The organism is Tannerella forsythia 92A2 (assembly GCF_000238215.1).
Taxonomy (GTDB): domain Bacteria; phylum Bacteroidota; class Bacteroidia; order Bacteroidales; family Tannerellaceae; genus Tannerella; species Tannerella forsythia.
The window spans coordinates 2,824,877-2,940,219 of sequence record NC_016610.1; the positions used below are offsets into that span (position 1 = coordinate 2,824,877).

Consider the following 115,343-nt stretch of genomic DNA (forward strand, 5'->3'; position numbering starts at 1 on the left):
TGGCATATTTCGGATCATCATACATTTGTCCGACAATCGCCTGTAAATTCCCTTTGAATAAACCATTACCAAAAGCAATAACTAACAATCCCAGGCATGTGATAATTAAATAAAGAGTGAGGTTGGGTACTGGAGTAGGAGTAGGAATTGCTATAATAAGGTAACCTATAGCCATTAAGATTAAGCCTATAAGAATAATGCCTTTATAATTTTTCGTTCTGTCTGCAATAAGTCCTCCTACCAATGCCAAAAGATAGATGGAGGCATAAAATGCAGAATAAACATAACCTGTTTGTGTTTCTGACAATCCAAATTTAGCAGAAATAAATAGTGTCAAAATGGCCATCATAATGTAGAAACCAAATCGTTCTCCCATATTTGACAGCGCAGCTCCGATAAGCCCTTTAGGGTGATCTTTGAAACTCATAATTAATTGCTTTAAATATAGTTATACATTGTATATTGTTTAATTCAGTTGACTTTATTGAATAATCTGTTTAATTGCTCCGGTTTCGGGATAGAAAAAGACTTTGACAGGGGCTTTCTTGTCATCAAACATCACCGGAGCCAGCCCTTCGCGGGTACCGAACTGTACAATTTGTACCTCTCCCCGATAGAGTTTCTTCGTACCCGTTTCAATCTCGACATGTGCCTTGCCCGGCACGTTATATACAATACCTTTCAGCATTTTTTCTTTCTTCTCGGCTTCTTTTGGGTCAAGTTCCGGAGCACGTTCTGTGGCATGCAGACTCAAATAGACGGGTTGTCCGCCCAAATCGTCGGCATCTAAGAGGCCAAGTTTTTCCGAGAAACGGAATAACACCTCTTTATTGAGGTCGTCTTGTGGGACGATGCGTACTTCATGAAAAGTCGTTTTACGCTGCCGGCGACCGATAAAGAGTGTTGTCAGTGCCTGCTCCTGATCGGTAAGTTGTTGCAGCACAAGTCTCATAGCTTCACCATCGGGGGGCATGTTATCGGCCTCTCCCGAAACAATATCCATCTTGCTTTCGCGCAGCCGGTAGATTTGTTTGGCAGCTACTTCGGCCTGTCGTGTTACGGAGCCGGCCATAAGCAGTTCCTCGGTCATTACGGCGGTTACGTCGGTCGTTTCTGCTGCTTGCGCTTCGTGCTTCGTATTTTTCAGATTCGATTCGGCTGGGGTATAGTCAGCGTTAATCGAGCACATCAGGCCGTCTTCGGTCAGATAGACGTATGGCGCAACAGTTCTCGATTTGAATTCGATCGTATAGGTATTTTCTTCGTCGGGTACGCCTTTATTCTCTAAATAGATTTTTCCCAATTCATAATATACATGGTCGTTCGTCACAACGTCTTTTACCCCCAGATATTTTTCTGCATATTTATAATAAGGTCCGGCCATACAAGTTACTTTCGTCACTTCGGCCGTCACAATAAGCGACGTTTTGGGAAGAGCGTAAGTCACTCCGTATCCGTTGCTTTTCATGGCTACCTTTTTCTCGACCCGCGTCTGCGATATTGCAACAAACGATCCGAGCAATAGGCTGACAACTAATATATTGGTTCTCATTTTTTGTTCTTTTTTTGAAAATAATCGCACAAATCTATGCAATATTTTCCGTTCCTGCAAAATTGTATGTACTTTTGTCCCGTTATCAAATGAACGTTTATAATGGAAAATTCTCCTGCACCGAATGAAATACAAGTAGAAATTACGGACGATATGGCACAGGGCACATATGCTAATCTGGCGATAGTGGCACATTCGTCATCCGAGTTTATTCTCGACTTTATCCAGATTATGCCGGGTGCTCCTAAAGCGAAGGTTAAGAGCCGTATTATTCTTACCCCCGACAATGCACAGCGTTTGCTTTATGCCTTGCAGGATAATATCCGCAAGTTTGAAGAGCAGCAGCAAAGCGGGGGAGGCACGAACACGGACGCATTCAGCAACCTCATTCCGCCAATCGGTACGCCGGGACATGCCTAAGCGGTTGATTGTAAGCCATCCAGCATCCGTTTGAGTACGGTTTGTGCCGAAATCTCGCGGTTGGCTGCTTGTGGAATAACAAGACTCTGCGGACTTTCAATCACTTCGTCGGTTACAATCAAATTACGGCGCACAGGCAGACAGTGCATGAAAAATGCCTGATTGGTCAGTGCCATTTTTTCGGTATCGACCGTCCATGAACGATCGGTACTGAGCACCTCTCCGTAATGCGGGTCTTTGTATGCCGCCCAGTTTTTAGCATAGATGAAATCGGCTCCTTCAAAAGCCTTGCGCTGGTTATGTTCTACCCGGGCAGTCCCGACAAATTGCGGGTCTAATTCGTATCCTTCGGGATGCGTAATGACGAGTTCGTATCCGGCGGCATTTATCCATTCGGCAAAGCTATTGGGCACGGCCTGCGGCAATGCGCGCGGATGCGGCGTCCAAGTCAGCACGATTTTCGGACGTTCTGTACGTTTATATTCTTCAATCGTGATCAGGTCGGCAAAACTTTGTAAAGGATGGCGCGTGGCCGCTTCCATGCTGAAGACCGGTCGGCCTGAGTAGCGAATAAACTGCTGAAGAATTTTTTCGCTGTAGTCGTCTTCCTTATTTTCAAAACGCGCAAACGAGCGTACCCCGATGATGTCGCAATAACACCCCATAACGGGAATGGCTTCCAGCAAATGCTCGCTTTTGTCACCATCCATTACTACTTCCCGTTCGGTTTCCAGCCGCCACGCTCCCTGGTTTACATCGAGCACGATAACGTTCATACCCAAATTAGTAGCAGCCTTCTGTGTACTTAGTCGGGTACGCAGGCTATTATTGAAAAAAATAAGCAATGCCGTCTTGTTTTTGCCCGCTTCGTGATATTGAAAACGGTTCTTCTTAAGCTCCAAGGCTTCTTTTACCGCTTGACGTACATCGCCGATATCTTTTACTTTCGTAAAATTCATATGATTCGTGTCTTTTGTCGTTTTATGGTTTGCTCTGCAAATTTACATAAAAATCCGCCTGCTTTCAAGCGTTATGGATAAAAAATCAAGCTTTCCATTCTGAATCAACGTTTCTTTCTTATCCGAAGCGCAGATGTATATTGTTGAGAAGAGATGAATCGACTTTTTTTGATTTTATTTAGGGTTTATGCCTAAACGTTTGCTTTATACACAAACGATAATGAATGAAACGCGAAACGTTACATAGTTTTTTCGACGGAACGGCTACATCTGAAGAGGTACGGTCAGTCAAGGAATGGCTGGCCGAATCGGAGGAACACATGAAGGAACTGATATCCGAACGTGCATTTTTCGACGCGCTGATCTTGTCAGAAAACGAAGAGGAAACATCTATCCTGCGTGTTGAAAAACAACGGAGAGTTTATCGCAGAATAGGAGTGGAGCTGTTGAAAATTGTCGCTGTGGCGGCCGTAGTTGCCGGAATAGCTTTCTCGGTTTACTCGGCGAAGATGAACGAAGTCAGATCGGAAAGGCATACGCTTACCGTTCCGGCCGGGCAACGTGCGAATCTTCGTCTGCCGGACGGTACGAATGTGTGGCTCAATGCTCGTTCGGTTATTACCTATCCTTCGTATTTTTCGGACGACGTTCGCGAGGTAGAGCTGAATGGCGAAGCTTATTTCGAGGTCGCCCACGATGCCCGTCATCCTTTTGTCGTGCATACCGAACGCTACGATATCAACGTGCTGGGTACGAAGTTTAATGTCGAATCGTATACTGACTCGAGATCATTCTCTACGGCTTTGATGGAGGGAGCTGTTGAAATTACGGTTGCGGACGATCCGCTTCATTCCATCAGGCTGGCACCGAATCAGAAAGCTGTCGAAACAAATGGGCGGCTGTCAGTGACGGCGATCGATGAGTACGAAAGTTACCGCTGGCGCGAAGGGCTGCTTTGCTTCCGGAACACTCCCTTTGAAGAACTGATGTCTCGCCTCGAAAAATGTTACGGCATTACTGTCCGGATCGAAAACGACCGGATCAGGCGGAAGGTTTTCAGCGGTAAGTTCCGCATATCGGACGGAATGGAAAATATATTGCGTCTGCTCCAACAAGAAGAGCGTTATGTGTTTGAACGTGACGAATCCGAGTCGGTCATTTACATTCGCTGAATATTCATGCTAAATATCTAATTCCATCATAAAAAACATTTAACAATATGGCAAAAAAACATTTATCGAAGAATCCGGATAAACGGAATCCTTTATTCAGAAACCTGTTCCGATGTACGAACATGTTTGTGCTATCGTTTTTACTGGCTTCCGGTAGTATACATGCCGGCATATTGTCGGAGCAGGAGAACAAAGTCTCGCTTGAGAAAAGCAACGTTTGTCTCGAACAGATTATTCATGAAATCGAATCTCAGTCCGGCTATTTGTTCATTTACTCGGGCGATGTAGACATCAAGCGCGAGTATTCCCTCAATGTACGTCAGCAGGGAATTCGGGAGACATTGCAGGAATTGTTCGGCGATTCCGGTATCAAGTATCGGATCGACGGTTCTTATATCGTCCTTTCGAAAGACAAACAAGAGGCCGCTAAACAATCGGTTACTCAGGCCTCGCGACGTATCAGCGGAAAAGTGGTTGATGCCGAAGGGCAGCCGGTGATCGGCGCCAATGTCGTGGAGAAAGGCACAAGCCACGGTGTGATCACCGACATTGACGGGCATTTTTCGCTCGAGATTCCGGAGAAGGCCGTTCTTCAGATCTCGTACATCGGCTACGTGACACAGGAGATTCCGGTCAGAAACCGGAAAGATTTTTCCATAGTGCTCGAAGACGACACCAAACTCTTGGACGAAGTGGTGGTGATAGGTTACGGTTCCGTTTCGAAGAAAGAACTGACCAGTGCCATTTCGCACGTATCGGCCAAGGATATGTTGCAGATTGGCAACAGCAATCCTGCTATGAAGATTCAGGGAAAAGTGGCAGGTGTGAATATCGATAATACGGCTTCGGCGGATCCTAACAGCAGCGCAAACGTACAAATACGCGGAGTTTCCTCGCGTAGTGCCGGTTTAGGCCCATTGATTGTCATCGACGGTGTCCCCGGTGGAAGTCTTGACAATGTGAATGAAAACGATATCGAGTCCATCGATGTACTGAAAGACGGCGCGGCTTCGGCCATCTATGGCACCCGCGGCTCCAATGGAGTAATTGTCATCACCACAAAGAAAGGCTCTATGGATGGTAATATCCATACCTTCTATTCCGGGTTTGTGAATGTTGCCACTCCGATTAGAGAATTGGAAGTACTGGGGGGAGATGAGTTTAGAAAATATAATCGCGGAAATGATTACGGGGCCAATACGGATTGGTTCGACGAAATCACAAAAGTGGGCATATCGCATAGTCATACTTTGCAAGTGACCGGAGGAAACTCAAAGAATAATTATAAAGGCACGGTGGATGTGAAAAACTCCGAGGGTATCGATTTACGTTCTTCCAAAAAAGAAATAGGCGCACGCCTCAGTTTGAATCATACCTCTAAGTCTGAATTATATAACATCGTATTAAATGTAGCTCCGCGAACAATTGATTATGAGCATTCGGACTATAACGCTTTTTGGACAGCCCTGACCGTGAATCCGACTATTCCCGTGATGGATCCCAAAGAGCCCAATAAGTATTATAAACTGACAGGGTGGGATACTTACAATCCTGTGGAAACGTTGAAGTTGGAAGAACATGGCGGTAAGGGGAAAATCTTAAACTGGGACGGGACTTTCAAATTGAATCTACTCCCTTTATTGTGTCAGAATAAAGCTCATTATCTCAGCACGCAGGTTACTTTGGCCCAACAGATTATAGATTATGATAATTTCTTTTTCCGCCCCTCGACTTCTACCCGTGCGGAGCAGAAAGGCTTCAAAGGAGAAGCCAGCAAAAGTTATGATAAACATAAACAGGAGTCTTTAGAGTGGTTGGTGAACTATATGTTCGACAAAAACAACCATCATTTGAAGTTGATGGGAGGATACTCTTATCAATACTTCGAAAACTCGGGTTTCAATGCGGAAAACAAGAACTTTGCTTCCGATCTGCTGTCGTATAACAACTTGGGGGCAGGCTCTTATAACAGCGCGGCAATCGGGCGTTTAGGCATGGGCTCGTATAAGAATGACTCAAAGTTGATAGCGTTCTTCGGGCGTATCAGTTATAACCTGTCTGACAAATATTTTGCGACTTTTTCATTGCGTCGCGAAGGATCTTCCAAATTCGGAAAAAACAATAAGTGGGGCTCTTTTCCGGCCGTATCGGCGGGATGGAGAATCAGCGAAGAGAAATTTATGAAAAATCTGACATGGATTGATGATTTGAAAATCAGGGGAGATTATGGCGTGACGGGCAATCAGGAATTTGACAGTTACCAGTCTCTGGCCACCATGGGGAGTTATGACCTGAATTTTTATAAAGGACAATACATTCGGGGATGGTCGTTCAATTCTAATCCCAATCCTGATATAAAGTGGGAGAAGGGCAAGAACTGGAACATAGGCGTCGATTTCGTCCTTTTCAATCAGCGCTTGACGGGAAGCATGAACTATTATTCGAGAAGACAATCCGACTTGTTGGGCAGTTATAATGTGTCTCTCCCTCCCAATGGCACTCCTACCACTTTTGTGAATGTGGGTACGATGAAGAATTCCGGTCTGGAGATTGATTTGACTTGGAATGCGGTCAAGACACAAAAAACGGGTTATACCATCGGATTTGTCGGCGCCACCTCCAATAATCGTTTTGTCTCCTTTTCCAATCAGATGCATAAAGGACAGTCTTTTTATTGGATGAGTTCATTCCCCACTTATCCGGGAGACCCGGGACCAGTTCAGCGCATTGAGGAAGGAGAACGTATAGGTAATTTTTACACGTTCGAATATGCAGGTGTCAATAATGAAGGCCAATGGTTGATCCGTTCCAAAAACGGTGACGTCATTCCTATCAATAAAGGTACCGATGAGGACAAGCGTGTAGTAGGTAACGGATTGCCTAAATTTACAATGTCGATGACTCATTCTTTCAGATATAAGAACTTTGATATGAGCTTGTTTTTCCGTGGTAATTTCGGTTTCCAGATTTATGATACCCATAATTTGTACTACGGGCTGCAATCGGCCGCACCTAACACGAATGTTTTAAAATCAGCATATAAAGAAAACAGTGCCGTAAGTACCGGAAAAAATGTACATAGCGATTATTTTGTGCATAATGGTGATTTCTTAAAGCTGGATGTCGCTACATTAGGATATAATTATGACGTCAATTCGAAGTGGCTGAAGAAAGTACGCGTTTATTGCACTGCACGTAATTTATTTACCATCAGTGGATATAAGGGGCTGGATATGGATACATTCGCAGTAAATGGAATGGAGCCGGGAGTGTCTGCCAACAAAATAAGTTATTATCCTTCTTCAAGACAATTTTTATTAGGTGTTCAAATTGACTTTTAATATATGGCATTATGAAAAGAATAAGTTTAAAACAAATATGGGTCGGTTTAGGCCTTTTGGCAACAACAGGTTGTACTGATTTGTCTGAAAACACATACAGCATTATTCCTCAAGATGAATTTTACCAAACGAAGGAGAACGTGCTTCAAAGCTTTGTCCGGCCTTTCGGACATGCATATTGGTTGAGCTCCAGAAGTTCATACTTGTTCGGCGAGCTTTCGGCAGACCAATATATGATAGTGCAGAGAGAAGAGCATTGGTATGACGGAGGAGCTTATTTCCGCCTTCATTATCATACTTGGACCATTGACGACTGGTTTGTCAACAACATGTGGAAAGACGCTTATCGGGGCATCATTCAGTGTAATTCGGTGATATCCGACTTTTCGAAACTAAACCCTACTCGCCTAGGCTATTCGGAACAAGAATTCAATGATTTCATTTCACAACAGCGGGTTTTACGGGCATGGATGTATATGACGCTTTTTGACGTAATGCATAACATTCCGCTTGTGACCCAATATCCGAGTTCCGAGCTGCCGCATCAATCTACGCCCAAAGAGACCTTTGCTTTCCTTGAGAAAGAACTTTTGGAGGCTCTTCCTACTTTGAGTGTCAAATCGAAAAGCGGAGGAAACGGGCCTGATCAAGGATTATGGAATCAGGCCGGAGCGGCAGCATTGTTGGCCCGGCTCTATATGAATGCTTCGTGGTGGATTGATGAAGATAAAAGTGCCGAGTGTGAAAAGATTTGTGAAGACATCATCAACGGAAAATATGGCTACTACCAAATAGCCGACAGATGGGACGCTCCTTTTGATTGGGATAATGATAAATGCGATGAGGTGATTTATGCCTTTGCCAGCTCTTACGGAGGGGCTCATTGGGCATATACGGGAAATATGCATTGGTATGTGGCGCCTTTCATGTCGGCACCGTATTTCGGCTTTACAGATTGGGGACGGTGCAATCCGAAGTATGCTTTGCAACCGGGACTGGATTTGGAAGGCAGGGAATATACATTTGATAATGGAAAACCTGTACGTAAATTCATGAATTATCCGGATGATGTACGTTTGAAGAAATATCGAAATCTGGGAAAAGGAAAACGCGAAGGATTATTCTTGTACGGGACTTTGGATTATTCTACTCCGGACGGAAAAACAAAATATGTGCGCTCGGATAATGATGCTTATCAACTGTATATCCGCGACCAAGTAGGTATCTTCCAAGATACGGATACATTGAGTGTTTCGCCCGCACCTTCCAGCGGCAAAGAGACTCCCAAATCGGCAATGCCTTACGGTGACCAGAATTCCGGCTGGTGTCTGGTTAAGTATCCTATCTACAGGTCGGACGATCCTGCAAAAATAGAATCTGATTACACGGTGATTCGCCTAGCGGAAATTTATTATTATCTGGCGGAAATAAAATTTAATAAAGGGGAACGAGCATCTGCCGCCAAATTGCTTAACACCGTCAGAAAGAGGTATTATCCGGAAGGGTCTCCGAGTTTATATAATGAAGACGGCAGCCAAATTACCAAACAAGAGTTGCTGGATGAATGGGGACGGGAATTTATAGGTGAAGGACAGCGAAGGCGTGTCTTGTGCCGATTTGGAGTTTATAATTCCGGAACTTGGTGGGATAAAGAACCGGACGCGGATAAACACACCATGTGGATTCCTCTTTCACGTACTGTTCTTCAAACGAACCCTAACCTGAAACAAAATCCCGGATATCCTACTATTAATTAAGTAATAAATTGTCCAATTTTATTTGATTTTGAAATGGAAAAAAGAAGTATGAAAAGATTCTCAAAAAGAATCTTGATGTTTAGTTGCCTGGCAATGAGTGTGTCTAACTTGTATGCTCAATCTTATACATGGTTTTGCAGTACAGAGAATGATGTATGGAAAGAGACGAAGATAAAGTTACAATCGAAGAGTGAAACGGCTCCGATATTGAAGGTCACAGGAGCAGAAAGTATACAAATATTTAAAAGATGGGGAACCTGTTTTAATGAATTGGGATGGGATGCACTTAACCTGTTATCTCTTGAGCAACAGGACGCCATTTTAAGCAAACTGTTCTCACCCGATGGTGAATTGCATTTCTCTATGGGGCGCATCCCGATGAATGCTAATGACTATGCCCGCGACTGGTATAGTTGCGATGAAGTTGACGGCGATTTTCAATTGAAATATTTTAATATTGATCGCGATAAAAAAACGATTATACCTTTCATAAGAAAAGCACTGCATTATAATCCGAATATGACTTTCTGGGCCTCGCCATGGTCGCCCCCCTCGTGGATGAAAGTAAATCATTATTATTCGATTCTCAGTAATGATAAAGTGAATAAGATGTCTCCTTTATCCAATGTTATTCTTCATGAGAACAGTACGGAGAGAAATGATGCTTACTACCCCAAGCAACTTGCCGTGAATGACTATTTTATTCAGGATACACGTTATTTGAGAACGTATGCTGATTATTTTTGCAGATTCATTTCCGCTTATCAGGATGAAAATATTCCTGTAACAAAGGTGATGTTCCAGAATGAGCCATGGGCGTTTACCATATATCCGGGTTGTGCATGGACTCCGGAAGGAATCATTCGTTTTAATGTTGAGTATTTAGCTCCGGAATTAGAGAAACGGCATCCCGACGTTTCTCTTTATCTGGGAACGCTTAACACAAATCGTTTTGAAATAGTCGACAAGATTCTCTCTGACCCTCGCATGCATAAAACGGTGGACGGTTTAGGATTTCAATGGTGGGGGGGGCAGATTTTGCCTGATATTCGTAAAAAATATCCTCATTATAAATATATGCAGACAGAAAACGAATGCGGTTCGGGGACTTTTGACTGGAAAGCGGCGGAGCATACGTTTAATTTGATAAATCATTATTTAGGAAATGGTTGTGAAGAGTATACATTTTGGAATGCGATATTGTGTGACGAGGGTACAAGCGGATGGGGATGGAAACAGAATGCTCTGATTCATGTGGATTCTAAAACCGAGGCGGTAACTTATACTCCGGAATATTATGCCGTGAGACATTTTAGTGATAAAGTAACTTCCGGTACAAAGGTGTTACAGTACAAAGAAAAAGGTGATGATAAATTACCCGCTATGGTTTTTCTAACTTCAGATAATAAATATTTGGTAGTGGCAGGTAACTTTAATGATGAGCCACGGAAGTTGACAATACAATTAGGAGCTAAATTTTTAGTTGCAACTTTAAAGCCGCATTCGTTTAATTCCTTTTATATGAAATAAAAAATTGCGTGAGTTCGGGATAATGTTTATTAGAATAAGATCATCTGTTTTGTCTGTTGTGTATGGTGTATCCATAAATCACTTCAGGTTTATTGTCGTAAAAACAGTATGCACCTGTAGCGGAGACCTGATTCATGATGAAGTTATTGATTGATCGATATCTTGAGTGTATGAGTTTGCCTGTGTTTTTCAGCATATCATTGATACATTCTATGATGTACCTTTTCCTTAACATGATTCTGTCTCACAAGGGCATAAGCATCCCCCTTATTATACCTAAAGAAACCGATATGCGAAAAACTTAAAATTAAGGTATTTCTACCTTATTGTCTTTTATACAATTATATCATATTGTATATATTACGATAACAATATGGATCGTTATTGTAATATAGGTGATATGTATTCATTTGTGATATAGTGTTTTATGGTGTTAGATAAAAGATTTATTTTTTGTTTTCGGAAAAACTTATCTATATTTGTAGTGCTCAAGACAGAAAGTTATGCAAAATACTACAGTACATGTCATGCCGTTGGCAAACAATCATATCTCCGTAGACTGTGTGGTAATCGGGTTCGACGGAGAACAGCTAAAAGTGCTGCTGATAAAGCGTGTAGGTGAAGAGAAAGGAGAAATCTTTCACGACATGAAACTTCCGGGAAGCCTGATTTACATGGACGAGGATTTGGATGAGGCGGCAAAAAGAGTGCTGAAAGAGCTTACAGGGCTGAAAAACGTCAACATGATGCAGTTTAAAACGTTCGGATCGAAAAACCGTACGAAAGACCCTAAAGACGTTCATTGGCTGGAGCGGGCAATGCAATTGAAGGTGGAACGCATCGTCACCATAGCCTACCTATCGCTGGTGAAGATAGACCGGGCGTTGAATAGGGATTTAGACAATTATCAGGCCGATTGGGTGGCTATACAGAATGTAAAGACATTAGCTTTCGACCATAATCTGATAATCAAGGAGGCCTTGACTTACATCCGCCAATACATCGAGTTCAATCCGTCTTCTTTGTTTGACCTGTTGCCCCGAAAGTTTACGGCATCTCAATTGCGCACTTTATATGGGGTGGTGTACGGAAAACAAATCGATGTGCGTAACTTCCATAAGAAAATAGCAATGATGGAATACGTCGTCCCGCTGGAAGAGAAACAACAGAGAGTGGCTCATCGGGCGGCACGATACTACCGGTTCGACAAGAAAATATATAATAAAATTAGACGATAACAGATGTTAGCGGATTTAAAGAATGAGCAATCAGAAAAAAACAAAAACAGTATATGTATTTATTGGGTTATGACATTGGCAGCTCGTCGGTAAAAGCGAGTTTGGTAAACGCGGAAAGCGGCAAATGCGTGTCGTCTGCATTCTTTCCCAAGACAGAGGCGGAAATCATTGCCGTGAAACCGGGATGGGCAGAACAAAATCCCGAATCTTGGTGGGAAAACCTGAAGCTGGCCACGCAAGCCGTATTGACAAAGTCCGGAGTGGATGCCAGAGATATCAAGGCCATCGGCATCTCTTACCAGATGCACGGCTTGGTATGTGTGGACAAGAACGGGCAAGTGTTGCGTCCCGCCATCATCTGGTGCGATTCAAGAGCTGTCCCATACGGTCAAAAAGCAATTGAAATGTTGGGAGAGGAAATGTGCCTTTCTCATCTGCTGAATTCTCCGGGAAACTTTACCGCATCGAAGCTGGCATGGATTAAGGAAAACGAACCGGCCATATATGAGCGAATCGATAAGATTATGTTGCCGGGAGATTATATCGCAATGAGACTGAGCGGTACCATTTGCACCACCATTTCGGGTTTATCCGAAGGCATGTTTTGGGACTTTAAGAATGGTCGGATTGCCGACTTCCTGATGAATCACTATGGATTTGACTCTTCATTGATAGCTGATATCAAATCCACTTTCTCCGAACAAGGACGTGTCAATGCTGCTGCAGCCTGCGAATTGGGTTTAAAAGAGGGTACCTCTATCACTTACCGTGCCGGAGACCAGCCCAACAACGCCCTATCACTGAATGTATTCAATCCCGGAGAGATAGCTTCCACGGCAGGTACGTCTGGTGTGGTATATGGTGTGAACGGAGAGGTAAACTATGACCCAAAATCGCGTGTCAACACTTTTGCACACGTCAACCATAGTGCCGAACAGACCCGTTTGGGCGTCTTGTTGTGCATCAACGGAACGGGCATTCTCAATTCATGGGTGAAGCGCACCGTCGCTCCCGAAGGCATTTCGTACAACGACATGAATGTATTGGCCGCGCAAGCTCCCATAGGTAGCGCCGGATTGAGTATTCTACCCTTTGGCAATGGGGCGGAGCGCATGCTCGAAAACAAAGAAACCGGTTGTTCTGTCCAAGGAATCAATTTCAATTTACATGAGAAGTCACACATCGTCCGTGCGGCACAAGAGGGTATCGTGTTCTCTTTTAAATACGGCATCGACATTATGGAACAGATGGGTATCTCCATACAGAAAATCCATGCGGGAAAAGCCAATATGTTCCTCAGCCCGCTGTTCCGCGAAATGCTGGCAGGAGTAACAGGCGCAGTAATTGAACTGTACGATACCGACGGTTCCGTAGGAGCAGCCAAAGGGGCAGGCATTGGTGCCGGCATCTACAAAGATAATAACGAGGCTTTTGCTACATTAGAGAAGGTGGAAGTCATTGAGCCGAAACTGGCCGACCGTGAAGCGTATGCAGAAGCATACGGACGCTGGAAACAATGTCTGCTTAACGTGCTTTCATATAACAAATAGAAAACAAAAAATAATAAATTCTAAAAACAAATTAAGATTATGGCAACAAAAGAGTATTTTCCCGGAATAGGAAAAATTAAGTTCGAAGGAAAAGAGAGCATGAACCCAATGGCATTCCGCTATTACGATGCTGAAAAAGTGGTGATGGGAAAAAAGATGAAAGATTGGCTGAAATTTGCCATGGCATGGTGGCATACCCTCTGTGCGGAAGGTGGCGACCAATTTGGCGGTGGTACGAAGCAATTCCCTTGGAACAGTCGTGCAGACAAAGTGCAGGCCGCCAAGAACAAAATGGATGCTGGCTTTGAGTTCATGCAGAAAATGGGCATCGAATACTATTGTTTCCACGACATAGACCTTTGCGAAGAAGCCGATAGCATCGAAGAATACGAAGCCAACCTGAAAGCTGTTGTGGCATACGCCAAACAGAAACAAACGGAAACAGGCATCAAACTGCTGTGGGGTACTGCCAACGTATTCAGCCATGCACGCTACATGAACGGTGCCGCAACCAATCCGGATTTCGACGTAGTGGCACGTGCTGCCGTTCAAATCAAGAACGCCATCGACGCAACCATCGAACTAGGTGGAATGAACTATGTATTTTGGGGTGGACGTGAAGGCTATATGTCATTGCTGAACACGGACCAAAAACGTGAAAAGGAACACCTTGCACGGATGTTGATCCTTGCCCGCGACTATGCCCGCAGCAAAGGCTTCACCGGTACATTCCTGATTGAGCCCAAACCGATGGAACCCTCCAAACATCAATATGACGTGGATACCGAAACCGTCATTGGCTTCTTGAAAGCTCATAATCTGGATAAGGACTTCAAAGTGAATATCGAGGTGAATCATGCTACGTTGGCCGGTCATACTTTTGAACACGAATTAGCCGTAGCCGTCGACAACGGTATGTTGGGCTCCATCGACGCCAACCGTGGAGACTATCAGAACGGATGGGATACCGATCAATTCCCTATTGATAACTTTGAACTGATACAGGCCATGATGCAAATCATTCGTAACGATGGTTTGGGCAACGGGGGTACGAACTTCGACGCTAAGACTCGCCGTAACTCGACCGATTTGGAAGACATCTTCATTGCGCACATTGCAGGCATGGACGCTATGGCACGCGCCCTTGAAAACGCAGCCAAACTGCTTGAAGAATCTCCTTACAAGAAGATGCTGGCCGACCGCTATGCTTCTTTCGATGCCGGCAAGGGCAAGGAGTTCGAGGAAGGCAGATTGACGCTGGAAGATGTGGTAGCATACGCTAAAGCCAACAGCGAACCTAAACAGATCAGTGGCAAACAAGAGTTGTATGAGGCTATAGTAAATATGTATTGCTAATCTTTACCGTATTGTAAATTACGAGTAAATCATTGTATTATGAGTAATACGGAAAACGGCAGCAAAGTCTATCTTTTTTCTATTGTGCTTGTTGCTGTCATCGGCGGCTTGCTGTTCGGATACGACACGGCAGTTATCTCCGGTGCGGAGAAAGGAATTCAGGCTTTCTTCATGGGAATCGATTTCGAATATACCGACACGATGCACGGCATCACCTCTTCCAGTGCATTGATAGGGTGTATTCTGGGTAGTGCGATTTCGGGTTTTCTTGCTTCCAAATTGGGACGCAAACAGTCTCTTCTCGTAGCCGGTGTGCTGTTCTTATTATCTGCACTCGGTTCTTATTATCCTGAGTTTCTGTTCTTCGAGCGGGGAGTACCCTCTTATTCGTTGTTGATTGCATTCAATCTTTATCGCATCTTAGGCGGTATCGGTGTTGGTTTAGCTTCTGCCATTTGCCCTATGTATATTGCAGAAATTGCTCCGAGCAATATTCGTGGAACATTAGTGTCGTGGAATCAGTTTGCCATAATCTTCGGTCAGCTGGTGGTTTATTTCGTGAATTTTTTGATTTTAGGCAGCCATGCCAATCCCGTCATTGATTTGGTGAACGGAGTAAACCAAATCATGAATCCGGATGTAGCTGTGTGGACTATTGAAACCGGATGGCGTCTGATGTTTGTCAGCGAGGCTGTTCCTGCAGGGCTTTTTGTCTTGCTGGTGCTGTTTGTACCTGAAACACCCCGCTATCTTACCATGTGCGGTAAAGACGAAAAGGCGTTGCATGTGCTGAGCCGCATCAATGGACTTGTGCAGGCAAAAGTCATTTTGTCCGAAATCAAGGCAACTACCGAAGAAAAGACGGAAAAACTATTTACATACGGATGGATGGTTATTTTCATCGGTATCATGTTGAGCGTATTCCAGCAAGCTGTCGGCATCAATGCAGTGCTTTATTTTGCACCTCGCATCTTCCATACGATGGGTATGGGCAATCCGATGGTACAGACAGTGATTATGGGTGTCATCAATATCCTCTTCACTTTGCTGGCTGTCTTCACGGTAGAAAAATGGGGACGAAAACCGTTGCTGATATCCGGTTCCATCGGTATGGCGATAGGGGCGTGTGGTGTAGCTCTTTGCAACTTTGCCACAGGCGTTCCATCCATCTTTCCGGTTGTCAGCATCATGGTGTACAGTGCTTCATTCATGTTCAGTTGGGGGCCTATTTGCTGGGTATTGATTGCGGAAATCTTTCCGAATACCATTCGCGGTGCGGCTGTGGCCCTTGCCGTGGCATTCCAGTGGATTTTCAACTTCATCGTTTCATCCACATTCGTGCCGATGTATAATATGCGTTTGGGAGAGATGGGTGACAAGTTCGGACACATGTTTGCCTATGCACTCTACGGTATCATTTGTGTGATGGCCGCCATCTTTGTCTGGAAGCTCGTTCCCGAAACGAAAGGCAAAACATTGGAGGATATGACCAAGTTGTGGAAAAACCGGAAAAAGAAAATGTTCATTCGGTGTGATTGATAATGGAAGGTGTGGTTGATTAAAATTGACCGCACCTTTCTTTTTTCCCTCTCTGCCCCTCGCTTTTCCGAAAGTCCCTTAAGTTCTCACTCACCGTTCTTTTGCACATCCTATTTGAGGATATTCCAGCTTTCATTGCTATCCGCTAAAAATAGCCGAATTAAGCATATACGCGCACCTATAGTTTCATTTCTAAGGCTTGGGAACCCCACAGAAGAAGAGATTCTGCACATTTATAGAGCTTATATTCGTTCTCTGCAACGGCTGTTCACTAAAAAAAGCTATATCAGCCATAAGAGGGGCTTACTTTTTAAGAAGGAAATATGAAGGTACTATTTATAGGGACTGAGGGGACAATATTTATTGCTTTTATAGTTTTATCGGACAGCAATAAAAAAAATCAAGCTTTCCATTCTGAATCAACGTTTTTTTTCTTATCCGAAGCGCAGATGTATATTGTTGAGAAGAGATGAATCGACTTTTTTTTGATTTTATTTAGGGTTTATGCCTAAACGTTTGCTTTATATACAAACGATAATGAATGAAACGCGAAACGTTACATAGTTTTTTCGACGGAACGGCTACATCTGAAGAGGTACGTGAAGAGGTACGGTCAGTCAAGGAATGGCTGGCCGAATCGGAGGAACACATGAAGGAACTGATATCCGAACGTGCATTTTTCGACGCGCTGATCTTGTCAGAAAACGAAGAGGAAACATCTATCCTGCGTGCTGAAAAACAACGGAGAGTTTATCGCAGAATAGGAGTAGAACTGCTGAAAATTGCTGCTATTGCGGCTGTCATTGCTTCCGGAACACTCCCTTTGAAGAACTGATGTCTCGCCTTGAAAAATGTTACGGCATTACGGTCCGGATCGAAAATGACCGGATCAGGCGGAAGGTTTTCAGCGGTAAGTTCCGCATATCGGACGGAATGGAAAATATATTGCGTCTGCTTCAACAAGAAGAGCGTTATGTGTTTGAACGTGACGAATCCGAGTCGGTCATTTACATTCGCTGAAAATTCATGCTAAATATCTAATTCCATCATAAAAAACATTTAACAATATGGCAAAAAAACATTTATCGAAGAATCCGGATAAACGGAATCCTTTATTCAGAAACCTGTTCCGATGTACGAACATGTTTGTGCTATCGTTTTTACTGGCTTCCGGTAGTATACATGCCGGCGTATTGTCGGAGCAGGAGAACAAAGTCTCGCTTGAGAAAAGCAACGTTTGTCTCGAACAGATTATTCATGAAATCGAATCTCAGTCCGGCTATTTATTCATTTACTCGGGCGATGTAGACATCAAGCGCGAGTATTCCCTCAATGTACGTCAGCAGGGAATTCGGGAGACATTGCAGGAATTGTTCGGTAACTCCGGTATCAAGTATCGGATCGACGGTTCTTATATCGTCCTTTCGAAAGACAAACAAGAGGCCGCTAAACAATCGGTTACTCAGGCCTCGCGACGTATCAGCGGAAAAGTGGTTGATGCCGAAGGGCAGCCGGTGATCGGCGCCAATGTCGTGGAGAAAGGTACAGGCCACGGCGTGATCACCGACATCGACGGGCGTTTTTCGCTCGAGGTGTCGGAGAAGGCCGTTCTTCAGATCTCGTACATCGGCTACGTGACACAGGAGATTCCGGTCAGAAACCGGAAAGATTTTTCCATAGTGCTCGAAGACGACACCAAACTCTTGGACGAAGTGGTCGTAGTCGGTTACGGCACGCAGAAGAAAGTGAGCGTTACGGGCTCTGTTGTACAGATTCAGGGAAAAGAGCTGTTAAAGAATCCTGTATCGAACATCTCCTCGATGCTTACCGGGCGTTTGCCGGGGATTACCTCTACGCAGGTTTCGGGGCAGCCGGGTAGCGACGATGCCAGCATCTTGGTAAGAGGATTTTCAACGACCGGAAACAATGCTCCGATTATTTTGGTCGACGGGGTGCAGCGTTCGTATAATCAACTTGACCCGTATGAAATTGAGTCTGTTACCATCCTGAAAGATGCTTCGGCAGCAGCGGTATATGGAATGCAGGCAGCTAATGGAGTCATCTTGGTTACTACAAGAAAAGGTGTTGCTCAGAAGACTAAAATCACGTATTCGACGAGTTTTTCAGCGAACGAAAATACCGCTTTCCCGAAATTCCTTGATGGTCCTCAATATGCGTATTACTATAACAAAGCCCGCGAAATGGACGGAAGAGATCCTTTGTTTACGGAAGAAGACGTGAATAAAATGAGAAACGGAGATCCGAGCGGTAAACTGGGAAATACGAATTGGCTGGATGAGATTTTCCAGACAGGACATACCCAACATCATAATATTGCCGTAAACGGAGGAAATGAAAATGTGAAGTACTACGTTATGGCCGGATATTATAATCAGAAGGGAAATATCAAGAATTTCGATTTCGAACGCTATAACATTCGTAGCAATGTAGATGCCAATATTACTAAAAACCTGTCTTTATCATTAGATATTGGTGCCCGCTTGGAAGAGCGAAAAGCTCCGGCTTTAGATGCAGGACAAGGGGGCGGTATCAAAGGAAGCGCTTATAGTTACAGCATCCTCAGGCAAGCGGTGAAAGCTTTACCTTTTCTGCCGAAAGAATACGAAGGCATTCCTACCGGTTCGAAAGTGAATCCGATACCAATGAACCCGATTGCTGCAAGAGATTTATCGGGGTACAACAATACGACCATGGCGGTTTTGCAAAGCAACCTCTCTTTAAAATGGAATATCCCCCATATAAGAGGCTTGCATATCAAGGCGATGTTAAGCTACGACCATGACTATACGTACGGAAAGAATTTTAAGAATACGTATGAGTTGATGGGGGCTGATATCACGCAATTGCATACGGATAAATTTTACACCAAAAATAATTTTCAGGCCATCTCAAGACCTTCTTTGACCGAGTCGATGGGAAGAGCATCCCGGTTTACCGGCCAATATTCGATCAATTATGCCAATACGTTCGGCGATCATGATGTGACGGGATTGTTCCTTTATGAACATTCCGACAGAAGATTCAATAAATTTCATGTCTCCGGGATTGATTTGGATATTCTCGGTTTGGAAGAGCTCGACCTGATGAATAAGATCGGCGATATCGGAAAAGGGTTTGGCGGAGAAAGCAAAACATCTCCTCGGGCAGGTTATGTCGGACGTATTACGTATGCCTACAAACAGAAATATCTGGCCGAACTGTCGGGTCGCTATGACGGATCGTATAAATTTGCGAAGAACAAACGCTGGGACTTTTTCCCCGCGCTCTCTTTGGGATGGAGAATCTCGAACGAAGATTTCTTCAAAAACAACTCGAGCCTCTCTTTTGTCGACGATCTGAAAATAAAGGCTTCATACGGTAAATTGGGGAATGATGCGGCGGTGGATCCGTTCTCTTACCTGAGCTACATGAAGTTTATTTCGGAAAACGCATCGGTTATCTTCGGAGAAACTCCTCAAAGGGCATTGATGACCGATGTCGTAGCAAGTCCCGATATGCTTTGGGAAGTAGCTACCACCTATAACTTTGGACTCGAGTCCATGTTCTGGGGTGGCAAACTTGGCGTAGAATTCGACGCGTTTTATAAAGTGACTTCCGATATTTTGCGCAAACCTTCTTCTTATCCGCCTTCTGTCGGAAAGTATTACCCTATTTACGTGAATGAAGGGATTGTAGATAGCCGCGGGTTTGAATTGACGCTCTCTCATAATAATCGCATCAATGATTTCAACTACCGAATCAGAGCCAATGTGAGCTGGGCTCGGAGTAAAATAATCAAATGGGACCAAAGCCCGAATATACCTTATTGGCAGAAGAATAACGGACGTACCGTCGGACAAAAAGAAGGTTTTATCGCGTTGGGTCTGTTCCAAAGCGAAGAAGAGATTGCCAATTCGGCCGTTGTGGCAGGTAAACCGACCCGCCCGGGAGACATCAAGTATAAAGACCTCAATGGGGATGGAAAAATTACGTACGATCAAGACCGTACGTTTATCGGCAAAAGCAACTATCCCGAACTGATTGCCGGTTTGAATCTGGGGGCCGACTGGAGAGGATTCGACTTCTCGGCACTGTTTCAGGGCGGAGCGATGTCGGATGTCGCGTTGATGGGATCCTACTACGGAGTAGGTTGGGATAACACGCAGTTTACACGTCCTTTCTACGGAGGCGGAAACTCTCCCGTTTACCTGATGGAAGGCGCATGGCGGCCGGATAACCCGAATGCCAAATATCCGCGTCTGACACTCGAACCCGACAACAACGGATACGCCAATACGCTATGGCTTATCGACGGTTCCTATGTGCGTCTCAAAAGTGTTCAATTAGGGTACAGCATCCCTAGAAGGATGATACAGAAGATAGGGGCTGATAATTTGCGCCTTTATGTTTCAGGATCGAACTTGTTTACATTAAGTCACATGCCGTATATCGATCCGGAGGCTCCCGATGTAAACAACGGGTATTATCCTCAACAGAAAACGTACAGTATCGGATTAAACATTACTTTCTAAAATAAGCAAATTATGAAAAACAAATTTTATCATACGATCTTGTTATTCGGCTTTATGCTTTTTGTCGGCTGTCAGGACTTTTTAGATCCTACGCCTACCAATAAATATTCGAATAAGTTCACATGGGAAAGTGAAAAGAATGCCACCCTTTATTTAAATGGGTTTTATACTTATATAGGAACTTACGGAAACTTTGGAAACGGACAGTTCGGCGCAACCCTGCTGACCGATGGTCTTACCGACCAACTCAAATATGCCGGAAATGTTGCGGGAGTAGGTACGCCTAATCTCTACGCGTACTACCCCGAACGCATCACGCCCGACCAGAACTCGCTCGGTGTTTGGAACGATGCTTACGAAAGAGTGCGCCGTGTCAATGAGGCATTGTTGGGATTAAATGAATTTGCCAAATTTCCAGACGAGAAGAAAAAAGATTATGAAGGACAGCTTCGCTTTTTCAGATCTTATATCTATTTCCAATTGATGAAGCGCCATAAGAGCGTTATTTTATTAGATAAGCCAACTTCTTACAAAGACAATCCGAGAGCCTCGGAAGCCGAAGGATGGGATTTTATCGAAAAGGATCTGAATGAAGCCATCGCTTCTCTGCCTGTTACCCGTCCGGCTGCCGAATCGGGACGCCTGACGAAAGGAATGGCTTTGGCGTTTAAATCAAGAGTGATGCTTTATGCCAAACGGTGGGATAAGGCTAAAACAGCCGCTCAGGAATGTATCGATTTGAAAGATGATAAAGGGGGGCTTGTGTACGAACTCAATCCTGAATATCGAAAAGCTTTTGCGAGCTATGAGCAGGGAAACAAGGAAGCGATCCTGTATTTCCGCTATGTTTCCCCTGCCCCAACGCATAACTTCGACAAGAACTACGTGCCCGGAGGCGATTATGCCGGACTGGGGGCTTTGGCGGGTCCTACGCAGGAAATGGTGGAAGAATATGAACTGGCAACCGGAGGAAAGCCCGATTGGAGTAAATGGCGTTCCAAAACAACCGAAACACCGCCATACGAACTGTTGGAGCCTCGTTTCAAAGCTTCCATACTCTACAATGGCGCTTCCTGGAAAGGTCGTAAAATTGAAGCTTTTGTTGGAGGTACCGACGGCTTTCAGGACTATGGCTCTGCTTCGGCGTCGAACGGACATACCGTTACCGGGTATTTCTTGAGAAAAAATCTGGATGAAAAGAATACGGATGTGGAAAAAAATCTCAGCACACAACCCTGGATCGAAATTCGTCTGGCCGAAGTGTACTTGAATTTGGCGGAGGCTGCGGCCGAATTGAAAGACGCGGCAACGGCTAATCAAGCGCTTACTGCCGTAAGGAAACGTGTAAGTCTGCCCTGGAGTGCCAAAACCGGCGATGCTTTAATGCAGGCTGTACGTCATGAACGAAAAGTAGAACTGGCTTTTGAAGGACAATATTATTGGGATCTTCGCCGGTGGAACAGAGCCATGACGGAGCTAAACAACGTGCGTTTTCATGGGTTGAAAATAGAAAAGACCGGAGATTCGTTCAGTTATCAGTATGTGGTTGTAGACGATCAGGTAAGAAAATATACCGAAAGACTTCAAAAGTCGTTTCCCATACCTTCTGCCGAACTTGCCAACAATTCGGCTATTCAGCAATTAGATGAATGGAAATAAAAACAGAAAGAAAGATGAAAAATATTTATTTTAGCATATTGTGCAGCATAGCCTTATCATTAACAGGCTGCCAAACTCCCGAGGAGTTGGTGATGGATGAATCTTCGGCCGGAGCACACGGATTTAATGTTAAATTCTCCGATGGGTCGGGAGACTTTTATCCCGAAAAAGCCGCTCCTTATAACGACGGAGATGTGTTGACATTTGTTGTTCCCTGGTTCTATCCCGAAGACAGCAACAACGAGACGGATCTGACGAAGATGAAGCTGTATGCTTCCTTACCGAATAATGTGACCGTAGAACCGGGATTAGGCGGTATCTTTGATTTGACGAAGGAACATCAGATTACCGTTATTTCCCCGAATGGATCGAAAGCCAGACTGACGGTCAAAGGAGAACGTCGGAAGAGTTCCAAGAAAATGATCACCGAGTTTTCGCTTTCTAAAGGAATACAAGGGATTATTTTCGAAGATAAGAAAATGATCGGACTTATTTCCGGAGGATTGGATATCTCGAACATGGTACCGACCCTCAAGGTATCGGCGCATGCTACGGTTTCTCCCGATCCGTCGTTGCCGCAGGATTTCAGTAAACCGGTGGAATATACGGTAACGGCTCATGATGGATCGACACAGAAATATACGGTGCAAATTCTTATTCCCGATAAGATTCCGTACGGATTGCGTAAAGAAAGTGCTAAGCAGCTGTTCAGCATTCGTCTTTCCGATATCGGGATTAATCAAGGTAATCATTGGAGTACCGGTATCGCCGTATCTTCCAAGTATGTGTTTATCAATGCACGGAATTCCGATTTGACGTATGTCGACCGTTTTACGGGTAAAAAGGTCGGTACTATTTCGTTGCCTTTCAAATCCAGTCTGGGGAACTTCTTCATTACGAATGATGATCATGATAATTTGCTTATCTCGAATTACAACAACAAAGCCGGAGGAACGTTGACGATCTACAGAATAAAGGATACGGCCGGGCCGGAGAAGTACATTGAATTCAAAAATGCTCCTGTATCGGGACGCCGAATGTCTGTTACCGGAAGTCTGGATGGAGATGCGATCATTTTCGCTCCTTCCGATAAGTCGAGCGATGTCCTTTACTGGACGGTAACCGGTGGCATATTGAAGTCGCAGGAACCGCAGGTGTACACGGCCGATGAGACGAAGATTAAATGGAACTTTGTCGCCGATGTGGCCGCTATAGAGAAAGATTTGAACAAAGGTTTGTTTATTGCCGGTTACGGTCCTGTGAATGCCGTCGGGTTCTTCAATGCAGACGGAACGCTGAATACCGGAGCAAACTTAACCGGTCTGGGAATAGATGAGCATGTGAACCATGCACTCGATTTAGCGGTATTTAACGGAGCTGCTTACCTTGCTTTAGGCAGTCAATTCTATGCAGCGAATGCAATCGGTTTCATTTTCGATGTGACGGTTCCTTCGAGCATCGGAGGAGATAATGCGCTCGTATATAAATCACCTTCGTTGCCGACCGACAACAACGCAAACTCAACGGCAGACATTCATCTGAAAGTTTCTGCCGACGGATTGAAAATGGTGTTGTATCTCTTTGGCACGAATGGAGGGGTCGATGCTTATGAGTTCGATTGTATCGATGTAAGTAAACTGATGTAATTATAAATTGTTTTTACGGGGAAGGGGATTCAATGTCCCTTCCTTTTTTATGTTTTATGATGAAATATCCATACGCTTATTTATTACTGCTTATTTTTGCGTTTCTTTCCGCCTGTGGAGAAAAAAAGAAAGAATTGCCCTGGGAATGGCCGAAAAAACCGGACACTCCCGATGTCACGCCGGCTTCGGAGAAACCCCGCTTTATCTGGATCGATGCGGCCGCCAATTTCCCCGATTTTGCCGACAGCAAGGAGAACATTGCCCGTGATCTGGCGCTTGCTAAAGACGCCGGTTTTACCGACGTGGTCGTGGATGTGCGTCCGACCAGCGGAGACCTTCTCTTTCGTTCTTCCGTGCCCGGTTCCAAACCGGTTAGTTGGCTGGGAGCTTGGGTGAAAGGTACGTATACGAAAATCGAACGGAAGGCAACGTGGGACTATCTTCAGGCTTTTATCGACGAAGGACACCGCTTGGGCTTGAAAGTACATGCCGGGTTCAACACCATGACCGGCGGCAACAGCACTTCGCTGGGAGCGGAAGGCATCCTTTTTCGCGATGCGTCGAAAAAGAACTGGGCAACCTCCGAAAATCTTGCTTCCGGTATTACGAATACTTTGAATAACGGTCAGCGAAACACCAAATTTTTTAATCCCGTAAACCCCGAAGTGCAAGACTACTTGTGCGCCTTGCTGAAAGACCTTGCTCAATACGATTTGGACGGGATTTTTCTCGACCGGGGACGCTTCGACGGTATTCAGTCCGATTTCTCCGATCTGACGCGCAAACAATTCGAGGCTTATATCGGAAAGCAAGTAAACAATTTCCCCGACGATATATTGCCTAAAGGCGCTACGATGGCCAATATAAACAAGATGACGTCTTATCCTCCTTATTTTAAGAAATGGCTTGAATTCCGTGCTAAAGTGATGCACGATTTTATGGCGAAAGCCCGTAAAGCGGTTAAAGACACGAATCCGAAGGTGAAGTTCGGCGTATATGTCGGCGGATGGTACTCTATTTATTACGAAGTGGGTGTCAACTGGGCGAGCAAGAAATATTCCGCTTCCGATTACCGCTGGGCTTCGGCCGAATACCGCAAGTACGGGTATGCCGACTTGATGGATCAGATGCTGATCGGAGCTTACGCCTCGCCGCTCAAGGTGTACGGAAGTACGGAGTGGACAATGGAAGGATTTTGCCGTTTGGCAAAAGAGAAAATCCGAAAGGATTGTCCGATGGTGGCCGGTGGTCCCGATGTGGGTAACTGGGACCTGAAAAATATAGCTACGCCCGCGCAGGAAAACGAGGCCATTGTGAAGTCCGTCAAAGCTTGCATGGACGCTTGCGACGGATATTTCCTTTTCGATATGATCCATCTGAAACTGGCCAATCAGTGGAACTATGCCAAAGAAGGTATCCGGCTGGCTACCGGAAACAGCAGTAAGTAGCAGAACACATTTTTTATTACGATCGGAATTTATTTTCAAGAAAAAAAGAAACGTATGAAACGAATTTTTGTGTATGTATTAGGGTGCGTCGTGCTTGGCGGAGGATGGAACTGTCCGGAAGTCTCGGCGCAGGCGGCCGTCGAAGGCCGTGTGACGTGTGAAGGAAAAGGAGTGTCGGGCGTTGTCGTTACCGACGGACAAACGTGTGTGACGACCGATCGCGAGGGGCGTTACGTCTTGCCCGTGACCGATCCGACGGCCGAGTTCGTCTATGTATCGACGCCGGCGGGGTATCTGCCCCCCGACAGTGCGGGCATTCCACGGTTCTATCGGGCGATCGACCGCGCGAAGCCGCAACGGCATGACTTTACCCTCCGCCGGAATCCGAAGGATGATCAGCGTCATTTGCTCGTCGTACATGCCGATCCGCAGTTTTTCAGCGAAGAGAATTTCGCCTCGTACGTCGATATCGTCGCCGATTGCCGGCAAACCATCGACGCGTACAGGCAGGGTGATGTGTTCGGCATCGATTGCGGCGATCTCGTGGGCGACAAGCCGCAGCTTTATAACCGATACATCGACGAGCTGAGCCGCACGGGCGTACCGTTCTACCGCGTGCTCGGTAATCACGACATGCACTACGGAGGCCGCACCGACGAACTGTCGACAGCCACCTATACCCGTCATTTCGGGCCGGCCTACTATTCGTTTAACCGTGGCAAAGTACATTATATCGTACTCGACAATGTTTTTTACATCGGCCGCGATCATTTCTACATGGGCTATATCACTGAAAAAATGTTTCGCTGGTTGGAGCAGGATTTGTCGCATGTGCCTGCGGGAAGTACCGTCTTCGTGGCGATGCATATTCCGGCGCGACTGGCCGAGAACCTCGAACCCTTCACGTATTCGAACGAGCAAATGGGCGGACAAACGATCAACGCGCAGGGATTGTTCGAACTCTTGAAGCCTTATCAGGCGCATATCCTGACCGGACACATGCACTACAATAAGAATATCGTACACTCGCCACAACTGTACGAACATAACACGGCGGCCATCTGCGGTACGTGGTGGCAGGGAGCGTATTGCCTCGACGGTACGCCGCTCGGTTACGGGGTGTACGAGGTCGACGGCGACCGGGTAACGTGGTATTTCAAGAGCGCCGGTCATCCGCGCGACTATCAGATGCGTGGTTTTCCGGTCGGAGCCAATACGGAATTTCCCGACGACGTGACGGTGAACATCTGGAACTGGGATGCCGGATGGAAGGTCGAATGGTACGAGGACGGACGCCGTCAGGGCGAGATGACCCGTTTCGACGGCATCGATCCCGAAGTCGTAACCATGTGTGCCGACAAAGAGCGGTTGAGGTTTAAATGGATAGCACCGATTAAAACGGCGCACATGTTTCGGGCGACGCCCGCCTCACGGCAATCGACCGTCGAAATCGTAGCCACCGACCGATTCGGAAACCAATATAAAACAAGTATACAACCGACAAAAAACAAGTAAACAAAGGAAGAGCCATATCTTGCCGAAGCGGAATAAACGTCATACGCAAACGCTATGCCGATCTGCTCGTGCGTCGCGCCGGCACGAAAAAAGACGAGCAGCCGTAAGAAAAAACGACCGCAAGCAACGGGGCGGGGAAGTGCCCGCCCTATACGGAAAGGAAGGTGAACACATGGAGGCCGGATTGAAACAGCAATTTTCGATCCGGCCTCTTCGCTATCCTCTCGTGTGATGGATGTACGTTTTTTATCTGAAGGATATATTATTTTTGTACAGTTACAAACTTTAGATGTGTGTTAAAATCAATAGATTCGAATCTTACAAAGGTATATAAAAACCAATTATTATTGGTACCTCCCCATCCAAAGTTAAAATGGAAATAATCATCTTCTCTCTCATTTAAAATTTTTCCCACAGGTATATCTTCATATGGAAATAAATTGAAATCAAATCCTCTCTCTGCAACTTCTGTGCGGTCCATAATGTATCCACGTGTTAATGTTTTTAATCCATCAGCTATCCATGAGTGTCCGTCAAGTGGGATGATAACCTGTTTTTTGAATCCGCTCATAATGACAGGCCGTTTTTCTTTGAGTTCGTCAAAAAGAATATAAGCCTTATTTGGTAAATTATATGATTTGGCATCATATCCAATTTTTTTTAGAAAAGTAACTTCTCTATAGTTTAAATCTGTAATAAAATTTAGATTTGCCCAATCCGGGTAACTACCACCTTTGTGATAGGTCATTTTTACTCCACTTCCTACAGTTCGAACGAACCTACTTATTTCCGGCTTTTCACTACGGTTAACTTTGTCCCAATTCCAACTCTCGCCATCCCATTTTCTATAGTGATTAAGTATCTGTCCCACTGATATAGCAACGCATCCGGCTGGGTAATGATGAGGGCAATTGTCATTGTAAGGAAAGTCCTGGTGCCAATTTGTTTTTATAATCGGTTCAGCAAAGACTTTTGTTACGTCTGTGTCGTGTAAATAGTTAAGTATTTCTCTTCTTTGTGATTCTGTCAGAGAGCCGACCTTTATTTTTAGTAGTTTTTTTATGTACTCAGGGAATGGTCTATTAATCAAAGAACGTAACTTCGGAGCATTCTTATCTGCGATTTCTTGCTTTAAAAGACACTCCATCGTATAGTCTTTCCATAGAGATAAGACGCCTGAGTTGAGTTTTTCTATTGGTAAATTGTCTTTTTCCGAAAATGCAAGAATTCTTGAACTGTGTCTTTTAATCGGATTTATGATGACGAATCCACCTTTTTTGTAATTAAAAACATACAAATTAATGCTGTCTAAAGCCTTTATTGTATGTGTGCTGGATGAGAGAATCGTATTTATTTCGCCCGATTTTAATTTATTTACACCATCTAAGGTGTTGAAGAAATCATTAGCTAACTTTTTTGCTTCGTCTAAAGAATAGTTCTCGTTGTTAGCTTCTGTCAAAAGAGAAGGCTTTTCCTTTACTTGATCATGAGTTATTACATCATCATCCTTACAAGAGGAAAAGATAAAAGTAATAACAAGAGACAGACTAAATAAGTAAATTGTTCGCATTTTCATAACTGTTTTAATTTAAATTTATTTAATGTTGAAATGTATTCGATGGCCAGCCATTTTACTCATTAACAATAAAGTTATTTGATGTGCTCCGGAAGTATGTTTGTTTTTGATTTCTGCTTTATATACAGGCTGATTATCTTTCGGATTATCGGATAAATTCGTAATATACATGAAACTTGAATTTATTGATTTTACGAAAATTGTGTCAGGTTCAGGAAAATACGTTACATATAACAATGAATCATATGAGTTATGTATCGGATATTTTTTTTTATGATATATAAAGTAAATTTCGTCCGTATCAATAATAATGCCATTGATTCTATTAAAACCCTTCGTTTGGATATAAATGGTGGTATCAGTTCCTCTTTCGATGACATATTCCGTACCGGATAAAATATCGAAATCATCGATTTTATCATAACACGACGACAACATCATACATACGACAGCCCCCACCGTCATACCGATTTTCCATGTTCTTTTCATTACCTTTATCCTTTCCATTCCATTTCGTATGTTAAATGAACTTTTTGTGAGTGCAAAGGACGGTCGTTATGTGGTTATGGACAATCCCTAATAATTGGTATTTTTTGTCTTGTTATCCCTATTTTTGGCTGTTTGATTTTCTCTTTTTGTCTGAACTTATCGGCTCTTTTGTGAATTTTTATCGTGTGTAATCGGACGTTTAGTTGTTGAGATGTTTGTTTAGTATTCAGCCGTCAGCGTTCAGCCAACTCAACAATTCAACATCTCAACAACTAAACAATAAACAACTCAACATTTATTTCCTCAGGCTTACAGCCTTCCGACGGGATGTGATGCCTTTTCCCCAACGCTTCGCATTGGGCTTTGAATCTACTTACCTCAGAACAAGTACATGTATCAAAAGTGGCGTAAATCATGAAAGAAAAAAGAAACGATAAGAACAAAACAACTGTCAACCTTTTTCAGGACAGGACACAGCCATTTCATCCGGCGAAGCTTTACAGCTTCTTTCCGTGAGACGGAGACCAGTTTTCCTTTGCCGTTTGAGATTTCTATAGGCATGACAAAGTATCGCCTGTTGTATGCTTTCTGTTTGATGTCTGCCATGCGGATTGCAAGGTGAAGCCGGAATGCGTGATGCGCATAATCCAGGTATTGCTTCATGTACTGTATCACGATGTTCTGTTTTTTTGTAGCAAAGGTATGGAAGAACAAGCGTGTTCAGGGATTTACGAGGGGAAAACCTTTCAACCAAACGGATATAGCAGGAAACAGTAGGCGCTTTCCAAAAAAGTTTGTATCTTTGCAACTGAAAATTAGTTCCTCGTTGTATGAGCCAAAAAGAAAAACTCGTAAAAAGAATACGCAAGCTCCCGAAAGATTTTACTTTTGACGAGCTACGAAGTCTATTCGCCTACTTAGGATTTGAGGTGGAGAGTAAAGGGAAGACCTCCGGATCGCGAATCAAATTCTACAATAAAAAACAATAAATGCAATATTTGGCCCATAAGCCACACCCCTCGAGTGTGATCAAAGAAAAAGCACTAAAGGACATACTTGGATATTTAATAAATAACAAACTGATATAAAAAATGGAAACACTTCGTTATAAAGGATTTGTAGGAAGTATAGAAGCCGAACTTAAAGACAATACGTTATACGGCAAAGTCTTGGGGCTTGATGCAAAAACAATGATAACTTATGAGGGTAGCACACTCTCCGAACTAAAAAAAGATTTTCAGAATGGGGTAGATGACTATATAGCCCATTGTAAGGAGCATAATATACCCCTGCACAAATCTTACAGTGGTAATTTCAATATCCGAATCCCCTCCGATTTGCACGCCAAAATAGCGGCGACTGCCCAAAGCGCAGGGTTGTCACTGAACGCATTCATAAAAGACACTCTGTCAAAAGCCGTGATGTGAGTATCTGTAAACAAGATAAAAACAGATCATAAAACATTTATGGAAAGGTTCAAGGCTTTTATGGATGTTTCTGCAAGCGTAATTTTTCAAACATATCATGGTTTTCGTTTGTTTTTGCTACCCCCTGAAAACGAACAAAGGTTCTACGATTACTCGTAAAACCTTTGATTACCATTTGTTTAAGTTTAGAGCGGCAAACGAGACTCGAACTCGCGACCCTCAGCTTGGGAAGCTGATGCTCTACCAACTGAGCTACTGCCGCACGATTAAACTTGCAGGCGCAAAAGTACATTATTCTTTTCGTTTTTTTGTATTTTTGGCGAAAAAAAAATCGGATGCAGAAATTAATATTAGTCAAGGTAGGAGGGAAGATCGTTGAAGAGGAGGCCTCGCTGAACCGATTATTTGCTGATTTTTCGAAGATTAATAGTTTGAAATTACTTGTTCACGGCGGTGGTCGGATGGCGACGGAAGTAGCCGGACAATTAGGGATAGAAAGCCGAATGGTCGAAGGGAGGCGTATTACGGATGCTGCGATGCTCAAAATCGTGACTATGGTGTACGCCGGATGGATCAATAAAACCGTGGTGGCACGCTTACAGGCCTTAGGCATTGATGCTATCGGGCTCACGGGAGCAGACATGAACATAGTACGTTCAGTCAAACGACCGGTCGAGCAGATGGATTACGGTTTTGTTGGTGATGTAAAAGAGGTTCGCCTCGACATGCTACACATGTTGCTTATGCAGAAGATTGTACCCGTCGTTGCACCGATTACCCACGACATGAACGGTCAACTGCTCAATACAAATGCCGACACAATCGCTTCCGAACTGGCTAAAGCCCTGGCCAACCGATTCGACGTGACCTTAATTTACTGTTTCGAGAAAGATGGCGTCTTGCGCAACCAGGACGATGAAGAGAGTGTGATTCCGTTGATGGATCGGACCTTATTCAACACATACAAAGAAAATGGAATCATTCAAGGGGGGATGATTCCCAAGCTGGAGAACGCCTTCAAAGCCGTCGATGCCGGAGTGAAAGAAGTGATTATTACGAAAGCCACCTCACTGGGCAAAAACAGTGGAACCAGAATAAGTTAATAATTGTTGTCCATTCCATTCAACCTTTCGAGAGTTTCTGTATCAGATCGTTTTTTTTATACTGCGTAGATAGCGCATGATTCGGGAACGAAATTTGGGTTGATACCAGAAAAAAAACTGACGCTGTGCAAGTTTTTCTTCTTTCGTTCGGGCACATTCGAGCTTCTCGAGCGTGTAAGGATGAAAGCCGGTGTAAAAAATCTCCGTTGCCACCGTCATGGGAGTAGGAGTGAAGTCCTGAACCTGTTCGAGATGAAAGTTATGCCGCTTCGTTTTAATAGCTAACTCTGCCATATGAACAGCCGAACATCCGGGATGACTTGAAATAAAGTATGGAATCAGTTGTTGTTTCAAGCCATTCTCTTTGTTGATGCGATCAAATATTTTACGGAATGTTTCGAACTGTGCGAATGAAGGTTTTCGCATCACCTTCAATACATTTTCTTCGGTATGTTCGGGAGCCACTTTCAGACGTCCTGATACGTGATGCTTGATCAGTTCTTCGGTGTACTCCCGCGCCGCTGTACGTAAAGTTTCGTTATCATACGGATGCAACAGCAAATCGTACCGTACGCCACTTCCGATAAACGTTTTCTTGATACCGGGCACTTTATCGGCCTCCCTGTACAACTCGAGCAAAGGAGCATGATCGGCATTTAGATTTTTGCATACGACGGGATGAATACAGGATGGCTTTTTGCATTTCCGGCAGATATGTTCGTCCTTGCCTTTCATCCGGTACATATTGGCCGAAGGCCCGCCTAGATCACTGATATACCCCTTGAAACCGGGCATCTCTGTGACAGCCTTCACCTCTCGCAAAACAGATTCTTTACTGCGCGAAGCAATAAATTTCCCCTGATGCGCAGAGATGGTACAGAACGCGCATCCACCGAAACATCCGCGATGGATATTAACGGAGAATTTGATCATTTCGTAAGCGGGAATGACCTTATCTTTATATTTAGGATGCGGCAGACGAGTGTAAGGCAGATCGAACGAGGCATCGATTTCGGCAGTCGTCATCGGAGGATACGGCGGATTGACAACAATAGACCGTTTCCCCGTCTGCTGAATCATCCGCGATGCTTCGTGTTTATTCGATTCTTCTTCAATGATGCGAAAATTCTGTGCCTGCTTACGTTTATCCTTCAAACATTCTTCGAATGAAAACAGACGGATATCTTCCGTTCCTACAGGTTCATGATGAGGGGTGATATACGCTGTCTGTGGGATGTCCCTGATCGTCTGAAACGGAATGCCTTGCTTAAGGAGTCGTGCCAGTTCGCAGATAGGTTTTTCTCCCATTCCGTAGATAAGCAGATCGGCCGGACTGTCTGCCAAAATACCCGGTCTCAGTCGGTCTTGCCAATAGTCATAATGTGCCAATCGGCGCAGTGATGCCTCGATTCCACCGAGGACGACAGGTACTTCCGGAAATAATTCTTTCAAGATCTTTGCATAAACAATACTCGGATAATCAGGACGTAATCCCGGTTGATGATTGGGAGAATAAGCATCATCACTACGCAAACGTTTGTTCGCCGTATAATGATTGACCATCGAATCCATCGCCCCCGGAGAGACTCCAAAGAACAACCTGGGGGTACCTAATTTCTTGAAATCCCGATAGTCTCCTCGCCAATCGGGTTGCGGAACAATCCCCACACGCAGCCCTTCGGCTTCGAGTATACGCCCAATTACCGCAGCACCAAACGAAGGATGATCAACGTATGCATCGCCGCTGAAAAGGATCACGTCCAGACAGTCCCAGCCGCGTATTTCCATTTCTTTTTTAGTTGTCGGCAGCCAGTCGGTGAGTCGATAGGCCTTCATTTGGTTTTTCCTTTCCATACGAAACAACCGGGGAAGGAAAGCGAAATATCATGTTCAAACAATCCGAAAACGGCTGATCCTGAACCTGACATAGAAGCATAAACAGCTCCCTGAGCATAGAGTTCATCTTTAATTTCTCCGATCATCGGGAAGTGCGAAAAGACACTCGTTTCAAAATCATTCTTTAAGACATCTTTCCACTCCGATACGGGGAGTCGAATAATTTCGTCCAATGAATGCATCGGTTGCGACGGTTTTACCATAGAATATGCGTCTTTGGTCGATACGAATACATCCGGCTTAACGATGTATAATGTGTATGAGCCGAGAGACAAATCGATGGGTTCGAAAATATTTCCGATTCCCGATGCTTTCACGGGACGGTTACGGATGAAAAATGCGCAATCTGCTCCAATGCCGGACGCTATTTCTTCCAATTCATCGTCCGAGACCGACAGCCGGTAATATTCGCTGACCAGCTTCAGCATGAAAGCAGCATCAGCCGATCCTCCACCCAATCCTGCACCGAAAGGAATCGCTTTTCTGAGATAAACGGCTAACGGTGGAATCGTATATTTTTTTCGTAATGATCGGAGCGCTTTGAGTACTAAATTATTCTCCGAGTCCGAATCCAACGTCATCCCGGAACATCGGAGAGAATCGGTTTCAGCCCCAACAATCTCCAAGGCATCGCAAAGCGGAACCGGATAAAAAATCGTTTCGAGGTCATGATATCCGTCCGGTCTTTTCCCGACAATGGACAATCCTAAGTTTATCTTAGCATTTGGAAAGCAGATCATGGAGTTATCCGTTCAGTCGGTTTTGTGAAGGTTTGTTTCGTCGTCGATTACCTTTCGGACGTGATGATAAGTTGCCTTGCTGTTGCCCTCCGCTTTTCCGATGGCGATTGCCATGTGATGACTGTCCGCCTCGACTACGCGAACGTGAACGGCTGTATTTCTCAGGCTCGTATGCAGGCGCTTCGCCTAAATCGGCATCAAGCGGGATCTTATAAATTTCTTTCTCCAAAAACGTCTCGATCTCTTTGAATTTCGCTTGCTCCTGCTGTGAGACAAACGTGATCGCCAGTCCTTTGCCGTCTGTTCCCCGAGCCGTACGCCCGATACGGTGTACGTAATCTTCTGGGTCATTGGGTATATCATAATTGATGACAAGTGTAATGTCATTGATATCGATACCGCGTGCAACAACATCCGTTGCAACAAGTACTCCGATACGTCCGTTCCTGAATTCTTTCATCACCTGCTCACGCTCGCTTTGCTCCAGGTCGGAATGCATCGCCGCAACGTTGAAGTGAAGCCGTTTGAGCGCGGCGGTCAATTCCTTCACTTTCATCTTCGACGATGAAAAGATAATGACGCGTTCAGGTTGTTTTTTTGAGAACAATTGCTTTATGATCGGCATTTTATGTGCTTCGTAGCAGATGTATGCCGTCTGCATGATAGAGGCGGGCGGCTTGGAAATGGCAATTTTGATCTCTTCCGGTTCTTTGAGGATGTTCTGAGCTAAGGTCCGGATTTTAGGAGGCATCGTAGCCGAAAACATAATAATTTGACAATCATGCGGAAGTTTCTTATAAATCTGCATAATGTCATCGTAAAATCCCATATCGAGCATCCGGTCTGCTTCATCAAGAACAAAGAATGACGTCTGCGACAAGTCGACACTCCCCATATTCAAATGGCTGATAAGACGTCCGGGGGTTGCAATCACAATGTCGCTTCCCATCTGTAGACCGCGCTCCTGTTGAGCATAGGCGATGCCGTCGGTTCCTCCATAAACGGCCACAGCCGATACCGGAACAAAGTAGGTGAAACCATCGATTTGCTGATCGATCTGCTGTACCAGCTCACGGGTAGGTACCATAATAACCGCATTGACGGCATCCTGTGGATAGTTCCCATCATTCAGCTTACTGATGATGGGCAGCACATAAGCGGCTGTTTTTCCGGTACCTGTCTGGGCACATCCGATAATGTCTTTTCCTTCCAATATCGGAGGAATGGAAAGTTCTTGTATGGGAGTCATTTCTTGGAAGTTCATAGCCTCCAGACCATCCAATACGGCATCACCAAGGTTCAGTTCGTCAAATCTCATGTTGTTCTGTTAATCAATATGAATATGTTTGATCAAATAATTGTTTGTTCGGTTGTTCTTCTTCTGCCGGAAACACCGGAGACACCGGAGTCGCGGGATACATTGTGCTCTCTTCTTCCGATACCGGCTTGAGCGTTTCATGAGGCATGCCTTCTACTGTTCCAACAGATTCTTTCGCATGACTGCTGTCTGTCGTTGAAATGGGGACCGAAGTGCGCATTTTCGTTGTCGCCGGTGAGATGACATGATAATACTTCCGATAGATATGATCAAATGTTCCGTCTTTTCTCATCCGCGCAAACCAGTGGTTCAGACTGTCCAATAAGTCCGGTGAATACTTGCGAACAGCCCATGATTGCAACTGAGTAAAACTGATGTCGGTATCGATATCGATTTCGGGATATTGTTTCTTCGACAGACGGGCAATCTGTTGATCGCAAACCGCATAATCAATATCTCCTTTGGCCACCATAATGATCAACTGTTCGGAAGAATAAAGCGGTTCTTCAACGATATGAATCGTATCGGCAATCTCGTATTGAAGATTTTGCAGACGCAAAATGGCGGGTGAGTTTTGGGGTACGTACAATATCTTTTTGGCCAGCTCCAACTGGTTACGAAGTGGCTTTATTCCTTGATTGATCGCGGCTTTACGTTGCACCAATACCTGTTTATTCAATACGATTGGTTCGACAAACAAATAATGTTTCTTCAGTTCGGTTGTCGTAGGAATATTACGGGCGATGACATCATACCGGTTGTTTTCCAAACCTTCAAAGCTCTTATCAAGGCTCATTTCAAGATGTATCTCGACTTCCAATCCCGAATATTCGGCCAGCTTCCTGCACAATTCATACTGAAATCCCTGCAAGGTATCGCCCGACATGAAATAGCCGGATTGATTGTATTCCGTAACAATACGCAGCACGCCGTCTTGTTTGATTTCATAGTAATCGCGAGGTGAAATATTGAACTTCATGCGAAGTATCAAACTCCCCATAATCGCTAATACGATAAGCAACAGGATTATATAGATAATGAGTAATTTGCGTGAGAACATACGTCAATTATTAAACTTTACGGCTACCCCCAACTTAACAACCATAGGATTGATCGGATAATGAGGCATTGAAAAATAATTCGGAGACGCAAATAATTTGCTTATGTTATATCCTGTTACAAAGAATCTTGCCTGTTTGAGATGAAAATTAACATAGGCATTCACTAACGGATAATTACCGATTTTAATGTTATCCTGATTGATGAACTGTTGCGTAGCCGGCTCATAATATGGAGCGTAATATTCGGTAAAATAATGCACATCGGCTCCCATCTGTACCATCAGGACCTTCGCAAGTCGAACCGTTATATACATATTCGAATAAAGCGAAAGTTGAGGCAAAGCCAAGACCTGCTTATTGCTGCTGGTCTGATAGACGAGTTCGTTATCCCATCCAAAAGCCTTGAATCGAAAGTCTTGTCGTAGACGCGCCGTAATCACCTGCAGATTGCTCCCAAATTGTTCAGGAAGACCTTGTTTGTTGAAGAAGATATGATTCTGAATGCTTTCAACTCCAGCCGACAAACGTGTGCGCGTTTGTTCCCAACCCACAGTTCCCCCTACATAGACACGCTGTGTATTCTTCAGATCCTTGTCCCAAAAGAAATAACGACTGCTGTAATGACGTTGGAGAAACGCGGGACGCAAATTTTTGATGTATCCGTCTGCCTGAATAGAAGCCTCTTTTTTAAAGAGTCGAAACCGTGTTTTGACAAGTCCCGTCAAGCGAAACTCTCCGATATCATCACCTAACACGCAGAGTTCACCGCGTCCTTGATAGGTGAGGAGACTTCCGCGTCGTTTAGAGAGTTCAGCACCTAAAAAAGTAGCATATTCATCGTACTTTTGCATGTTGCGGATAGCTCCTTTAGCTGAGTCTCCGGGCATTTTGAAGTTTCTTTTCTCAAAGCTAACAAAAGCCGTCAGACCAAATTTAGCCCAATCCTGAAATCCCTCACGCAACGAAAGAGCGACCGTATTTTTCAAATTCCATGCTGACGAAACATCATTGGGGACACGCCCGACCGTATCGTAGCGGTTCACGTAGCACGTATCGATCCCCATATCTTTGGAAATAAATCGTCTGCGAAAATCTTCATATTCGACGGTATGAATAACGCTGGCCACAGGCACGAAGACTTCGTTGGCATGAATATCTTCTGCTTCCTCCTGCTCTTCAGGACGACCGGTTGAGTTTTTCTCTTCTTCTTCCTGTTTCTTCAACGCTTCACGTTGAGCGTCTTTTTCTTGTTTTCGTTTGGCTTCGCTCTCGGTCATCTCGCGGTAAAATCCCAAATTATAACGGTGCGTAAGGAAAACGTTTTTACCACGGATACGATTCCATGTATTTGTAAACCGTGTCGGATACGATTTGCTGTCGACCCCGCGACGCCCGTCTTCAAAATCATCCGGCGATGTAATATACCGGTCATCTGTCAATCCGCCATTTTCATTTTGGATGAAATTAAAATTACGGAGATGTACGTGTGCCTCATAACGGTCCGATAAGTAGTTTCCGAACAATCTATAAATGAGTAGTTTGTTGTTATTTGACGTATATTGTCCCCGACTGTAGATATAATTAAAATCTACACCGGCATTGATTTTTTTCCCGAAATTGCTTGTTAACACGCCTTTCAGCTGTTCTTCACGTTTGGTAGAACCACCGGCACGTGTATATAAGATATGTGTATAAGGTACCTTAACATCATAGAAATATCCGTTAGAAGGAGTAATTATATCTCCGTCGAAAGCATCTGCAAAAATAAAATCGCGTTCTTCTTTTCGTTCGCTGAAGATACGACTCTGCCAGGGTGACCCGATATTTCCGGTATAGGCGCCGGCTATTCCTCTCCCTTCCATTAACGTGCTGTTTGCTGTATTCAGACGATTCGTATCCATCGGAGCAAGAATCCGTTCCCCCAGTTTCTCGGTCAAGTGATAGCCGTTGATGCGTCTGATGCCGATATGGGCGCTATCGGGAACGAATAAACTGTCCGGAAGTTGTGCCGCGTTACGTGCCGTAAGAGAGAATCCTCCCCTGCGGCCGCTGCTGCGCGATCGCTCTTGTGCGAATGCAGTCGTTACACACAGCAGGCATAACAATAAACCATATAACCTGTGTCTCAAATCGAGGCACAGGTACAGGATGAAATAGACACAATGCCTTCGATTCACACCTTTTGGATCAGTTCCATACCTTTTTTGATGGCAGCTTCATTGGCCGGAATCAAAGTATGATGTCGTTCGGGAAGCGTCTTTTTCAGACCGAGAAGCACGCTTTCCAGTTTTACCATCGGAACGACTTTGAGGAGCCCGCCCAACACGATCATGTTGAACGTCTTTTGCATATTCAGTTCCGTAGCCGTATCCATCGCATCAATACGGTACACATTGATATCCGTGCGTGTGACCGGCTTATGAATTCCATATCCGTCATAAATAAGAATGCCGCCTTTCTTCACTTTCGATTGGAATTTATCCATCGAAGGTTGGTTCAGAATCACGGCAATATCGTATTCGTTCAATATGGGGGAACTGATCCGTTCGTCGTTCAGGATCACGGTCACATTGGCTGTTCCGCCACGTTGTTCCGGACCATAGGAAGGCATCCATGTTACTTCTTTATTTTCCATGAGTCCCGAATAAGCGAGAATTTTTCCCATCGATAACACACCTTGTCCGCCAAAACCTGCTATAATTATTTCGTATTGCATATCTTGTCTGCTACTAATCGTTATACATTTTTCAAGTCTCCCAAGGGATAGAAGGGGAACATGTGTTCTTCCATCCATTTGTTCGACTCAACCGGTGTCTTTTTCCATCCGGAAGAACAGGTGGAAACAAACTCTACCACCGATGTACCTTTGCGAGCCATGGAGTTTTCAAAAGCTAACCGCAGCATCTTTTTGGCTTTCTTGGCAGCTGCCGGGGTCTGTACGCTTTGACGGGTAACTAAACACGTCCCATCCAATTGCGCCAGTATATTGCCGATTCGTAGAGGATATCCGTTCAGTCCCACGTCACGGCCATGAGGACAGGTGGCCGTAGGCATTCCAACCAAGGTTGTCGGAGCCATCTGTCCGCCCGTCATCCCATAAATGGCGTTATTTACAAAAATAATCACGATATTTTCGCCGCGATTAGCGGCATGAATTGTCTCAGCTGTTCCGATGGCAGCCAAGTCACCGTCACCTTGATACGTAAAGACCATCTTATCGGGGTTCACTCGCTTTACGGCCGTAGCAACTGCCGGTGCACGTCCGTGGGCTGCTTCAATCCAGTCGATATCGATATAGTTGTAAGCAAATACTGCACATCCGACAGGTGAGATGCCGATCGTCTTTTCTTCCATTCCCATCTCCTCGGATACTTCGGCGATCAGTTTATGGATAACGCCATGACTGCATCCCGGGCAATAATGCATGGAGTTATCATTCATCAATTTGGGCTTTTTATAGACCAAATTTTCCGGTTTGATTATTTCTATTGTTTCCATTTTTGAATATTCCGTAAGTTTTTTAACCCAAAAATCTCATAAGATATTGTACTATGCGTAAAAGAATAGCGATTCCTCCACATATCAGGAACGGCAAATGACTATCTTTCACGGTAAAATAGAGGATGCCGGCTACAATCGTCAACACCATAAACAGCAGGGTAAACAGTTCGTCTAATCGGTCACCTCGTTTCATCACTTGCTAAATTACATCAGTTTCTCTTCAACTGCTCTCAGAATTTCGTCCGGAGTGAAAACGATGCCACCCAACCGGCCGAAATGCTCGACTTTGACACGTCCGTTCACTGCTAAACGTACATCTTCGACCATCTGTCCGGCATTCAGCTCTACGGAAAGCATCCCTTTCACTTTATCGGCATAACGGGCAATCACCTGAGTTGGGAACGGCCACAAAGTAATCGGACGGATCAAACCGAGTCTCAATCCTTGACCACGTGCTATTTCAATCGCTTTCTGGCAGATTCGTGCCGATGAGCCGAATGCTATCAACAGATACTCCGCATCTTCGCATTTATATTCTTCATAGCGTACTTCATTTTTCATTATCCGGCTGTATTTTTCCTGAAAGTGTAAGTTCTTCTTTTCCATGATGACCGGATCCAACTCCAAAGAAGTAATGATATTGGGTTTGCGACTGCCCGTTTTTCCGGTAGCTGCCCAAGGTGATTCTTTCGCAATCTCTGCCTCCGTTTTTCGCGGACGGAATGGGGGAAGCACCACTTTTTCCATCAACTGGCCAATCATACCGTCGGTAATGATGATCGCCGGCGTTTGATATTTGAATGCAAGATCGAAACCGAGTCCGACAAAATCGGCCGTTTCCTGTACCGACGAAGGGGCAAGAGCAATCAAGCGGTAGTCGCCGTGTCCTCCCCCTTTCACCGTCTGGAAATAGTCGGCCTGGCTCGGCTGGATCGTTCCCAGTCCGGGGCCTCCACGCATTACATTTACAATCAGGCAAGGGAGATCCGATCCGGCAATGTAGGAAACACCTTCCTGCATCAAGCTCATACCCGGGCTGGACGATGAGGTCATGACTCGTTTACCTGTTGCAGCACCTCCGTAAACCATATTAATTGAGGCAACTTCACTTTCGGCTTGGAGTACCACCATACCCGTCGTTTCCCACGGTCTTTCTTCCATCAGTGTTTCCATGACTTCCGACTGAGGAGTAATTGGATAACCAAAATATCCGTCTGTTCCATAACGAATCGCTGCATGGGCCAACGCTTCGTTCCCTTTCATAAGTCTTACTTCTTCCATCGTGTTAATCCAGTTTTTTTCGATAGACAGTTAAACATCCGTCCGGACAAACCCATCCGCAATTTGCACAACCGATGCAGGCGTCCGACTCTTTCATGTAAACATAGTGATAGCCTTTGTTATTGACCTCCCGCGGATGCAACTCCAGCACATTGCAAGGACAGGCTACGACACATAAGTTGCAGCCCTTACACCGTTCTGTGTTGACCACTACCATTCCTTTTACTTTTGCCATAAATCCTTTATTTTTATCTACTGGAATGCAAAACTACGAAAAAAAGAATAAAAAGCAAGTTAGAAGTTGAAAATATTGCGAGCGACGAAAAAAATCATCGCGATGGCAAAAAACATCCAGATATAAAGGTTTTTCTGCACTTTTAAAATCAGCGTACTATACGGATTAAAGAGTTGATAGATGCGAACACCCACCAACAGGATCACATACGGTATTGAAAGTAGAAGCAGGGGATTATAAGAAAAGGCGGTTTTTATGTCGGCATGAAGCAAAGCGTGAAGAGCCCGTTGCGAGCCGCACCCCGGACATTTCATTCCGGTGAGCATCAAAAACGGGCATTTGGGAAAAAGAGGGGAGCTGCTTGGATGAATGTGTGAATAGACATAGATTGCGATCAGGAAAACCAGAAAGAAGAAAATCCGGAAGATCATTTTATATCGAGGAACACGATACATGGTGTATGTATGATAAAGCCAATGGATGCGAAGCCTTCGTTTTGAAGAACTCCGCACATCCATAATTTACAGATCACCACTCATCGCAGCACCTACTCCGATGATAATAATGAATATAAGATAAAGGACCCATAGTACTCCCGCAACGATAGCACTCCAGATCGCCCATTTTTTTGCATCTTTCGAGGCCTTTTCCGCACCGGCATAGTCTCCGGCCGTATAAGCAGAGTTTACTTTCGTGGAATAGATGATCGATACAATACCTAACGGCATACAGCAAAGAACGGTAGAGAGAATTGCCCACACCAAATAATTCTCCGGCATCGGAGGGGCAGTCGTGTTCGAATTGCCGAAAGTGCCGCTGGTGGTCGAATAATTTGCGTTCTGTGAAATGTTCGTGTTATATTTCGGCTCTTTCTGATCATAATTCGAAGAAGTCGACCTCTCTTCTGCTACGGCAAACATGTCTTGTAATTCCGGCAATGTACGTGCCGCCACCCAATCCGGTAACGAACTGTTCCAAACCAAGGTGTCCGGATTAATCGGAGCGCTTTTCAAAGCGTCCAATGAGAAAGGACCTGTTTTGGTGTCCCCATTCAAATAGTAGTACTCTTTGTCCATTTTTAATTTTGTTTTTATAGTTAAGTAATATGTTTCCCAAAATCAACGATGATTTTGAGCGTACAAAAATACAGAAATTTACCGTACTACCCATGCATCGTTCAAGAATCCTGTAAAATTATTCCGAAAAAAAAAGAAAAAGCTTTTTTTTATACATGCGTTGAAGAAATTCGGAAAAACACACATCAGGTTTTCGGTGTCTCCGTTTTTTCCTTTTTGTTTTTTAGCGAAAGTCGTTCCAGCAGATATACGATGGCAAATCCCGCGAAAGCGAGTCCGATGGCTTCCCATAGCTGACGGTCGGGTAAAATATTCGTTTCGATTAATGGCTTGGCTACCCCGTGACGATCGATGTACGTCTCGATCGTCTCTTTCCACGGCCACACTTTATTCAATGAACCTAACATAAAGCCGCTCAGAATAGCGATGGTGATATCGTGAAAACGATGCAACGCATAAGAAAGTGCACGTGAGAACAACGAAATTCCGATCACGGATCCTCCGGCAAAAACCAATAAAACACTTATCCTAAGTGATTTGACAGCATCCATGATAAAGAAATATTTTCCCAGCAAAACCAAAATAAAGCTACCCGATATGCCGGGAAGAATCATCGCACAAATGGCGATGGCGCCACAGAGAAAGATGAACCATAGATCATTTGAAGTTTCGGCAGGTGTAGTGATGGTTATTGCATATGCTGCTACGGCGCCCGCTGCAAATGCGATCACCGTTTTTGCATTCCATTGAGCGACCTCCCGCGAAACAAACCAGATCGACGCCAGCACCAACCCGAAAAAGAAAGACCAAACCAGAACCGGCTCCTGTACCAGCAAATAAGTAATCAGTTTAGCCAGAGAGAAAACGCTGAGTCCGATACCGGAGAGGATGGCCAGCAGAAAGTTTCCGTTGACGGCTTTCCAAAAGCGACTGAATTTCAGGGAGCAAAGCATTTTCAACGAAGTTAAATTGATGCTCTTAATCGAATCAATAAGTTCTTCGTATATCCCGACGATAAAGGCGATTGTCCCTCCTGAAACACCCGGTACCACATCGGCTGCCCCCATACCGATGCCTTTGAGCGTCAGCAGGGCATAATCTTTAAATGTGCGATTCATATCTTTAATTCAGATGATGTTTGTTCTTTACGAATTCCGCCGACAATTCGTCGGGAGGCAAAAGGAAAGGCTTTTGCAGACGTATATCTTGTGCATGCAGAAAATAAGTGTCCGGAGGCTGTTCGTTTTCCTGCATTTTTTGGGCGGCAAAAAACATTTTATAGATATACTCAGCCACCTTATCGCTCCTTTGATCCATTTGCGAGGAAATGTGGTGATTGGTTTTATACCGTGCTACTTGCGAGAGTATTTCCGACTTTCCAAGCAACTTATTAAATAAAGTATAGGCGCGTTTGAAATCGTCTGCTTTCAGGTAGCATTCCGCCAGGATCGGTTCGATATGGTCGGTGATATCTTTTTTGTCCGAGAGCAAATCCAAGTAGGCTTCGATTGCTTTCTCGTAATTTTCATTCATGAAGAGGCAATAAGCGCGTAATAATCTGACTTCTACATCATCTTCGTTGCAAGTAAGTGCAAAATCGAAAGAATGGATGGCTTCTTCATATTGTCCGAGATTGGAGAGTAAGCGTCCCTGTATATACCAATAATCTGCATTGTAGGGGTTTATATCGATCAACTCCCTGCATATTTGCAGGGCTTGTTGCAAATTCCCCGTCATTTCTTCATGATAACAAAGCTCCTCTTTAAGGACGATACTGTCAGGGAAGAGCTGAATCGCATGTTTGACAAGTCGGGAGGCCTCCTCATTTTTACCGACCTCACTCAGGAGAGGAGTAAGGTCTTCGTAGATCATTCTTAACTCTTCATCTACGGGATGTTGCTCAAGGAGTGCATCTGCCTCGTGATGGAGATCCATGACGTACAGACACTGCATTTTGAGCAGCAAAAGTTCAGGATCGTCATCATCACCGATACTTTTTATGCGTTCCAACGCTTCGGCATATTTTTCCCGATAAATATAAGCCTTACATTCTTTGATTTTGATGCCAATATTTTCAGGATGCAGCTTTAATCCCAGCTCAAGCGCCCGAATAAATTCGTCAAAATCATTCTCATCCTCGAAATATTCAAGTAGTTGAATGATTTCGTCTGCATCGAAATAAGCTTCCGTGCCTTTTTCGTGCATCTCTTTATATCGTTCCAATAAGGTCATGCGTCCCCAAAAATGAGTATGGATAGATTGTCTTTTTTATCAGCTGTTTACTTTTTTGCTCCATGTATCTTTCAACGACACCGTGCGATTGAAGATCAGTTTGCCATCACGACTGTCCGGATCGAGATTGAAGTATCCGATGCGCTGAAACTGAAAGTGATCATAAGGTTTGGCCTGTGCCAACTCTTCCTCTACGAAACAGTGGGTCAACACTTGCAACGAATCGGGATTGAGCAGTTCATGAAAATCTTTTTCTTTTTCTTCGGCCGGATTTTCTACGTTAAACAGACGGTCGTAAAGACGCACCTCGGCAGGTAACGCACGGGCGGCAGATACCCAGTGTATCGTACCTTTTACTTTTCTGTTGCTGTCGGGCATTCCGGTTTTCGTCTTCGGATCGTATTCGGCGTAAACTTCTTCCACTTCGCCGTCCGCATTCTTCTTACATCCCGTACATTTCACGATGTATGCACACCGCAGACGTACTTCCTGCCCCGGGGTCAGACGATAGTATTTTCTGTGCGCTTCTTCCATAAAATCATCCCGCTCGATATACAGTTCGCGCGAGAAAGCAATCTCATGAGTTCCGTCTGCGGGGTTCTCCGGATTGTTGACCGAAGTCATCATCTCCACCTGTCCTTCGGGATAGTTGGTGATGATCAGCTTGACGGGGCGGAGTACTGCGGCAACACGCCGTGCCGTAGCGTTCAGGTCTTCGCGTACAGCATGTTCGAGCAACGCTACGTCAATGATGCCGTCGTATTTCGTATAACCGATCAGATGGATGAAACGGCGAATGGAGGAGGGAGTGAAACCTCGGCGACGGTAGCCGCAGATCGTCGGCATGCGCGGGTCATCCCAGCCGTTTACTAACTTTTCTTTTACCAACTGAAGCAGTTTGCGCTTGCTCATCACGGTATAAGTCAGGTTCAGACGATTGAACTCCGTTTGTCGCGGACGGTAATCGCCGTCTTTTCCGCATTCGCTGTCGATCAGCAAGTCGATAAAATAATCGTATAGCGGCCGGTGTACTTCAAATTCGAGCGTACAGAGCGAATGGGTTACCCCTTCAAAATAGTCGCTTTGTCCGTGGGCGAAGTCGTACATCGGATAGACATTCCATGTTCTTCCTGTCCGGTGATGAGGCGTCTTAATGATTCGATAGATGATGGGATCGCGGAAGTGCATATTGGGCGAAGCCATATCGATCTTGGCCCGTAAGGTCATGGCACCTTCCTCAAAATCTCCGCGATTCATGCGGAGAAAAAGGTCTAAACTTTCTTCTGTCGGACGATTACGATAAGGACTGTCCGTACCGGCCTGCGTCGGTGTTCCTTTTTGTGCGGCAATGGCCTCCGCACTCTGCTCGTCGACGTATGCTTTCCCTTTTTGAATCAGTGAAACAGCAAAGTCGAAGAGTTGTTGAAAGTAATCCGAAGCATAAAAGATGTTTTCCCACCGAAAGCCCAGCCAGCGGATATCTTCCTGAATCGAATCGACGTACTCTACATTTTCTTTCGTGGGGTTCGTATCGTCAAAGCGCAGGTTGCACACGCCCCGATATTTTTCGGCGATGCCAAAATCAAGGCAGATGGCTTTGGCATGTCCGATATGCAGGTAACCGTTCGGTTCGGGCGGAAAACGCGTTTGAACCCGTCCATTGTTTTTTCTTTCGGACAAGTCTTTTTCGATGATTTGTTCGATGAAATTCAGGCTTTTTTTATTTTCTTCCAAAGGTGTATTTTCTGCCATTGCTGTTGATTTTTGATATCTTTTACGCTGCAAAGATAAAGATTAGCGCCTAATGTACAATGGTCTTTGGAATGAAGTTATCAACAGAGAAACATGTTTATTGCAGATGAAAAACCTTTTATCTGCTTTCATGAAGTCAAACAATCATGGAGTGTTGAGGTTCCGGTGTCGGAAACAAGTTGCAGGAAGTCGTCTTTAAGGCATGCAAAAAAAAAAATCACGGACGCTCTTCGGTAAACGACTGCCATCCCTGAGCTTTTAACGCAACCTCACCGCCGTCGCGCCCGACAAGACAATTTCCGAATGCGGCCTTCGTAATATGTCCGATGATTTTAATTCCTTTCAAAGCCTGCACCTGATCATGGTAAGACAACGGCACGGTGAAGACCAATTCGTAATCTTCGCCACCGTTCAATGCCGCCGTAACAAGATTCATATTAAATTCTTCAGCCATGACTGCCGTTTGATAATCGATTGGAATACGGTCTTCGTAAATGCGGCATCCCACTCCGCTTTGCGATGTGATATGAAGCAATTCGGACGATAATCCGTCAGAAATATCCATCATGGCAGTGGGGACGATGCCTGCTTCGGCCAATATCGCGATCACGTCTTTGCGCGCTTCCGGCTTGAGTTGCCGCTCAAGGATATATTCCTTTCCACTGAAATCGGGTTGAAAATCTTTTTCACCTTGGAACACGTTTTTTTCGCGTTCGAGCAACTGCAACCCCATATAGGCAGCCCCCAAATCGCCCGAGACACATATCAGATCGGTCTCTTTTGCTCCGTCGCGATAAACGATTTTTCCCACTTCTCCTTCGCCGATACAGGTAAGACTTAATGCCAGTCCGGTCAATGACGAGGAGGTGTCTCCTCCTACCAGATCGACGCCATACACGTCGCAGGCAAGCATGATACCGGCATATAACTCTTCCAGGTCTTCTACCGCAAAGCGCTTGGATATGCCGACCGACACGGTCATTTGTTTCGGTTGCCCGTTCATTGCATAAATATCGGAAAAGTTGACTACGGCCGCTTTATAACCTAAATGCTTCAAAGGAGTATAAGTAAGGTCGAAATGTACACCTTCCAGCAACAAATCGGTCGTGATGAGCGTCTGCTTGTCTCGGTAGTCAAGTACGGCCGCATCGTCGCCCACACCTTTCAGTGTGCTCTTGTTCCTTAGCGTGACAGCGTTTGTCAGATGGCGGATCAGACCGAATTCTCCCAATGTGGCGATTTCCGTTCGTTGCATGATTATGCGCTTTTTTATTGTCTTAAAACACGACTGCTTTCCATCGTGGAGATATGCTTCAAGATCGGTTCGTCGAATAAATTCCCCTTGTCGAACAGGAAAGAGACCTCAATCGGTACATAATACATGTGCGAATGCCATTCGAGCGGGAAATACGGATTGTTCCGAATGCGCACGGCGTCTTTCTCCGTACATACGATAAGTGCTTCGGAATTCATTTTTACGAATGAGGCGCTTATTTTTTTGACATCCTTTTTCTTGAAGTCATGATGATCGCCGAATGACATTACATTTACGTTCTGCGAGTGTTTCTTCATTTCTTCGATGAGTGGCGACGGATTGGCAACGCCTGTGAGCAGAAGCACTTCATCGTCTTTTCGAAGACTGCTTAAGGCTCGCGGGCCACATTCTTCCGGCCAGACCCCTTCCATTCGCAAATACGAGATGCCGGAAAAAAACACCTGTTGATGGGATTGCAGGTGCATATCGTCTTCCACGATCCGGCAATCGATAGGTTTTAATGTCGGATCACATTTACTGACCACAACAAAATCAGCCCGGTAGACACTGCTTGCCGGTTCGCGCAGCATGCCCACCGGAAATAATTTGTCTTTGTAAAACAAGTGATTATAATCCGTGACCAAAATCGATAACGACGGTTGCACATATCGATGCTGAAAGGCGTCATCGAGCAGGACGACCTGTGGTCGTTCGCTTTCGGTCATGGCCAACAAATGCTTCATCCCCCGGCGACGACTTTTGTCGACGGCCACGATAATCGAAGGATATTTACGTTTTATCTGGCAGGCTTCATCGCCTACCTCCTGACCGGTACAATGGTTGCCGGCCAAGACATACCCCGATGTCCGGCGCTTATACCCGCGACTGAGCACAGCCACCCGGTATTTTTTCGACAACAGACGTATCAGGTACTCGACCATCGGTGTCTTTCCCGCTCCTCCCATCGATAAGTTACCGATACAAATGACCGGAATCGCATATTGCTGCGAAGGCAACAAATTGATATGGAAGAAGAGGTTACGTATCCATACCACTATCCCATAGACCAGTGCAACAGGAAACCCGATATAATGCAGGCGATTTGATTTTGCCATTTTCGCTTCGCTCTTTTCCTACAACGGTTTCAGATCATAAGGTATACGTGCCTGAATACCGTATGTTGCTTTGACTTTCCGTAATGTTCTGAAATGCTCGTATTCGTCGCCCAGCATGTCTTTCACGACGGATTGCTTCACAACTTCGATCTGTTTCTCCAAAAGCTCCTTCAAAAAGTCGTGATCGGTCGATACTTCCATTATATTATAATTGTATATCTCGGCTAATTCACCCGCCAGCTCGACAGCGCGTTCAATACCGCCCAACTCGTCGACCAAGCCGATTTTAAGCGCCTGCTCTCCGGTCCACACACGCCCTTGCCCGATGCTGTCGATATCGGCTTTGCTCACGCCCCGCCCTTCGGCACATCGCGTCAGAAACGTATCATATCCACGCTCGATATAACCTTGTATCAACGCTTTTTCATCGTCCGTCATCGGGCGGGCGGGGTCGCCAAAGTCTGCGTATCTGTTGGTCTTGACTATATCGGTCGTTAACGCCAGCTTATTAAACAGTCCGGCTGTATTGGGGAACATCCCGAAAATTCCGATCGAGCCTGTCAGCGTATTCGGCTCGGCAATGATCTTGCTCGCACCGCTCGCAATATAATATCCTCCCGAAGCAGCCACGCTTCCCATAGAAACGACCACCGGTTTTTTCTTTTTCAATTCATACACCTGCTTCCAGATCTGTTCGGACGTATAAGCACTGCCACCCGGCGAATTGATGCGCAGCACCACCGCTTTCACATCCTTGTTATCGGCCAGTTTCCTCAGGTCGTCATTGATCTTTTCCGAAATACAGGGAAAATTACCGCTGTAAGGCGATGAAATAATCTGCTGCATGATCTCCCCTTCGGCATATACGATCGCAATCTTGTTACGATATTCCCGCTCGGTTTTCTTTACATTCTTCATGTTCGATAATCCGACGGTTTTCAGCTTGTCGCCCGTTTGACCGGATTGTTCGATCAAATATTTCTCCACTTCGCTGCGGTACTTCAGCTCATCGATTAATTTATACTCGACCGCTTTCTCCGGAGAAGCAAAAAACGCCCCTTCATCTGCAAAACGGTTTACATCCTCTACCGTGATATTCCGGCTCTTCGCAATCCCTTTGGTGATGTTACCCCAAATGGAGTTTTGATACGAGGTAATCTGTTCGCGATTCGCATCGCTCAATTTATCTGCGATAAAAGGTTCGACGGCTCCTTTGTACGTGCCCACCTTAAAAACCATCATCTCTACCCCGATCTTTTGTAACAGGCCTTTATAGAACATCGTCCGGGAAGATAGACCGGTCAGTCCCAAAATTCCCTGCGGGTTAAGATAGATTTTATCAGCCACCGAAGCCAGATAATACCCTCCTTGAGTGTAGTTATCGGCATAGGCGACGATAAATTTCCCGCTTTCCTTAAAATCCATCAGCGCGCGGCGAACGGCATCGAGGCTGGCTGTCCCTCCGGAAAACACTCCCATGTCCAGATAAATCCCTTTGACCGATTCCTGTTCCTTGGCGTGACGAATCGATTTCAATAAATCTCTCAACGACAAATCCGGTTCCCTGCCCGTTAACAAATTAGTAAACGGATTTTCTTCCGCCGACTCGCGAATATCTCCTTCAAATGCAATTTTAAAGACACTGTTTTCCGCTTTGGGTGTATAAACCGCCTGAGAATTTGAACTCAGACCGGCCACCATGCCGATCATAAAAACAATGGCGATCATTCCTGCCAACATCAGCCCCACGAAGAAGCCCAATGTGGAAGCAAACATCATTTTGAAAAATTGTTTCATCTTTTTCTTTTTTTATTTCAAATTGCCGACAAATATACACAACTTATTTATCTTTCGACCGTCTTCTTCCAGATTTTTCCGGATTTTACGGACAAAATATTACAAGACGAAAATTTTACCGAAGCCCCGATTTATGATTGTGGATCATGATCTGCAAATGATTGAAAAATAAATTATAAAGAAATGTTTACCGGAGATGACAAGGTTTTGCACACCGAATTCATTACTTTTGCGACCTGACGTGAAAATAATAAAATAGATGTCTGTGCAAAAACCTCTTTCTGCATTAGAAACAGAACCCGTCGGTTCGTTACTGACAAAATATGCCCTTCCGGCGATTATTGCCATGACGGCTGTGTCGCTATATAATATGGTCGACAGCATTTTTATCGGCCGGGGGGTAGGAGCCATGGCCATTTCGGGACTGGCCATCACATTTCCGTTCATGAACATTGCTGCGGCTTTTGGAGCCTTGGTGGGGGTGGGCGCCAGCACGATCGTTTCCGTCAGGCTGGGACAAAAAAATTACGGTGCGGCACAACAGGTGCTGGGGAATGTAGTGTGCATGAATATCGTCATCGGGGGAGTGTTTACCCTTGTATCGCTCATTTTTATCGATCCGATTCTGTATTTTTTCGGCGCCGGCGAGCAGACGATCGGATATGCTCGCGATTACATCGTGATTATTCTCTCCGGAAATATCATTACGCATCTTTATCTGGGATTGAACAGCGTACTGCGCTCGTCAGGACACCCGATACAGGCTATGATGATGACGGTAACGACTGTGGTGCTGAATACGGCATTGGATCCGCTTTTTATCTTTGTTTTCGGATGGGGCATTCAGGGAGCAGCTATCGCAACCGTACTTTCACAATGTGTAACACTGATGTGGCTGTTGTTTCTTTTCAGTGACAAAAAACGTCTGTTACATTTTCGGAAAGATATGCTCAAGCCACGCATCGGCATAGTCAAAGACATACTGGCTATCGGTATGGCTCCTTTCCTGATGCATCTGGCTTCGTGTATGATTGTGATTCTGATCAATAACGGTCTGAAGCGATACGGCGGCGATTTGGCTATCGGAGCCTACGGCATCGTCAATCGTTTTGCGTTTATGTTTCTCATGATTGTGATGGGACTGAATCAGGGGATGCAGCCTATTGTGGGGTATAATTACGGAGCATGCCGGATTAACCGAGTGCAGAAGGCTTTTCGGTTGACGGTCTTTTTTGCAACCCTCGTCACAACGTTTGCGTTTTTGCTGGCGCAACTCAAACCCGAATGGATTGTCCGCGTCTTTACGACCGATGAAGAATTGATCCGCTTGTCGGTCTACGGGATGCGTATCTCCGTCATGGTTTTTCCGCTGATCGGGGCGCAGATGGTGATAACCAACTTTTTCCAGAGCATCGGTATGGCGAAAAAATCCGTCTTCTTATCCTTGACACGCCAAGTGATCGTTTTAATTCCCTGCCTGCTGATCATGCCGAAGCTTTTCGGCATAGCGGGAATATGGATGAGTATGCCTGTCTCGGATACGGTCTCCGCTCTCGTATCGATAGCGATGATTTACGTACAGCTCGGGAAATTCAACGCCAAGCAGTGAAATCAACTACCTCTTATCCGTTTCCCACCGGATTCGCGAGCCGATAATTTGACCGATAACGGCCAGAGCGATGAAGAGCGGAATCGTCATATTCGGCGTATCGAGCCAGATACGCAAAGGTATGACTAACGGAAGAGAGGCGTGTATAATTACCCACCACATCAAACTCATCTTGCGGTATCTGATGCGATACCGGCCCAAAAGAAGATTGACCGCCAAGGTGACCACAAATACGATCGCAATATTCATACGTTACGGATAAACCGCCGGCAAAGATACGATTTTTGTACTGCTTTCTCGGGTTTCGGCAGGCGAACGCGCTCTTTGCACAAGAAAAAGAAAAGCCGCAAGCAAAATCGTTCTTGATCCGTTTTGCCTGCGGCCCTTATAGACCATGAATCGATTTTGTTGGTTTAGAGTCCCAACTGATTCATGATAAACTCGAATGTAAAGGTCCAGTTCTTAATACTCTGTTCCGTACTTTGACCGCTTCCGTGTCCGCTTTCGTAGTCGATGTGGAGGATAACCGGGTTGACTTGTCCGGGATTGTTTTGCACAGCCGCAACGAACTTTTTGGCATGCAGCGGATCAACGCGACTGTCGTTCGCACCGGTGGTAACCAGCATTGTCGGGAGGCTTACCCCCGCTTTGATGTTATGATAAGGAGAGTAGGGGAGAATCCATCCGAATTGTTCGGGATCGTCAGACGATCCGTACTCCGGAATCCAGTATCGTGCGATCAGGAACTTATGATAACGAAGCATATCCAATAACGGCACTTGGCAAACAATCGCCTTGTAGAGATCGGGGCGCTGCGTGGCGATGGCACCCATCAACAGCCCGCCGTTACTGCCGCCCATAGCAACCACTTTCTGCGGATTGGTATATTTCTCCTTGATCAGCCACTCTACGCAACTGTTGAAATCGTCGAACGTATTTTGCTTTTTGCCCAGCATCCCGTTCCGATGCCACGCTTCGCCGTATTCGTCGCCTCCGCGGATACCGGCACGTACCACCACAATGCCTTTTTCCAGCAACGGAGCATAGAAGCCTTGATATCCCGGCTCAATACCCGAATTGAAGCCGCCGTATCCGTTAATCAGCACCGGATTGTTACCATTCAGTTCGAGACCCTTTTTGTGGATCACAAATGCCGGAATCTTCGTACCGTCTTTCGAGGGATAGAATACGATTTTCCCTTCGATGCCGCTCATATCGATCGGCAGTTCACGTTGATAGTAGAGTCTCCATTTGAAGTCGGAGGGTGAAGCCACGAAGGTCTTCGGAGTCGATGTAAACGTATTCAAGCTGATGTAAAGAGAATCTTCTTCCCGGTTATAACTCATCCCGCCGACGTTTCCCACTTCGGGGAGTTCGATCTCGCGCAACCGTTTTCCGTCGAGATCGTAGAGTGTAAGGCGGCTCATAATGTCTTTTTTATCTTGTATGATGAGATGGTTTTTCGTGACGGCATAGCTTTGCATTACCGTTTCCGATTCGGGAATCAACACTTTCCAATCTTTATATTCGGGACTTGAAACATCGGCCGTCATCAAGCGGAAATTCGGCGCTTTGTCGTTCGTCAGGATATAGAGCTTATCGCCAATTGCTTCGGGATATGCGTTGAACTCTTTGCTTTCGTAGATCAGCTGTCCGGGCTCGTTCGTCCCCGTCTTGCGCATATACACTTTGTTGGAGTAGAAATCGCCTTCGCCGAAGAATGTTACATCGCCGTAACGGTTGTCGTAGATAAAATAATTGTTCTGTGCATCGGAGGTGGTGCCGATGAACTGCGCCTTTGCTATCGGATCGCCTGCTTTCCATCGGTACGTTTTAAGCGGACGCTGCGCATCGATATCTTCTTTCGAACGAAGAGTGAAATAAGCATGTTGCTGATCTTTTGTCCACTGAAATCCGAAGATGTTTTCGATCGGTTTGTGCAGTATCTTACCCGTTCGCGTATCAATAATGTAAGTCGTCGAAATCTCTGCGCCGCTCTTCTGTACACTGATGGCCGCACGGTTGCCGTCATACGTGTAACTCGTACCCGAGGTCGAGGTCTTTCCCGACGGGTCTAATTTGACCGGGTCCCAAATCAGCACCTTTTTCCCGTTGATCAGAGTGTAGATTTTGGATTGCATGTCTCCCTTTCTCTTAACGTTCTGGAAGACGCGGTTGCCAATCTTGTTCAGAGGCCCTTCATAATCCATGTCGATATACAAGGCGATGGCTTCGTGCAGTCCGGGATGCTCCTGCTGGGTCTGTTTGAGGTATTCGATACCGTAATCGTGCTGCGCTTTAGTCCATGCAACGACTTCGGGATTTTCCTTATCTTCGAGCCAGCGGAACGGATCGGTGATCACCACGTTATGCAACGTATCTTTTACGGGTTTTTGAAGAGTCACCGGGGGGCGAAACGCTACTTGAGCGTAAGAGGTCACTGTCATGGTCAAAGTAAGTGGAAACATGAAAAAATTCTTCATCTGCAATTGTATTTTTGAATAAGTTTGTTTTTGTGTGCAAACATAGATAAAAAAGCTGAGATTAAATATGGAAAAGAAGATAAATCTCGGACGCGGTTTTTCTTTTTCGGAGAAAATGATGTACCTTTGCATTTTCTAAACGATCCGAAGTGTCGGATATGGTTAAATCATAGAGGTGATTTTCAAATCATTTACTTTTTATAGAAGGGGCTGACCGGTTTTGACAGCGGGCAGAAGTGGTTTGTAAGCATGCAGTGCGTCGTTGGCCGGCACTTTAATCTCGGTTGATCCAATTTTAACTGGCGAAAATAACTACGCTCTCGCTGCTTAATCGAAGCACAGTAGATTGAAGCTTAATCCTTACACAAGGTGTTTGGACGAGACATCACCCGGAAGCCGTGGCTTCGAGGCAATCCGAACCGGTGGTGCAGAAATGTCGGAGATAGCTTGACGGATGTCCCGTACGGCAAGTGAAAATTCAGGGAATAAGGTTGCGGTGGGTGGCTTCGGTCTTGCCGCAGCACGAAAATGAAGGCGAAGATAAGCATGTAGAAAGCAAATTAGTTCCTCGTTTGGACGAGAGTTCGAATCTCTCCAGCTCCACATTTCGGGCGATCAGTCCTCCCGTCGTCTGTACTCTGTGGGGGTTACGCCACACACATTCTTAAATGCCCGCACGAAATTGGGATAGGCATCAAAGCCGCATAAGTCTGCCACTTCCATAAAACGGATTGTAGGATCCTTGTCTAACAGGTTGCGAGCTTTTCTGATTTTGAGTCGCTGGATATAGACTGATGGCGCATAGCCTGTCAAGGCGTTGATCTTGCGGTAGAACTGCCGGGGACTCATGCACATGGTTGAGGCGACGGTTAATACATCGGTGGCTTGGTTCCGGCTGAGTTGCCTGTAAATGAAATCCGACACTTTGGCGAGGAAGCGTAAATCCGCTTCTTGAGGCATATCGAGGTCCTGCTTCTCATTCTCTTTGATTTCCATCGATATTTTTGCGAACTTTTCCTGCAGGAGTCGGCGTCCTTCTAACAACTTCTCCACCCTCGTGCGCAGTTCGTCGCTGTTGAACGGCTTGGCAAGATAGGCATCCGCTCCGGCTTCTATGCCCTCGATCCGCTCCTTTTCCGTAATCTTGGCCGTGACTACGATAATGGGGATATGGTTTACAATCTCATTGCCGCGAATCTGTCGGCATACTTCCAAGCCGTCCATGCCCGGCATCATCAGGTCGGTGATGATCAGGTCGGGGACAAGTGTGAGGGCTTTCTCCAACCCTGCGCCACCGTCGGTGGCGTAAGAGAGGGTGTAGCGGTCGGCAAATTGTGAGCCGATGTAGGCGGCCACGTCGGCATTATCTTCGATGATAAGCAGGTGGCAGGCATTGTCTTCGCTGTCGCTGTCTTGAGGATCGGGCGTGACTTCGGGAAGCAACGGCCGGTTCGGTTCCGTAGCGGTAGTGATCGGCTGTAGGCCACGATGGCGGATAGGCATGCTGATATGGAAGGTGGTGCCCCGGCCGAGCGTGCTCTCCACCGTGATCCGTCCTTCCACGGCATCCACGATTTGCTTAACGAGTGCCAGACCCACTCCCGTGCCGATGTTGCACGCCTCGCTCCCGGCCTGATAGAAGGGTTTGAAGATGTTCGAAAACTCCTCTCGCCCGATACCCCGGCCTGTATCCGAGACATCGATAAACAGCAGGTCACCCTCGCGCCACGTGAGCACGTTCACCTTGCCATAGGCCGGCGTGAACTTGAAGGCGTTAGAAAGCAGGTTGTTCATCATCTTGATCACATAATCAGGCACAAAGTCCATCTCCACCTCGCCTTTCGAGAAGAATTGCAGGTTGATGTTGCGGCTGAGGGCATAGTCGCGATAGCTCTCTATGATCATAGAGAGATAAGCTGTGATGTCGCCCGTGCGCCAGTCGGTGTTGCCCACGGCCGACTTGATCTTGGAGATGTCTAAGAGCTGGTTGATGAGGGTCAGCAGATTATTGCCTTGCCGCTCGATGGTACGGGCCTTGTCTGCGGTCTCCTCCGGATCGTCAATCGGTGTTTGCAACTCGTGGCTGAGCCCGAGGATGACCGTGAGCGGTGTGCGGAATTCGTGGGTGATGTTCGTAAAAAAATCTTCGCGCAGCTGGCTGACCTGTTTGAGGAGTCGGTGATTTCGGCGGCGTACCCGACCCATGTAGATGATGACGGCCATGACGAGCAGTAGCACGGCGACGAGGGCGATGCCAGCGATCAGGATGACGCGTTTTTCCGTGCGCTCGCGAGCCTGTTGCAGAGCCAGCTCTTCCGTCTTATACCTCACGTTGTAGTGGCTCACGTTCTGTTCCATGTCGTGGCGATAGATAGAGTCTTTCAGCTCGGCATAGCGCAGGAGGTGACGGCTGGCCTCGGTGGGGTTATTGCCTTTTAAGGCCTCGTAGAGTCCTATGCGCGAGCGGCTTTCGTTGTACATGTCTTTGCGTGCGGCAAACTTGTCGACTGCCTGTCTGAAGTAGTGAGCGGCTTCGTCGTGTGCCCCGCGGCGGTTGAGCAGCTCACCCATCTGGTTGCGGCAGATGGAGAGCGACAACTCGTTGCCGACCTCGTCTAAGATGGGGATGGCGTGTAGGAGGGAGCGCTCCGCTTCGGCGTCCAGCCCGAGATCCATCTGTGCCGTGGCCATCTGCGAGAGGCGTATGCCCACCTTGGCCGTGTTGCCCCGCGCCTCGTCGATCTCGCAGGCCCGACGAGCATAGTCTAACGCCTGCTGCGCCTTCCCCATGACATGATAAATTTCCGAGGCCATGCCGTATTGGATGGCCATGCGGTTTGAGTCGCCCGCTGCGGTGCTGTATCGGATGGCCTCTAAGATGTACCGTTCACCGTCGTCGAGCTGTTTGGCCACGAGGCAGATGCCCGCCAGCGTATTGAGCGAGCTGCTGGTGCGGCTCAAATCGCCATGCCTGCGACTGCTTTCAACCCAGATTCCGCGATAGAAAAAATCTTATCTTTGCATTTTATAATTTCTAATGCGTAGCGATAGACACAAAGCCGGTATGAAGTTTGAGTTATCCTTTACCAATAAAGAGATTACGCCTTGGGGCGGAATGGTATTTTTGAAGCAAATGTTAGACAAAATCGGGTTTAAAGAACAGGTGTTTTCTTGCCATTCTTTACCTACCCAAAACTCTAATCGTGCTTATGATGTGGACGTAATTTTAGAGTCTTTTATAACCAGTATTTGGTGTGGTGCCAACCGCTTTTTGCATACCGAGGTTACTCGGGCAGATAAGGCATTGGGACACATCTTCGGTTGGAAACATACCCCTGCACAAGACGTTTACAAGCGATATTTTTCCAAATTCAATGCCAAAACCAATTTGGAAGTTGCTCGTCATTTCTTTAGTTGGTTTTTCAAGAGTTTGAATATTAACTTTTTTACACTCGATATTGACTCTTCGGTAATTACTCGTTATGGGGAACAGGATGGCGCTACAAAAGGCTATAATCCTAAGAAAAAGGGCAGAAAAAGTCATCATCCCCTCATTGCATTTGTCAACGATATAAAAATGGTTGCCAATTTTTGGCTTCGTAGCGGAAACACGAATGCTTCCCATAATTTCATTGGTTTTTTGGAAGAGACTTTAGCCATGTTTGGCAACAAAAAAGTCGGCTTGGTACGACTTGACAGCGGTTTTTGCCAGGGAAATATATTTGACTGTTTGGAGGAAAAATCTTTACCTTACATTGTTGCAGCCCGATTTACACACCCCATTCAACACCTGATAGACAAACAGGATTTTTGGGTAAAAGTAGATGACGGTATAGAGATTTGCGACAAAACCTATCAGGCACAATCTTGGCAAAAACCAAGAAGAATCGTTATTGTAAGGCAAAAAATAGAGAAAAGACCTCAAGCGGGCGGAAAACAGTTGAGCCTTTTCCCCGAAGATGAAATCCATCGTAACTACCGATACTCTGCCTATTTTACGAATCAAACCTGCTCAATGGTCGATGTTTGGAGAACCTACCGTATGCGGGGAGATGCTGAGAACAGAATAAAAGAGTTGAAGCAGGATTTTGGGGCTGAAAGTTTTAATCTAAAAGACTTTTATGCAACCGAAGCTGCCTTGATTTTTTCGATGACAGCCTACAATTTAATGTCTCTGTTCCGTCTATTTGTTCTTCAAGAAAAAACGCAAAAAACACTATCTACACTGCGTTACAGAACCTTTGCTATAGGGGCATATTTTGAAAGGACCGGCGATACGCTCAAACTAAAAATAGCACTTACTAAAAAACGACGAAAATGGTTCATCGGACTATGGGATTACCCCATAAATCTGAACCAAAAAATTCCTATTGCGTAATCTGGGTTCAAGGCTCTTTTGCGCGTACTTGATGGCCTGCGCATAATCCGACATGCGGAAGTGAAACAACCCCACTAACCGTTCGCAGTCGCTTTGCAGCATCAGGTCACCGGCTCGATAAGTAAGTGGCAAGGCACGTGTGGCACAGCGCAGTCCCTCGTTATAATCCTGTACTTCATAGAAATATTCACCGGCCCAGTACCATACGAGCATCTCGAGGCTATCTGCGGGCATGCCGGGCGTGGCGTGGAGCAGGCTGTCGGTCATCTCTTCGCGATAGAGCAGGTCGAAGATGGGTTGGGCGGCGGCCATGCGACGCTTGCCGTGTTGGTGATCGAAATCATCCAACAGCCGGTTCATCTCGTGTCCGGGCTCCGAAGTGTCAACCCGCGCGGCGGAATCCACATGTCCGGCATGGCTGCTGTGGGCGATGCGGTCGGACGGACGTTTCGTGCGGCCGTCGCCGCACGAAACAAGCATGGAAAAGATCGAAATAAGCGCCCATATCACGCTTAAAGTCAATCCACCGCCACAGATATTCCAATGCTTGCACATAGGCATGGGATATAAACCGACTTTTTCGTCATGGGAATCGTGTTGCATAATTGATGATTTAGGATAGTTCATCGAAATGGGGTTCATTGTTCCTTTTGCAAATTGCAAAGATCGTAAAAAGTTCTATAACCGCCAATAGAATCCGAATAAAATTTTCATAAACATTGAATGCTCCTCCTACGATCGATTCACTGCCCCTCCTGATTTTCTCCGAGAATGGTTGACACGACCTTTTCCCAATGGCTCAAAATATTTATTTGTTAAAATCTGCAAAAATATCACTAATAAATTATTGTACACCAATAGATTATAGCAATAAAATGTCCAATAATGATACGTCTGAAAAATACAGAATGTCCGATATGAATAGGTTTTTGTCTGATTATGATAGTTGGTTTCGTTCCACCCGCCTTTAATTTTGCAAAAAATCAAACGCATAAAAAGTGCAAGCGATATGAAAGAACAAGTAGAAGATAGACGCAGCAAACAGCAGATGCGGAACATGCAATTTTCTGAAGACCGCTTTCAACTGTTCGACACGATACGCACGATTGTCAATGATGAACTTGACCGCCGCGGAGTGGTGAAACAGGAGGGCAACCCTCATCCCGAGAATCCTCCACCTGAAAAGACGGAACATCAGCCGTCCGAGAAAACGTCGCCTTGTCGCACTCTTTGGAAACGCATTGTGAGCCTGTTTACCTTCTGCCTGATAGAATGATTGCTGAGGTGTAGAGCTGATTGCTGCAACAGACCGCTGAACACGGACAACTGAACGCTGAATAACAATTAAATAAATTATTTACTGACTAATTTTAATTTAAAACATTTATCATTATGAAAATGAAAACAAGACATGATTACCCAATCCTTCTCCTCGCTCTAATCGCAGGGCTGATGGGATTCACAACCGGCGCCACATGGGCGCAAGACACCCAGCGCCCCACAGCGAATGGCTACATTTCCGGCTATCGGCTCTGCTGTGGACAAGAGGAAGTAAGTGATACATACCGATTCTCGAATGGTACGATGAAGCTCAACGTCAATCCGGTAACAAAGGAAGTGGAGGTTCTGCTCGTCAATGGAAAGATAAGAACAATGTCGGAAAATAATAATGCTGGCGATAGCAAGGAGCATATCTTCAGCATCAGCTATAAAGAGAAAATAACGGAATAAATAAAAACGACCCAATAATAACGCCTTTCGCCTTAATGGAATTACGACAAGGGCACTTACTTAATAATTGTTTTAATATATTTTAAACTATGATCAAAAATAATGATTTAAATTCAACAAGGATGAAACAAAACAGAATCATCACATTGTCAGTAGCCGTGGCGCTGGTATTTGCAATCAGTATACCCGCCGAGGCGCAATTTGGTAACGTTCTCAAAAATGCCAAGAGAAACGTCGAGCGTAAAGTGAAGAACAAAGCCGAGACCTCCGTCGATCGTACGACCGACAAGGCGATGAACAAGGCGGAAAAAAAGGTGATGGAGAAGACTGAGGAAAAGACGGGACTTCCCGTGTCCGAATCCTCGAACAACAACTCAAGCGTCTCCGATAAAGACGGCAGTACGCTTATCTCACTCTACAAGAAAGACTACGAGCCTTCGAAAGAGGCCATCGAAAACGATCCCGACGCATCGAACAACGACGTGTGGAAGCGCTCCACTCGTTCCTTTGCACAGATACACGCAGCCTACGAGCATCTCGACCCGAAGTACTTCCCCCTACAGCCCTACTACAAGTATCCGAAAATGTATGGGCTGGGTGATAATCTCCTCATCGGGCACAATGTACTCAACAAAATGATAGAGGCGGTGCTTAGCCAGAGACCGGGCGACTACGTTTACTTCCCACCTTTCATCCACGACGATAAGAACGGAGCCGAATTCGTTACTCCGGCAGGCGAGAAGATGGGCATCTACCACGACGATATCTTCCGTTATCCTTTCGCGGCAGCCTTTTTCGCCGACCCCAATAGCGACATTGCTGTGCAGAAACTCGCCGAGTTGCTGGTAATCCTCAGTCCGATCATGAAGTCGGGCGTGGAAATCAAACCCGAGACCTGCAATGACGACAAGGGCATACTCGATGCCAACCTCGGCATCGTGCTGCCGGCAATGGAATACGAAAAACTACGATTCAAGCGCGAACGTATCATGTTCAACATGGCCCTCAATGTGGTAGACTTCGACCTCATTGCCGACCGCGTCATCGACTGCTTCGAAAATGTGGAGAAGAACGATGAGATATGTCAGAAATACCCTTTGATCCGCGCCAAGTACTATCTGATGGGCACGGAACTCTACACCCAAATTCTTGTCCAGCACAAGGACTGGGACAAGAAGGAAGCCTCCGATCCCAAGGCACGCAAGGCCACGATGCTCTACACGCGCTGGACGGCCGACGGAGTGGTTGGCAAGATAATGGGCGCCGTGCGTGCGGGTAATGTTCCGGCTGTGGCGATGCCCAAGGGTGTGAATGTTTCGGGCGAACTCAAAACCAAGGGCGATGCCGCCGGACGCGAACTGGCCGGGCACCGAGGCGACGAGTTCGTCGAGGTGATCTATCACAGTAATAACTGGCAGGAAGTCAAGGAAAAAGTTTGGCCTTACAAAACCATCAAGTACACCATCAAGGCCGATCTCATTACCAAATCGGGCGGCAAGACGGTGCTCACCCATTGCTATCTCCAGAAGAGCGCCAACGGACAGAAGTATGTCATGGTTGTCGGCAGCGACCCGGAGCGGCACCCTGTGAAGTAGAGGATTGGTTGAACTAACCGCTGACGGCTGTAAAAGCCTTGAAAGGACACGTTACTTCAGCCCAATGTGGAACGAAGCGAAGCGAGTTACCTGATTTTCCGACCTGCAAGCGTCGCGAAGGCGTGTGAAGCGCACGAAGCCTCGACCTTTTGGTTACTTTTGGGTCAAGCCAAAAGTAACAGAAGAAGATTCTCCGCTCACGCTCTGAATGACAAAAGACTGTGTTCCAAACGCAAACGGCGCAAATAACCGCAAATAAAACTTGTGGAACTTGTGGTTAATCTGACCGCTGAATACTGAATAACAATTATATAAATAAAATAAATAAATATTTACTAACTAATTTAAACCATTTAGCATTATGAAAACAAGACATCATTACCCAATTCTTCTCATCGCCCTACTCCTTGGGCTGATGGGATTCGCAGAACACGCACAGGCCGATTATACCTTGGGGCACTACACCCGGGTGGAGGCCGATAACAACACGATCAAGTTGGCATGGACAAAAACCACCGGAAGTCAAGGCACCATGTCGTTACAGTTCCGTTACCGCGTAAGGTGGAGAGAGAGCGGCTACAGCACGTGGAAAGAGAAAACGACTACCGATTTGAATTTCACTATCAACGGGTCTTATAACACGATGTACGAGGTAGAGGTCATCTCTGAAGCCATCTATGGAACTGGCGGCGGATCGTATGGCGTGCGCAAAGTGAACACTATAGCCGATCCCGAGCTGCCCGGCGAGCTCACCATCACCCCCAAGGAGCTAACCATGGAAGCGAAGGCGAACGGTAAAATTGTGATAATCAGATGTAACAAGCCGTTCAAATTCAAAGGTCTCGATGCGCCGCGTTGGCTAACATACAGCGGGGGCGTCACCGGCTATAAGGATCGCCTAAGACTTTTGGTCCTCGCCTTAGCGAACACCGGCCCCGAACGCAGCGCCACCATCACCTTCAAGACCACTGCGGGCAATGTGACGCTCAAGGTGACGCAGAAGGGAGAGACCCCTGCCGCCGACACCGAGACGCCCAAGCCGGGCCATTTCGTATTAGGCTATCCCAAAGCCATTTCACCGACCGCGATCGAAGTGAAATGGACCCCCGCCAAGGACAACGTCACTGCGCAGGAGAAGCTGCGGTATCGGGTGAAATGTATCAGGCATTCTGATGGGAAGGAGGTAAAAACCAGTCCGGAATTAACCAACCAAACGGAATATACTATCACTGGCATCGAACCCGAAACGGAGTATAGAATACAGATAACGGTGTGGGACGAAGCCAATAACAGTGACGGATACGGCGATCCTATAGTCAAGACCCCGCCTGCCGCCGACACCGAGAAGCCCAAGCCGGGCGGTTACGTGGACGGCTATCCCAAAGCCATCTCACCGACCGAGATCGTAGTGAAATGGAACAAGGCCACAGACAACGTCACGAAGCAAGAGAAGCTGCGGTATCAGGTGAGGTGCGGTTTATTTAAGAAGCTGGTGAAGTCTAGTCCGATCTTAACCGACGAAACGGAGTATACCATCACCGACCTCCCCTATTCCGATATGACGTATGATATATCGGTAAAAGTGTGGGACGAAGCCGACAATGTTACATTCTATAGCGTGAAGGAGGTCAAGCCCCTGGAGAAGGAACCCAAACCCACCGTACAAGTCAGCTCCGTGATGCTGGATCAGCCGAAGGTCACGATCGACGGCGACCGCGAGTCGTTCCGGTTAGAGGCCACCGTGCTGCCCGCCAACGCCACCAACCCGGCGTTGCAATGGTCGAGCAGCAACGAAAGCGTGGCCACCGTAGAGGCCGTCTCGCTGTCCTCGATGCTGAAGTCGGGCACGGTCGAAGGCAGCGCCGTCACGGTACGCATCCATAAGAAAGGCAAGGCTGAGATCACGGCCCAAGCGATGGACGGCAGCGGCAAGACAGCCTCCTGTCAGGTGGAAGTCATCTCCACCGTCGGCAACGAAACGATCGACGGCCTGCGCGTCTACGCAGTCGATGGCGCACTGCACCTCACGCTGCTCGCACCGCAGATAGTACATCTATATGATGTAAGCGGCGCACTCGTCCGCACGATGGATGCCCCTGCCGGCGACCATGTTCTGCCGTTAGCTCCGGGTGTATATCTGGTACGCATCGGTGAGCAGATCGCGAAGGTGCTGATCAAGTAAAGACAGTCTCGCCTTGTGTGGATTGCCCCCCCCTCCGGCACACTTGCCGGAGGGATATAAAGAATATTCATCGCTGACACTCTGAATGAAAGGGAAGGAGAATTACGAATTACGAGAAGAGTAGTCAATGTAGGGGCGGACCTCTGTGTTCGCCTGTCATAACGCCAATATGAATATCCCCCCTGCCCCCCTTTAAAAGGGAGAATGCAGAGCTGATGGCTGACTGATGAGAACCGAACGCTGAATAACAATTAATTAAATATATTATATTCACATTTTAATTCAAATTATCATGGGAAAAAAAGCATTTTATTCAACAATGTTCATTGCGATCTTTGCAATGATCTTCGTGAGAGGAGCCTATGCAGGAATTGGCATCTCTCCCACAACGATGAACCTTAAGGTCGGCGAGACAGCCACCCTCACCATAAAGCCTGATACGCTAACCACCGGTTACGGAATCAAGAGTCTGAATAGGAGTATTGCGACTGTTAATCCGCCCGATGGCGTCGGGACGGCATCGTTCACCGTCACGGCCGTAGCCCCCGGAACAACAAAGATACAAATCCTCAGACTTATATCCGGTTCTTATGTTGTCACCGCCGAGTGCGCCGTCACTGTCACCGAGGCGCAGACCGAGGTGTGGCCCCAAAGCGCCACGCTGAGCCCCGCACGGATTACCCTCAGGGAGGGTGAAGAGGCCTCCATAGAGGCCGCCGTGCTGCCTGCCAACTACAATCAAGGCACGCCGCAATGGAGCGTGGAAAACCAGAACATCGCCTCCGTCACCGGCAGCGGACTCACGGCCACCGTCAAAGGCCTCGCCGTAGGCACCACCACGCTCCACTTCACCATCGGCAATGCTAACGCCAGCTGCGTCATCACCGTCACCGAGGCGCAGACCGAGGTGTGGCCTGAAAGCGCCACGCTGAGTCCCGCACGACTGACCCTCAAAGTCGGTGAACAGGCCTCCGTCGACGCTACCGTGCGGCCCGACAATTACAATCAGGGCTCGCTGAAGTGGAGCATCGACGACGAGCGTACGGCCAACGTTACACCCAACGGATTGTCCGCTACCGTCGAAGCGGTAGCCGCAGGCACAACGACCCTCCACTTCACCGTCGGCAAAGTATCAGCCTCGTGCACCGTTACCGTGTCCAAGGCCGAGGAGCCGAAGCCCGACCCTAAGCCAGAACCACTCGAGCCGGACGACTTGGGAGACATCGAAATCATGCCGGGAAGCATTGTGCTCAACGCTGGCGACCGCTGCCAGTTCCGCCTACAGGCAGAGCCCGAAGGCGTCCCGCTGCCCACACTCCAATGGAGCGTCACGGATGGCACCTCGGTGGTGAAGATCTTACGTGCCGAAGACGGCAGCTGCTGGATCGATACCCTTAAACCCGGTGGAGCCACGCTGACCGTCACCACGGGCGACTTCAAAGCCGAAGCACTGATTAGCGTCAAGTAACCGGGCTACGGATACATTTCAATCAATTCCTAACCATTAAAATCAGATAAAGATGAAACGATATATACTATGGATTGCCCTCGCCTTAGCAGGGCTGATGGGCTTCGCGACCGACGCGTGGGCCAAAAAAGCCAAGAAACCAAAACCCCAAGCCTATTTCGTACGCGTTGATCCATCAGTCCATGCCGGTGAAGTGTGGAAAGTAAAAATTGACATCCTCGATGCCCAGCCGGGTGAGACGTTCACCTACCACTGGCAATCGGGCTTTCCGCATGACAATACATGGGTTCACCTTGAAGACAACGCCGTGTATAGCGGTACACACACCTCGGAGTTTGGGTTTAAGACCAAAGTAGGAGCTACGAAAGGCTGGGCATTACCGTTCCGCTGTAAAATAGTGGGTAGCAAGAGCGGCAAATTCTATTCGAATGAAATCATGATGCCCGATGTCATCCCTTCGGAGAGTGGCGGGAAAGCCAGAGCCTACATCGTACATATCGGCTCGTCGGTCTATGCCGGTGAGGTATGGAAAGTGAAATTAGACATCCTCAACGCCCAGCCGGGCGAGACGTTCACCTACCACTGGCAGTCGGGCTTTCCGCAGGACAATACATGGTATCACCTTGGCGACAACGCCGTGTATAGCGGTACACACACCTCGGAGTTTGGGTTTAAGACCAAGGTCGGGGCTACGAAAGGCTTTCCAATACCCTTCCGCTGTAAAATAGTGGGCAGCAAGAGCGGCAAATTCTATTCAACTGAGATCATGATGCCCGATCCCATCCCCGATAAAGATCATCCCACGGCAGGGAAATACAAAGAAGACTATCCCAAGTACATAGGCAATGGAGTGATCGAAGTGAAATGGTGGCCCGGCGAAGACAACGCGACCCAACAAAAAGACTTGAGGTACTTGGTTACATGGAGGAAAAAACCGGGTAATACATGGTATGAAAGCAATATCTACGAAAACATCACATCCTATATGATTACGAACGTCGATCCGGATGCGAAGTATGAAGTGTTAGTCATTGTCTCAGACAAAACAGGGAACAGAAAATTTTACCCCTATAAAACCGTCAGCACCTTCTCTGCCCCCACGGCAGGTAAATACGTAGCGGGTTATCCCAAAGCCATCAGCCCCTACGGCATTAAGCTGCAATGGGAGCCCGCCACCGATGGAACGACGGTGAAGCCCCTGAAGTATCAGGTGCAGTGGATGAAAGCGTCGGAGAGCTACTGGAGCATGGGGTACCGTAGTGAAGAAAAAGCAGGGATGACGAAGTATATCATCGGCGGACTGATGGAAAACACCGAATATCTCATGAGGGTAAGAGTCGTCAACGCGAACGGTGCTGAAGCTTTCTACCGTCACGCTGTCGTTAAGACCCCATCGGTGGCATACTTCGAACAGCCGAAGTTTAAAGACAAGCGCATCAGCGTCGTTGAGAAGAGGGACCGCGCGGTCACACTGCAATGGAAGCCCGCCCAAGCCGGCTGGAAACCGAAGTCGGAGCTCCGGTATAAGGTCTTCGAAAAGGATGTGTGGAAGCTGAGGTGGGTATTCTTGGGAGAAGTCGTCGGTAAGACGGAATACACCGTGACTGGACTGGTACCTGATACATATTATCGGATGTTTGCCACAGTCGTCAATGAGGAAGGCCGGTCAACGGATCAGACCAATTATGCGGAGTTCCGTACCGAGAAAAAGCGTGATGAGATTCGACCCACATTTGATGAAGGCGCCCAAGTGACGGTGGACGAAGTGACTGAAACGTCTATCACCCTCTCTTGGCCGCAGGGTAAGGACAATGAAACGAAGGATGAGAAGATGAGATACACGATCATGGTCGATAAGCGGGGATATGCCAATCCGAAAACGCGTACCCATACGTTTACAGACCTCGAGCCGGGATCGACGCATAAGTATTGGGTTTACGCTCTCGACGAGAGAGGCAATAGGAGTAAGCCGCTCTTTGTGACTGTCACGACCAAGACGCCTGCTCCCCCCGACCTCTATCCGCCTTCCGTCTCCGAGTCTGGAGCGTTTGGCGCGACCTTCAAGCAGCCCACCTTGCGGTCAGGCAGTGGCTTAAAGCAAGTCTCCGTCACGCCCGCGGAGAACGCGCTGAAGCTCTCGTGGTCAGCCGCCGTTGACGATGTCACCCCCGTGCCCGAGCTGTTCTATGAGGTCTTCGTCAAGAAGTCGGCCGAAGCGGTTTGGCCGGCAAAGCCTTTAGGCACGAACAAGCTGACGCACACCCTGACCGGACTGACGCCCGGCACCGAGTATGACGTCTGCGTCACCGTCTATGACAAGACAGGCAAGCACACCGACTATCCATGGGTGCTTAAAGCCAAGACGAAGCCGTCCGTCGTCATCCCACACCCCGCATCTGTAGACATCGCGCCCGGTGTGCTCGACCTGCAAGTAAGCGCTTCGGCACGCCTCACGGCCACCGTGCTACCTGAAAATGTAGCCGACAAGAGTGTCACGTGGTCGTCCAACCTTCCGGACATCGCTTTGGTAAACCCTACAACGGGCGAAGTCACAGCCCTCGCCGTCGGTAAAGCTGAGATTACGGCCACGGCCAACGACAAGGCCGGCGGCACGAAGAAGAAGACGATCGGAGTGAACGTCTATGAGGGAGCGATGACGCAGCGGCTCGTCACCGAAGTGCGCATCATGCCGGCCGACTTGACGCTGTATGAAGGCGAAGAGATGGACTACACCGAAGACGTGCAGCCCGCCGAAGCGGACGATAAGGAGCTGACCTGGACAAGCAGCGACCCGACGGTAGCCACCATCGCCGCCGGCGGACACGTGAAGGCCCTGAAAGCAGGCACGACGACGATCACCGCCACGGCCGACGATGGCAGCGGCGCGTACGGGCAAGCTCGCATCACGGTAAGGCCCAAGGCTGAGGCTGCCGAGCGCAAGGCCACGGGCATCGTCGTGGATCAGAAGAAGTGCATACTGAAGGAGAAGGCTACGACCATGCTCACGGCACGCGTGCTGCCGGTAACGGCTGCGGATAAAGGCTTCCGCTGGTCGTCGAGCGATCCGCGGGTGGCGAGCGTCAACAGCGATGGCGTCGTGACGGCTCACCTGCCCGGCGGCACTGCACTGATTCGGGCTACGGCCGACGATGGCGGCTGGACGGACTACTGCGTCATCAAGGTCGAGGGCACCTCCGTGCAGCTGACTCCGAACGTCTTCACGTTAGAGCCGGGCGAGAGCCTCGAGCTCCAAGCAACGACGCAGCCGTGGGATTCGCCCATGACGAAGAGCTTCAGCTCGAATAACCTGAGCGTGGCCGAGGTGGACAAGGACGGCGTGGTGAAAGCCAAAGCCGTGGGCGATGCAACGATCACCGTCACCCTGAGTGGCGGCCAGAAAGCAACCTGCAACATCACCGTCAAGAAAGGCGGCGAAGGCAATGCTAACGAACTGATTGTCGATGACTCGAACTCTCGCGTATGGGCGGCCGACGGCATACTGTATCTCTCGACCGAACAACCGATCGATGTCGAAGTGTTCAGTTTCTCCGGCCTCCTGCTGAAAAAGTTCAAGGCATCCACGGGTACGACTCCCGTCGAACATCTGCCCACGGGCTTGTATGTCGTGCGCGTAGGACAACAGACAACAAAGGTTGTGATTCGATAACCACAGGCTGTGAAGGAAAGGGGCGGGCCCGACGTCCGCCCCCCTTTGCGAACCTTGCGGTTAAGAGCTTTGTTGAGCTGCTGAACTGACAACTGACAAAGCCCTGAAAGGGCGCGTTCATTCAGCCCAATATGGAGCGAAGCGAAGCGTTGGGGAAACAGGCGAACGCAGGGACGTTCGTCGATGAGCCTCGGGCGGTGAGCCGACGGAGCAGCGAGCAGGGCGAAAGAAAATCAGGCTGTCCGAAGCGAAGCGAGTTACCTGATTTTCCGACCTGCAAGCATCGCGAAGGCGTGTGAAGCGCACGAAGCCTTGACCTTTGGGTTACTTTTGAGTCAAGCCAAAAGTGAGAGAAAGGAGATTCTTCGCTTACGCTCTGAATGACAAAAGACCGAACGCAGAGGAACATCCCCCCTTCCCCCCCTTCAAAGGGGGGAAAAGCGAAGCGAAGGGGGAATACAGGGGACTGAAAACTGAATAACAATTAATTAAAATATATTATATTCACATTTTAATTCAAATTATCATGGCAAAAAGAGTATTTTATTCAACAATGTTCATTGCGATCTTTGCAATGACCTTCGTAAGAGGAGCTTATGCAGGAATTGGCATCTCTCCCACAACGATGAACCTTAAGGTCGGCGAGACAGCCACCCTCACCATAAAGCCTGATACGCTAACCACCGGTTACGGAATCAAGAGTCTGAATAGGAGTATTGCGACTGTTAATCCGCCCGATGGCGTCGGGACGGCATCGTTCACCGTCACGGCCGTAGCCCCCGGAACAACAAAGATACAAATCCTCAGACTTATATCCGGTTCTTATGTTGTCACCGCCGAGTGCGCCGTCACTGTCACCGAGGCGCAGACCGAGGTGTGGCCCCAAAGCGCCACGCTGAGCCCCGCACGGATTACCCTCAGGGAGGGTGAAGAGGCCTCTATAGAGGCCGCCGTGCTGCCTGCCAACTACAATCAAGGCACGCCGCAATGGAGCGTGGAAAACCAGAACATCGCCTCCGTCACCGGCAGCGGACTCATGGCCACCGTCAAAGGCCTCGCCGTAGGCACCACCACGCTCCACTTCACCATCGGCAATGCTAACGCCAGCTGCGTCATCACCGTCACCAAGGCGCAGACCGAGGTGTGGCCCCAAAGCGCCACGCTGAGTCCCGCACGACTGACCCTCAAAGTCGGTGAACAGGCCTCCGTCGACGCTACCGTGCGGCCCGACAATTACAATCAGGGCTCGCTGAAGTGGAGCATCGACGACGAGCGTACGGCCAACGTTACACCCAACGGATTGTCCGCTACCGTCGAAGCGGTGGCCGCAGGCACGACGACCCTCCACTTCACCGTCGGCAAAGTATCAGCCTCGTGCACCGTTACCGTCACGGAGGCCGGAGAATTCAAGACCATCGACATCGTGCCCGCAAGCATCGAACTCTATGCCGGCGACCGAGGCAAGTTCCACGTCAAAACCACGCCTGAGAATGCCACGCTGCCTGCACTCAGCTGGAAAGTCACCGAAGGCACTTCGGTAACGAAAATCTTACGCACCGAAAATGGCAACTGCTATATCGACGCCCTCCGACCGGGTCAGGCCGTATTGACCGTCACCGCCGGAAACCTCAAAGCCGAAGCGATGATTTTCGTCAAATAATCGGGCGACAGACCATCTTTAACGAATTAATAACCATTTAAAATCAAAACAATATGAAACGATTAATATTATTAACGCTTCTCACCCTGATAGGGTGGATAGGTGCAACGAATACGTTGCGAGCCGAAAAGTACGGCAAGCTGTTTGGGGTAGATATCACAGATAAAAACTGCCACGATCTCGTCAAAGCCGTTAACGACTACGCATATAAGTATAGCATTAAGTTTTTCGAAGCCTCGGGTAAGCTGTCATACGATCATTCGACCCACACGCTCACCATGGAGAACCTCACCCTCTCCTGCAAATTGAGCGGCCTCGATGGGATCGCTATCAGGCCCAATGATGAGATAAATAAGAGCCAGCTCAAGATCGAGGTGATAGGAACGAATACGGTCAATTGCAAAACCGCTCTCATCACGTATGGTGAGGGGATGGGAAAGGGCACACTCGACATTAAAGGGCCGGGCACGCTGACCGTCAACTGTGAAGACGGTTACTACTGTGCCACAGTGGAAATGCGTGCCGGAGCCCATTTGGACGTACATTGCAAGGAACTTTGCATCAACGTAAAGAACAATGCCGGCATCGGCACCCATCGTCAGCCTTCCCCTTCGACCGTCTCGGTGCACGAGGGGGCTTTCCTGAAGATAACATCCGCTAATACACATAGTGATATAGGCGCCTTCACCAATGTGGATAACCTGCGGATAAACGCCAATTCCAAAATCCATAAGCCCGCCAGTGGTCAGTTCAACTACAGCAAGAAGACCGTAACGGACGGCGTGGGCAACTTAGCCAAAGAGGTGATCATCGCACCCAAATCGTGGATGAGTGACGAAGACGATACTCCGCCTACTGCGAAAGGTGATCTGACCGCCACTCCCACCGACAAGACCATCGCCCTGAGCTGGAAAAGAGCCTCCGACAACAAAACGTTACCGGGCAATCTGCGCTATCAAGTCCGGTGGAAAAGAACATCGGATAAGTCATGGAAGTATAGCCACAGTGAGGACAAGATGCCTAAAGACATGACGTCATACACCATCGAAGACCTCACACCGAAGACCAAGTACGATGTAGATGTGAAAGTCTGCGATGGAGCCGGCAACGCGAGCTACTACGGTAAAAAAACAGTCCAAACTAAAGAGACTACTCCAGAGCTGGTGCTCAAGGACAAAACCCTCACCGTCACCGGAAAAACGGACCATTCCGTCTCACTGCAATGGCACGCCGCCACCTACGGCACCCGACCGCATTCGGAGATCAAGTACTCCATAGTCTATCGACTGAAAGGTGAGGAGACATGGAAACACAGCACATTGCTCTACGGAGAGACGGAACACACCGTGACCGGGCTTATGGCCGATACGGAGTATGAGTTTTGGGTCTTGGTCTTCCATAAAAGTATGGACATAACATTGGTCTATACTGACAAGGCGGAAGCCCGAACCGACAAACTTGTTGATAAAACCCCGCCCACATTCCCCGAAGGTGCTCGAGTGAAGGTGGACGAAGTGACCGAAACGACCGTCAAAATCTCGTGGCCGAAAGCTACGGACGACCGAACGCCGCAAAACAAGATTCGATATACAATATACAAAAACTGGAAGTACAATTATTCTATTGGTATCGACGTCGATTCACACACTTTTGACCTACTTGCGCAGGACACAAAGTATAAATTCCAGGTATATGCCATCGATGAGGTGGGCAACTGGAGTAAGTCCCTCGATACGATCATCAAGACCAAGAAGAAAGTCGTGCCCGACACTGAGCCGCCTTACTTCCCCAACGGTCAGGAGCTCTCCGTCACTGCGACCGAGACGTCGCTGAACGTCTCGTGGCCGGCCGCAGCCGACAAGGTGACCGCAACGAACGACCTGCGTTACACATTTTTCTTCTCGCGGTCTGACGCATCGTATTGGCCGGGGAATACTCTCGGCAAGAACGCGCTTTCGCACACCGTCACCGGACTGCAGCCCGATACCGAATACAACATCTGCGTCACCGTCTATGACGAAGCCGCTAACTCGGCCGACTACACGTGGAAGCTCAAAACCAAGACGAAAGCATCCGACAAAACGGTACATCCGGCTTCCGTAAGTATCGCACCCACGTCGCTCGACCTCGAAACGGAAAACAAAGCCACGCTCACAGCCACCGTTTTGCCCGCCGATGCCAAAGATAAGACCGTCACCTGGTCGTCCAACCTGCCGGCCATCGCTTCGGTTGATGCCGTAACGGGCGAAGTCACAGCCCTCGCACCGGGTAAAGCCGAAATCACCGCTACGGCCAACGACAAGGCTGACGGCACGAAATCGGAAACCATCGAAGTGCGCGTCAAGGCGAAAAAAGTCCGGAAACTCGTCACCGACGTCTCCGTCATGCCGGCAGTGCATACGATGGTTGAAGGCGACATCTTCTACTACAGTGGCATTGTGGAGCCCGAGGATGCCGACGAAAAAGCCTTGACCTGGACAAGCAGCGACCCGACGGTGGCGACCGTAAGCAAAGGCGGCGGATTCATCAATGCCCTGAAGGCCGGCACAACGACCATCACCGCTACGGCCAACGACGGCAGCGGTAAGTACGGCCAAAGCACGCTCACAGTCAAGACCCCGATCCTCGTCATTGCAGCAACGGGCATCGTAGTCGATCAGACGGATATATCGCTCTACGAAGGCGGAACGGCTACGCTTACCGCACGCGTTCTGCCGGCCGATGCCGCGAGTAAAGGCTTCACCTGGTCGTCGAGCGATCCGACGGTGGCCAGCGTCAGCAGCGACGGCGTCGTGACGGCTCACCTGCCCGGCGGCACCGCCCTGATCACGGCTACGGCCGATGATGGCGGATGGACAGACTTCTGCACCGTCCGTGTCAAAGGCACGTCCGTCAAGATTACGCCCAGTGCCTTTAGGCTCGGCTTGGGGGAATCGCTCGAACTTACGGCCACGACCGAACCGTGGGATTCGCCCATGACCAAGAGCTGGAGCACGAACCGCCCGGGCGTGGCCGAGGTCAACAAGGAGGGTGTGGTGAAAGCCGTAGCCGAAGGAGATGCCGTGATCACCGTCACGCTGAGCGGCGGACAGAAAGCCAACTGCTACATCACCGTCAAGAAAGGCGGCGAAGGCAATGCTAACGAACTGATTGTCGATGACTCGAACTCTCGCGTATGGGCGGCCGACGGCATACTGTACGTCTCGACCGAGCAACTGATCGATGTCGAAGTGTTCAATTTCTCCGGCCTCCTGCTGAAGAAGTTCAAGGCATCCACGGGTACGACTCCCGTCGAACATCTGCCCGCGGGTTTCTATGCCGTGCGCATAGGACAGCAGACAACAAAGGTTGTGATTCGATAACCATAAGCTGCGAAGGAAAGGGGCGGGCTCCGTGTCCGCCCCCCCTTTGTCATTCCGAACGTAGTGAGGAATCTCGCGAGGAAAAAGAAGGAGATTCTTCGCTTCGCCCTGAATGACAAATTAATGGTTAATTGTTATGCCGGGTACACGGAATCCGAACGCCACCCTTTGTCATTCCGAACATAGTGAGGAATCCCGCGAGGAAAGGAAAGAGATTCTTCGCTTCGCTCTGAATGACAAATTAATTGTTAATTGTCAATGGTTAATTGTTATGCGTGGTACACGCCGAATCATGTATTTAGAAAATAACCATGGACCATTCATTTCGGCGTTCGTCCATGGGCCTCGGGCGATGTGCCGACGGAGCAGCGAGCAGGGCGAAAGAGAAATACGGGCTTTTAACGAAGAGAGGGAATGCCGTATTGGCTTCTCCTCTCTAAATTTAGATTACTATCCCATGTTGTGACTATGGACAACTGCAAAGGGTCGGGACTAAGTTGCGGTCGCCATACGCATTGTTAACACGTGCCACATTAATCCAGAACTTGTTGTCATGCAGCCATTCCAGCGGGAAAGCTGCCTTGGAACGTGAATAAGAATGGTGCCATTCGTCGGCAGTGACTTCGTATTCGGGATGCGGAGCATTTTTGAGTACATTATCGTCCTTCGATGCAATACCGTTTTCCACTTCATCTATTTCTCGGCGAATACATTCCATTACTTCGACAAAACGGTCTAACTCCTCCTTGCTTTCGCTTTCGGTCGGCTCTACCATCAGAGTTCCGTGCACCGGAAAAGAAAGGGTAGGGGCATGGTATCCGAAATCCATCAACCGTTTGGCAATATCGTTCTCTTCGATTCCGGTACGTTCTTTAAGCACACGACATTCGAGTATCAGCTCATGACCGACGCGCCCATCAGCTCCCGTGTACACAATACCGTAAGCTTCTTTCAATCTTTCGGCCAAATAGTTGGCATTTAGCATCGCGATTCGCGTGGCCTCTGTAAGTCCGTCAGCCCCCATCAGACGAATATAAGCATACGTGATCGGCAAGATGCCGGCACTTCCGTAAGGTGCTGATGCAACAGTGTTTCGGCTGTTACCGAACGTCACGGGGTGGGAGGGGAGGAAAGGGAGCAAATGCTCAGCTACGCATACCGGACCCACACCGGGTCCGCCACCGCCATGAGGCGACGCAAATGTTTTATGCAAGTTCAGATGGCATATGTCGGCGCCGATCACTCCCGGGCCGGTCAATCCGACCTGCGCATTCATATTTGCGCCATCCATATACACTTGTCCTCCGCACGCGTGAACGATGTCGCACATCTCTTTGATGTCTGCCTCGAAGATACCGTGCGTAGACGGATAAGTAATCATGCTTGCGGCAAGAACGTCTTTCTGCTCTTCGGCTTTTGTTCGGAAGTCGGTCAAATCGATGTTGCCTTTTTCATCGCAGCGTACGGTAACCGTTGTAAACCCGCACTGAATGGCACTGGCCGGATTTGTGCCGTGTGCCGAAGCGGGCAGCAGCACCACCCGACGGTGTCCCTGTCCGATACTTTCAAGATAAGCGCGAATGATCCGCAATCCCGTATATTCACCGGCTGCCCCCGAATTGGGTTGCAGGGTTACCCCCTTCAACCCGGTAATCTCAATCAGGTAGGACGACAGATTTTCAATCAGTTCCATATAACCATTCACCTGATCGACCGGTGCATAAGGATGGATATTCTGAAAAGCAGGATTGAGCAACGGAAGTAATTCGGAGGCTGCGTTCAGTTTCATCGTGCACGATCCCAGCGGAATCATCGAATGAGCCAGCGAAATATCTCTGCGTTCCAAACGTTTGATATATCGCATCAATTCCGTTTCGGTACGGTATTTTTTAAACGTATCCTGTTGCAGGAAGGACGACGTACGCAGGAATGTAAGATCGAAATAGAGCTTTGCAGGGATATCCGTTGCCGACGGATTAGGCAGTCCCGCAACTCCGGAAAAGATTTGCAACAGAATGTGGATATGTTCGGGGCGTGTTGTTTCATCAATACTGATTCCTACATACCCCTCTTCGAAATACCGGAGGTTGATGTTGCACTCCAATGCGATTTCACGCAGCGTATTTACCGGCACATGGGAGGGTAGTTCGATCTTTAATGTATCGAAGAAATTTGCATTCAATTGTTTATAGCCGAGTCTCTCAAGTTCGTCGGCCAGGAAACCGGCGTAACGGTGAATCCGCGAAGCGATGTCCGTTAGCCCTTCGGCACCGTGATACACCGCGTAAAAACCTGCCATCGTAGCCAGAAGTGCCTGCGCGGTACAGATATTTGATGTCGCTTTCTCGCGCTTGATATGTTGCTCGCGTGTCTGAAGCGCCAGACGGTAAGCCGGATGTCCATACGCATCGACCGAAAGCCCGATGATACGTCCCGGAATCATTCGCTTGTACTCGTCTTTCGTAGCAAAATACGCCGCCGAAGGTCCACCGTAAAACATCGGAATCCCGAAACGTTGCGATGTTCCGAACACGATGTCTGCTCCCCATTCGCCGGGAGGTGTCAGCAGAACGAGGCTCATCAGATCGGCCGCTACGGCAACACGTATGCCCTCGGCATGCGCCGCGGCCACGAAATCCTGATAGTCGTTGACAGTGCCGTTGCCGTCAGGATATTGGAGGATCGCCCCGAACATCTTACCGGATAAGGCTACTTCACGGTAATTACCCGTCACCACCTCGATGCCTTGCGGAGACATCCGTGTCCGTATAACGGCCAGGGTCGACTCATACACGTTTTCATCGACAAACAATTGATTTGCTTCATTTTTTACTTGCTCACGGCTACGCGTGTGGAAGAGCATCGTCGCAGCTTCAGCAGCCGCTGTCGCTTCGTCTAACAGGGAACAGTTGGTCAGCGGCATTCCGGTCAACTCGCAGATCACGGTCTGAAAGTTGAACAAAGCTTCTAACCGGCCCTGGGAAACTTCGGCCTGATAAGGCGTGTACGAAGTGTACCAGTTCGGATTCTCAAACACATTCCGCAAAATGGGAGCAGGGCATACCGTATCATACCAGCCCATGCCGATATAGGATGTAAAGATTTTATTCTTAGAGGCAAGCTCGGCAATGTGTTCCGCAAATTCCCGCTCCGTCATCGGTGCAGGCAAGTGAAGCGGTTTTCTCAGACGAATATTCGAAGGAATGATCCGGTCAATCAATTCGTCTGTCGATTTCACACCGACAGCTTTAAGCATCGCGGCTTTGTCTTCATCGGTTGTAACGCCTATGTGGCGATTTGCAAATTTATTGGTCTCCATGTGTTACTTTATACAATTTATAAATAAGGATTATGTAATTTCTCTTCGATGACGGTCGTAGACGGGCCATGCCCCGGACAGACCAGCGTTTCGTCAGGCAAGGATAGGATTTTGTTTCGGATCGCTGAAACAAGCCTCCCGTAACTTCCTCCCCACAAGTCTGTTCGTCCGATACTTCCTGCAAACAGCGTATCTCCGGAGAGGACGAAGCCATCCGCAGGGCTGTAAAAGACCAGACTGCCGGGCGAATGTCCCGGAACGAATAATACGGCAAGCTCCGAATGACCGAAGCGGATCGGTTCGTTTTCGTTCAGAAAACTTGTTACCGGAACGGCATCGACGGAAGCATGAAGCCCCATCTGTTTCATCTGAACGTCGAGAGGAGGAATCTGTTCGACCTCCAGCCGATGTGCTTTGGGCAAAAGTCCATACGTTCTATGGACAAAGGCGTTGCCTAAGATATGGTCAAGATGCAGGTGTGTACAAAGCAGAAGCTTCGGTGCCAGCTCATGACCCGCAATAAATTCCGACAAGCGTTTCTCTTCATCGGCCGACATGCAGCCGCAATCGATAATCACCGCTTCTTTCGTTTCGTCGTAAAGCACATACGTGTTTTCGGAAAACAGATTGAATTCAAAACACTTGATTTTAATCATAATGGGATATATACTATTTTTTTTGTCTCAAAAAAAGGTTCTTTGTAATAGGTATTCAAGTTTAAGCACACGGCCTGCTTGCGAAAGGGAGCTGTCTCGTGTTGAAGCTCTCCGCCTTTCAGGCATATCAAACCGTTGGGAAGCGCATTCTGCTGCCTGTCTCGTACGTTTTTACGAACCAGCTTGGCTAATTCCTGCAGGGACATTACCGCACGGCTTACCATAAAGTCAAAATGCTCCTTTTCACTTTCCACCCGTTCATGACATGTCGTGACATTTTTCAGCCCGAGAGCCTCTGCCACCGCCTGCACCACTTTAATTTTCTTTCCGATACCGTCGATCAAATGAAACGAGACATCCGGAAAAAGAATGGCCAGCGGGATGCCCGGAAATCCTCCTCCCGTACCGACATCCATGACTGTCGTTCCGGGCTTGAAACGAACTAATTTTTCAATGCTTAGCGAATGCAGCACATGGTGAATATACAAGTTGTCCATATCTTTCCGGGATATGACGTTGATCTTCGCATTCCATTCTGCATAAAGATCATGCAATGCCGCGTATTGCTCGCGTTGCAACTCGCTCAAATTGGGATAATAACGATCGATAACCTCCATGGCTCAAAAAGCGATCCGGGCGATCGGACTCTCTTTACGCAGCAAATGGCGTATCTTTTCGTATGGAATCCGGACGGAGGTGGCACCTACTACATACGCTGCAATCTCATATTCATTAAACGTGTACGTAATACCTATATCATCCACATAAAAATTCTTGTTCGGATAAATCTCATTGATATTGAAAAAACCGATATTCTCAAGGTCTGATGCTTTATCTACATTATTGCAGAGTGCAATGGCGTCTACAATAATTTTAGCAAGATCATCCTGATAATCTTCGACGAAAATTTCCGCTTCCGTTATTCGTTCACCTGTCTTCAGGTCAAAAACACGGTTCGTATAATAGTGTGCGTCATGCGCCCCTCCCGTATCGTATTCCTTCGACACCACCATACTTAACAAATCATTTTGATTATAGTAAATACTGTCGCCGAGAATCTCATAGCTTGAATACCATTCATCGTTGGGCTCCGAACCATGCTCTTCAACATCCGATTCAAAGTCTGTTTCCCGCTTCTTAAAATCATTCAGATAATTCGCAGCATATTGACTCACGGCCTCTCTTGGCGAAAACTGCATATAATCATCGCCTAAAAAAGTTTTAATAAACTGCTGTTGTACGGCTTTCAGAACATGCGGATTTTGATATTCGGCCGGAAACAGGAAGTTTATTTGCAATGAACAGCCGGGATTCGTCTCTATCTTTTTCATATGATAGCTCTCTTTTACAGCGATCGTATCAAAACGAATATCATTTTCTTTTACCTTTTTAGCATCCGAACCGCATGCCGATAAAAGGCTGACGGTTACTGTCCAAACCAAAAGGGGTTTCACGATATATACCTTCATCTCTATTGCATGATTAAACTATTTGCGATGCAAATTTAAAAGATAATTGATTGAATAACGAAAGAATCTTATTAAGATTATTAAAAAAAATGCTTTTTGTCTGCATGCCACAATATCATACAGAATATCATCCGATTATCACATTCTTCAATAAGGCAGTGCCCACTTTTAAGGGGTACTGAAGAATATTGAACATATTCTTGCATTTTTTCACAGCAAAACATTTGTCCATTGTTGAAAAACCCGTAAATTAGCGTGTTTTTTTCAAATATACAGTTGAAGAATTCTTAACAACATAATAAATGACTGAAAAAGATAGAATTATTAAGATTGACATTAATAATGAGATGAAATCGGCCTACATTGATTATTCGATGTCGGTCATTGTTTCACGTGCGCTTCCGGATGTAAGAGATGGATTCAAACCCGTCCATCGACGCATCTTATTTGGTATGAGTGAATTGGGGAATACCTCCGATAAACCGTACAAAAAATCGGCGAGAATTGTCGGAGAAGTATTGGGTAAGTATCATCCGCATGGGGACTCCTCGGTTTATTTCGCACTGGTTCGTTTGGCACAAAACTGGTCGATGCGTTATACCTTAGTAGACGGACAGGGGAATTTTGGTTCTGTAGACGGAGACAATCCGGCGGCGATGCGTTATACGGAAGCGCGTATGAGCAAACTGGCCGAAGAGATGTTACGCGACATTGATAAGGATACGGTTGATTTCCAACTGAATTTTGATGACACCTTACGGGAACCCATCGTGCTTCCCACACGTATACCGAACCTCTTGATCAACGGAGCCTCGGGTATTGCGGTAGGAATGGCAACCAATATGCCTCCGCACAATATGAAGGAGGTGCTTCAGGCTTGTCAAGCTTATATCGATGCTCGCGGAGAAATCGATGTGCCCGGACTGATGGCTTATGTAAAAGCGCCTGATTTCCCGACAGGTGCTACTATCTACGGGTATGCCGGCGTCAAAGATGCGTTTGAGACGGGACGCGGACGTATCGTACTCCGTGGAAAAGCGGAAATAGAAAGTGCACAGGCACATGACAAAATCATCATCAGCGAGATTCCATACCTTGTAAATAAAGCCGAACTGATCAAAGCGATTGCCGATCTCGTAAACGAAAAGCGTATCGACGGTATCTCAAATGTAAATGACGAATCAGACCGTAGCGGCATGCGTATCGTGGTCGATGTAAAACGCGAGGCGAATGCGAATGTCGTACTTAATAAGCTGTATAAAATGACGACTTTGCAGTCGTCATTCAGCGTCAACAATATCGCATTGGTGAATGGACGACCGAAACTGATGAATCTGAAAGAATTGATCGGAAATTTTGTCGATCATCGGCGAGATGTTGTGATACGTCGCACGAAATACGATCTGAAGAAAGCCGAAGAACGCGCTCATATTCTGGAAGGATTGATTATTGCTTCAGACAATATCGACGAAGTAATCGCCATCATAAAGAAATCAGGAAGTCCTCAGGAAGCGATTAGTAATTTGATGGTGCGTTTCGAATTGACTGAAATACAAGCCCGGGCTATCGTTGAAATGCGGTTACGCCAATTAACCGGACTTGAACAGGAAAAGTTGCGTGCCGAATATGAAGAGATAGAGAAATTAATCGCACGATTAAAAGAAATTCTGGAAAATGAAGATAGGTTGATGGGAGTCATTCGGGACGAATTCCAGGAAATCATTGATAAATACGGAGATGAACGTAAGACCGACATTGTGTATGCCTCCGAAGAATTAAATCCGGAAGATTTTTATGCCGATGATGAGATGATTATTACCATCTCGCATATGGGATATATTAAACGTACTCCGTTGAGCGAGTTCCGTGCACAAGCACGAGGGGGAGTAGGGGCGAAAGGCTCCGAAACACGCGAAGAAGACTTCGTCGAATATATTTATCCGGCGTCGATGCATGCCACGATTTTGTTTTTTACGGCTAAAGGACGGTGCTTTTGGAAAAAAGTATTTGAGATACCCGAGGGCGCTAAAAATGCGAAAGGAAGAGCGATCCAGAACTTCTTAAATATCGATTCGGACGATAGTGTAAACGCATTTATCCGGATCAAGAACTTAACAACCGATACGGAATTCATAAATTCACATTATTTGCTTTTCTGTACAAAGAAAGGAGTGATAAAAAAGACGCTCCTGGCAGCTTATTCACGTCCGCGCCAAAATGGTGTCAACGCGATCACGCTGCATGAAGGAGACGGAGTCATCCAGGTACGACTGACCAATGGAAACAACGACGTGTTGATTGCCAATCGGAATGGTCGGGCCATCCGTTTCCATGAAAGCAAAGTGCGCGTGATGGGACGTACGGCTGCCGGCGTACGCGGAATGACCTTAGATGACGAAAACGACGAAGCAATCGGTATGGTTTGTATCAAAGATACGGAAAAAGAAACCATTCTCGTTGTTTCGGAGCAAGGCTACGGGAAACGCTCGAAGATCGACGACTACCGGATTACCAACCGGGGAGGGAAAGGAGTCAAAACGATCCATGTGACCGAAAAAACTGGTAAATTGGTGGGCATTAAGAACGTAACGGAAGAAAACGACTTGATGATCATCAATAAATCCGGTATTACGATCCGTATGAAAGTTGCTGATTTGAATATTATCGGCCGTGCAACACAAGGAGTTCGACTGATTAATCTCGAAAAACGCAACGATGAGATCGCATCCGTATGCAAAGTCGTATCGGAATCGGAAGAAAACAAGATGGGCAACGGAGAAACAGAAGACGGTACGAACGAAATTAAACCGGAAAACAGTACGGAGGTCATAGAAGAGAACAACAACATAATTGAAGAGGAAAAAGAATAAAGTATTAACATCAAAATTTTAAATGACATGAAACAAGTAGTAATGACAATCGGTTTCTGCCTGATGGCAATCACTGTATTTGCGCAAAAAAAAGCGGTAACGGAGGCTGAGCGTATCGCGAAAGATTCGAAGCCGGACTTTAACGAAGCGCGTACCTTAATTAAAGGAGCCTTGGAAAATCCGGAAACAAAGGATGATGCAAAAACATGGTATGTGGCCGGACAAATCGAAGATGCTCAATTCAGTTCGGAGAGTACCAAGCAGATATTAGGTCAACAGCCGAATGAACCGGTGATGTATGAAGCTCTGGCAAATATTCTACCATTCTTTAAAAAAGCCTATGAGTTGGACCAACTCCCGAATGAAAAAGGAAAGGTAAAACCGAAATATGCCAAACATATCAAAGGGACGCTTAATGCCAATCATATTTATTATCTGAACGGTGGGGCTTATTACTTTGATCAGAAAGATTATAAAAAATCGTGCGATTTCTTTGATCAGTACATTGAAATTGCCAACCTGGCTTTTATGAAAGATGAAAAGGTAGCCCAGAGAGACTCGAACTATATGATCGTACAGTTCTATTCGGCTATTGCCGCGATGCAACTGGATGATGTAGAGCTCGCTATTAAGAATTTGAATCGGGCGAAAGATACGGATTACCGACGATACGATGTATATCAGTCGTTGTGCTACGAGTACGAGCAGGCAAAAGATACAGTAAACATCGAAAAAACATTGGAAGAAGGGATGACCTTGTTTCCCGATTCAAGCTATTTCCTGAATAGTCTGATTAATCTGTACATCTATACCGGAAGAAATGATCAGGCTCTGCAATTATTGAGTACCGCTATTTCGAAAAATGCGAACAGCGCCCAATTGTATTATGCAAAAGGAAGCGTCTACGAAACCGGTTTGAAAGATTATGCTCAGGCCGAAGAAGCATACAAAAAAGCGGTTGAACTGGATCCCAACAGTGCAGCCAATAACTTCAGCATGGGACGTATTTATTACAACCAAGGAGTAAGCACTTTAGATAAAGCGAATTCGATATCGGACGCCACTCAATACAAACAAGAGAAAGCAAAGGCTGAAGAACTCTTCAGAAAAGCGTTGCCGTTCTTTGAAAAGGCACGTGAACTTAAACCCGACGAAAAAGAATTCCTCATCGGATTGAGAGGTATCTATTATAATCTGAATATGAATGAGAAGTTCGATGAGATAGAAGCCGAAATGAATAAATAATGTATTCTTAAAAATAAAAAAGAGCTGAACTCAAATCGGGGACAGCTCTTTTTTTGCATGCATGATTCGTATCAAAAGATACATTCTATTTTACATAATAGTAATTATGGTTAAATCGGAATCACCAAAAGCGGTGTATTACTATGGAAAAGCATTTTACGCGCAAGGCTCGGATTAAATATCCGGGTGATCATACTGCGGCGATATGTGCTGAATGCGATCATATCGATCTGTTTTTCTTCGACAAAAGTCTCAATAGCGTCCAATAAATCTCCGTCATTCAATACGGTATGTGCTATTTTCAAATCCGGATATTGTTTCTTCAAATATTCATTCAGTCCCGATAAACGAATATCATTCCACTCATTGCGACTGGTCGAAATATTAAATAGTTGAATTTGAATTTTTTCCGGATGTTCTTTGAAGAAATCGACAAATTTATCGAACGCCAATATATCACGCTGATTAAAAGAAATTGCGAAAGCAATTCGTTGGATGACACTCAGATTATTGAAAGGAACATGTTCGGGGATCGCCAAAAGCGGCATTTTTGTTTGTTCAATGACTTCGCCTGTGACACTTCCGATCAGGTCTGCATTTTTCTGATTTTTCCCGCGTGTACCCATGACGATCAAGGTCGGATGATATTCTTTGGCATAAGCCATAATTTCCTCTTCCGGCAAACCTTCTCTCAAGATATAGTTATATTTGACGCGTGGCCATTCTCCACATTCCATCTTTCGATTTATCAACGTACAAATATTTTCAATATCCTTTTGTACTTGTTTATAAACCAAGTGGATATTTTCATTATTGGGAATTCCGGCCGCCACCGGTTCACGGGTCGCAAACGGTAGTGCAGAAGGGATATACGTACTGAAATAGGCATGTAACAACATGACTTCTGCCCCAATCTGATGTGCATGATTTATCCCTATTTCACAAGCCTTAATCGAATAATCCGAGAAATCGACAGGGATTAAAACTTTTTTCAGGTTTTCCCTCCCGAGTACCTCTTTTGCTTCATCTTCGTTCAGCCATTGAGTATCTTCAATCAACCGTAAGGCTCGCGGCAAGTCGCTTTCTTTGATGCGTATACGCACACCGGCTGAGATGACCGGCTGAATCTGATTCACATTATGAATATAGGTTGCTATTCCTTCCGACTCAAGCAGTGTTTTCAGAATCTGAGCCTTTTCATACGTGTGAATAGCCAAGGTAACCAATTGCTTTTCCATAATCACACTTCCGATAAAGGATTTGCTCCCAAAATGTCTAACGCCCGATCCAGAATGGTCGTGTCGCTTAAAACCACAATGCCTCCGTTAGGGCCTGATTCGATATGTACTCCGCAACTTTTACCCTCCTTGTAATTTTCTCCTCCGAAGTAATTCCGGACCGTTTCTACCGATAGGCCCAATTCTGCAGCAATACGATGAATCGTACCGTCAGGCAAACGATCTTTGATATCTCGAAGTTCGTTAAAAGTGATTGTTTTCGTCATGGTTCATGTCTGTTTTTATGGGTTAATAATATTATTTGATAATTCGCGCACTAATGTAGCCACTAAAATTGAGTACCCCAAATTTTTCGGATTTTTTTTAAACAAGACGGTTATGTTTTATAACATGTTTATCCGCTTATTTCCATGCAGGAACTCCTAATCCGCTATATACCAGAATAAAAGCAATCGTAACCCACATAGCGTAAAGAATAGCGCGGACATGAGTTACTTTATAGGAAAGAAGAGAGGACTCCCCTACTCCTTTGATGGTTCGAGAACGGATAACCCTGTAAATTTCAAAGCTCAACCACCCAAAGAAGCATCCGGACAGGATTCCCGGAATAATGTCGGAAATAAAATGAACACCTAAATAAATGCGGGTATACGACATCAGGATGGCCCATAGGATAATGTTATAGGTGTACCAGCGGTAACGGAAAAGAAGTATCGTAAACGTAGCAAATCCGAAGGCATTGGCTGCATGGCTGGAAATAAATCCGTAGCGTCCGCCAAGGTACGGACTACCCGTCAATGGGCTGATAACCGTTTGGACGTGATGCATAAAATCCGGATGGCGCGTAGGGCGTAAACGCGTAAATAACGGTTTACATACGCTTGATGCAAATTGATCGCACAGCGTAAGGGTCAATGCAATAAAGAGTAAGATGAGAAGAGATTCCTTCCATGGCCTTTTATAACAGATCACCCATAAAACAAAAAGTGCTAATGGTATCCATACCATCTTTCCGGAATATATCCAAAAGAAATGGTCCCAATAAAGCGTATGCCCCCCATTGAGCCACAAGAAAAGAGTTCGTTCATATTCCAAGATCGTTTCTAACATAAGAATTTATATTCTTTCAAGCTCTTTTTGAGGAATCCATCCTTCTTTTCCGTCTTCTAAACGAATCTCATACCATTCTCCCAGTGTACTTTTAATCTGCACTTTGGTTCCTTCATGCAAAACAAACAAATCGGTGCCGCTGACATCCGGAGAACTCTTAATCGTAATCGTAGGTGCAAAAATAATCGCAACATCGCGTGTTATTAACGCTTTCTTCTGACTCCATGCAAAGACATTGGCAAAGACAACAAGGACCAATAAAAAAATTCCGGTATAAAATCCGATTTTCTTTAAGCGCATCCATTTGGAAAAGAGGAATAACGTCAAACAACCGATAAACAAGACGAAACATACAATTCCCACACTCGCCCATACGTCGACATTCAATACATTCCGGACTGTCCGGAACCACTTGACCCAAAAGAACTCCCCGACCGGTTCTATTTTATCTGTTGTTCGGAGTCTGGACATTGCTAAATTAAAGCGAATATCTCCATCGCCGGGATTCAGCAATAAAGCACGTTCGTAATTCAAGATTGCCGGTGCAATCTTATTCGTTTTGTAATAGGCATTTCCCAGATTATAGTAAATCTCATACGAGTCGCCGCTGTTCTTCAGCAATGCTTCATATAATTCAATGGCTCTGGCGTAGTTCTCCTGTTTATATGCTACTTCGGCTTCTTTAAACGCAGACTCCTGCGCCGTCAACGATATGCCGCACATTAAGTGAATCCATCCCCAACACAGTATTCTATATATTACTTTCATCATCATGACTTTTTAGTTATGTTTTCCATTTTCCCAATGGCGTCGAACGTTTGCTTAAAGAGCTGCTCCATCGCTTCCGGAGCCTGACTGGGGGCATAACGAGCAAACTCACACGTATTCAGGATATCGATAAAACGATCGCTTACCTCTTTATCTCCTCCAAACACCATTAATTCTGCCTCTACATTGTCTTTTGTCAGATTGGCTTGCGGAATATTCAACTTGTCGCTTAAATATCCCCACACGGCGCGAAGAACTTCATCGTAAAATTCTTCCTTTTTTCTCTCTTTCAGTAATCTCTCCGCTTTTTTCAATCTTCGAACCGCTATTTTGTTCGCTTTTTTCGTACGTACAAGCGCAATGTTTGCATTTTCTTTCACTTGCTTGCGATAGATGGCAAAGAAAACGATAAACAAGACGGCAATCAGTACATACGCCATTATGTACATGAACGAACCGAAGAAAAATTCTTTATTTGAGACAAAGTGAGGCTTTGAAACTTTGATATATCGAATGTCTTGCCCCAAATATTTGACGCGCTCTTGCGTACCGAAATTTGAAATGACAGGGCTTGAGCTATTCTCTCCTCCGATTCCTTTCTCGACGTGCAGTTTGAACGGTTGAGAAGAGAGGGTCTTATACGATCCGTCTTTGGGATCAAAATACGAAAACTGGACGGCCGGAATCTCAAAATCGCCTGCATAGCGTGGGATTGCCATGTATTCAATCGATTTTGTTCCGCTTGTACCCGAAGAAGTAGTTTTGATATTATTGTCTACTTTCGGATCATACACTTCAAAGTCATTCGGGAAAGAGATTTCGGGATTTTTAGCTAATTTGATATTGCCATTTCCTGAAAGCACGATGTTGATCGTAACGGCTTCGTTCGTTTTAATGTGATCGGAATTGATGCTTGCTTTCATCGTGTATGAACCTACCGCTCCCCGGAAAGAAGCCGGTTTACCGCTTGGAAGAGGCTTGACATCAATCGTTACGGGGGGCGTCGTAAGTACTCTCTTCACATCTTGGTAAGTATCGAAGAAGTCATCAAAAATACTGCGCACGCGTTGTTTCGAACGGATACGTACGACGGCGTCATATTTCCCTCCTTCAATCGTAATTTTACCCGAACGTTGCGGATAAAGGACAGTCTGTTTGATAACGACTGTCCGGTAATTACGCCCATTATAATTTTCGAGTGTCCATTGCGGGTTCAATTCGATATCCTGGGAAAGAAACCCTTCAAATTCAGGGAATTTTACGTCGTTCAATGCCGCATCATACAGGGAATAGAGTTTGAATGTCACTAAAAATCCTTCCTGTTCATAGACGCTACGCTTCGAGACATTCATCCGGACGAATAACTCATCACCTCCGATATTGGAAGAACCGGAAGACACTTGACCGCCCCCCGAGCCTGAAGATGCCGCTTCATTTGCCTTATCCGGAGGCAATACTTTAATGACTAATGAGTTGGAACTATAATTTGAATTCTTGATTTTTATCGTTGCCGGACTCAAGTTAAAGGTACCTTCTTTTTTAGGCATTAACACATACGTAAATGTTTGAGAATAGGAGCTGCTTGATTTCCCATTGATATATTGCATGCTTCTGCTGACAGACGAAGTAGGTCCCATCAATACTTCGAAATCGGCCAAATCCGGTGTCCGAAGTCCGCCGGCACCTTCCTCATTGACGGTGTACGTCAGTTGGAATTGTTGTCCCATCACCACGGCGTCGGGAGCAGAGGCTTTGAATGTCACTCCGTCTGCTTTCAGGCATGTCCCTGCTAAAAACAACAGCCCGGTAACGATAAAAATGAATTTTCTCATAGCTCTTATTTTTACCATTGTTTATCTGTTTTACGACGTTCTTGATGTTTGGCCTGAGCCTTTTTAACTTTCTCCTGTGTATCTTTTTCGTCCTGCAGGAAAGCATCGAGAATCTGTTGTGCATTGTCTCTGCTCATTTGTTCATTCTCCTGCTTCTGTTCTTGTGTCTTATTTTCTTTCTGCTCATTCTGATCCTGATTCTGCTCTTGTTCTTGCTCCTTCTGCTCTTGCTGTTGCTGATCCTGATTCTGATTCTGCTGGTCTTGATTTTGTTGCTGCTGATCATTCAATAGCTTTTGAGCCAAAGCTAAGTTATACCGTGTCTCTTCGTCTTTCGGATTCATCCTCAATGACTGTTTATAAGCCTCGATACTTTTGGCATAATCCTTGTTCTTCATCTGAATATTCCCGAGGTTGTGAAAAACTTCCGCTAATCGTTGGGCATTGGCCGGATTTTCAGTTAGCAGACGCTCTCGCTGACCGGCGATCTGTTGGTATTGTTCGGCTGCTTCCGGATATTTTTCCTGTTTGTACAAGGCATTCCCCAGATTGTATGAGCCTTCAACAGAGCGCGGATTCACTTCAATGCTCTGTCGGTAAGCAATCTCCGATTCGGTATATTTCTCTTCTTTATACAATTTGTTCCCTTTTCGGATATGCGATCGCTCCGCCTTCTGTGCAAACATGCCGTTCGTACAGCAGAAAGCGGTGATCGCACTTATGAATATCAGATATATTGCTTTCATTTCTGTTTTATTAAGAAAATAATTTTATTTTTCGGAATATCCGATTTTTTCGTTCCAGAATCAGATACTCGAGAATCAACAAGATCAAAACAATCCATGCCAATGTCTGGAACTGTTCATCATATTCCGAATACACTTTACTTTCCAGCTCAGCTTTATCCATCTTATTAATTTCAGACTGTAACGCGCGGAGAGCCGAGTTGGTATTGTCTGCACGAACATAGATTCCTTTGCCGGCCGCAGCAATTTCCTGACACATCTGCTCGTTCAATTGCGTGATGACAATATTTCCATTGCCGTCTCGCATATAATCATTCCCATTGTCAAGAGGTATCGGTGCACCTTTGGGAAGCCCGATACCTACAATATTCACGTTCACTCCTTTCTCGGCTGCAGCGGCGGCCGCTTTTACCGGGTCATCTTCATGATTTTCACCATCCGTAATCAATAGGATCGTTTTCCCGGAATTTTCGTTCGGTGTGAACGAACGCATCGCCAGATTTATTGCGGCGCCGATGGCCGTCCCTTGCGTAGAAATCATCGAAGGGTTAATGGACGACATAAACATCTTGGCTGAGATATAGTCTGAGGTAATCGGTAACTGCGTAAATGCATCGCCGGCAAAGACAATGAGCCCGACCTTGTCGTCGGTAAAACTGTCAGTCATCCTCGAAAGCATTTGTTTGGCTTTTTCCAACCGGTTCGGTTGAATATCTTCGGCCATCATCGAATTGGAAACATCCAGACATATCATGATTTCCACACCTTGTCTTTTGACGGTTTCCAGCTTAGAGCCGAACTGTGGGCCGGCAATCATAAAAACCGTCACGGCTATAGACGTGAATAACAGCCAGAATTTGAGTCTCTCCCGTTTGCGCGAGACTTCCGGGGTCAGTTGTGAAACGAGCATGGGATCGCCGAAGCGCTTGATGGCCTTCTTTCCGGCAACAACCACATAGAGATAGAATAAGGCCAATACCGGAAGTATTGCCAACAAATACAGATAAATAGGATGAGCAAAACGAAACATAATCAACTTTCTTCCTTATGGTATCTTTTTCAATAATGTATGCTTCAGGAGAAGTTCCAAGAGCAGCAAAGCCAATAAGAGCAAGGCAATATTTTTATACTCTTCCTGTTTTTTACTGTATTCCCGTACACTGATTTTGGTTTTCTCCATTTGATCGATCTCGGAATAAATCTCCTTCAGACTGGCATTATCGGTAGCTCTGAAATATTGTCCGCCGGTCGTTGTTGCAATTTGCTTTAAGGTAGGTTCATCGATATCCACCGGGATCATCTGTGTCTGAATCATTCCTCCCGGCAGGCGGAACGGGTACGGCGCTTCTCCTTTTGTACCTACACCAATGGTATACACCCGGATGCCAAATGTTTTGGCGATCTCGGCAGCCGTTACCGGGGCAATCTCACCGCGATTATTGGACCCGTCGGTTAGCAGAATGATCACCTTCGATTTGGCCTGACTATCTTTGATACGGCTGACAGCATTAGCCAGGCCCAAGCCAATGGCGGTCCCGTCCTCGATCATTCCGCTCTGAATATTTTTAAAGAGATTCAACAAAATAGCATGATCGGTAGTGAGCGGACACTGCGTAAAGCTCTCGGCCGAAAAAACAACGAGCCCAATGTTATCGTTCGGTCGTCCATTGATAAAAGCAGCTGCCACATTCTTAGCTGCTTCCAGACGATTCGGTCGCAAATCTTGCGCCAGCATACTGCTCGAAATATCGATGGCCATCATGATATCAATTCCTTCGGTCGACGAATTCTGCCAACTGTTGGTCGACTGCGGACGCGCCAGGATGACGATGACAAGGGCAATGGCTATCATGCGTAATACGAACGGTACATGTCTCAAATATACTTTGGCTGTCACCGCCTTGGGCGCATCAAAAGCCTGTGAAGAAGACATCTCCACACTTGCTTGATTCTTACGCATCTTCCAAAAATACCAGCCGATTAGAGGTATCAGCAGTAGCAATAAATAGATGTATGACGGATTTGCGAATATCATTGCTTTTCTTCGTTAGAGGTTACTTCGATCGTTTTTAAGGATGACGTTATCCCGTCATTGTCCGACGACCGATCTCCGGATGTTTTTTCTTCTTCTTCCGGTTTCGGTACTTCGGTCGGTTTCGTCTGATTGACGAACAGATATGCATTCATCATACTTAAGTCGTTCTCGTCCGGCAACGGATGTAACTTGGCAAACTTTACAAAATCAGCCAAATGAAGGATTTGTTTCAATGTCTCATAAACAGAATGAGCATCATTCTCCTGTTCAATAATATGCAGGATTTCTTCCGACGTTTTTTCCATCGCATTGACCCGGTAACGTCTCGAAATATAACGACGCAGGGTATCCGTCACGAGAGTATGATATTCTTTATTCAGTCCTTGTTGCCATAATTTCTGTCCTTTAATCTCATTCAATTCCCGAATGGCCTGTTCGTACGGCGGGAGTTTCGGTTCTTCTTTTTTTAACGGGATCAGCGTTTTCCTGTTTCTGTATCGCTGAACAAAATAACCGATAACACAAATCGCAAAAAGTCCGAACAGAATACCGAATATCCACGGATAATAATCGGCTAAGACAAACGGAGGCTTCCATACGTTTTTGATGTCGTAAAACTCTTCGGGATTATCCGTATCGACCGGTATCGTCGATACTTTTAACGCAACCTGATTCGATGAAATCGTGTCCCCCTGATCAATCACAATCAACGGCGGTAACAGATATAATGCCGAATCGAACGATGTAATCAGGATATTTTGCTTAATCACCAATCGATTATCCAAAACAGTCGAATCTGCCGGCGATGTGGATAAAACTTCCACTCCGGGCATTAAGACATCTGTCGGAATCGGACAAATGACTTGCCTGTCTTTATCGGTTGTAATTGTCAGGTTCAATGTTGTTTGCTCTCCTATCAGGATATCGGCCGTATCAAGTTTGACACTAATCAAGGTCTGTTGTGCCTGTATCCCGATGCTCGATGCTATGGTGAAAGCAAACAATAATAACCGGAATTTATTTTTTCTCAGTTTCATGCTGGATTAGTTTCGTTTGTCAAAGAGAGCGATTAAAGCTTTGACATAATCATCTTCCGTTCGAATCGATACGGCATCGACCCGACATTTGTTAAATACCTTGTTCATATCACTTTGTCGCTTTTCCCACCATGTTTTATACAGTGCTCTCACCTGTTTTGACGAGCTGTCTATCCACCGTTCCTTACCGGTTTCCGCATCCTTGATCTTCATGAGTCCGACATTCGGAAGTTCCGTCTCACGATGATCGTACACCTGAATGGCTACGACATCATGTTTGCGATTGGCAATTGTCAAGGCATCCTGATAGTTGCCCTTATCGATGAAATCGGAAATCAAGAAAGCAGTACACCGCTTCTTGATGGCATTCGTGAGGTATTTGAGCGCTTGACCGAGATCCGTCTGTTTATGATCCGGCTGAAAGTCGATCAATTCGCGGATAATATAAAGGATATGCCGCTTCCCTTTTTGAGGCGGTATAAACTTTTCGATCTGATCCGAAAAGAAAATAACTCCGATTTTATCGTTGTTTTGAATCGCCGAAAAAGCCAGTGTAGCAGCAATTTCCGTGATAACCTCTTTCTTCATCCGACTCACTGTTCCGAAGTCCTTGCTGCCGGACACATCGATCAATAGCATCACGGTCAATTCGCGTTCTTCCTCGAAAACCTTCACATACGGACGAATATAACGCGCCGTGACGTTCCAGTCGATGTCACGAATATCATCACCGAACTGATATTCGCGTACTTCACTGAAAGCCATACCCCGACCTTTGAATGCCGAATGATACTGACCTGCGAAGATGTTACGCGACAGTCCGCGTGTCTTAATTTCTATCTGCCTGACTTTCTTTAAAAGTTCGCTTGTCTCCATTTATATCCATCAAGCCCGGTAAAATACCATCAGGGCACTTCGACTTTATTCAGAATTTCACTGATAATCTCTTCCGATGTGAGGTTGTTAGCCTCCGCCTCATAGCTGAGACCGATGCGGTGACGCATCACATCATGACATACGGCGCGTACATCTTCGGGAATCACATAGCCGCGACGTTTGATAAAGGCATACGCGCGCGCGGCCAGCGCCAGATTGATCGAAGCACGGGGTGAAGCCGCAAAAGCAATCATTGATTTAAGATTAGCCAGATTATATTCGGCAGGGAAGCGGGTTGCGAAAACAATATCGACAATATAACGTTCAATCTTTTCGTCCAGATACACCTCACGCACGATGTTACGCGCCTCAATAATCTGTCGGGTATCGAGCACCGGTTTAATATCCGGCTTTTTACCCGAGATATTCTGACGGATCACCATTTTTTCTTCCTCTTTCTTCGGATAGTTGATCACCACTTTCAGCATGAAACGATCGACTTGTGCTTCGGGAAGCGGATACGTACCTTCCTGTTCGATCGGATTTTGCGTAGCCATTACGAGAAACGGTTCCGGAAGTGTATAGGTCGATTCGCCGATAGTCACCTGACGCTCCTGCATGGCTTCGAGCAACGCACTCTGCACCTTGGCGGGAGCACGGTTGATTTCGTCTGCCAATACGAAGTTGGCGAATACAGGTCCTTGCTTGACGAGAAATTCTTCACTTTTCTGGCTGTATATCATCGTCCCGATCACGTCGGCCGGCAACAAATCCGGTGTAAACTGAATACGACTGTATTTGGCGTCGATTAGTGAAGAAAGTGTTTTAATTGCCAGTGTTTTAGCAAGTCCCGGAACACCTTCCAGCAAGATGTGTCCATCGGAAAGGAGTCCGATCAGCAACGATTCGATCAAATGCTTTTGGCCGACGATGACCTGATTCATTCCCATAGTAATCATGTTTACGAACGAACTGTTATTTTCAATCCGTTCGTTCAATTCTCGAATATCTACTGTTTGATCCATAGATTAAATATATTATATAATTCTGATCTCTGTATGTTCATTTTTGAACGCACAAAAATAGAAAATTCAGGTTGGTATATTAAAGTTTTGCCGTTAAATAATACTAATCACACAACGGGCTGTCACGCTCTAATTTGTTTATTTTTAAAAAGATTATTTTGTCTTGTTCGCCATGATCTTCGACTGTAATTCTTTTGCCTGCGCAATGGAGGCACTGCTTTGGGCATTAATCGCATATACTTCTTTGGCCGGAATCAGAATTTCCATTCCTGCAGGTACGCGATCGGGGTCAGGAATTTTGGCCTTATTGAAATCATAGATATAGACCCAGAAGACTTTATTCCCGTAATATTTTTGCGCAAGCAACGTTAACCGCTCACCCGATGCTACTTTCACACGTGCCATAACGTTATGATCCGACGAGGTGGAAGTGTCTGTTGCTGGCTTCGTCTGTTGAGGAGTTGTTTTCTTGGATGATGTCGATGCTGTAGAAGCTGTTTGCTCTTTCCGCGTAGACGAAGTTGAAGCGACCGGCGATGTTGCGGTGCTTTCGTTCGTTCCGGAAGCAGTCACCCCGGACGTATCGACGTTTTCGCTTTTTTCTGACTCTTGCACCGCGGCGGAGTCGCCGGGCAAAAGAAACGAATCATCCGTCGTCTGTGTATGCTGTGTTGTGCTGTTAAACTCCTCGTACGATAAACGATCATAGTAGAAATAATAGAATATTCCCACCCCTAACAGCAACAATAACAACGCCAGAATAACATACAGCGAGGTATTCGACGTTTCTTTTTTCTTTTTCTTCACAACGGGCTTGGCGACCGGATGAGATTTCGGTGTTTCGTTCACATGCTGTTCTTTACGCTCATTATTTTCACTCATGATTTCTTGTTTTATGGGTATTATTGTACTTTTTTGTAATGTTTCCCGATTTGCGGCAGATGCGCGATGACTCCCGATTGCACGTTCTTCCGACGGTCCATCGTCGGGCTCTTTCTCGATTTCTTTATCCGTCATCTTATATCCTTCTTTGATCTCATCTTCAGAAGGAAGTACTAAAAGCGGAGCCGGATTTTCTTCGGTTTTCGGAGCTATATCTTCTGTTGCTTTCGTAACTTCTCTGACAGGCTTCTGAACCGGTTCTTCTGCGGTTATGGGTTCATCGTTTTCATCTTCTTCGTCATCATTAGAAAGACCGGATGAAGCCGTTTCATTGTTTTCCGTTTCGTTGGTTTCGATGGCTTCGAAAAAAGCAAACGGTCGATTAATCTTTTCTTTGAGTATTTTATCGGGGAGGAAAGACAGCTTGTGATGCGCGGGAATGACAATTCGCTCTCCGGTATTGACATGTATACTCTCCCGTTCTTTTACCGGAATCACTTTAAAACTGCCGATCCCTTTTATTCTTACGACCCCGTTATGGGTAATTACGTCGTTGATTACTGCTATCAACGTTTCAATAAATGTCTCAATGTCTGCCTTTTCTCTGCCGGTCTTTGCCGTCAAGATTTCGGCGATATCGTAGATCGATAATTTCTCATCCATGGCTGTCCAATGTTTTTAAATACGCCTTTAATGTTGCAACCGGTTTAAAAACAGGTACGAGTTTGGGAGGGATCAGATAACGTTTGTTGTTGATTGGATTGGCTAAAAAGCGTTCGTCTTTTTTCTTTGCTTCGAACTGTCCCAATCCATGCAAACTGACGATATCGCTACTTGCAAGTTTATCGCCTATTACCTCACAGAAAGCATCCAGCATTCGTTCTGTCTCTTCCTGTTCCCAATGAAGCCGGCTCGATAATTCACTGATCAATTCTATATTTTTCATACGCAACCGTTATTATTTTTTAGACATCTATATATTGACCGTTTCTGTATTATTTAATAAAAAAATTAACATTTCTAATCTTATCCAACAATCTTCCCATACAACTCAAACGCTTCCGACGATTCTATCCGCGCAGCATAAAATTTTCCCGGTTGCAGTTTTTGTTCTTTACTGACAAGTACTTCGGGGTCCACTTCGGGCGAGTCATACTCCGTACGGCCGATGTAAAAGTCTTCTTCCCGGTCGAGCATGACTTTAAAGACCTTTCCCACTTTCTCTTTCTGCACTTCGGTCGATATTTTCTGCTGCAACCGCATCAACGTATCCAAACGTTGTTGTTTCACTTCTTCTCCTACATCATCCTGATGATTTTTATACGAATACGTTCCGACTTCATGACTGTATGCAAAAGCGCCCATTCGCTCGAAGCGAACGTCTTGGGCAAACTGCATCAATTCGGCATAGTCATCATCCGTTTCGCCGGGGTAACCGACCATGAGAGTCGTTCGCAGATGAATGCCGGGCACCTCTTCACGGATACGACCGATTAATTCGTAAGTTTCCTGCTTGGTTATTTGGCGACGCATCCGTTTCAACATCGGATCACTGATGTGTTGCAAAGCTATATCAAGGTATTTGCAAACATTTTCACGCTCGCGTATAACCCGCAGTAAGTCATGCGGAAATTGTGACGGATAGCCATAGTGAAGCCGTATCCATTGGATACCGGAAATATCCGACAAGCGTTCGACCAATTCGGGAAGAACAGTTTTATGATAGATATCAAGCCCGTAATATGTTAAGTCTTGCGCAATAAGCTGAATTTCTTTGACTCCTTTGCGTGTCAACAACCGTGCTTCGTCGATGATTTCGTCCATCGGACGTGACCGGTATTTCCCGGTAATAATCGGAATAGAACAGTAAGAGCATGTACGGTTACACCCTTCGGCAATTTTCAGGTAAGCATAATGCCCGGGTGTGGTCACGACACGATCGGTCGATGATTCCGGATGATACGCCTTTCCGATGTCGTTCAATAGCTCTTTCCAGTTGAACTTTCCGTAAAAACGGTCGACAAAAGGAAGTTCTGTTTTCAGCTCTTTCAGAAAACGTTCCGAAAGACAACCCATCACAAAAAGTTTGCCGATGCGGCCTCTGTCTTTTTCTTCGCCTAAGGCCAAGATAAGGTTAATGGATTCTTCCTGTGCATCGCCGATAAAAGCGCACGTGTTGACAACGACAAATTCACCATTCACCTTTTCCGCGTCGTGCGTAACGGTATATCCGTTCAACTGAAACTGACGCATCAACTGCTCGGAATCAACCAGATTCTTCGAACAGCCCAATGTGATGATGTCAACCTTGTTTTTTCTCATGCTCTCCGAACAGTGAATCTACAAATGCTTTCCGGTTAAATATTTGCAAATCTTCCATGCCTTCGCCTAAACCGATATATTTGACGGGAATCTGGAAATGATCGGAAATACTGATCACGACACCGCCCTTGGCCGTTCCATCCAGTTTCGTGACGGCCAACGCATTGACTTCGGTCGCAGCCGTAAACTGTTTGGCCTGCTCGAAAGCGTTTTGTCCCGTCGAACCGTCGAGCACCAGCAGCACCTCGTCCGGAGCATCGGGCACGACTTTCTTCATGACGTTCTTAATCTTCGTCAACTCGTTCATCAGGTTGATTTTATTATGCAAACGGCCGGCCGTATCGATGATCACCACGTCGGCATCGTTCGCCTGTGCCGAATTAAGCGTATCGAAAGCAACCGAAGCCGGATCGGATCCCATCTTCTGCTTGACGATTGGCACGCCTACGCGCTCACTCCAGATCACCAACTGTTCCACAGCGGCCGCCCGAAACGTGTCGGCCGCACCCAGATAGACCTTCTTTCCCCGCTTTTTAAACTGATATGCCAACTTGCCGATCGTCGTAGTCTTTCCAACTCCATTGACACCAACCACCATGATGACATAAGGTTTCTTGCCTCCGGGAACAAAGAAATCTTCCATATCTTCCGTTTTATTCTCCGTGAGCAAAGTAGCGATTTCCTCGCGTAAAATCGTCGTTAATTCGCTTGTAGATATATATTTGTCTTTTGCAGCACGTTTCTCGATACGTTCGATGATTTTCAGGGTGGTGCTGACTCCTACGTCCGACGTAATCAATACTTCTTCCAACTCATCCAACACCGAGTCATCTACTTTACTCTTCCCGACGATAGCCTTGGTGATTTTCGAAAAGACACTTTCCTTCGTTTTGGATAATCCTTTATCTAATGTCTCTTTCTTCTCCTTGCTGAAAAACTCAAAAAAGCCCATTGCTTACTAATAATATATGTTCTGGCTACAAAGGTACATGATTTTTTAATTAAAACCTATCATTTAGGCCTAAGTGATTATTACTTCTTCTCAAGTGTTTGTTAAAAGACAAAAACGTTCCTTGCAAAGCGACCAAAATTTCTCTCTGAACTCATTTCCTTACATATCTATAATTCGCTCTCCCCTCAATACTTCTTATGCTCGGTAATTCTTTCAATTTCCACCTTATACTCCATCTTGGAGAGGTGGGCAAAATATCTTGAGAAAATCTGAATTTACGCATTCACAAAGACTGCCGACTCCGCAAAAACTTGTTATCTTTGCGCACACAACGATCAAAACAAGAAATATCATGAAAGGAAAAAAAATCATTGCATCCGTCTTTCTAATGGCTTTATGTGCCGGATGTGGAAACAGCCATCAAGAAAAAGAAACAGGGATCATCACAGTCGATGTGCATGCCGATTATCCGGAGAAAAAACTGATGCTTCAGGATATTCTGGAAGTGGAATATATTCCGCTCGAAACGAGCGATGAATTCATCACCCAAGGCTATGTGCTGGACATCGGTGACCGGTACATTTTAGCCAAAAACCGAACACCCGACGGCGATATTTTTCTCTTTGACCGACAAACGGGGAAAGGCATCAGAAAAATAAACAGAAAAGGACAAGGAGCCGAAGAATATACATCCATCTACCGAATCGTACTGGACGAAGCCAATGACGAAATGTTTGTCAATTGTATGCCCATGAGGAAAATATTCGTGTATGACTTGGAAGGTCGTTTCAAACGGTGTTTCAACCACGCGGACAGCGCTTCGTATTCGGTTCTCTTCAATTATGACAGGGAACATCTGATTAGCTATGACATGTCCATATACTATAAGGAAGGAATGCCTTCGGAAGGCCGGTCCTCTCACGCCATTATCTCGAAGCAGGACGGGAGCGTGACACGGAAGATTCCGATTCCTTTCGAAATTGTCAAAGCGCCTATTATACAAAAAGAAGGCATTGCTATAAATACCATCCAATCGATAGTGCCTTGGCACGACAAGTTTCTGCTTATCGAAACATCGACCGATACGGTTTATTTGTCGGAAGGAAACACCATCCGTCCGTTTTTAGTAAAAACCGCCTCCGAAGATCCTCAGATACTCCTTACGATGGGCACGATGACCGACCGTTATTATTTTCTGCAAACGATTAAGAAAGAATTTGATTTCACGACCGGAAATGGATTTCCAAGAACCGATTTGATGTATGATACGGAAGAAAAAGCCCTATACCGCGCGACCGTATTCAATGCCGATTACGACAAGCATGAAGTGAATATGAATTCAAACCCGGTAAACGGCACAATCGCAGCATTCAATATACTGACAGCCGATCAGCTTGTTGAAGCGTATGAAAAAGATGTGCTGAAAGGCCCACTCAAGGACATTGCCGCACAATTGGACGAAGATGCGAATCCCGTGCTCGTTGTCATGAAGTATAAAGCAAAGAAATAGTCCGTTCGGTAACAGGTTCTAACGGGTTCGGAAGGATATTTCGATACGTTCCAAACGGTATTCGGGTGCGTCCAAAAAGGTACCCAACCTAATTCGTCCATAATAATGAAAACTCGCGACGCTTCCATTTTTTTACGCACGAATTATATTCGGCACTTTTAAATGCCACCTTGTTTCCGGCACAGTCAAAAAAACGAAGCTGCTGTTCCATACTCGAATTCGTCGAATCTTCGATAGCTATGATTTCCTTTTCCGGACCTCTATAGACGAGAATACGAGTCGGCCTGTATATTGAAGATCGGAGTATAATGGAAGCGATTTCCTTTTCTAACCACTGCGGTTTTTTAGCTCCACATACTGAAACATTTAACTTATCGAGGGAAGATTCATTGTCTTTTTTGCATCCGGAAATAAACGGAAGCAAGCAAACCCACATTGTAACAAACAACTTAAAAGCAAAAGTTTTCATCGGATATAAAATTTATGATGTATATCGTATGCCTTGGCAACATTCAGTCAATAAACGGACCTATTTCTTGCAATTCTTTGAGATTTGGCTGATTAAAAAATCATTGAACGCTTCGTCGTTATAGATCCCGTACCGGAATTCGTGTGTGCCGCAATAGTCGGATAGGGCTTTTAATATGGCATCTTCTTTTTCTATGGATAATAATCGAATAATCAGTTGCAGTCCCGTCTGCCTCGTTATAAATGGAGCGCTATCCTTGTCCTCAAATTTGATTTTCTGCTTATCCAGCGACAAATATAGAAGCTCTTTCCGCTGACTGGAGTGTAATCCCGATAAAAACGCCGTTTGCCCCATCAGGTATTCAACACAAGCCATTCGATCCGCTTCTTTATCAACCGTCGAAGAGTAACCTTTTTGATATGCTTTGCCATGTGCTGCATAATACTCCTTATACTGAGCAAATCCGGATAAACTCTTCTTCAACGATTTGCACTCGTCAGATGATGTAATCTCATCTTCTGTTTCCTTAGAGAGCTTAAACAGCTCCTGATACTTGTCGCTGATTTTAGAACCATCTTCTTGCTGACATGCCATTATGCCTATAAATACACTCAAAATCAGAACTATTTGTTTCATTTTTCTTTGTTTTTTATGTTATTTATTTCGTGTCGTAATATAAAAATCTTCAATTTCATTGGCACAGTTAGTGATTAAAACATGATATTACGATAAAAAGTTTTTAATAGATGATGCAAAAAAGATTGAAAACGCTGCATGGCGATATGTTAAAAATTCAGGATCAGGAACTGTTTTTTTATTTTTCCTGTCGAATGACGTATCTTTACCGTTGTTTTACAATAACAGGAAAATATCTATGAGCAAATCAAAATGGTTCAAACGGGTGGTATGGATCGTATGTTCCGGTATCCTTCTGCTGATTTTATCGGGGATTGGCTGCGGAGCATATTTCTTTTTTTCGTCCAACTTCATGCCCCCAAAAACGGCTTACGTCTACATATACCCCGACAAGGATTATGAAGACTTGTGCCGGCAACTGGAAGATTCGGCCGGATGCAGCGATATCCGCACATTCAGACAAGCCGCACGCTTACTGAAATATCCGGGAAAGATGAATACCGGGCGATACGCCGTCACTCGGGGAATGAGTAACTACGACCTCTTGAAAAACCTGCGGCGAGGGTATCAGACTCCCGTGCGAGTTACGTTTAACAATATCCGGATGAAGCAAGACCTTACCGACCGTCTGTCTCAACAGTTGATGATCGAAAGCCATGAGTTGATGAAGCTAATGAACGATTCCGATTACTGCCGGTCGATGGGGTTCACGCCTCCAACCATCAAAGTGATGTTTATCCCGAATACGTATGAGGTATACTGGAATATCTCGGCCGAGAAACTGATGCAACGGATGAAACGCGAATACGATGCCTTCTGGACGGATGCCCGTCGCAACAAAGCTGCGCGGATCGGTCTCTCGCCGCTCGAAGTCGCGGTGCTCGCTTCGATTGTGGAAGAAGAATCGGCTGTAACCGATGAATATCCGACAATTGCAGGACTGTATCTTAACCGCTTATATAAAGGAATATATCTTCAGGCCGATCCGACCGTCAAGTATGCTCTGGGGGATTTTACGATCCAACGGGTCTTAAACAGACACAAAGAGATCGACTCGCCCTACAATACGTACATGTACGGCGGATTACCTCCTGCGCCGTTGCGGATACCGTCTATTCAGGGGCTGGATGCCGTCCTGAATTACAAGAAACATCATTATTTATATATGTGCGCCAAGGAAGATTTTTCGGGCAGACATAATTTCGCATCGACCCTCACGGAGCATAATCAGAATGCCCGACGTTATCAGGAAGAATTAAATCGGCGGGGCATTTACTGAAATTTGGTCAAGTCGCATAAAGTCGTACCTTTGTCGCAATTTGCAAGCATTGTTATAAAAAATAGAATAGCATGGAAAAGAAATTATTTTTGGGTGACGAGGCCATTGCTCAGGCCGCTATCGACGCCGGACTATCCGGAGTATATTCATATCCGGGCACACCTTCGACGGAGATTACCGAATACATTCAGCAATCGGCCGTCGCGCGTGAAAGAAATATACACAGTCGCTGGTGTACGAACGAAAAGACTGCTATGGAAGCAGCTTTGGGAATGAGTTACGCCGGAAAGCGTTCGCTTTGTTGTATGAAACATGTCGGTCTGAATGTGGCGGCCGATTGTTTCATGAATGCTGCCATGAGCGGTGTCAACGGAGGTATGATAATCGTTTCGGCCGACGACCCGTCGATGCACTCCTCACAGAATGAGCAAGACAATCGTGTATACGGACGGTTCGCGATGATTCCGATGCTGGAACCGTCTAATCAGCAGGAAGCGTATGATATGGTTTACGATGGATTCGAGTTATCCGAGCGATTAGGATACCCTGTTCTGCTGCGTATCACAACACGTATGGCACATTCTCGCTCAGGGGTTACGGTTCGTCCCGCCCGTCCGGAGAATAAAATGCATTGCCTGCCCGACGGCAGGCTGCGGTTTACCCTGCTACCGGCTCTGGCGCGTCAACGTTATAAACAGCTGCTGGCCGCACAGGATGTGATGACGGCCGCTTCGGAAGAGTCGAAATATAACCGTTATTTCGACGGGCCCGATAAAAAACGGGGCATCATCACGACGGGCATTGCTTTTAACTATCTTTCGGAAAATTATCCCGATGGATTTGAGCATCCGGTACTGAAAATCTGTCAATATCCGCTGCCAAAGAGACAGATTGAGAAAATAGCTTCCGAATGTGATGAATTGCTCTTGCTCGAAGAAGGCTATCCTGTGGTCGAAGAGTGGCTGAAAGGTTTTACGGGCAAAGGACTGAACGTTCGAGGCCGGCTCGATGACACCCTTCCGCGCGACGGGGAACTGACACCGGACTCAGTCGGAAAAGCTCTGGGAAAGAAGGTGAAATGCTATTATACGATTCCGGATATTGTGGAACAACGTCCTCCGGCACTATGTCAGGGATGCGGACATCGGGATATGTACAACGCCCTGAATGAAGTGCTGAAAGAATATCAGGAGCCGAAAGTTTTCGGCGATATTGGTTGTTACACGCTCGGGGCATTGCCTCCCTTCCGTGCGATCGACAGCTGTATTGATATGGGGGCCTCTATCACGATGGCCAAAGGAGCATCGGATGCGGGAGTATTTCCGGCAGTTGCCGTAATCGGCGACTCAACGTTCACCCATTCGGGAATGACCGGACTGCTGGATTGCGTCAACGCCAACAGTAACGTAACGATCGTGATCTCCGACAATGAAACTACAGCCATGACCGGCGGACAAGATTCGGCCGGCACGGGACGCATTCAGGCTATTTGTGCGGGCATCGGCGTCGCACCGGAACATATTCGCGTCATGGTACCGCTGAAAAAGAACTATGAAGAGATGAAAAACATCATCCGCGAAGAAATCGAATATCGTGGCGTTTCGGTATTAATACCGTGCCGGGAATGTATTCAGACATTGGCAAGAAAGAAAAAAGCAAAATAACATGAAAACAGACATTATATTATCGGGAGTAGGCGGACAAGGCATATTATCTATTGCCGCCATTATCAGCGAAGCCGCTTTGAAAGATGGGTTATACATGAAGCAATCGGAAGTACACGGTATGAGCCAACGTGGAGGAGACGTGCAGTCTAATCTGCGCCTCTCCGACAAACCCATAGCCTCCGACCTGATTCCTACCGGACAAGCCGATTTGATCATCTCGCTCGAACCGATGGAAGCGCTGCGCTATTTACCGTATCTGAATAAAGACGGCTGGTTAGTCACCAACACCAAGCCTTATATGAATATCCCGAACTATCCGGAGATGGAAAAGGTCATGGCAGAACTAAATAAGTTGCCGCATAAAGTACTGCTTGATGTTGAAACCGTCGCCAAGGAGATCGGCTCTCCACGCACGGCGAATATGGTTATGCTGGGAGCTGCCACACCGTTCCTCGGTATCGACTATGAAAAAATTGCCGACGGGATCCGTTCGATTTTCAGACGTAAAGGAGATGAGATCGTATCCGTAAACCTGAAAGCATTGCAAGCCGGATACGAAATTGCTACCAAAGTATAATATAGTATAGATATTGATGGTTTACAAATGTAAACATCCTATTAAAAAGCGATAGAGATTCGCATAAACAATAGAAAATCAGTTATGATACCAATCTATTATTTTTAGGTACAAGTCTATTTACAATTATTTTTTGAAAAAGGAGCCGTCTCATATCTCAGCATAAAGAGACGGCTTTTTATTTCTTTTCCGGCCCAAAAGACTCATACGTATTATCCGAATAGAAGACCATGATCCGCTGTATTTCCTTTGTAGGAGCTTGAGGAGGAATATAAACGTCTTTTAATGAAGATTTAACCTCTACCGGTTCAGGCAATTTTGTTTCGGTTGGATTTATAGGGACCTTCTTTACTTCTGTTTTCACATCCGATACATGAGTAAACAAGTTCGGAGCTTCCTGTTTCTCGTTTACAGAAGCAGGCCCTGATCCGGGACGGTTCATCGGTCCCGTACCGAATAACAACCAATCCGGGCTGATATGAGGAAACCGTTCCAAAATCTTTTTTAATACATCTAAGCTTGGGTTGTTTCGTCCTGATGTAATATGCGACATTGCTGCTCGCTGAATTCCGATTATCTCGGCAAATTGCGATGGCAAAAGCTGCTTTTGATTCATAATCAACATAATTCGATCTTTCTCATTCATAAACTACTACATGATTAAATCGTTATTGGTATATTATTTTATCCTGTTTTGTATATTATTAGTATCTAAAGAATATACAAAGATAAATAATAAATTCTGTTGAACAAATAACATTTGTAATTTACAATATTGCAATATCGATATATTGATGTATATTTATAATTGTAAAAAGGATATACAAGCTTCTTTTATCCATTAAATTAAAACTTCAAATCAAAGCATAAAACGATTGATTATAAGACTAATATAACACTTGATATAAAGTAAATTTCCACAAAACAACTCTTACCGTACAATCAGTAGGTTTAAATTTAAAGTATTACTCCTTTCAATCAGATTAAAATACTGGATGTATTGATATTAACGAATCATAAAATTATGTATTTAGCCGTAGGTATACAATTGTTTACAGGGAACAATTGTATATCGAAAAAGAATTTACATCCAATCAAAAACATATATAAACCATTCAAAATATACATTTATAATTATTCTGATGAATTTATGCTTGTATATTCCCCATAACCGGCTGTATAAAAAATACAATTGTATATTGTTGTGATTTTTTTCCTCAAGAATAACCTTGTACCTTTTTAGATACAAAGCGTTTTGATAACGAGTTTTACTATCTCTCGACAGTCGAAAGAATAGACATGTTAGGAAACCGGCATACTGAAACTATACGATGCCGACAGGACATTTTACTTTGTATTTGCTTCCTATACAAATTAGGGAAAGAAGATTAAAGGTCGTGATAGAGGAAAAAAAGAAGAAAAATATTCTGATATTCCGTGAGGTGTCAATGCATAATCTTATACAATAACTCCTTCATGATTTCGCCCTGTGTCATAGACGAGGTCACGTCAATTCCTTTCGATCGGGCGTCTGCCATCCGAATTTCATGAATTGCCTGAAAAACTTTCATTGCGCTATAATTCCTTATACCGCTCTGATAGTCCTTTACCTGAATGGGGAAACGCAGGTTCAGGGCATTCATCAGTCCTCTTTCCGAACGATCTTTGGCATAATAACCGATCAACAGGTTGGAGAAATAGTTAAACAGCACAGGAAGCGTTGCCTGAATGGGGTGACTGTTCGGATTTTGTTCGAAATAATGCGCTATACGGTTTGCTTTCATCACATCTTTATCGGCAATCGCTCGTTGCAATTCAAAATTATTGTATTCCTTACTGATGCCTACGTTTTTTTCGATCAGCTCAGGAGTGATTTTTTTTTCAGGAGAATCTGTCAGAAGAATCTGCAGTTTATCCAAGGTTTGGTGAAGCAAAGCCAAATCGTTTCCCAGATATTCGGATAACATGGCCGCCGCCTTGCGATCTGCCTCGAAAGCACGTTCACGAAGCACTGACGAGATATAATCTTCGATTTTATAGTCCGGAATCTTTTTCGAGTCGAACAGAATGCCTGTTTTTGCCACTGCCGCACTGAGGCTTTTACGCCCATCCAGCTTTTTATATTTATACTCGATCACAAGGATGGTTGATGCAAGCGGATTTTTGGCATAGTTGGTCAGCAAATCGATATTGGTAACCAATTGTGCCTCCCGGACCACGACTAATTGATACTCGGACATCATCGGGAAGCGTCGGGCGGCATTGATGATATCGACCGCTTTCGTATCGGCTCCGTACAGAATGATCTGGTTAAAATCGCGCTCCGATTCATTGAGTACACATTGCAGAAGTAATTCCGAAATCCGATCGATAAAATAAGGTTCTTCCCCCATCAACACATAGATGGGGCTGAACTTTTTAGCCTTGATGTCTCGGCAGATTTCTTCGTACGTCGCTTCTTTTCCGGCCATGTTGTAGGTGTTTACCAGCTGAATTTGATGTGCTGCACGGTTTTCTTCCCTTCGATCATCATCTCCAGCGCACTGATACCCAGCTCAACATGTTCGGGAGCAAACTTTTGTGTTACACTCTTGTCGCTCTCCTGGGTCTTTACCCCATGCTCCTCAAGCGGCTTGTCGGAGATCATCAGCAGGGCGCCGGTAGGTATCTGGTTGGCAAAACCGGCCGTCAGCAACGTCGCCGTTTCCATATCAATGCCTGTGGCATGCGTCTTCTTCAGATACTCCTTAAATGCCGTATCATATTCCCACACGCGGCGATTCGTCGTGTAAATCGTACCGGTCCAATAGTCATGCCCCTTGTCGCGTATGGACGACGAGATCGCGCGGAGCATCGAAAATGCCGGTAGTGAAGGCACTTCGGGCGGAAGATAATCGTTCGAGGTGCCCTCCCCGCGTATGGCCGCTATCGGAAGAACATAATCGCCAAGTGAGTTAGCCCTCTTCAGCCCGCCACATTTACCCAGGAAGAGTACGGCCTTAGGCATCACAGCCGACAATAGATCCATGATCGTCGCAGCATTTGAACTTCCCATTCCAAAGTTGATAATCGTAATTCCTCCTCCGGAGGCGTTTGGCATGGAATTTCGAAGTCCCAAAATCGGCACCTTGAAATGATCGGCAAACAACTCGACGTATTTGGTGAAATTCGTCAACAATATATACTCCGAAAAATCTTCCAGTTTGCGGTCGGTATATCGCGGAAGCCAATTTTCAACAATTTCCTGTTTCGTTTTCATAAATCCTTTTCTATCTTTGTTGGTAAATTCGCAAGCAAATATAAGCAATGTACTCGTTAAATCTGCCCAAATGTCCGCTAAAAATAACAGAAAAAAACGGAAAGTATTACGTCTTCGATCTTTTGCGCCGCAAAAATGTGGTGCTGACTCCGGAGGAATGGGTACGGCAACATTTCGTAAATTATCTACTCACAGCGAAAAATGTACCGAAGGAATTAATGGCCAATGAAGTGGCTATTACGCTCAACGCTCTTTCCCGCCGATGTGATACCGTCATTTACGACACTTACTTGAAGCCATTGGCTATTATTGAATACAAGGCTCCCTCCGTGCGGATTTCCCAAGACGTCTTCGAGCAGATAACACGTTATAACCTGGTGCTGAGGGTACAATATTTAATTGTCAGCAACGGTATGGAGCATTACTGTTGCCACATTGACTATGACACAAATTCTTATCACCTTCTGAAAACCATACCGTCATATACTGAACTACTGATAATAGATTAATTGCTGCGAAAAAAAAAGAAAAGCCAAAAACAGGCCCTCCCCTATGCTTCTATTTAAACGTAATATTTTGATATATTGTAATATTAGAGTCTTTCTTCTTCATACTTTCGGAAGGCGAAAGTAAGTTCTGCGCAGCCAAAATCACATCGTCTAATTGAAACCCGTGAATACATCGTCCCAAAAGGAATGAGCACGTGTATTCCGTCCAATCTCTTCCACGTTGCAATACGATGTTTATACATTGATCGAGACAACGGTAGAACTGTTCTTCGGTAAGATATCCGATCCAGAAGCACCATTTTGCCACACTTACAGCACGTCCGATGTCCCAGGCATAGGTCGATTGAATAGCTCTTACGTCCTCTTCCGGTAAGTTCAACTCTTGAGCTATCCGGGCATAAATCTTATTCAGATCTTTGTTCGTTGAGTGAGTGCGAATAAACTCGTCATATTTCTGACTCCGTTGCAGGCTCAATAATCCGTTAATGGCGTTTACAGCCGACTGTTCGTCAACAATTTCCCATTGCTTGTTCATTCCCTGACGGTAGACATCCGTAGGCTCTTTGGGTATCAGCGACAAAATCTGTTCGCCGCGGTAACATGCCAAAATAGCCCCATACCCCATGGCTCGTTGATAATTTTCACCCAACAGTTTACCCGAATAGCGCGTATTAAACTCGGCCAGTTGTATTTTTCGAGCCTTCTTCGTCTGAAAATTCAAATACAGCATATATCCGCCTACCCCCACCGCAATAATGGCGATAACGATGTAAATCACATTTTCCATATCAAGATGTTTTTGAAATTACACCGACAAATCTACAAAAAAACAGGGATTTCATCCATGCCGAGAAATAAAAATCAAAACAGACCGGAGAAGACAGACGATCGGAAGCACACTCTTACTCCGTTTCTATCACACCGATTTCGCGAAACCAGTCTTCGGCGCGATCCACCCAGCTGTTGACCATCACACCCGTATCGCGCAAACCATAGCCATGTCCTCCTTTTCTGTAAAGGTGCATCCATACCGGGATATTTGCCTCTTTCAGCGCATAGTAATAAAAGAGGCTGCTGTTGATAAACGAATGATCATCTTCGGTCTGAATCAACATGGTCGGCGGTGTTTTCGGAACAATCTGAATCTCCGGAGCCAGTCCGAAATCTTCGCCCGCCAGATAAGCCGGATAAATCAGCAGACAGAAGTTAGGGCGGCAACTCACCTTATCTATCGCGTTGTTTGTTGAATATGTTCTTTTATTAAATGAGGTAGACCCCATTACAGCGAGATGCGCTCCAGCCGAAAAACCCATCACTCCGATTCGGCTCGCATCGATATTCAATTCTGAAGCATTCGCACGCACATAACTAATGGCACGTTGCAAATCCTGCAACGGCGCCTCATGTTTCGGTCGTCCTTCACGGCGAGGCACACGGTATTTCAATAATACGGCAGTAATTCCCAATTCGTTTAACCAAAGGCATACCTCATCGCCCTCCAGATCATACGCCAGAATATCGTATCCTCCACCCGGACAGACAATCATGGCTGATCCGCCGGCCAATTCTTCCGAGGGCTGATAAATAGCAATCGTCGGATCGCTGACATTCGTAATCCGGCATACAATTTCTCCGGCCACTCTATTCCCGTCCTTACTGATCTTTTCGACCATCGGAACAGTTTCTCCGGGAGCCCCTTCCGGAAAAAGTCGAACGACCTTTTCCTGTGCCGTTACGATAACCTCCATGAAAAGCAGACAGACGTACGGTAATATCAACTTATTCATTCCTCAATCTTTGTTTCTGATCTGTTTTGTTAACGGCAGCAAAAGTAAAAAAAAAGCAAAAGATAAAGAATCTTTTGCTCTATTTTATTGCTTCCTTTTCTTCCTGCATATCCAACTCGTTTTTCTCCTGATCGTAGAATCGGTATTCCAGAAAAGCCATGCTTTCATCAGGCACGACCTTCAGTTGAAAAGAATATTTCATCTTCCATTTCATGGCCAGTGACAGAAATCCCTTATTAATATAAGCTGCTACATAAGGATGCACATGCAGCGTGATTTTTTTAACGTTATGTTTGTTAACAAGGCAGTCTATCTTCCCTTCCAGATTGTCGGTAAACAAGATGGAAGATTTAATGGTTCCCGTTCCGAAGCAAGAGGGACACTTCTCGGTTGTCTTCACATCCAGAATCGGTCGAACCCGCTGACGAGTGATCTGCATCAGACAAAATTTACTGAGTGGGAGAATATTATGTTTAGCCCGGTCATTGGCCATGGCCTTTGTCATATGCTCGTACAATTGTTGCCGGTTCGACGCCTCTGCCAAATCGATAAAATCAATCACAATGATCCCGCCCATATCGCGCAATCGCAACTGTCGGGCTATCTCATTGGCCGCTGCGATATTGACATCGAACGCCGTCTTTTCCTGCTCTGTGCTGCCTTTCATCCGGTTGCCACTATTGACGTCGATCACGTGCATTGCTTCCGTATGCTCGATAATCAGGTAGGCCCCACTCTTATATGTTACGGTTCGTCCAAACAGCGACTTAATCTGTCTGGTAACACCAAATTTATCAAAAATAGGCATATCGTCCGTATATAGCTTGACGATGTTCTTCTGTTCGGGAGCAATCAGGCTCACATAATCATATACGTTTTCGTATACCTGTTTGTTATTTACGTAAATATGCTCGAATGACGCGTTGAAGATATCGCGCAGAAGCGCTACCGTTCGAGCTGTTTCTTCATATATAAGAGTTGGAGCCTTTGATTGGGGAACTTTAGGAATATGATCCTCCCACCGTTTTAGCAAATTTTTCAACTCTCCATCCAGCTCGGCCACTCGTTTTCCTTCGGCCGAAGTACGCACAATCACACTGAAATTCTTGGGTTTGACACTTTGCATCAACTGACGAAGACGCGCCCGTTCTTCATTCGATTTAATTTTCGTTGAAACGGAAATTTTGTCGGAGAACGGTATCAGTACCAAAAAACGTCCTGCAAAGGACAACTCGGCCGTCAGTCGAGGTCCTTTGGTTGAAATCGGTTCTTTAGCAATCTGTACCAAAATCTCATCGCCTACCGTCAATATATTGCCGATACTTCCGTCTTTCTCGATCTCGGGAAGAATCGAAGTCTTCGACACAGGTTGCCGTTTTTTGGGGTCGCCCCGCCATTGTTTAAGAAACTTCTGTTGCGTGTTGAAGTTTGGACCCAAATCTTGATAATGAAGAAACGCATCTTTTTTGCACCCCACGTCGACGAATGCGGCATTCAAACCCGGCAACAATTTTTTTATCCGTGCCAGATAAATGTTGCCCACCGCAAAAGAATCACTCCGGGGCTCCTTCTGGAGCTCTACCAAACTCTTGTCTTCCAATACGGCGATGGAAATTTCATCCGATTCGACATCTACTACTAATTCGCTTACCACAATGATGCTATTTCTCGTTGTTCTTATTCATTATGAAAAAGAACAAACTTAAAAAATCTGATTAAGTTTGTTCTTTAAAACCCTTTTGAAAGACTTATTTCTTCTTGTGTCGGTTCTTTTTAAGTCTTTTCTTACGCTTGTGCGTCGACATTTTATGTCTTTTTCTTTTTTTTCCGCTTGGCATAATTCCTGTTGATTAGTGATTAATCATTATTTGTTTGCCACTTGATTCATGAATATCCGGGCGGGCTTGAAAGACGGAATGTCATGCTCCGGAATAATCATCGTGGTATTCTTCGAAATGTTACGCGCCGTTTTTTGTGCCCGTCTTTTTACCACAAAACTTCCAAAGCCGCGGAGATACACATTCTCTCCTTCGGACAAGGATTTCTTTACTACGCTCATAAACGACTCCACACTTGCCAAAACTGCGTTTTTGTCAATGCCTGTGCTCTTTGCGATCTCGCTAACAATATCTGCTTTTGTCATGTCAATAAATATTAAATGAATAAATTCTAATTTTTTGGACTGCAAAGATATAGGTTTTATTTGAAATAATACACTTTTTTGAAAAAAAAGATTGATTATTTTCCAACTTACTGATTTTAAAACAGATCAAAAGAATAAAATCCTGTTTTTATCCGCTATTTCATGAGGAAGACAGGCCATTCGACGGCTTTGAGAATGCTCGGAAATACGTATTTTTGTCCGCCAAGAAGCAACAACATGAAGCAAAAAAACGAACGATATCCAGAGAGCGAACGAATTCGGGCATGGTACAGAATAAACAAGCGGGATTTACCGTGGCGAAACACTTCCGATCCGTATCGTATATGGATTTCTGAAGTTATTCTCCAACAGACACGTGTAGCCCAGGGGCTGGATTACTATTACCGTTTTATCGAGCGATTTCCCGATGTCCGAAGCCTTGCCGATGCTTCGCAGGAAGAGGTACTGAAATACTGGCAGGGGTTGGGGTATTACTCCCGCGCACGCAATCTGCACGAGGCCGCACAAGATATCCGGCAACGATACGACGGAGTTTTCCCTTCGTCGTACGAGGCGATCCGCACGCTCAAAGGTATTGGAGAATATACGGCGGCAGCCATTGCTTCTTTCACATGGAATCTGCCTTATCCGGCCATCGACGGGAATGTGATCCGGGTATTGGGACGGCTCTTTGCGGTACAGACACCCGCAGACAGTGGAAAAGGGATTCGTGAATACCGTCGGCTGGCAACGCTTGTGATGCCTCCCCGACATGCCGGCGAGCATAATCAGGCACTGATGGAATTCGGAGCATTGCATTGCATCCCCCGAAACCCCGATTGCACAAGTTGCCCGATGGTTGAACAATGTGCCGGATATGCTTCCGGCGATCCGCATCGTTTTCCTGTCAAACAGCATAAAACAAAAACGCGCGATCGTTTCTTTCATTACTTTTTTATCAAACATAACACGAACACCTACCTGCATCAACGCAACGGAAGCGACATTTGGAAAGGACTGTTTGAGTTGCCCATGATAGAAACCGAGATGCCGGCCGATTTGAACGTTTTGCAGGAGACATCTGCCTTCGGGAAACTTTTCCAAAAAACAGGACGACCGGAATTTACCTTGGTCGCCGATGAAATCCGGCATGTCCTCTCACATCAGACATTACATGTAACATGCTATATGGTAGAAGTTCAGCAAGAAAATGCAGCTCTAAAAAAGATGGTCCGAACGTCGCGGGAAGCGATTGACGCATATCCTTTTCCAAAACTGATTGTCAATCTTTTATCAAAGATAGAAGAAAAATAATTCGGACAACGTTATTTTTTTACCTGTAAATTTGTACAGTTCATAAAAGACACCTATATTTGTTCCTCAAACCTTTATAAAGAACAAGTCCTATGTCATTAAACAAAGTCATTTTGATTGGAAACGTCGGGAAAGACCCCGATGTACGTTATTTCGACAGTGGAAATGCGGTAGCAAACTTTTCACTGGCCACCAACGAGCGCGGATATAAACTTGCGAACGGAACGGAAATCCCCGAGCGGACAGAATGGCACAATATCGTAGCCAATCGTGAGCGTGCGCAATTTGTAGAGCGGTATGTCAAAAAAGGTTCGATGGTTTATATCGAAGGGAAGATCCGGACACGGAACTACGACGACCAGAATGGTATCAAACGGTATGTAACGGAAATCCATGCCGACCGCATCGAGTTTTTCTCTTCAGGCCGCAGGCCGCAGGAAGGTGACCTCCCGGTACAGACACAGATTGCCGCCTCAACACAAATACCACCCGACCCGACGATGCCTTCGGGAACGGACGAGATCGACGATCTGCCGTTCTAACCTTATCTTAACACCTCACAAATTACACCTTGGATTCAGACGATTATTACCCGAGTATGTTATTAC

The 115,343-nt window shown here is 46.0% G+C and carries 94 protein-coding genes, 1 tRNA gene, 1 other RNA gene and 3 pseudogenes (2 of these 99 running past the window's edge); 42 read left to right on the forward strand and 57 right to left on the reverse strand.

Features of this window, described 5'->3' with window-relative positions; translation table 11 throughout:
- Positions 1–427, reverse strand: the beginning of a protein-coding gene (locus BFO_RS11505; RefSeq protein ID WP_014225918.1) for a peptide MFS transporter. Its footprint begins 1,133 nt before the window's first position; only the first 427 of its 1,560 coding nucleotides appear in the window; the start codon lies at positions 425–427; its stop codon lies beyond the left edge, outside the window.
- A gap of 54 nt (positions 428–481) precedes the next feature.
- Positions 482–1,552, reverse strand: coding sequence for a DUF4831 family protein (locus BFO_RS11510; RefSeq protein WP_041590901.1), 1,071 nt, complete (start codon positions 1,550–1,552; stop codon positions 482–484).
- Between the two features lie 102 nt (positions 1,553–1,654).
- Here BFO_RS11510 and BFO_RS11515 point away from each other — a divergent pair, with 102 nt between their 5' ends.
- Positions 1,655–1,972, forward strand: a complete 318-nt coding sequence (locus BFO_RS11515; RefSeq protein ID WP_014225920.1) for a DUF3467 domain-containing protein — start codon at positions 1,655–1,657, stop codon at positions 1,970–1,972.
- Here BFO_RS11515 and BFO_RS11520 read toward each other — a convergent pair.
- On the reverse strand, positions 1,969–2,931 hold the full coding sequence (locus BFO_RS11520; RefSeq protein WP_014225921.1) for a Rossmann-fold NAD(P)-binding domain-containing protein: 963 nt from the start codon (positions 2,929–2,931) through the stop codon (positions 1,969–1,971). The two genes, BFO_RS11515 and BFO_RS11520, sit on opposite strands and share 4 nt — an antisense overlap.
- A gap of 224 nt (positions 2,932–3,155) precedes the next feature.
- Between BFO_RS11520 and BFO_RS11525 the strand changes: the two genes are divergently transcribed.
- From BFO_RS11525 to BFO_RS11540, 4 genes are all read left to right on the forward strand, one after another.
- Positions 3,156–4,103: a FecR family protein gene (locus BFO_RS11525; RefSeq protein ID WP_014225922.1), complete on the forward strand. Its 948-nt coding sequence runs from the start codon at positions 3,156–3,158 to the stop codon at positions 4,101–4,103.
- 122 nt (positions 4,104–4,225) lie between these two features.
- Positions 4,226–7,444 carry a SusC/RagA family TonB-linked outer membrane protein gene (locus BFO_RS11530; RefSeq protein ID WP_014225924.1) on the forward strand — a complete coding sequence of 1,073 codons (3,219 nt, stop codon included), beginning with the start codon at positions 4,226–4,228 and terminating at the stop codon, positions 7,442–7,444.
- A gap of 233 nt (positions 7,445–7,677) precedes the next feature.
- Positions 7,678–9,201: a RagB/SusD family nutrient uptake outer membrane protein gene (locus tag BFO_RS11535; RefSeq protein WP_231964467.1), complete on the forward strand. Its 1,524-nt coding sequence runs from the start codon at positions 7,678–7,680 to the stop codon at positions 9,199–9,201.
- A gap of 48 nt (positions 9,202–9,249) precedes the next feature.
- Positions 9,250–10,731, forward strand: coding sequence for a glycoside hydrolase family 30 protein (locus BFO_RS11540; protein ID WP_014225926.1), 1,482 nt, complete (start codon positions 9,250–9,252; stop codon positions 10,729–10,731).
- Positions 10,732–10,760: 29 nt separating this feature from the next.
- On the opposite strand, the pseudogene BFO_RS15155 reads toward BFO_RS11540, so the two are convergent.
- A pseudogene (locus BFO_RS15155) lies at positions 10,761–10,975 on the reverse strand (transposase); the annotation flags it as partial.
- 259 nt (positions 10,976–11,234) lie between these two features.
- Between BFO_RS15155 and BFO_RS11545 the strand changes: the two are divergent.
- The 11 genes from BFO_RS11545 to BFO_RS11600 all read left to right on the forward strand — a co-directional run bounded on the left by BFO_RS11545 (position 11,235) and on the right by BFO_RS11600 (position 27,214).
- Positions 11,235–11,969 carry an NUDIX hydrolase gene (locus BFO_RS11545; protein ID WP_041590904.1) on the forward strand — a complete coding sequence of 245 codons (735 nt, stop codon included), beginning with the start codon at positions 11,235–11,237 and terminating at the stop codon, positions 11,967–11,969.
- A 53-nt stretch (positions 11,970–12,022) separates the two neighbouring features.
- Complete coding sequence (locus BFO_RS11550; RefSeq protein WP_014225929.1) at positions 12,023–13,519, forward strand: xylulokinase; 1,497 nt, start codon at positions 12,023–12,025, stop codon at positions 13,517–13,519.
- 39 nt (positions 13,520–13,558) lie between these two features.
- Positions 13,559–14,875 (forward strand): xylose isomerase, encoded by a 1,317-nt coding sequence (gene xylA, locus BFO_RS11555; protein WP_014225930.1) that lies wholly within the window; start codon positions 13,559–13,561, stop codon positions 14,873–14,875.
- 39 nt (positions 14,876–14,914) lie between these two features.
- Positions 14,915–16,414: a D-xylose transporter XylE gene (gene xylE / locus BFO_RS11560; protein ID WP_014225931.1), complete on the forward strand. Its 1,500-nt coding sequence runs from the start codon at positions 14,915–14,917 to the stop codon at positions 16,412–16,414.
- Positions 16,415–16,955: 541 nt separating this feature from the next.
- Positions 16,956–17,249 (forward strand): hypothetical protein, encoded by a 294-nt coding sequence (locus BFO_RS16265; RefSeq protein WP_041590906.1) that lies wholly within the window; start codon positions 16,956–16,958, stop codon positions 17,247–17,249.
- The gene (locus tag BFO_RS16270) at positions 17,249–17,434 is read left to right on the forward strand and encodes a DUF4974 domain-containing protein (protein ID WP_041590907.1); all 186 of its coding nucleotides are present in this window, start codon (positions 17,249–17,251) and stop codon (positions 17,432–17,434) included. Before BFO_RS16265 ends, BFO_RS16270 begins: the two co-directional genes overlap by 1 nt.
- 47 nt (positions 17,435–17,481) lie before the next feature.
- Complete coding sequence (locus BFO_RS11580; protein ID WP_052299291.1) at positions 17,482–20,946, forward strand: TonB-dependent receptor; 3,465 nt, start codon at positions 17,482–17,484, stop codon at positions 20,944–20,946.
- Between the two features lie 12 nt (positions 20,947–20,958).
- Positions 20,959–22,605: a RagB/SusD family nutrient uptake outer membrane protein gene (locus tag BFO_RS11585; RefSeq protein WP_014225933.1), complete on the forward strand. Its 1,647-nt coding sequence runs from the start codon at positions 20,959–20,961 to the stop codon at positions 22,603–22,605.
- Between the two features lie 14 nt (positions 22,606–22,619).
- Entirely contained in the window at positions 22,620–24,251 is a 1,632-nt protein-coding gene (locus BFO_RS11590) for a DUF5018 domain-containing protein (RefSeq protein ID WP_157755318.1), read from the forward strand.
- A gap of 56 nt (positions 24,252–24,307) precedes the next feature.
- Complete coding sequence (locus BFO_RS11595) at positions 24,308–25,699, forward strand: alpha amylase family protein (RefSeq protein ID WP_041590908.1); 1,392 nt, start codon at positions 24,308–24,310, stop codon at positions 25,697–25,699.
- Positions 25,700–25,753: 54 nt separating this feature from the next.
- The gene (locus tag BFO_RS11600; protein ID WP_014225936.1) at positions 25,754–27,214 is read left to right on the forward strand and encodes a calcineurin-like phosphoesterase C-terminal domain-containing protein; all 1,461 of its coding nucleotides are present in this window, start codon (positions 25,754–25,756) and stop codon (positions 27,212–27,214) included.
- Between the two features lie 262 nt (positions 27,215–27,476).
- Here the strand turns inward: BFO_RS11600 and BFO_RS11605 are convergent, their stop codons facing one another.
- The 3 genes from BFO_RS11605 to BFO_RS11615 all read right to left on the reverse strand — a co-directional run bounded on the left by BFO_RS11605 (position 27,477) and on the right by BFO_RS11615 (position 29,954).
- A complete protein-coding gene (locus tag BFO_RS11605) occupies positions 27,477–28,790 on the reverse strand; it encodes a C10 family peptidase (protein WP_041590909.1) in 1,314 nt (437 codons plus the stop codon).
- Positions 28,791–28,808: 18 nt separating this feature from the next.
- Positions 28,809–29,279, reverse strand: a complete 471-nt coding sequence (locus BFO_RS11610) for a hypothetical protein (RefSeq protein ID WP_140230632.1) — start codon at positions 29,277–29,279, stop codon at positions 28,809–28,811.
- Between the two features lie 396 nt (positions 29,280–29,675).
- Entirely contained in the window at positions 29,676–29,954 is a 279-nt protein-coding gene (locus BFO_RS11615; protein ID WP_014225941.1) for a hypothetical protein, read from the reverse strand.
- A 416-nt stretch (positions 29,955–30,370) separates the two neighbouring features.
- Between BFO_RS11615 and BFO_RS11625 the strand changes: the two genes are divergently transcribed.
- Entirely contained in the window at positions 30,371–30,706 is a 336-nt protein-coding gene (locus tag BFO_RS11625; protein ID WP_014225942.1) for a type II toxin-antitoxin system HicB family antitoxin, read from the forward strand.
- 189 nt (positions 30,707–30,895) lie between these two features.
- On the opposite strand, the gene BFO_RS11630 is transcribed toward BFO_RS11625, so the two are convergent.
- Positions 30,896–30,968, reverse strand: a tRNA-Gly gene (locus BFO_RS11630).
- 73 nt (positions 30,969–31,041) lie between these two features.
- Between BFO_RS11630 and argB the strand changes: the two genes are divergently transcribed.
- A complete protein-coding gene (gene argB, locus BFO_RS11635; RefSeq protein ID WP_014225944.1) occupies positions 31,042–31,809 on the forward strand; it encodes an acetylglutamate kinase in 768 nt (255 codons plus the stop codon).
- 42 nt (positions 31,810–31,851) lie between these two features.
- Here argB and BFO_RS11640 read toward each other — a convergent pair whose 3' ends face one another.
- The 18 genes and pseudogenes from BFO_RS11640 to sppA form a co-directional block, all read right to left on the reverse strand.
- Positions 31,852–33,645 (reverse strand): YgiQ family radical SAM protein, encoded by a 1,794-nt coding sequence (locus BFO_RS11640; protein ID WP_041591350.1) that lies wholly within the window; start codon positions 33,643–33,645, stop codon positions 31,852–31,854.
- Positions 33,642–34,445, reverse strand: coding sequence for a 4-(cytidine 5'-diphospho)-2-C-methyl-D-erythritol kinase (gene ispE / locus BFO_RS11645; protein ID WP_014225945.1), 804 nt, complete (start codon positions 34,443–34,445; stop codon positions 33,642–33,644). Before ispE ends, BFO_RS11640 begins: the two co-directional genes overlap by 4 nt.
- Before the next feature lie 4 nt (positions 34,446–34,449).
- A complete protein-coding gene (locus BFO_RS11650; protein WP_014225946.1) occupies positions 34,450–35,763 on the reverse strand; it encodes a DEAD/DEAH box helicase in 1,314 nt (437 codons plus the stop codon).
- A 247-nt stretch (positions 35,764–36,010) separates the two neighbouring features.
- A pseudogene (locus tag BFO_RS11655) lies at positions 36,011–36,823 on the reverse strand (transporter substrate-binding domain-containing protein); the annotation flags it as partial.
- A 3-nt stretch (positions 36,824–36,826) separates the two neighbouring features.
- Positions 36,827–39,001: a putative porin gene (locus BFO_RS11660; protein WP_244262914.1), complete on the reverse strand. Its 2,175-nt coding sequence runs from the start codon at positions 38,999–39,001 to the stop codon at positions 36,827–36,829.
- Positions 38,998–39,540, reverse strand: coding sequence for a 2-oxoacid:acceptor oxidoreductase family protein (locus tag BFO_RS11665; RefSeq protein WP_014225949.1), 543 nt, complete (start codon positions 39,538–39,540; stop codon positions 38,998–39,000). The genes BFO_RS11660 and BFO_RS11665 overlap by 4 nt, the downstream gene beginning before the upstream one ends.
- Before the next feature lie 20 nt (positions 39,541–39,560).
- The gene (locus tag BFO_RS11670; protein ID WP_014225950.1) at positions 39,561–40,322 is read right to left on the reverse strand and encodes a thiamine pyrophosphate-dependent enzyme; all 762 of its coding nucleotides are present in this window, start codon (positions 40,320–40,322) and stop codon (positions 39,561–39,563) included.
- Between the two features lie 22 nt (positions 40,323–40,344).
- On the reverse strand, positions 40,345–40,518 hold the full coding sequence (locus BFO_RS15885) for a hypothetical protein (protein WP_014225951.1): 174 nt from the start codon (positions 40,516–40,518) through the stop codon (positions 40,345–40,347).
- Positions 40,519–40,529: 11 nt separating this feature from the next.
- Complete coding sequence (locus tag BFO_RS11675) at positions 40,530–41,606, reverse strand: 3-methyl-2-oxobutanoate dehydrogenase subunit VorB (RefSeq protein ID WP_014225952.1); 1,077 nt, start codon at positions 41,604–41,606, stop codon at positions 40,530–40,532.
- A 4-nt stretch (positions 41,607–41,610) separates the two neighbouring features.
- Positions 41,611–41,841: a 4Fe-4S dicluster domain-containing protein gene (locus BFO_RS11680; protein WP_014225953.1), complete on the reverse strand. Its 231-nt coding sequence runs from the start codon at positions 41,839–41,841 to the stop codon at positions 41,611–41,613.
- A gap of 59 nt (positions 41,842–41,900) precedes the next feature.
- On the reverse strand, positions 41,901–42,359 hold the full coding sequence (locus tag BFO_RS16705; protein WP_080561822.1) for a DUF2752 domain-containing protein: 459 nt from the start codon (positions 42,357–42,359) through the stop codon (positions 41,901–41,903).
- Positions 42,360–42,362: 3 nt separating this feature from the next.
- Entirely contained in the window at positions 42,363–42,917 is a 555-nt protein-coding gene (locus BFO_RS15170; protein WP_014225955.1) for a CD225/dispanin family protein, read from the reverse strand.
- A 185-nt stretch (positions 42,918–43,102) separates the two neighbouring features.
- Positions 43,103–44,035 (reverse strand): DUF368 domain-containing protein, encoded by a 933-nt coding sequence (locus tag BFO_RS11695; protein WP_014225956.1) that lies wholly within the window; start codon positions 44,033–44,035, stop codon positions 43,103–43,105.
- Positions 44,036–44,039: 4 nt separating this feature from the next.
- Positions 44,040–45,122 (reverse strand): tetratricopeptide repeat protein, encoded by a 1,083-nt coding sequence (locus tag BFO_RS11700; protein WP_157755320.1) that lies wholly within the window; start codon positions 45,120–45,122, stop codon positions 44,040–44,042.
- A gap of 66 nt (positions 45,123–45,188) precedes the next feature.
- On the reverse strand, positions 45,189–46,901 hold the full coding sequence (locus BFO_RS11705) for a glutamine--tRNA ligase/YqeY domain fusion protein (RefSeq protein ID WP_014225958.1): 1,713 nt from the start codon (positions 46,899–46,901) through the stop codon (positions 45,189–45,191).
- Positions 46,902–47,118: 217 nt separating this feature from the next.
- On the reverse strand, positions 47,119–48,159 hold the full coding sequence (gene thiL / locus BFO_RS11710; RefSeq protein ID WP_087879713.1) for a thiamine-phosphate kinase: 1,041 nt from the start codon (positions 48,157–48,159) through the stop codon (positions 47,119–47,121).
- A gap of 11 nt (positions 48,160–48,170) precedes the next feature.
- Positions 48,171–49,271, reverse strand: a complete 1,101-nt coding sequence (lpxK, locus tag BFO_RS11715; RefSeq protein ID WP_014225961.1) for a tetraacyldisaccharide 4'-kinase — start codon at positions 49,269–49,271, stop codon at positions 48,171–48,173.
- An 18-nt stretch (positions 49,272–49,289) separates the two neighbouring features.
- Positions 49,290–51,068 carry a signal peptide peptidase SppA gene (sppA, locus tag BFO_RS11720; protein ID WP_041590912.1) on the reverse strand — a complete coding sequence of 593 codons (1,779 nt, stop codon included), beginning with the start codon at positions 51,066–51,068 and terminating at the stop codon, positions 49,290–49,292.
- 259 nt (positions 51,069–51,327) lie between these two features.
- Between sppA and BFO_RS11725 the strand changes: the two genes are divergently transcribed.
- Positions 51,328–52,677 carry an MATE family efflux transporter gene (locus tag BFO_RS11725; RefSeq protein WP_041590913.1) on the forward strand — a complete coding sequence of 450 codons (1,350 nt, stop codon included), beginning with the start codon at positions 51,328–51,330 and terminating at the stop codon, positions 52,675–52,677.
- A 6-nt stretch (positions 52,678–52,683) separates the two neighbouring features.
- Here the strand turns inward: BFO_RS11725 and BFO_RS11730 are convergent, their stop codons facing one another.
- Both BFO_RS11730 and BFO_RS11735 read right to left on the reverse strand, forming a co-directional pair.
- On the reverse strand, positions 52,684–52,926 hold the full coding sequence (locus BFO_RS11730) for a hypothetical protein (protein WP_041590914.1): 243 nt from the start codon (positions 52,924–52,926) through the stop codon (positions 52,684–52,686).
- A gap of 164 nt (positions 52,927–53,090) precedes the next feature.
- Positions 53,091–55,160 (reverse strand): prolyl oligopeptidase family serine peptidase, encoded by a 2,070-nt coding sequence (locus tag BFO_RS11735; RefSeq protein ID WP_143569591.1) that lies wholly within the window; start codon positions 55,158–55,160, stop codon positions 53,091–53,093.
- 206 nt (positions 55,161–55,366) lie between these two features.
- Between BFO_RS11735 and ssrA the strand changes: the two genes are divergently transcribed.
- Positions 55,367–55,766: a transfer-messenger RNA gene (gene ssrA, locus BFO_RS15175) on the forward strand.
- A gap of 9 nt (positions 55,767–55,775) precedes the next feature.
- On the opposite strand, the gene BFO_RS11740 is transcribed toward ssrA, so the two are convergent.
- A complete protein-coding gene (locus BFO_RS11740) occupies positions 55,776–57,731 on the reverse strand; it encodes a hybrid sensor histidine kinase/response regulator transcription factor (protein WP_316928434.1) in 1,956 nt (651 codons plus the stop codon).
- A 466-nt stretch (positions 57,732–58,197) separates the two neighbouring features.
- Between BFO_RS11740 and BFO_RS11745 the strand changes: the two genes are divergently transcribed.
- Positions 58,198–59,538, forward strand: coding sequence for an IS1380 family transposase (locus BFO_RS11745; RefSeq protein ID WP_014223539.1), 1,341 nt, complete (start codon positions 58,198–58,200; stop codon positions 59,536–59,538).
- Here BFO_RS11745 and BFO_RS11750 read toward each other — a convergent pair.
- Positions 59,491–60,165, reverse strand: coding sequence for a tetratricopeptide repeat protein (locus BFO_RS11750; protein WP_157755321.1), 675 nt, complete (start codon positions 60,163–60,165; stop codon positions 59,491–59,493). The two genes, BFO_RS11745 and BFO_RS11750, sit on opposite strands and share 48 nt — an antisense overlap.
- Positions 60,166–60,547: 382 nt before the next feature.
- Here BFO_RS11750 and BFO_RS14205 point away from each other — a divergent pair, with 382 nt between their 5' ends.
- The 11 genes and pseudogenes from BFO_RS14205 to BFO_RS16415 all read left to right on the forward strand — a co-directional run bounded on the left by BFO_RS14205 (position 60,548) and on the right by BFO_RS16415 (position 75,643).
- Positions 60,548–60,814, forward strand: coding sequence for a hypothetical protein (locus BFO_RS14205; protein ID WP_014225972.1), 267 nt, complete (start codon positions 60,548–60,550; stop codon positions 60,812–60,814).
- Positions 60,815–60,936: 122 nt separating this feature from the next.
- A complete protein-coding gene (locus tag BFO_RS11760) occupies positions 60,937–61,269 on the forward strand; it encodes a hypothetical protein (protein WP_141729172.1) in 333 nt (110 codons plus the stop codon).
- Between the two features lie 122 nt (positions 61,270–61,391).
- Positions 61,392–62,864 (forward strand): hypothetical protein, encoded by a 1,473-nt coding sequence (locus tag BFO_RS11765; protein ID WP_046472695.1) that lies wholly within the window; start codon positions 61,392–61,394, stop codon positions 62,862–62,864.
- A gap of 775 nt (positions 62,865–63,639) precedes the next feature.
- A pseudogene (locus tag BFO_RS16710) lies at positions 63,640–63,807 on the forward strand (hypothetical protein); the annotation flags it as partial.
- Positions 63,808–63,855: 48 nt separating this feature from the next.
- On the forward strand, positions 63,856–65,046 hold the full coding sequence (locus BFO_RS14570; protein WP_244262915.1) for a fibronectin type III domain-containing protein: 1,191 nt from the start codon (positions 63,856–63,858) through the stop codon (positions 65,044–65,046).
- A 292-nt stretch (positions 65,047–65,338) separates the two neighbouring features.
- Complete coding sequence (locus BFO_RS11775) at positions 65,339–66,514, forward strand: Ig-like domain-containing protein (RefSeq protein ID WP_014225976.1); 1,176 nt, start codon at positions 65,339–65,341, stop codon at positions 66,512–66,514.
- Positions 66,515–66,566: 52 nt separating this feature from the next.
- Positions 66,567–70,181 carry an Ig-like domain-containing protein gene (locus tag BFO_RS11780; protein WP_014225977.1) on the forward strand — a complete coding sequence of 1,205 codons (3,615 nt, stop codon included), beginning with the start codon at positions 66,567–66,569 and terminating at the stop codon, positions 70,179–70,181.
- 131 nt (positions 70,182–70,312) lie between these two features.
- Complete coding sequence (locus BFO_RS15690; RefSeq protein ID WP_014225978.1) at positions 70,313–70,480, forward strand: hypothetical protein; 168 nt, start codon at positions 70,313–70,315, stop codon at positions 70,478–70,480.
- A 227-nt stretch (positions 70,481–70,707) separates the two neighbouring features.
- Positions 70,708–71,841 (forward strand): Ig-like domain-containing protein, encoded by a 1,134-nt coding sequence (locus BFO_RS11785; protein WP_014225979.1) that lies wholly within the window; start codon positions 70,708–70,710, stop codon positions 71,839–71,841.
- 53 nt (positions 71,842–71,894) lie between these two features.
- Positions 71,895–75,203, forward strand: a complete 3,309-nt coding sequence (locus tag BFO_RS14210) for an Ig-like domain-containing protein (protein WP_014225980.1) — start codon at positions 71,895–71,897, stop codon at positions 75,201–75,203.
- 311 nt (positions 75,204–75,514) lie between these two features.
- Positions 75,515–75,643, forward strand: a complete 129-nt coding sequence (locus BFO_RS16415) for a hypothetical protein (protein WP_014225981.1) — start codon at positions 75,515–75,517, stop codon at positions 75,641–75,643.
- A gap of 26 nt (positions 75,644–75,669) precedes the next feature.
- On the opposite strand, the gene gcvP is transcribed toward BFO_RS16415, so the two are convergent.
- From gcvP to BFO_RS11810, 4 genes are read right to left on the reverse strand one after another with little or no spacing between them, the layout of a single operon-like run.
- A complete protein-coding gene (gene gcvP / locus BFO_RS11795) occupies positions 75,670–78,522 on the reverse strand; it encodes an aminomethyl-transferring glycine dehydrogenase (protein WP_014225982.1) in 2,853 nt (950 codons plus the stop codon).
- Positions 78,523–78,539: 17 nt separating this feature from the next.
- Positions 78,540–79,178, reverse strand: coding sequence for an MBL fold metallo-hydrolase (locus BFO_RS11800; RefSeq protein ID WP_014225983.1), 639 nt, complete (start codon positions 79,176–79,178; stop codon positions 78,540–78,542).
- Positions 79,175–79,795 carry a 16S rRNA (guanine(527)-N(7))-methyltransferase RsmG gene (gene rsmG, locus BFO_RS11805; protein WP_014225984.1) on the reverse strand — a complete coding sequence of 207 codons (621 nt, stop codon included), beginning with the start codon at positions 79,793–79,795 and terminating at the stop codon, positions 79,175–79,177. The genes BFO_RS11800 and rsmG overlap by 4 nt, the downstream gene beginning before the upstream one ends.
- 3 nt (positions 79,796–79,798) lie before the next feature.
- Positions 79,799–80,647, reverse strand: coding sequence for an RsiV family protein (locus BFO_RS11810; protein ID WP_014225985.1), 849 nt, complete (start codon positions 80,645–80,647; stop codon positions 79,799–79,801).
- A gap of 302 nt (positions 80,648–80,949) precedes the next feature.
- Between BFO_RS11810 and gyrA the strand changes: the two genes are divergently transcribed.
- Together gyrA and BFO_RS11820 are read left to right on the forward strand one after the other, a co-directional pair.
- Positions 80,950–83,517, forward strand: a complete 2,568-nt coding sequence (gyrA, locus tag BFO_RS11815; protein ID WP_014225987.1) for a DNA gyrase subunit A — start codon at positions 80,950–80,952, stop codon at positions 83,515–83,517.
- A 27-nt stretch (positions 83,518–83,544) separates the two neighbouring features.
- Positions 83,545–84,762, forward strand: a complete 1,218-nt coding sequence (locus BFO_RS11820) for a tetratricopeptide repeat protein (RefSeq protein ID WP_041590917.1) — start codon at positions 83,545–83,547, stop codon at positions 84,760–84,762.
- 110 nt (positions 84,763–84,872) lie between these two features.
- Here BFO_RS11820 and BFO_RS11825 read toward each other — a convergent pair whose 3' ends face one another.
- The 15 genes from BFO_RS11825 to ftsY all read right to left on the reverse strand — a co-directional run bounded on the left by BFO_RS11825 (position 84,873) and on the right by ftsY (position 99,585).
- Positions 84,873–86,000 (reverse strand): universal stress protein, encoded by a 1,128-nt coding sequence (locus tag BFO_RS11825; protein WP_014225989.1) that lies wholly within the window; start codon positions 85,998–86,000, stop codon positions 84,873–84,875.
- Between the two features lie 2 nt (positions 86,001–86,002).
- Positions 86,003–86,266 (reverse strand): hypothetical protein, encoded by a 264-nt coding sequence (locus BFO_RS11830; RefSeq protein WP_014225990.1) that lies wholly within the window; start codon positions 86,264–86,266, stop codon positions 86,003–86,005.
- Between the two features lie 136 nt (positions 86,267–86,402).
- The gene (locus tag BFO_RS11835) at positions 86,403–87,110 is read right to left on the reverse strand and encodes a phosphatase PAP2 family protein (RefSeq protein ID WP_014225991.1); all 708 of its coding nucleotides are present in this window, start codon (positions 87,108–87,110) and stop codon (positions 86,403–86,405) included.
- 6 nt (positions 87,111–87,116) lie between these two features.
- Positions 87,117–87,881: a tetratricopeptide repeat protein gene (locus tag BFO_RS11840; RefSeq protein WP_014225992.1), complete on the reverse strand. Its 765-nt coding sequence runs from the start codon at positions 87,879–87,881 to the stop codon at positions 87,117–87,119.
- A complete protein-coding gene (locus BFO_RS11845; protein WP_041590919.1) occupies positions 87,881–89,710 on the reverse strand; it encodes a BatD family protein in 1,830 nt (609 codons plus the stop codon). The genes BFO_RS11840 and BFO_RS11845 overlap by 1 nt, the downstream gene beginning before the upstream one ends.
- An 11-nt stretch (positions 89,711–89,721) precedes the next feature.
- Positions 89,722–90,456 carry a tetratricopeptide repeat protein gene (locus BFO_RS11850; protein ID WP_014225994.1) on the reverse strand — a complete coding sequence of 245 codons (735 nt, stop codon included), beginning with the start codon at positions 90,454–90,456 and terminating at the stop codon, positions 89,722–89,724.
- A gap of 10 nt (positions 90,457–90,466) precedes the next feature.
- Positions 90,467–91,486, reverse strand: coding sequence for a vWA domain-containing protein (locus BFO_RS11855; protein WP_014225995.1), 1,020 nt, complete (start codon positions 91,484–91,486; stop codon positions 90,467–90,469).
- A 15-nt stretch (positions 91,487–91,501) separates the two neighbouring features.
- Positions 91,502–92,491, reverse strand: coding sequence for a vWA domain-containing protein (locus tag BFO_RS11860; RefSeq protein WP_014225996.1), 990 nt, complete (start codon positions 92,489–92,491; stop codon positions 91,502–91,504).
- Positions 92,488–93,528, reverse strand: coding sequence for a hypothetical protein (locus BFO_RS11865; protein WP_014225997.1), 1,041 nt, complete (start codon positions 93,526–93,528; stop codon positions 92,488–92,490). The genes BFO_RS11860 and BFO_RS11865 overlap by 4 nt, the downstream gene beginning before the upstream one ends.
- 6 nt (positions 93,529–93,534) lie before the next feature.
- Positions 93,535–94,404 carry a DUF58 domain-containing protein gene (locus BFO_RS11870; RefSeq protein WP_014225998.1) on the reverse strand — a complete coding sequence of 290 codons (870 nt, stop codon included), beginning with the start codon at positions 94,402–94,404 and terminating at the stop codon, positions 93,535–93,537.
- A 29-nt stretch (positions 94,405–94,433) separates the two neighbouring features.
- Positions 94,434–95,429, reverse strand: coding sequence for an AAA family ATPase (locus BFO_RS11875; protein WP_014225999.1), 996 nt, complete (start codon positions 95,427–95,429; stop codon positions 94,434–94,436).
- Between the two features lie 153 nt (positions 95,430–95,582).
- A complete protein-coding gene (locus BFO_RS11880; RefSeq protein ID WP_014226000.1) occupies positions 95,583–96,974 on the reverse strand; it encodes an HU family DNA-binding protein in 1,392 nt (463 codons plus the stop codon).
- A complete protein-coding gene (locus BFO_RS11885) occupies positions 96,967–97,257 on the reverse strand; it encodes an HU family DNA-binding protein (protein WP_014226001.1) in 291 nt (96 codons plus the stop codon). Before BFO_RS11885 ends, BFO_RS11880 begins: the two co-directional genes overlap by 8 nt.
- A gap of 80 nt (positions 97,258–97,337) precedes the next feature.
- Positions 97,338–98,633, reverse strand: a complete 1,296-nt coding sequence (gene rimO, locus BFO_RS11890) for a 30S ribosomal protein S12 methylthiotransferase RimO (RefSeq protein WP_014226002.1) — start codon at positions 98,631–98,633, stop codon at positions 97,338–97,340.
- A complete protein-coding gene (ftsY, locus tag BFO_RS11895) occupies positions 98,614–99,585 on the reverse strand; it encodes a signal recognition particle-docking protein FtsY (RefSeq protein WP_014226003.1) in 972 nt (323 codons plus the stop codon). The genes rimO and ftsY overlap by 20 nt, the downstream gene beginning before the upstream one ends.
- Before the next feature lie 352 nt (positions 99,586–99,937).
- Between ftsY and BFO_RS11900 the strand changes: the two genes are divergently transcribed.
- Positions 99,938–101,095: a 6-bladed beta-propeller gene (locus tag BFO_RS11900; protein WP_014226004.1), complete on the forward strand. Its 1,158-nt coding sequence runs from the start codon at positions 99,938–99,940 to the stop codon at positions 101,093–101,095.
- A gap of 529 nt (positions 101,096–101,624) precedes the next feature.
- On the opposite strand, the gene BFO_RS11910 is transcribed toward BFO_RS11900, so the two are convergent.
- A complete protein-coding gene (locus tag BFO_RS11910; RefSeq protein WP_014226006.1) occupies positions 101,625–102,200 on the reverse strand; it encodes a hypothetical protein in 576 nt (191 codons plus the stop codon).
- A gap of 238 nt (positions 102,201–102,438) precedes the next feature.
- Here BFO_RS11910 and mltG point away from each other — a divergent pair, with 238 nt between their 5' ends.
- From mltG to BFO_RS11925, 3 genes are all read left to right on the forward strand, one after another.
- Positions 102,439–103,479 carry an endolytic transglycosylase MltG gene (gene mltG / locus BFO_RS11915; protein ID WP_014226008.1) on the forward strand — a complete coding sequence of 347 codons (1,041 nt, stop codon included), beginning with the start codon at positions 102,439–102,441 and terminating at the stop codon, positions 103,477–103,479.
- A 71-nt stretch (positions 103,480–103,550) separates the two neighbouring features.
- On the forward strand, positions 103,551–105,143 hold the full coding sequence (locus tag BFO_RS11920; RefSeq protein ID WP_014226009.1) for a thiamine pyrophosphate-dependent enzyme: 1,593 nt from the start codon (positions 103,551–103,553) through the stop codon (positions 105,141–105,143).
- Position 105,144: 1 nt separating this feature from the next.
- A complete protein-coding gene (locus tag BFO_RS11925) occupies positions 105,145–105,723 on the forward strand; it encodes an indolepyruvate oxidoreductase subunit beta (RefSeq protein ID WP_014226010.1) in 579 nt (192 codons plus the stop codon).
- A gap of 178 nt (positions 105,724–105,901) precedes the next feature.
- Here the strand turns inward: BFO_RS11925 and BFO_RS11930 are convergent, their stop codons facing one another.
- The 3 genes from BFO_RS11930 to BFO_RS11940 form a co-directional block, all read right to left on the reverse strand.
- On the reverse strand, positions 105,902–106,369 hold the full coding sequence (locus tag BFO_RS11930; RefSeq protein WP_041590921.1) for a helix-turn-helix domain-containing protein: 468 nt from the start codon (positions 106,367–106,369) through the stop codon (positions 105,902–105,904).
- A gap of 799 nt (positions 106,370–107,168) precedes the next feature.
- A complete protein-coding gene (gene holA, locus BFO_RS11935; RefSeq protein ID WP_014226013.1) occupies positions 107,169–108,194 on the reverse strand; it encodes a DNA polymerase III subunit delta in 1,026 nt (341 codons plus the stop codon).
- 11 nt (positions 108,195–108,205) lie between these two features.
- Positions 108,206–108,982, reverse strand: a complete 777-nt coding sequence (locus BFO_RS11940) for an AMP nucleosidase (RefSeq protein ID WP_041591356.1) — start codon at positions 108,980–108,982, stop codon at positions 108,206–108,208.
- A 47-nt stretch (positions 108,983–109,029) separates the two neighbouring features.
- Between BFO_RS11940 and BFO_RS11945 the strand changes: the two genes are divergently transcribed.
- A complete protein-coding gene (locus tag BFO_RS11945; protein WP_014226015.1) occupies positions 109,030–109,491 on the forward strand; it encodes a type I restriction enzyme HsdR N-terminal domain-containing protein in 462 nt (153 codons plus the stop codon).
- A 49-nt stretch (positions 109,492–109,540) separates the two neighbouring features.
- On the opposite strand, the gene BFO_RS11950 is transcribed toward BFO_RS11945, so the two are convergent.
- The 4 genes from BFO_RS11950 to BFO_RS11965 all read right to left on the reverse strand — a co-directional run bounded on the left by BFO_RS11950 (position 109,541) and on the right by BFO_RS11965 (position 113,421).
- Entirely contained in the window at positions 109,541–110,278 is a 738-nt protein-coding gene (locus tag BFO_RS11950) for a DUF1266 domain-containing protein (protein WP_014226016.1), read from the reverse strand.
- Between the two features lie 115 nt (positions 110,279–110,393).
- Positions 110,394–111,278 (reverse strand): alpha/beta hydrolase, encoded by an 885-nt coding sequence (locus BFO_RS11955; RefSeq protein ID WP_014226017.1) that lies wholly within the window; start codon positions 111,276–111,278, stop codon positions 110,394–110,396.
- Positions 111,279–111,357: 79 nt separating this feature from the next.
- The gene (locus tag BFO_RS11960) at positions 111,358–112,932 is read right to left on the reverse strand and encodes an Rne/Rng family ribonuclease (protein WP_014226018.1); all 1,575 of its coding nucleotides are present in this window, start codon (positions 112,930–112,932) and stop codon (positions 111,358–111,360) included.
- Between the two features lie 210 nt (positions 112,933–113,142).
- Entirely contained in the window at positions 113,143–113,421 is a 279-nt protein-coding gene (locus BFO_RS11965) for an HU family DNA-binding protein (RefSeq protein WP_041590922.1), read from the reverse strand.
- A gap of 237 nt (positions 113,422–113,658) precedes the next feature.
- On the opposite strand from BFO_RS11965, the gene mutY reads away from it, so the two are divergent.
- From mutY to BFO_RS11980, 3 genes are all read left to right on the forward strand, one after another.
- On the forward strand, positions 113,659–114,735 hold the full coding sequence (mutY, locus tag BFO_RS11970) for an A/G-specific adenine glycosylase (protein WP_014226021.1): 1,077 nt from the start codon (positions 113,659–113,661) through the stop codon (positions 114,733–114,735).
- Between the two features lie 92 nt (positions 114,736–114,827).
- The gene (locus tag BFO_RS11975) at positions 114,828–115,277 is read left to right on the forward strand and encodes a single-stranded DNA-binding protein (RefSeq protein ID WP_014226022.1); all 450 of its coding nucleotides are present in this window, start codon (positions 114,828–114,830) and stop codon (positions 115,275–115,277) included.
- A 29-nt stretch (positions 115,278–115,306) separates the two neighbouring features.
- Positions 115,307–115,343, forward strand: the 5' portion of a protein-coding gene (locus tag BFO_RS11980) for a CNNM domain-containing protein (protein WP_041590923.1). The gene runs 1,265 nt beyond the window's last position; 37 of the gene's 1,302 nt are visible here — the first part of the coding sequence; the start codon lies at positions 115,307–115,309; its stop codon lies off the right edge, out of view.

Coding starts and splice junctions, on each gene's coding strand:
- BFO_RS11510 (WP_041590901.1), bottom strand. CDS start 1,552: ATGAGAACCAATATATTAGTTGTCAGCCTATTGCTCGGATCGTTTGTT.
- BFO_RS11515 (WP_014225920.1), top strand. CDS start 1,655: ATGGAAAATTCTCCTGCACCGAATGAAATACAAGTAGAAATTACGGAC.
- BFO_RS11520 (WP_014225921.1), bottom strand. CDS start 2,931: ATGAATTTTACGAAAGTAAAAGATATCGGCGATGTACGTCAAGCGGTA.
- BFO_RS11525 (WP_014225922.1), top strand. CDS start 3,156: ATGAAACGCGAAACGTTACATAGTTTTTTCGACGGAACGGCTACATCT.
- BFO_RS11530 (WP_014225924.1), top strand. CDS start 4,226: ATGTTTGTGCTATCGTTTTTACTGGCTTCCGGTAGTATACATGCCGGC.
- BFO_RS11535 (WP_231964467.1), top strand. CDS start 7,678: ATGATAGTGCAGAGAGAAGAGCATTGGTATGACGGAGGAGCTTATTTC.
- BFO_RS11540 (WP_014225926.1), top strand. CDS start 9,250: ATGAAAAGATTCTCAAAAAGAATCTTGATGTTTAGTTGCCTGGCAATG.
- BFO_RS11545 (WP_041590904.1), top strand. CDS start 11,235: ATGCAAAATACTACAGTACATGTCATGCCGTTGGCAAACAATCATATC.
- BFO_RS11550 (WP_014225929.1), top strand. CDS start 12,023: ATGTATTTATTGGGTTATGACATTGGCAGCTCGTCGGTAAAAGCGAGT.
- xylA (WP_014225930.1), top strand. CDS start 13,559: ATGGCAACAAAAGAGTATTTTCCCGGAATAGGAAAAATTAAGTTCGAA.
- xylE (WP_014225931.1), top strand. CDS start 14,915: ATGAGTAATACGGAAAACGGCAGCAAAGTCTATCTTTTTTCTATTGTG.
- BFO_RS16265 (WP_041590906.1), top strand. CDS start 16,956: ATGAAACGCGAAACGTTACATAGTTTTTTCGACGGAACGGCTACATCT.
- BFO_RS16270 (WP_041590907.1), top strand. CDS start 17,249: ATGTCTCGCCTTGAAAAATGTTACGGCATTACGGTCCGGATCGAAAAT.
- BFO_RS11580 (WP_052299291.1), top strand. CDS start 17,482: ATGGCAAAAAAACATTTATCGAAGAATCCGGATAAACGGAATCCTTTA.
- BFO_RS11585 (WP_014225933.1), top strand. CDS start 20,959: ATGAAAAACAAATTTTATCATACGATCTTGTTATTCGGCTTTATGCTT.
- BFO_RS11590 (WP_157755318.1), top strand. CDS start 22,620: ATGAAAAATATTTATTTTAGCATATTGTGCAGCATAGCCTTATCATTA.
- BFO_RS11595 (WP_041590908.1), top strand. CDS start 24,308: ATGATGAAATATCCATACGCTTATTTATTACTGCTTATTTTTGCGTTT.
- BFO_RS11600 (WP_014225936.1), top strand. CDS start 25,754: ATGAAACGAATTTTTGTGTATGTATTAGGGTGCGTCGTGCTTGGCGGA.
- BFO_RS11605 (WP_041590909.1), bottom strand. CDS start 28,790: ATGAAAATGCGAACAATTTACTTATTTAGTCTGTCTCTTGTTATTACT.
- BFO_RS11610 (WP_140230632.1), bottom strand. CDS start 29,279: ATGAAAAGAACATGGAAAATCGGTATGACGGTGGGGGCTGTCGTATGT.
- BFO_RS11625 (WP_014225942.1), top strand. CDS start 30,371: ATGGAAACACTTCGTTATAAAGGATTTGTAGGAAGTATAGAAGCCGAA.
- argB (WP_014225944.1), top strand. CDS start 31,042: ATGCAGAAATTAATATTAGTCAAGGTAGGAGGGAAGATCGTTGAAGAG.
- BFO_RS11640 (WP_041591350.1), bottom strand. CDS start 33,645: ATGAAGGCCTATCGACTCACCGACTGGCTGCCGACAACTAAAAAAGAA.
- ispE (WP_014225945.1), bottom strand. CDS start 34,445: ATGATCTGCTTTCCAAATGCTAAGATAAACTTAGGATTGTCCATTGTC.
- BFO_RS11650 (WP_014225946.1), bottom strand. CDS start 35,763: ATGAGATTTGACGAACTGAACCTTGGTGATGCCGTATTGGATGGTCTG.
- BFO_RS11665 (WP_014225949.1), bottom strand. CDS start 39,540: ATGCAATACGAAATAATTATAGCAGGTTTTGGCGGACAAGGTGTGTTA.
- BFO_RS11670 (WP_014225950.1), bottom strand. CDS start 40,322: ATGGAAACAATAGAAATAATCAAACCGGAAAATTTGGTCTATAAAAAG.
- BFO_RS15885 (WP_014225951.1), bottom strand. CDS start 40,518: ATGAAACGAGGTGACCGATTAGACGAACTGTTTACCCTGCTGTTTATG.
- BFO_RS11675 (WP_014225952.1), bottom strand. CDS start 41,606: ATGGAAGAAGTAAGACTTATGAAAGGGAACGAAGCGTTGGCCCATGCA.
- BFO_RS11680 (WP_014225953.1), bottom strand. CDS start 41,841: ATGGCAAAAGTAAAAGGAATGGTAGTGGTCAACACAGAACGGTGTAAG.
- BFO_RS16705 (WP_080561822.1), bottom strand. CDS start 42,359: ATGGATGTGCGGAGTTCTTCAAAACGAAGGCTTCGCATCCATTGGCTT.
- BFO_RS15170 (WP_014225955.1), bottom strand. CDS start 42,917: ATGGACAAAGAGTACTACTATTTGAATGGGGACACCAAAACAGGTCCT.
- BFO_RS11695 (WP_014225956.1), bottom strand. CDS start 44,035: ATGAATCGCACATTTAAAGATTATGCCCTGCTGACGCTCAAAGGCATC.
- BFO_RS11700 (WP_157755320.1), bottom strand. CDS start 45,122: ATGCACGAAAAAGGCACGGAAGCTTATTTCGATGCAGACGAAATCATT.
- BFO_RS11705 (WP_014225958.1), bottom strand. CDS start 46,901: ATGGCAGAAAATACACCTTTGGAAGAAAATAAAAAAAGCCTGAATTTC.
- lpxK (WP_014225961.1), bottom strand. CDS start 49,271: ATGGCAAAATCAAATCGCCTGCATTATATCGGGTTTCCTGTTGCACTG.
- sppA (WP_041590912.1), bottom strand. CDS start 51,068: ATGAAACAATTTTTCAAAATGATGTTTGCTTCCACATTGGGCTTCTTC.
- BFO_RS11725 (WP_041590913.1), top strand. CDS start 51,328: ATGTCTGTGCAAAAACCTCTTTCTGCATTAGAAACAGAACCCGTCGGT.
- BFO_RS11730 (WP_041590914.1), bottom strand. CDS start 52,926: ATGAATATTGCGATCGTATTTGTGGTCACCTTGGCGGTCAATCTTCTT.
- BFO_RS11735 (WP_143569591.1), bottom strand. CDS start 55,160: ATGAAGAATTTTTTCATGTTTCCACTTACTTTGACCATGACAGTGACC.
- BFO_RS11740 (WP_316928434.1), bottom strand. CDS start 57,731: ATGGGTGAGCTGCTCAACCGCCGCGGGGCACACGACGAAGCCGCTCAC.
- BFO_RS11745 (WP_014223539.1), top strand. CDS start 58,198: ATGCGTAGCGATAGACACAAAGCCGGTATGAAGTTTGAGTTATCCTTT.
- BFO_RS11750 (WP_157755321.1), bottom strand. CDS start 60,165: ATGAACTATCCTAAATCATCAATTATGCAACACGATTCCCATGACGAA.
- BFO_RS14205 (WP_014225972.1), top strand. CDS start 60,548: ATGAAAGAACAAGTAGAAGATAGACGCAGCAAACAGCAGATGCGGAAC.
- BFO_RS11760 (WP_141729172.1), top strand. CDS start 60,937: ATGAAAACAAGACATGATTACCCAATCCTTCTCCTCGCTCTAATCGCA.
- BFO_RS11765 (WP_046472695.1), top strand. CDS start 61,392: ATGAAACAAAACAGAATCATCACATTGTCAGTAGCCGTGGCGCTGGTA.
- BFO_RS11775 (WP_014225976.1), top strand. CDS start 65,339: ATGGGAAAAAAAGCATTTTATTCAACAATGTTCATTGCGATCTTTGCA.
- BFO_RS11780 (WP_014225977.1), top strand. CDS start 66,567: ATGAAACGATATATACTATGGATTGCCCTCGCCTTAGCAGGGCTGATG.
- BFO_RS15690 (WP_014225978.1), top strand. CDS start 70,313: ATGGAGCGAAGCGAAGCGTTGGGGAAACAGGCGAACGCAGGGACGTTC.
- BFO_RS11785 (WP_014225979.1), top strand. CDS start 70,708: ATGGCAAAAAGAGTATTTTATTCAACAATGTTCATTGCGATCTTTGCA.
- BFO_RS14210 (WP_014225980.1), top strand. CDS start 71,895: ATGAAACGATTAATATTATTAACGCTTCTCACCCTGATAGGGTGGATA.
- BFO_RS16415 (WP_014225981.1), top strand. CDS start 75,515: ATGGACCATTCATTTCGGCGTTCGTCCATGGGCCTCGGGCGATGTGCC.
- gcvP (WP_014225982.1), bottom strand. CDS start 78,522: ATGGAGACCAATAAATTTGCAAATCGCCACATAGGCGTTACAACCGAT.
- BFO_RS11800 (WP_014225983.1), bottom strand. CDS start 79,178: ATGATTAAAATCAAGTGTTTTGAATTCAATCTGTTTTCCGAAAACACG.
- rsmG (WP_014225984.1), bottom strand. CDS start 79,795: ATGGAGGTTATCGATCGTTATTATCCCAATTTGAGCGAGTTGCAACGC.
- BFO_RS11810 (WP_014225985.1), bottom strand. CDS start 80,647: ATGAAGGTATATATCGTGAAACCCCTTTTGGTTTGGACAGTAACCGTC.
- gyrA (WP_014225987.1), top strand. CDS start 80,950: ATGACTGAAAAAGATAGAATTATTAAGATTGACATTAATAATGAGATG.
- BFO_RS11820 (WP_041590917.1), top strand. CDS start 83,545: ATGAAACAAGTAGTAATGACAATCGGTTTCTGCCTGATGGCAATCACT.
- BFO_RS11825 (WP_014225989.1), bottom strand. CDS start 86,000: ATGGAAAAGCAATTGGTTACCTTGGCTATTCACACGTATGAAAAGGCT.
- BFO_RS11830 (WP_014225990.1), bottom strand. CDS start 86,266: ATGACGAAAACAATCACTTTTAACGAACTTCGAGATATCAAAGATCGT.
- BFO_RS11835 (WP_014225991.1), bottom strand. CDS start 87,110: ATGTTAGAAACGATCTTGGAATATGAACGAACTCTTTTCTTGTGGCTC.
- BFO_RS11840 (WP_014225992.1), bottom strand. CDS start 87,881: ATGATGAAAGTAATATATAGAATACTGTGTTGGGGATGGATTCACTTA.
- BFO_RS11845 (WP_041590919.1), bottom strand. CDS start 89,710: ATGAGAAAATTCATTTTTATCGTTACCGGGCTGTTGTTTTTAGCAGGG.
- BFO_RS11850 (WP_014225994.1), bottom strand. CDS start 90,456: ATGAAAGCAATATATCTGATATTCATAAGTGCGATCACCGCTTTCTGC.
- BFO_RS11855 (WP_014225995.1), bottom strand. CDS start 91,486: ATGTTTCGTTTTGCTCATCCTATTTATCTGTATTTGTTGGCAATACTT.
- BFO_RS11860 (WP_014225996.1), bottom strand. CDS start 92,491: ATGATATTCGCAAATCCGTCATACATCTATTTATTGCTACTGCTGATA.
- BFO_RS11865 (WP_014225997.1), bottom strand. CDS start 93,528: ATGAAACTGAGAAAAAATAAATTCCGGTTATTATTGTTTGCTTTCACC.
- BFO_RS11870 (WP_014225998.1), bottom strand. CDS start 94,404: ATGGAGACAAGCGAACTTTTAAAGAAAGTCAGGCAGATAGAAATTAAG.
- BFO_RS11875 (WP_014225999.1), bottom strand. CDS start 95,429: ATGGATCAAACAGTAGATATTCGAGAATTGAACGAACGGATTGAAAAT.
- BFO_RS11880 (WP_014226000.1), bottom strand. CDS start 96,974: ATGGATGAGAAATTATCGATCTACGATATCGCCGAAATCTTGACGGCA.
- BFO_RS11885 (WP_014226001.1), bottom strand. CDS start 97,257: ATGAAAAATATAGAATTGATCAGTGAATTATCGAGCCGGCTTCATTGG.
- rimO (WP_014226002.1), bottom strand. CDS start 98,633: ATGAGAAAAAACAAGGTTGACATCATCACATTGGGCTGTTCGAAGAAT.
- ftsY (WP_014226003.1), bottom strand. CDS start 99,585: ATGGGCTTTTTTGAGTTTTTCAGCAAGGAGAAGAAAGAGACATTAGAT.
- BFO_RS11900 (WP_014226004.1), top strand. CDS start 99,938: ATGAAAGGAAAAAAAATCATTGCATCCGTCTTTCTAATGGCTTTATGT.
- BFO_RS11910 (WP_014226006.1), bottom strand. CDS start 102,200: ATGAAACAAATAGTTCTGATTTTGAGTGTATTTATAGGCATAATGGCA.
- mltG (WP_014226008.1), top strand. CDS start 102,439: ATGAGCAAATCAAAATGGTTCAAACGGGTGGTATGGATCGTATGTTCC.
- BFO_RS11920 (WP_014226009.1), top strand. CDS start 103,551: ATGGAAAAGAAATTATTTTTGGGTGACGAGGCCATTGCTCAGGCCGCT.
- BFO_RS11925 (WP_014226010.1), top strand. CDS start 105,145: ATGAAAACAGACATTATATTATCGGGAGTAGGCGGACAAGGCATATTA.
- BFO_RS11930 (WP_041590921.1), bottom strand. CDS start 106,369: ATGAATGAGAAAGATCGAATTATGTTGATTATGAATCAAAAGCAGCTT.
- holA (WP_014226013.1), bottom strand. CDS start 108,194: ATGGCCGGAAAAGAAGCGACGTACGAAGAAATCTGCCGAGACATCAAG.
- BFO_RS11940 (WP_041591356.1), bottom strand. CDS start 108,982: ATGAAAACGAAACAGGAAATTGTTGAAAATTGGCTTCCGCGATATACC.
- BFO_RS11945 (WP_014226015.1), top strand. CDS start 109,030: ATGTACTCGTTAAATCTGCCCAAATGTCCGCTAAAAATAACAGAAAAA.
- BFO_RS11950 (WP_014226016.1), bottom strand. CDS start 110,278: ATGGAAAATGTGATTTACATCGTTATCGCCATTATTGCGGTGGGGGTA.
- BFO_RS11955 (WP_014226017.1), bottom strand. CDS start 111,278: ATGAATAAGTTGATATTACCGTACGTCTGTCTGCTTTTCATGGAGGTT.
- BFO_RS11965 (WP_041590922.1), bottom strand. CDS start 113,421: ATGACAAAAGCAGATATTGTTAGCGAGATCGCAAAGAGCACAGGCATT.
- mutY (WP_014226021.1), top strand. CDS start 113,659: ATGAAGCAAAAAAACGAACGATATCCAGAGAGCGAACGAATTCGGGCA.
- BFO_RS11975 (WP_014226022.1), top strand. CDS start 114,828: ATGTCATTAAACAAAGTCATTTTGATTGGAAACGTCGGGAAAGACCCC.